This window comes from Gilliamella sp. B14384G12 (assembly GCF_016101825.1).
Classification (GTDB): domain Bacteria; phylum Pseudomonadota; class Gammaproteobacteria; order Enterobacterales; family Orbaceae; genus Gilliamella; species Gilliamella apicola_N.
The window spans coordinates 57,672-173,014 of sequence record NZ_JACFPU010000005.1; the positions used below are offsets into that span (position 1 = coordinate 57,672).

100 protein-coding genes, 2 pseudogenes and 1 riboswitch (1 of these 103 only partly in view) are annotated in these 115,343 nt (G+C 34.2%); of the genes and pseudogenes, 35 read left to right on the top strand and 67 right to left on the bottom strand.

Annotated features, from left to right (window positions below; genetic code table 11):
- Window positions 1-33: 33 nt before the first annotated feature.
- Complete coding sequence (locus tag H3S73_RS07045; RefSeq protein ID WP_198236255.1) at window positions 34-234, top strand: YaeP family protein; 201 nt, start codon at window positions 34-36, stop codon at window positions 232-234.
- On the opposite strand, the gene H3S73_RS07050 is transcribed toward H3S73_RS07045, so the two are convergent.
- From H3S73_RS07050 to trmA, 3 genes are all read right to left on the bottom strand, one after another.
- Complete coding sequence (locus tag H3S73_RS07050) at window positions 212-1,624, bottom strand: heavy metal sensor histidine kinase (RefSeq protein WP_198236254.1); 1,413 nt, start codon at window positions 1,622-1,624, stop codon at window positions 212-214. The two genes, H3S73_RS07045 and H3S73_RS07050, sit on opposite strands and share 23 nt — an antisense overlap.
- Complete coding sequence (locus H3S73_RS07055; protein ID WP_198227802.1) at window positions 1,611-2,297, bottom strand: heavy metal response regulator transcription factor; 687 nt, start codon at window positions 2,295-2,297, stop codon at window positions 1,611-1,613. Before H3S73_RS07055 ends, H3S73_RS07050 begins: the two co-directional genes overlap by 14 nt.
- 364 nt (window positions 2,298-2,661) lie before the next feature.
- On the bottom strand, window positions 2,662-3,759 hold the full coding sequence (gene trmA / locus H3S73_RS07060) for a tRNA (uridine(54)-C5)-methyltransferase TrmA (RefSeq protein ID WP_198236253.1): 1,098 nt from the start codon (window positions 3,757-3,759) through the stop codon (window positions 2,662-2,664).
- A 406-nt stretch (window positions 3,760-4,165) separates the two neighbouring features.
- On the opposite strand from trmA, the gene srmB reads away from it, so the two are divergent.
- Entirely contained in the window at window positions 4,166-5,473 is a 1,308-nt protein-coding gene (gene srmB, locus H3S73_RS07065) for an ATP-dependent RNA helicase SrmB (RefSeq protein WP_198227806.1), read from the top strand.
- 121 nt (window positions 5,474-5,594) lie between these two features.
- Window positions 5,595-6,197: a peroxiredoxin C gene (locus H3S73_RS07070; RefSeq protein ID WP_039127151.1), complete on the top strand. Its 603-nt coding sequence runs from the start codon at window positions 5,595-5,597 to the stop codon at window positions 6,195-6,197.
- 157 nt (window positions 6,198-6,354) lie between these two features.
- Here H3S73_RS07070 and H3S73_RS07075 read toward each other — a convergent pair whose 3' ends face one another.
- From H3S73_RS07075 to eco, 10 genes and pseudogenes are all read right to left on the bottom strand, one after another.
- Complete coding sequence (locus tag H3S73_RS07075) at window positions 6,355-6,669, bottom strand: multidrug efflux SMR transporter (RefSeq protein ID WP_039127148.1); 315 nt, start codon at window positions 6,667-6,669, stop codon at window positions 6,355-6,357.
- A 23-nt stretch (window positions 6,670-6,692) separates the two neighbouring features.
- On the bottom strand, window positions 6,693-7,016 hold the full coding sequence (locus H3S73_RS07080; RefSeq protein WP_198227808.1) for a multidrug efflux SMR transporter: 324 nt from the start codon (window positions 7,014-7,016) through the stop codon (window positions 6,693-6,695).
- Window positions 7,017-7,473: 457 nt separating this feature from the next.
- Window positions 7,474-9,720, bottom strand: a complete 2,247-nt coding sequence (locus H3S73_RS07085) for a TonB-dependent siderophore receptor (RefSeq protein ID WP_198236252.1) — start codon at window positions 9,718-9,720, stop codon at window positions 7,474-7,476.
- Window positions 9,721-9,832: 112 nt separating this feature from the next.
- A complete protein-coding gene (locus H3S73_RS07090) occupies window positions 9,833-10,762 on the bottom strand; it encodes an alpha/beta hydrolase (RefSeq protein ID WP_198227810.1) in 930 nt (309 codons plus the stop codon).
- A 125-nt stretch (window positions 10,763-10,887) separates the two neighbouring features.
- Window positions 10,888-11,532, bottom strand: coding sequence for a 3,4-dihydroxy-2-butanone-4-phosphate synthase (ribB, locus tag H3S73_RS07095; RefSeq protein WP_198227811.1), 645 nt, complete (start codon window positions 11,530-11,532; stop codon window positions 10,888-10,890).
- Between the two features lie 223 nt (window positions 11,533-11,755).
- Window positions 11,756-11,896, bottom strand: a riboswitch (FMN riboswitch).
- A gap of 113 nt (window positions 11,897-12,009) precedes the next feature.
- Window positions 12,010-12,768, bottom strand: coding sequence for an ABC transporter permease subunit (locus tag H3S73_RS07100; RefSeq protein WP_198227918.1), 759 nt, complete (start codon window positions 12,766-12,768; stop codon window positions 12,010-12,012).
- 243 nt (window positions 12,769-13,011) lie between these two features.
- Window positions 13,012-13,884 (bottom strand): annotated as a pseudogene (gene potH, locus H3S73_RS07105) (putrescine ABC transporter permease PotH); the annotation flags it as partial.
- Window positions 13,885-14,208: 324 nt separating this feature from the next.
- Window positions 14,209-15,345, bottom strand: coding sequence for a putrescine ABC transporter ATP-binding subunit PotG (gene potG, locus H3S73_RS07110; RefSeq protein ID WP_039127140.1), 1,137 nt, complete (start codon window positions 15,343-15,345; stop codon window positions 14,209-14,211).
- Between the two features lie 102 nt (window positions 15,346-15,447).
- Window positions 15,448-16,557 (bottom strand): extracellular solute-binding protein, encoded by a 1,110-nt coding sequence (locus H3S73_RS07115; RefSeq protein WP_039127137.1) that lies wholly within the window; start codon window positions 16,555-16,557, stop codon window positions 15,448-15,450.
- Between the two features lie 313 nt (window positions 16,558-16,870).
- Window positions 16,871-17,365, bottom strand: a complete 495-nt coding sequence (gene eco, locus H3S73_RS07120; protein ID WP_198227812.1) for a serine protease inhibitor ecotin — start codon at window positions 17,363-17,365, stop codon at window positions 16,871-16,873.
- 101 nt (window positions 17,366-17,466) lie between these two features.
- On the opposite strand from eco, the gene ydiK reads away from it, so the two are divergent.
- Together ydiK and pssA are read left to right on the top strand one after the other, a co-directional pair.
- Window positions 17,467-18,519, top strand: coding sequence for an AI-2E family transporter YdiK (gene ydiK / locus H3S73_RS07125; RefSeq protein ID WP_198227813.1), 1,053 nt, complete (start codon window positions 17,467-17,469; stop codon window positions 18,517-18,519).
- A gap of 141 nt (window positions 18,520-18,660) precedes the next feature.
- Window positions 18,661-20,016, top strand: coding sequence for a CDP-diacylglycerol--serine O-phosphatidyltransferase (gene pssA / locus H3S73_RS07130; RefSeq protein WP_198236251.1), 1,356 nt, complete (start codon window positions 18,661-18,663; stop codon window positions 20,014-20,016).
- 361 nt (window positions 20,017-20,377) lie between these two features.
- On the opposite strand, the gene H3S73_RS07135 is transcribed toward pssA, so the two are convergent.
- The 15 genes from H3S73_RS07135 to ilvI all read right to left on the bottom strand — a co-directional run bounded on the left by H3S73_RS07135 (window position 20,378) and on the right by ilvI (window position 35,449).
- The gene (locus H3S73_RS07135) at window positions 20,378-21,352 is read right to left on the bottom strand and encodes a sugar-binding transcriptional regulator (protein WP_065737256.1); all 975 of its coding nucleotides are present in this window, start codon (window positions 21,350-21,352) and stop codon (window positions 20,378-20,380) included.
- A 23-nt stretch (window positions 21,353-21,375) separates the two neighbouring features.
- Window positions 21,376-21,852 (bottom strand): triose-phosphate isomerase, encoded by a 477-nt coding sequence (locus H3S73_RS07140; protein WP_370548794.1) that lies wholly within the window; start codon window positions 21,850-21,852, stop codon window positions 21,376-21,378.
- Entirely contained in the window at window positions 21,833-22,090 is a 258-nt protein-coding gene (locus tag H3S73_RS07145; protein ID WP_232352950.1) for a hypothetical protein, read from the bottom strand. The genes H3S73_RS07140 and H3S73_RS07145 overlap by 20 nt, the downstream gene beginning before the upstream one ends.
- Before the next feature lie 421 nt (window positions 22,091-22,511).
- Window positions 22,512-23,423, bottom strand: a complete 912-nt coding sequence (locus tag H3S73_RS07150; protein ID WP_198227816.1) for a lysine exporter LysO family protein — start codon at window positions 23,421-23,423, stop codon at window positions 22,512-22,514.
- A gap of 199 nt (window positions 23,424-23,622) precedes the next feature.
- Window positions 23,623-24,567 carry a VirK/YbjX family protein gene (locus H3S73_RS07155; RefSeq protein ID WP_198227817.1) on the bottom strand — a complete coding sequence of 315 codons (945 nt, stop codon included), beginning with the start codon at window positions 24,565-24,567 and terminating at the stop codon, window positions 23,623-23,625.
- Window positions 24,568-24,796: 229 nt separating this feature from the next.
- Complete coding sequence (eno, locus tag H3S73_RS07160; RefSeq protein WP_025315203.1) at window positions 24,797-26,098, bottom strand: phosphopyruvate hydratase; 1,302 nt, start codon at window positions 26,096-26,098, stop codon at window positions 24,797-24,799.
- Window positions 26,099-26,146: 48 nt separating this feature from the next.
- Window positions 26,147-27,784 carry a glutamine hydrolyzing CTP synthase gene (gene pyrG, locus H3S73_RS07165; RefSeq protein ID WP_025315202.1) on the bottom strand — a complete coding sequence of 546 codons (1,638 nt, stop codon included), beginning with the start codon at window positions 27,782-27,784 and terminating at the stop codon, window positions 26,147-26,149.
- A gap of 217 nt (window positions 27,785-28,001) precedes the next feature.
- A complete protein-coding gene (locus tag H3S73_RS07170; protein WP_198236249.1) occupies window positions 28,002-29,588 on the bottom strand; it encodes an IgaA/UmoB family intracellular growth attenuator in 1,587 nt (528 codons plus the stop codon).
- A 336-nt stretch (window positions 29,589-29,924) separates the two neighbouring features.
- Window positions 29,925-30,617, bottom strand: a complete 693-nt coding sequence (locus H3S73_RS07175) for a Crp/Fnr family transcriptional regulator (RefSeq protein WP_198227821.1) — start codon at window positions 30,615-30,617, stop codon at window positions 29,925-29,927.
- Between the two features lie 174 nt (window positions 30,618-30,791).
- On the bottom strand, window positions 30,792-31,970 hold the full coding sequence (gene tsgA, locus H3S73_RS07180) for an MFS transporter TsgA (protein ID WP_198227823.1): 1,179 nt from the start codon (window positions 31,968-31,970) through the stop codon (window positions 30,792-30,794).
- Between the two features lie 39 nt (window positions 31,971-32,009).
- Window positions 32,010-32,711: a purine-nucleoside phosphorylase gene (gene deoD, locus H3S73_RS07185; protein WP_198236248.1), complete on the bottom strand. Its 702-nt coding sequence runs from the start codon at window positions 32,709-32,711 to the stop codon at window positions 32,010-32,012.
- A gap of 189 nt (window positions 32,712-32,900) precedes the next feature.
- Window positions 32,901-33,062, bottom strand: a complete 162-nt coding sequence (locus H3S73_RS14015; protein ID WP_198236288.1) for a hypothetical protein — start codon at window positions 33,060-33,062, stop codon at window positions 32,901-32,903.
- Between the two features lie 3 nt (window positions 33,063-33,065).
- Window positions 33,066-33,188 (bottom strand): hypothetical protein, encoded by a 123-nt coding sequence (locus H3S73_RS14020; protein WP_086327589.1) that lies wholly within the window; start codon window positions 33,186-33,188, stop codon window positions 33,066-33,068.
- A gap of 48 nt (window positions 33,189-33,236) precedes the next feature.
- Window positions 33,237-33,731, bottom strand: a complete 495-nt coding sequence (gene ilvN / locus H3S73_RS07200) for an acetolactate synthase small subunit (protein WP_039128719.1) — start codon at window positions 33,729-33,731, stop codon at window positions 33,237-33,239.
- Window positions 33,731-35,449, bottom strand: coding sequence for an acetolactate synthase 3 large subunit (ilvI, locus tag H3S73_RS07205; protein WP_198227825.1), 1,719 nt, complete (start codon window positions 35,447-35,449; stop codon window positions 33,731-33,733). The genes ilvN and ilvI overlap by 1 nt, the downstream gene beginning before the upstream one ends.
- A 284-nt stretch (window positions 35,450-35,733) precedes the next feature.
- Between ilvI and ygfZ the strand changes: the two genes are divergently transcribed.
- Window positions 35,734-36,612 (top strand): tRNA-modifying protein YgfZ, encoded by an 879-nt coding sequence (gene ygfZ, locus H3S73_RS07210; RefSeq protein ID WP_198227827.1) that lies wholly within the window; start codon window positions 35,734-35,736, stop codon window positions 36,610-36,612.
- 269 nt (window positions 36,613-36,881) lie between these two features.
- Here ygfZ and H3S73_RS07215 read toward each other — a convergent pair whose 3' ends face one another.
- From H3S73_RS07215 to ppdD, 5 genes are all read right to left on the bottom strand, one after another.
- Entirely contained in the window at window positions 36,882-38,033 is a 1,152-nt protein-coding gene (locus H3S73_RS07215) for a M20 aminoacylase family protein (RefSeq protein ID WP_198236247.1), read from the bottom strand.
- Between the two features lie 144 nt (window positions 38,034-38,177).
- Window positions 38,178-38,969 (bottom strand): A24 family peptidase, encoded by a 792-nt coding sequence (locus H3S73_RS07220; protein ID WP_198236246.1) that lies wholly within the window; start codon window positions 38,967-38,969, stop codon window positions 38,178-38,180.
- Window positions 38,969-40,144 (bottom strand): type II secretion system F family protein, encoded by a 1,176-nt coding sequence (locus tag H3S73_RS07225; protein WP_198236245.1) that lies wholly within the window; start codon window positions 40,142-40,144, stop codon window positions 38,969-38,971. The genes H3S73_RS07220 and H3S73_RS07225 overlap by 1 nt, the downstream gene beginning before the upstream one ends.
- Window positions 40,141-41,250, bottom strand: a complete 1,110-nt coding sequence (locus H3S73_RS07230; protein ID WP_198236244.1) for an ATPase, T2SS/T4P/T4SS family — start codon at window positions 41,248-41,250, stop codon at window positions 40,141-40,143. The genes H3S73_RS07225 and H3S73_RS07230 overlap by 4 nt, the downstream gene beginning before the upstream one ends.
- A 33-nt stretch (window positions 41,251-41,283) precedes the next feature.
- Window positions 41,284-41,715, bottom strand: coding sequence for a prepilin peptidase-dependent pilin (gene ppdD, locus H3S73_RS07235; RefSeq protein ID WP_198236243.1), 432 nt, complete (start codon window positions 41,713-41,715; stop codon window positions 41,284-41,286).
- A gap of 203 nt (window positions 41,716-41,918) precedes the next feature.
- Between ppdD and ampD the strand changes: the two are divergent.
- Both ampD and H3S73_RS14030 read left to right on the top strand, forming a co-directional pair.
- A pseudogene (ampD, locus tag H3S73_RS14025) lies at window positions 41,919-42,467 on the top strand (1,6-anhydro-N-acetylmuramyl-L-alanine amidase AmpD); the annotation flags it as partial.
- Window positions 42,447-42,782, top strand: coding sequence for a YqcC family protein (locus H3S73_RS14030; RefSeq protein ID WP_370528792.1), 336 nt, complete (start codon window positions 42,447-42,449; stop codon window positions 42,780-42,782). The pseudogene ampD and the gene H3S73_RS14030, both read left to right, overlap by 21 nt.
- A 119-nt stretch (window positions 42,783-42,901) precedes the next feature.
- Here the strand turns inward: H3S73_RS14030 and mltG are convergent, their stop codons facing one another.
- Together mltG and alr are read right to left on the bottom strand one after the other, a co-directional pair.
- A complete protein-coding gene (gene mltG / locus H3S73_RS07245) occupies window positions 42,902-43,912 on the bottom strand; it encodes an endolytic transglycosylase MltG (protein ID WP_370528791.1) in 1,011 nt (336 codons plus the stop codon).
- 6 nt (window positions 43,913-43,918) lie between these two features.
- The gene (gene alr, locus H3S73_RS07250) at window positions 43,919-45,007 is read right to left on the bottom strand and encodes an alanine racemase (RefSeq protein ID WP_198236240.1); all 1,089 of its coding nucleotides are present in this window, start codon (window positions 45,005-45,007) and stop codon (window positions 43,919-43,921) included.
- A 207-nt stretch (window positions 45,008-45,214) separates the two neighbouring features.
- On the opposite strand from alr, the gene H3S73_RS07255 reads away from it, so the two are divergent.
- Window positions 45,215-47,362, top strand: a complete 2,148-nt coding sequence (locus H3S73_RS07255; protein ID WP_198236239.1) for a TonB-dependent siderophore receptor — start codon at window positions 45,215-45,217, stop codon at window positions 47,360-47,362.
- A gap of 82 nt (window positions 47,363-47,444) precedes the next feature.
- Here the strand turns inward: H3S73_RS07255 and H3S73_RS07260 are convergent, their stop codons facing one another.
- Complete coding sequence (locus H3S73_RS07260; RefSeq protein WP_144091910.1) at window positions 47,445-47,774, bottom strand: nitrous oxide-stimulated promoter family protein; 330 nt, start codon at window positions 47,772-47,774, stop codon at window positions 47,445-47,447.
- 72 nt (window positions 47,775-47,846) lie between these two features.
- Here H3S73_RS07260 and H3S73_RS07265 point away from each other — a divergent pair, with 72 nt between their 5' ends.
- Window positions 47,847-48,677 carry a shikimate 5-dehydrogenase gene (locus H3S73_RS07265; RefSeq protein ID WP_198236238.1) on the top strand — a complete coding sequence of 277 codons (831 nt, stop codon included), beginning with the start codon at window positions 47,847-47,849 and terminating at the stop codon, window positions 48,675-48,677.
- Between the two features lie 76 nt (window positions 48,678-48,753).
- Here H3S73_RS07265 and ycaO read toward each other — a convergent pair whose 3' ends face one another.
- Complete coding sequence (gene ycaO / locus H3S73_RS07270) at window positions 48,754-50,520, bottom strand: 30S ribosomal protein S12 methylthiotransferase accessory factor YcaO (RefSeq protein WP_198236237.1); 1,767 nt, start codon at window positions 50,518-50,520, stop codon at window positions 48,754-48,756.
- A gap of 127 nt (window positions 50,521-50,647) precedes the next feature.
- Here ycaO and H3S73_RS07275 point away from each other — a divergent pair, with 127 nt between their 5' ends.
- Window positions 50,648-51,004, top strand: coding sequence for a DUF4282 domain-containing protein (locus tag H3S73_RS07275; RefSeq protein ID WP_198236236.1), 357 nt, complete (start codon window positions 50,648-50,650; stop codon window positions 51,002-51,004).
- 106 nt (window positions 51,005-51,110) lie between these two features.
- On the opposite strand, the gene tsaD is transcribed toward H3S73_RS07275, so the two are convergent.
- From tsaD to coaE, 4 genes are read right to left on the bottom strand one after another with little or no spacing between them, the layout of a single operon-like run.
- On the bottom strand, window positions 51,111-52,136 hold the full coding sequence (gene tsaD / locus H3S73_RS07280; protein WP_198236235.1) for a tRNA (adenosine(37)-N6)-threonylcarbamoyltransferase complex transferase subunit TsaD: 1,026 nt from the start codon (window positions 52,134-52,136) through the stop codon (window positions 51,111-51,113).
- Entirely contained in the window at window positions 52,136-52,354 is a 219-nt protein-coding gene (gene yacG, locus H3S73_RS07285) for a DNA gyrase inhibitor YacG (RefSeq protein WP_198231920.1), read from the bottom strand. The genes tsaD and yacG overlap by 1 nt, the downstream gene beginning before the upstream one ends.
- A gap of 28 nt (window positions 52,355-52,382) precedes the next feature.
- Complete coding sequence (zapD, locus tag H3S73_RS07290; protein ID WP_198236234.1) at window positions 52,383-53,120, bottom strand: cell division protein ZapD; 738 nt, start codon at window positions 53,118-53,120, stop codon at window positions 52,383-52,385.
- A gap of 2 nt (window positions 53,121-53,122) precedes the next feature.
- Window positions 53,123-53,731: a dephospho-CoA kinase gene (gene coaE, locus H3S73_RS07295; protein WP_198236233.1), complete on the bottom strand. Its 609-nt coding sequence runs from the start codon at window positions 53,729-53,731 to the stop codon at window positions 53,123-53,125.
- 404 nt (window positions 53,732-54,135) lie between these two features.
- Here coaE and lexA point away from each other — a divergent pair, with 404 nt between their 5' ends.
- Together lexA and H3S73_RS07305 are read left to right on the top strand one after the other, a co-directional pair.
- Window positions 54,136-54,762 (top strand): transcriptional repressor LexA, encoded by a 627-nt coding sequence (gene lexA / locus H3S73_RS07300; protein WP_065737288.1) that lies wholly within the window; start codon window positions 54,136-54,138, stop codon window positions 54,760-54,762.
- Between the two features lie 51 nt (window positions 54,763-54,813).
- On the top strand, window positions 54,814-55,185 hold the full coding sequence (locus H3S73_RS07305; RefSeq protein ID WP_198236232.1) for a hypothetical protein: 372 nt from the start codon (window positions 54,814-54,816) through the stop codon (window positions 55,183-55,185).
- 121 nt (window positions 55,186-55,306) lie between these two features.
- Here the strand turns inward: H3S73_RS07305 and H3S73_RS07310 are convergent, their stop codons facing one another.
- The 3 genes from H3S73_RS07310 to H3S73_RS07320 are packed head-to-tail and all read right to left on the bottom strand — an operon-like array spanning window position 55,307 to window position 57,500.
- Window positions 55,307-56,011: an ABC transporter permease gene (locus tag H3S73_RS07310; protein ID WP_086327407.1), complete on the bottom strand. Its 705-nt coding sequence runs from the start codon at window positions 56,009-56,011 to the stop codon at window positions 55,307-55,309.
- 16 nt (window positions 56,012-56,027) lie between these two features.
- Complete coding sequence (locus H3S73_RS07315; protein WP_198236231.1) at window positions 56,028-56,711, bottom strand: ABC transporter permease; 684 nt, start codon at window positions 56,709-56,711, stop codon at window positions 56,028-56,030.
- Window positions 56,712-56,714: 3 nt separating this feature from the next.
- Window positions 56,715-57,500 (bottom strand): lysine/arginine/ornithine ABC transporter substrate-binding protein, encoded by a 786-nt coding sequence (locus tag H3S73_RS07320; protein ID WP_198236230.1) that lies wholly within the window; start codon window positions 57,498-57,500, stop codon window positions 56,715-56,717.
- Window positions 57,501-60,167: 2,667 nt separating this feature from the next.
- Between H3S73_RS07320 and argS the strand changes: the two genes are divergently transcribed.
- Window positions 60,168-61,901 (top strand): arginine--tRNA ligase, encoded by a 1,734-nt coding sequence (argS, locus tag H3S73_RS07325; RefSeq protein WP_198236229.1) that lies wholly within the window; start codon window positions 60,168-60,170, stop codon window positions 61,899-61,901.
- A 122-nt stretch (window positions 61,902-62,023) separates the two neighbouring features.
- Here the strand turns inward: argS and H3S73_RS07330 are convergent, their stop codons facing one another.
- The gene (locus tag H3S73_RS07330) at window positions 62,024-62,317 is read right to left on the bottom strand and encodes a putative quinol monooxygenase (RefSeq protein ID WP_198236228.1); all 294 of its coding nucleotides are present in this window, start codon (window positions 62,315-62,317) and stop codon (window positions 62,024-62,026) included.
- 580 nt (window positions 62,318-62,897) lie between these two features.
- Between H3S73_RS07330 and H3S73_RS07335 the strand changes: the two genes are divergently transcribed.
- The 10 genes from H3S73_RS07335 (at window position 62,898) to H3S73_RS07380 (ending at window position 75,068) form a co-directional block, all read left to right on the top strand.
- Window positions 62,898-63,917 carry an amidohydrolase family protein gene (locus H3S73_RS07335; protein WP_198236227.1) on the top strand — a complete coding sequence of 340 codons (1,020 nt, stop codon included), beginning with the start codon at window positions 62,898-62,900 and terminating at the stop codon, window positions 63,915-63,917.
- A 578-nt stretch (window positions 63,918-64,495) separates the two neighbouring features.
- On the top strand, window positions 64,496-67,018 hold the full coding sequence (locus tag H3S73_RS07340; protein ID WP_198236226.1) for a type VI secretion system Vgr family protein: 2,523 nt from the start codon (window positions 64,496-64,498) through the stop codon (window positions 67,016-67,018).
- A gap of 3 nt (window positions 67,019-67,021) precedes the next feature.
- Window positions 67,022-69,679, top strand: coding sequence for a hypothetical protein (locus H3S73_RS07345; RefSeq protein WP_198236225.1), 2,658 nt, complete (start codon window positions 67,022-67,024; stop codon window positions 69,677-69,679).
- A complete protein-coding gene (locus H3S73_RS07350; protein ID WP_198236224.1) occupies window positions 69,669-70,469 on the top strand; it encodes a hypothetical protein in 801 nt (266 codons plus the stop codon). The genes H3S73_RS07345 and H3S73_RS07350 overlap by 11 nt, the downstream gene beginning before the upstream one ends.
- Window positions 70,450-71,361, top strand: a complete 912-nt coding sequence (locus tag H3S73_RS07355) for a hypothetical protein (protein WP_198236223.1) — start codon at window positions 70,450-70,452, stop codon at window positions 71,359-71,361. Before H3S73_RS07350 ends, H3S73_RS07355 begins: the two co-directional genes overlap by 20 nt.
- A gap of 127 nt (window positions 71,362-71,488) precedes the next feature.
- Window positions 71,489-72,292, top strand: coding sequence for a hypothetical protein (locus tag H3S73_RS07360; protein WP_198236222.1), 804 nt, complete (start codon window positions 71,489-71,491; stop codon window positions 72,290-72,292).
- The gene (locus H3S73_RS07365; RefSeq protein WP_198236221.1) at window positions 72,273-73,190 is read left to right on the top strand and encodes a hypothetical protein; all 918 of its coding nucleotides are present in this window, start codon (window positions 72,273-72,275) and stop codon (window positions 73,188-73,190) included. Before H3S73_RS07360 ends, H3S73_RS07365 begins: the two co-directional genes overlap by 20 nt.
- Window positions 73,168-73,356, top strand: coding sequence for a hypothetical protein (locus H3S73_RS07370; RefSeq protein WP_198236220.1), 189 nt, complete (start codon window positions 73,168-73,170; stop codon window positions 73,354-73,356). The genes H3S73_RS07365 and H3S73_RS07370 overlap by 23 nt, the downstream gene beginning before the upstream one ends.
- Window positions 73,357-73,371: 15 nt before the next feature.
- Window positions 73,372-73,632: a PAAR domain-containing protein gene (locus H3S73_RS07375; protein WP_065737304.1), complete on the top strand. Its 261-nt coding sequence runs from the start codon at window positions 73,372-73,374 to the stop codon at window positions 73,630-73,632.
- Window positions 73,632-75,068, top strand: a complete 1,437-nt coding sequence (locus H3S73_RS07380) for a hypothetical protein (RefSeq protein WP_198236219.1) — start codon at window positions 73,632-73,634, stop codon at window positions 75,066-75,068. Before H3S73_RS07375 ends, H3S73_RS07380 begins: the two co-directional genes overlap by 1 nt.
- A 130-nt stretch (window positions 75,069-75,198) precedes the next feature.
- Here the strand turns inward: H3S73_RS07380 and H3S73_RS07385 are convergent, their stop codons facing one another.
- Window positions 75,199-75,579: a VOC family protein gene (locus tag H3S73_RS07385; protein WP_198236218.1), complete on the bottom strand. Its 381-nt coding sequence runs from the start codon at window positions 75,577-75,579 to the stop codon at window positions 75,199-75,201.
- A gap of 135 nt (window positions 75,580-75,714) precedes the next feature.
- Between H3S73_RS07385 and H3S73_RS07390 the strand changes: the two genes are divergently transcribed.
- Window positions 75,715-76,659, top strand: a complete 945-nt coding sequence (locus H3S73_RS07390) for a YafY family protein (RefSeq protein ID WP_255519606.1) — start codon at window positions 75,715-75,717, stop codon at window positions 76,657-76,659.
- 103 nt (window positions 76,660-76,762) lie between these two features.
- Here H3S73_RS07390 and rdrB read toward each other — a convergent pair whose 3' ends face one another.
- From rdrB to H3S73_RS07425, 7 genes are all read right to left on the bottom strand, one after another.
- Window positions 76,763-79,354, bottom strand: a complete 2,592-nt coding sequence (gene rdrB / locus H3S73_RS07395) for an antiviral RADAR system adenosine deaminase RdrB (protein WP_198236216.1) — start codon at window positions 79,352-79,354, stop codon at window positions 76,763-76,765.
- Between the two features lie 3 nt (window positions 79,355-79,357).
- Entirely contained in the window at window positions 79,358-81,847 is a 2,490-nt protein-coding gene (gene rdrA / locus H3S73_RS07400; RefSeq protein WP_198236215.1) for an antiviral RADAR system adenosine triphosphatase RdrA, read from the bottom strand.
- A gap of 670 nt (window positions 81,848-82,517) precedes the next feature.
- A complete protein-coding gene (locus tag H3S73_RS07405; protein WP_198236214.1) occupies window positions 82,518-83,909 on the bottom strand; it encodes a hypothetical protein in 1,392 nt (463 codons plus the stop codon).
- 263 nt (window positions 83,910-84,172) lie between these two features.
- Window positions 84,173-85,063 carry a 23S rRNA pseudouridine(2605) synthase RluB gene (gene rluB / locus H3S73_RS07410; protein WP_039126869.1) on the bottom strand — a complete coding sequence of 297 codons (891 nt, stop codon included), beginning with the start codon at window positions 85,061-85,063 and terminating at the stop codon, window positions 84,173-84,175.
- Between the two features lie 175 nt (window positions 85,064-85,238).
- Entirely contained in the window at window positions 85,239-85,760 is a 522-nt protein-coding gene (locus H3S73_RS07415; RefSeq protein ID WP_198236213.1) for a DUF3592 domain-containing protein, read from the bottom strand.
- A gap of 21 nt (window positions 85,761-85,781) precedes the next feature.
- The gene (locus tag H3S73_RS07420; RefSeq protein WP_039126866.1) at window positions 85,782-86,402 is read right to left on the bottom strand and encodes an L-threonylcarbamoyladenylate synthase; all 621 of its coding nucleotides are present in this window, start codon (window positions 86,400-86,402) and stop codon (window positions 85,782-85,784) included.
- Window positions 86,403-86,447: 45 nt separating this feature from the next.
- On the bottom strand, window positions 86,448-87,281 hold the full coding sequence (locus H3S73_RS07425) for a PHP domain-containing protein (protein WP_086326867.1): 834 nt from the start codon (window positions 87,279-87,281) through the stop codon (window positions 86,448-86,450).
- A gap of 71 nt (window positions 87,282-87,352) precedes the next feature.
- On the opposite strand from H3S73_RS07425, the gene rraB reads away from it, so the two are divergent.
- The gene (gene rraB / locus H3S73_RS07430) at window positions 87,353-87,745 is read left to right on the top strand and encodes a ribonuclease E inhibitor RraB (RefSeq protein WP_198236212.1); all 393 of its coding nucleotides are present in this window, start codon (window positions 87,353-87,355) and stop codon (window positions 87,743-87,745) included.
- A gap of 103 nt (window positions 87,746-87,848) precedes the next feature.
- Here rraB and H3S73_RS07435 read toward each other — a convergent pair whose 3' ends face one another.
- The 5 genes from H3S73_RS07435 to prfA all read right to left on the bottom strand — a co-directional run bounded on the left by H3S73_RS07435 (window position 87,849) and on the right by prfA (window position 95,197).
- Complete coding sequence (locus H3S73_RS07435; RefSeq protein WP_198236211.1) at window positions 87,849-90,527, bottom strand: beta-N-acetylhexosaminidase; 2,679 nt, start codon at window positions 90,525-90,527, stop codon at window positions 87,849-87,851.
- A gap of 9 nt (window positions 90,528-90,536) precedes the next feature.
- Window positions 90,537-91,952 (bottom strand): OprD family outer membrane porin, encoded by a 1,416-nt coding sequence (locus H3S73_RS07440; protein ID WP_198236210.1) that lies wholly within the window; start codon window positions 91,950-91,952, stop codon window positions 90,537-90,539.
- Window positions 91,953-92,407: 455 nt separating this feature from the next.
- Window positions 92,408-93,262 carry a 3-deoxy-8-phosphooctulonate synthase gene (kdsA, locus tag H3S73_RS07445; protein ID WP_065737315.1) on the bottom strand — a complete coding sequence of 285 codons (855 nt, stop codon included), beginning with the start codon at window positions 93,260-93,262 and terminating at the stop codon, window positions 92,408-92,410.
- 16 nt (window positions 93,263-93,278) lie between these two features.
- The gene (prmC, locus tag H3S73_RS07450) at window positions 93,279-94,115 is read right to left on the bottom strand and encodes a peptide chain release factor N(5)-glutamine methyltransferase (RefSeq protein ID WP_198236209.1); all 837 of its coding nucleotides are present in this window, start codon (window positions 94,113-94,115) and stop codon (window positions 93,279-93,281) included.
- Entirely contained in the window at window positions 94,112-95,197 is a 1,086-nt protein-coding gene (prfA, locus tag H3S73_RS07455) for a peptide chain release factor 1 (protein WP_039126855.1), read from the bottom strand. Before prfA ends, prmC begins: the two co-directional genes overlap by 4 nt.
- A gap of 348 nt (window positions 95,198-95,545) precedes the next feature.
- On the opposite strand from prfA, the gene H3S73_RS07460 reads away from it, so the two are divergent.
- The 3 genes from H3S73_RS07460 to H3S73_RS07470 all read left to right on the top strand — a co-directional run bounded on the left by H3S73_RS07460 (window position 95,546) and on the right by H3S73_RS07470 (window position 99,261).
- On the top strand, window positions 95,546-96,730 hold the full coding sequence (locus H3S73_RS07460; RefSeq protein ID WP_198236208.1) for a carbohydrate porin: 1,185 nt from the start codon (window positions 95,546-95,548) through the stop codon (window positions 96,728-96,730).
- Between the two features lie 171 nt (window positions 96,731-96,901).
- Complete coding sequence (gene manA, locus H3S73_RS07465; RefSeq protein ID WP_198236207.1) at window positions 96,902-98,089, top strand: mannose-6-phosphate isomerase, class I; 1,188 nt, start codon at window positions 96,902-96,904, stop codon at window positions 98,087-98,089.
- 443 nt (window positions 98,090-98,532) lie between these two features.
- Window positions 98,533-99,261: a GntR family transcriptional regulator gene (locus tag H3S73_RS07470; protein WP_039126847.1), complete on the top strand. Its 729-nt coding sequence runs from the start codon at window positions 98,533-98,535 to the stop codon at window positions 99,259-99,261.
- A gap of 100 nt (window positions 99,262-99,361) precedes the next feature.
- On the opposite strand, the gene deoC is transcribed toward H3S73_RS07470, so the two are convergent.
- The gene (gene deoC / locus H3S73_RS07475) at window positions 99,362-100,072 is read right to left on the bottom strand and encodes a deoxyribose-phosphate aldolase (RefSeq protein WP_198236206.1); all 711 of its coding nucleotides are present in this window, start codon (window positions 100,070-100,072) and stop codon (window positions 99,362-99,364) included.
- A 191-nt stretch (window positions 100,073-100,263) separates the two neighbouring features.
- Here deoC and H3S73_RS07480 point away from each other — a divergent pair, with 191 nt between their 5' ends.
- From H3S73_RS07480 to H3S73_RS07495, 4 genes are read left to right on the top strand one after another with little or no spacing between them, the layout of a single operon-like run.
- A complete protein-coding gene (locus H3S73_RS07480) occupies window positions 100,264-100,689 on the top strand; it encodes a PTS sugar transporter subunit IIA (protein WP_144091888.1) in 426 nt (141 codons plus the stop codon).
- 26 nt (window positions 100,690-100,715) lie between these two features.
- A complete protein-coding gene (locus H3S73_RS07485; protein ID WP_025315142.1) occupies window positions 100,716-101,207 on the top strand; it encodes a PTS sugar transporter subunit IIB in 492 nt (163 codons plus the stop codon).
- A 24-nt stretch (window positions 101,208-101,231) separates the two neighbouring features.
- On the top strand, window positions 101,232-102,065 hold the full coding sequence (locus H3S73_RS07490) for a PTS sugar transporter subunit IIC (RefSeq protein ID WP_172398097.1): 834 nt from the start codon (window positions 101,232-101,234) through the stop codon (window positions 102,063-102,065).
- A 14-nt stretch (window positions 102,066-102,079) separates the two neighbouring features.
- Entirely contained in the window at window positions 102,080-102,907 is an 828-nt protein-coding gene (locus tag H3S73_RS07495) for a PTS system mannose/fructose/sorbose family transporter subunit IID (RefSeq protein ID WP_025315140.1), read from the top strand.
- 511 nt (window positions 102,908-103,418) lie between these two features.
- Here H3S73_RS07495 and lpdA read toward each other — a convergent pair.
- Genes lpdA through aceE form a run of 3 tightly spaced genes read right to left on the bottom strand, consistent with a single transcriptional unit; the run spans window position 103,419 to window position 109,152 of the window.
- Entirely contained in the window at window positions 103,419-104,843 is a 1,425-nt protein-coding gene (gene lpdA, locus H3S73_RS07500; protein ID WP_198236205.1) for a dihydrolipoyl dehydrogenase, read from the bottom strand.
- Window positions 104,844-104,859: 16 nt separating this feature from the next.
- Complete coding sequence (aceF, locus tag H3S73_RS07505) at window positions 104,860-106,473, bottom strand: pyruvate dehydrogenase complex dihydrolipoyllysine-residue acetyltransferase (RefSeq protein ID WP_198236204.1); 1,614 nt, start codon at window positions 106,471-106,473, stop codon at window positions 104,860-104,862.
- A gap of 12 nt (window positions 106,474-106,485) precedes the next feature.
- Window positions 106,486-109,152, bottom strand: coding sequence for a pyruvate dehydrogenase (acetyl-transferring), homodimeric type (gene aceE / locus H3S73_RS07510; protein WP_039128263.1), 2,667 nt, complete (start codon window positions 109,150-109,152; stop codon window positions 106,486-106,488).
- Window positions 109,153-109,529: 377 nt separating this feature from the next.
- Here aceE and lipB point away from each other — a divergent pair, with 377 nt between their 5' ends.
- Both lipB and lipA read left to right on the top strand, forming a co-directional pair.
- A complete protein-coding gene (gene lipB, locus H3S73_RS07515; protein WP_039128260.1) occupies window positions 109,530-110,147 on the top strand; it encodes a lipoyl(octanoyl) transferase LipB in 618 nt (205 codons plus the stop codon).
- A gap of 18 nt (window positions 110,148-110,165) precedes the next feature.
- Window positions 110,166-111,125: a lipoyl synthase gene (lipA, locus tag H3S73_RS07520; protein WP_039128257.1), complete on the top strand. Its 960-nt coding sequence runs from the start codon at window positions 110,166-110,168 to the stop codon at window positions 111,123-111,125.
- 92 nt (window positions 111,126-111,217) lie between these two features.
- Here the strand turns inward: lipA and H3S73_RS07525 are convergent, their stop codons facing one another.
- From H3S73_RS07525 to H3S73_RS07545, 5 genes are all read right to left on the bottom strand, one after another.
- A complete protein-coding gene (locus tag H3S73_RS07525) occupies window positions 111,218-112,420 on the bottom strand; it encodes a hypothetical protein (protein ID WP_198236203.1) in 1,203 nt (400 codons plus the stop codon).
- Window positions 112,420-112,692, bottom strand: a complete 273-nt coding sequence (locus H3S73_RS07530) for a PAAR domain-containing protein (protein ID WP_039128253.1) — start codon at window positions 112,690-112,692, stop codon at window positions 112,420-112,422. The genes H3S73_RS07525 and H3S73_RS07530 overlap by 1 nt, the downstream gene beginning before the upstream one ends.
- Before the next feature lie 391 nt (window positions 112,693-113,083).
- Complete coding sequence (locus H3S73_RS07535) at window positions 113,084-113,788, bottom strand: hypothetical protein (RefSeq protein ID WP_198236202.1); 705 nt, start codon at window positions 113,786-113,788, stop codon at window positions 113,084-113,086.
- Between the two features lie 104 nt (window positions 113,789-113,892).
- Window positions 113,893-114,594 carry a hypothetical protein gene (locus H3S73_RS07540; protein ID WP_198236201.1) on the bottom strand — a complete coding sequence of 234 codons (702 nt, stop codon included), beginning with the start codon at window positions 114,592-114,594 and terminating at the stop codon, window positions 113,893-113,895.
- Window positions 114,595-114,873: 279 nt separating this feature from the next.
- Window positions 114,874-115,343, bottom strand: the 3' portion of a protein-coding gene (locus H3S73_RS07545; protein ID WP_198236944.1) for a hypothetical protein. 49 nt of this gene lie beyond the right edge of the window; 470 of the gene's 519 nt are visible here — the last part of the coding sequence; the start codon falls outside the window, past its right edge; its stop codon occupies window positions 114,874-114,876.

Here is a 115,343-nt window from a genome sequence, read left to right on the forward strand (position 1 = left end):
TAATGATTACGAAAAATAACAGGAAGCCGTTTAATGAATAAATATTGTGAACTCATTCGTGAAAAGTATGCCCAAATTGGAAGTAATGAACTAGGTTACATTGAAGATGCCCTAGGAGCCGTAATGCTGGTTCTAAATGAAGTAGTCGATTGCGAGCAAGTTCCTCAAAAACTAAAAGATAAAGCTGCCTATGCAGCAGCTAATTTGTTGATTAGTGATTATGAGGTGAAATAGCGGTTGGTAGATTGATAATAAAACGGGTAGATCTATCATCAGACTCAACAAAAATCGTTCCTTTATGGGTTTGGATAATTGATTTTACGATTGCCAACCCTATTCCTGCACCCGAAGTACCATTACGATGACGTGATTCATCTACTCGATAGAAACGGTCAAAAAGGTGAGGTAAATGCCGGCTATCAATTTTTTCACCTGGATTGGCAATGATGATTTTGACTCTTTTTACAGAAGTTTGACTTAAAGTAATGGTAATTACTTCATTTTGAGGAGTATAACGAATGGCATTGGATAAAATATTACTTATCGCTCGGCCTAACATCAATTTATCGCCTTGAATGTGTGAACAGTTACCCTCTAAATTAAATGTGATATTTTTCTCATCGGTGAGCGGTTCAAAATAGTCACACATCATGGTAAGCATACTAACCAAATCAATATCAATAAGATTTGGTACTAATTGATGATTATCGGCTTGAGCTAAAAAAAGCATATCTGAGATCATTTGTGACATTTTTTCATACTCTTCTAAATTGGAGTATAAAATCTCTCGATACTCTTCGGTGGAACGAGCATTATTCAAAACAATTTGCGTTTGGGTTGTTAGATTAGTAATGGGGGTTCTCATTTCATGAGCAATATCAGCCGTAAAGTTACGTTGCCGCTGAAAAACATCTTCCATACGATTAAGCATTTTATTGAACGCTCTCACTAAACTAATATATTTGGTTGGTACTGAGGATGTTGGTATTCGATAATTTAAACTTTTAAGATTGATTTTTTCTATCTTCTTAATAAGCCGATTAATCGGTTTTTGAGTATAATAAATTGAAATAAATGAACCAATCAATGCTAAAACACAAGAAATGGCAATCAGCAATCCTAAACCGTTTCTTAATCGACTGATAAATTCAAGCTGTAAATCGCGACCAACTGCCACAATAGTGGTGTATTGTTTGTTATTTTCAACTATAACTCTTGATGCAGCAATTCGATAAGATGATTTATTCAGATTGGATATGGTCGTACCGTGTTCAGTTATAATTTTTTCTAAATTTGAGGGTTTTAATGCAACAGCCAGATTAGGTCCACGTGTCCGATAAAGTACCTTACCTGATTCATCAATGATATAAACAAACAAGTGATGATGGCCAGTTAATATCAATAATAGATTTTGAAAAAGCTCATCACGATTGTCATTAGGTGAAAAATAAATAAGTTCACGTTCTATTGATGAGATAACTGAATTTAATTCGGATACATTTTGCTGGATGGAAAATTTTTCAAAAGAACTTTCAATAAGATAACTAAAACAATAAAGAAGCCCACAAGTTAGTAGGCAAACAATTAGTGGTAAACGAAAAGAAATAATGTTATTCCGCTTCATCCATTACATCCAATTTATATCCCATTCCACGTACGGTATGAATTAATTTAGGTTCAAAACCTGCATCAATTTTATTTCGCAATCGTCTAATCGCCACATCAATAACATTAGTATCACTATCAAAATTCATATCCCAAACTTGAGATGCAATCAGTGATCTTGGTAGAACTTCACCTGGATAACGTAAAAAATATTCTAATAACAGAAATTCTTTATTGGTTAAATCAATTCTTTTATCTGCTCGCGTTACTGTTCTTTTAGGTAAATCCATTACCAGATCAGCAATACTTAATTGATAATTATTGACTTGTGGAACATTGCGTCTGAGTAAAGATTTGACTCTTGCCAGTAATTCAGCAAAAGAAAACGGCTTAACTAAATAATCATCCGCACCTAAATTCAGTCCTTTAACTTTATCTTCGACACTGCCCATCGCAGTGAGTAACATAATTTGCGTGTCTTTTCCTGCTTCACGCAAAGATTGGACTATTTTCCAGCCAACGATATCTGGCAACATTACATCCAGAATAATTAAATCATAATCTTCTGTCATGGCTCTATGATAGCCATCTAAACCATTATCGGTTAAATCAACAATAAAACCTGATTCAACTAAACCCTGACGAAGATACTCACCTGTTTTATGTTCATCTTCAACAACTAACAATTTCATTTTGAGTATTTCCTTTGTTATTTTATATGATTATCGAAAATGTTTACTGCCGTAGTAGGATATATGAAAAAACCAAATGGTATCATGACATTTTAATGACTATATTGTAATAATTTGGTCATTAATTCGTTTGTTTAGCTTTGTTATAGTACTCACACAATGATTCATGAGGCTAGACATTATTGTTTCATTGTTTTATTTCCTTTCATCCATTCCTTGCAATTTAATGCAGCCCTAGTTTACCTAGGGTTTTTTTTTATCAAAAGCAATGTTGACAGTAGTCATTAGCCAAACAAGTACTAATTATTTTAGTATTTAGCCTAATTATTCTAACAAAATTAACCATCCTTGGATATGAATATATCTATTTTTTATGCAACACAACACCACTTTCAATATGATCGGTATAAGGAAACTGGTCAAACATAGCAAAATGCTTGATATTATGAGTTTCTATCAATTGCTGTAAATTATCCCGTAAAGAAAGAGGATTGCAGGATATATAAATAATAGTATTGTAACTTTTAAGAATATTAATTGTATCACTATCTATTCCAGCACGAGGAGGATCAACCAGTACAGTTTGGCACTGATAATCATCAAGATTAATATCCTTTAATCGATTAAATTCACGTTCTTTTTTAATAGCACTGGTAAACTCAGCTGCGGATAGACGGGCAATAATTAAATTATCAATCTCATTTACTGCAATATTATATTGCGCTGAATATACAGACGCTTTCGCTATTTCTGTCGCTAACACCTTACGAAAGTTTTGAGCCAAAGCGATAGAAAAATTACCGTTGCCACAATAAAATTCAAGTAGATCACCTGGCAAACCTTTGGTAACTTCAATAGCCCACTCAAGCATTTTGATATTGACTGAGGCATTGGGTTGAGTAAAGCTATTTTCAACTTGACGATAAATAAAGGTTTTATCCAATATTGGTAAGGCCTCATCAACATAATCGACATCAATAGCAATTTTCTGATTACTCGCCCGACCAACGATATTAGCATCGATCCCCTGCTCGGCAAGTTGTTGCTTAAGTCTATTTGCCTCAGCAATCCAATCATCACTTAACTTTTTATGATACAAAAGGGTGATAAGTAATTGACCACTCAGTGTGGAAAAATAATCTATCTGAAACAATAAATGACGTAATAATTGATTATGCTTAAGCAATGGTAAAATAGCTTTCATTGCTTGATTAATCAATTTCGTTGCAATCGGAAAATCATCAATTCGTGTGCGCTTTTTCGTTTTTTTATCATACATAATATGGTAGATATCTTCACCATCATGCCATATTCTAAACTCAGCTCGCATACGGTAATGACTGATAGGAGAACTATAAACTTGCAATTCTGGAAGTGAGAAATCACTAAAAATCGTTTTTAAATGGGTTATTTTATTTTCAAGTTGAAGATGATATTTATCGTTCGAAAAAATTTCAGTCATATTCTGTAATGGGTGATTTTGTTAATTGTTAAAAGAAATATTGTCTATTATAAAAATAACAACAAGATTATATTAAGTTATTAAGTAAATATTGAGTTTTAATCCCTTATTTTACCTAATGTCATAAAATTTATTTTGATATCTTAACACAAAGGCAAAGTGTATTATAAATAAAGATTCCGTTACAAGCATTGATAAGAGTTGATGAATCAATTATTCTTTAATTTTTATACTTAAACGTATGCTTAACCTCAAACTTTTTTACAAAGTATTTAATTAGCGTAATTGATATACTATAAAATGAACAAAATGAATATTGATGTTAGTTACTCACTACGTTTTATTGATTGTAGTTATAACGATTGCCGTTATAATGTGTCTCAAAATTTAAGATAGAATGATCAATATGACTGCAAAAACTTTTTCAGATTTAGAATTAGATGAGATTTTAATTCAAAATCTACAAACACAAAACATCCACACGCCAACAGTAATCCAAACTCAAACGATACCTGTCGCATTAGATGGCAAAGATATTTTAGGGTCGGCGCCAACGGGTACGGGTAAGACACTTGCTTTCTTAATTCCTGCTGTGCAACATTTATTGGATTTTCCACGTCGCAAACCGGGACCACCTCGTATTTTGGTTTTAACACCTACTCGAGAGTTAGCGATGCAAATAGCTGAGCAAGCAAAACTATTAACGCAATCCACTCATTTAAGCATAGCCACAATAACCGGAGGCGTTGCTTATATGAACCATGCTGAAGTATTCAGTAAAAATCAAGATATTGTGATTGCGACAACTGGACGGTTATTGCAATACATTAAAGAAGAAAATTTTGACTGTCGAGCTGTTGAAATGCTTATTTTAGATGAAGCAGACCGTATGTTAGATATGGGATTCTCTCAAGATGTTGAAACCATATCAGCAGAAACTCGCTGGCGCAAACAAACACTACTCTTCTCTGCAACGCTAGAGGGTGAAGGATTACATAATTTTGCTAATCGCATATTAAATGAACCCATTGAAATTAATGCCGATCCTTCACGAAAAGAACGTAAAAAGATTTTACAATTCTATTATCGTGCCGACAATTTAGAGCATAAAGTAGCCTTACTCATTCATTTATTAAAGCAAGAAGAATTGAAAAAGACGATCGTTTTTGTACGTAAGCGTGAACGGGTACATGAATTGGTTAGCTTGTTACATCAGGCCGGAATCCATAGCTGTTATTTAGAAGGTGAAATGGTTCAAGCTAAACGTAACGAAGCAATTAAAAGAATGAACAACCATACTGTTAATGTACTGGTTGCAACCGATGTTGCGGCTCGTGGCATTGATATTGATGATATTACCCATGTTATTAATTTTGATGCACCTAAAACAGCCGACGTCTATTTGCATCGTATCGGTCGTACTGCGCGTGCGGGGAAAAAAGGGACCGCGATTATGTTGGTCGAAGCTCATGACAACGAATTGTTACAAAAAATTGAGCGTTACATCAAAGAACCAATAAAGTTACGAACCATTGATGAGTTACGCCCAAAAACGAAAGCTCCAAAACCGGCAACTAAGAAAAAACCTTCACAAAAAGCGAAATTGAAAAATGCTTCCAAAAAAGAAGATAACAAAAAGAAAAAAGTCAAAATACGCCATCGCGATACTAAAAATAAAGGTAAACCGAAGAAATTAATAAATACTACCGAATGATAATTTATCAGTTAATAGTTTAAACTTATGGTATCAATTGTTTATAACAACTTGGAGTGTAAGTTTAAATTGTTATAATGTCCCACATATTAAAAAGCATTAAATAGTTAGGAGAACCATAATGACTTTAGTCACTCGTAAAGCCCCAGATTTTACATCAGCAGCAGTGTTAGGCTCAGGTGAAATCGTTGAAGATTTCAATTTAGCTAAACACATTAATGGCAAATATGCTGTTGTATTCTTTTGGCCAATGGATTTTACATTTGTATGTCCATCAGAAATCATCGCTTTCGATCATCGTTTAGAAGAATTCAAAAAACGTGGCGTTGAGATTATTGGGGTTTCTATGGATTCACAATATGTACATAATGCATGGCGTAATACTCCACAAGATAAAGGCGGTATTGGTGAAGTAAAATTCCCAATTGTTGCAGATATAAAACACTCTATTATGCAAGCCTACGGCGTTGAACATCCTGAAGCTGGTGTTGCTCTTCGCGCATCATTCTTTATTGATAAGTCAGGTGTTGTACGTCATGAAACGATCAATGATTTACCAATCGGTCGTAATATTGACGAGATGATTCGTATTGTTGATGCTTTCCAATTCCATGAAGAACACGGTGAAGTTTGCCCTGCTCAATGGACCAAAGGTAAACAAGGTATGCAGGCTAACCCAAATGGTGTTGCTAGCTACCTAAAACAACATGGTAACGAAATTTAGTAAACTGTTTTTCCCTTTTATTCATACATCCTTTTAGCTTACACTTTGCTTAACCGGAGTTCATCTCCGGTCTTTTTTTATTTAAAGAATTGAATAAGTAAAACGAATAACTATTTTTTAACTCTATATCTAATAATTTTTTTGAGTATATCTTTGACTACATTGTAGCGTGTAATCCTACAATACCAATAATAATAAAAGTAAGTCCAAATAAGCGAGGAAGATTTTTCGGCTCATTAAAAATAAACATATTAGCCAATACCGCACCTGACGTACCAAGCCCAACCCATACAGGATAGACTATACTTAAATCCAGATATTGAAGTGAAAAATAAAATAATGTAAACGAAACAAAAAAACCACCCCAATACAGTGTTAATCGAAACACACTTTTTTGTTGCGAATAGAGCTTAAGGCCAATAGCGCCAATAACTTCAAAAATTGCAGCCGTTAAAATAAATAACCATCCCATATTGTAATCCAAATTTCAGTTAATCAACTATCTGCTCGTTTAAGTTGCACAACGCCAATAATTATTAATGCAACAAACAATATTTCAATAAGTTTGATTTCTTTACCAAACACGACCATATCAATAGCAAGTGAGCCTATCGCTCCGACACCAGAAAATATTGCATACACAGTACCTGTAGGAATTGTCTTGCATGCATTTGTTAAAAACGTAAAATCAACAATAATTATGAGTATAACAATAACCCAATGCCACCACTGACTGGCAGTAGTAAAACCAAATACCCAACACAGTTCAAAAAAGCAGGTCAGTATCACAAATGCCCACTCTTTATTCGCGCTAAACATAGTTACCCCGTTTTTATTACTATCTATTTTGTTAAAATCTATATTTTTAATGCAATCTATATGTTAGATATGCTGATTCTGCTATTTTGCCAATAAGCATCGACAAAACTATAGATGGTTCGCAAACAAAGCATTTGCCACCAAAAGAACTTAATATTATTTACAAAGAAACAACTTAATTGAATGCTAATTAGATTTTTAAAATTAGTATGATATTAAAATATCTATCGTTTCTAAAAACTTAAAAAATTTTATCCTTATTTATCAAATGTATAAGATATTTTATAATGAAGAAAGACAAAAAGCAAGAATAAAACTGTTATTATTCAATGTTTCACACTTTTACAGATAAAATTATAGTGAATAATGAGAACAATAAATAACTTAAAGCAGCTAAATAATCGCCAAGTTTAATCAATTTAATCGTTAGTTTGGCGATTTTATTTAATTGATTGAGCTAGAATGAAAGTTTAGTGCTTACAAAAAATGTCCGCCCTGGTTCATTATACGTTGCAGCTCCTGCACCCTTAACGGTTACGATACCATTTACTGGATTTTTTAAGGTTGTGGAATTACCCTCTCGGAATAAGCGCTTATTAAACACATTATCTATTCCAGCCGTTAACGTAACGTTTTTATTAAATTGATATTGCCCACTAAAATTTAAAATAGCATAAGGACTAAGTTGGTGAGTTGCACTATCCGTAGCTTTATTCCCAAGATAATCATATTTTTTCGGCTTTTGTTTACCAAACCAAGTGACCGTAGTTAACAACGACAATTTATCGGTTGTTTGCCAGTCTATTGATGAATTCAACGTATATTTTGGTATTATTGATAAATAATCGCCAGTCTTTTTATTTTTTGACTGCAACATCCAAGTTAGGTTATTTCGAAACTTGATTGTTGAAGTAACGGGAATCGTTAAGCTGCCTTCCAATCCCTCTACAACAGATTTGGGCACATTTTGCCATTGAAAAATATTTGAATTGCCAAATTTATTTTTTCCACCTTGCGCATGACCCACCACTTTTGTGCCAGAATCAATTTTATCATGATAATCATTACGGAAATAAGTTATGCCAGCAATTAATCCTTCATTATTATGAAACTCAAGCCCAATTTCTTTATTGACGCTTGTTTCCGCTTTTAAATTTTTGTTACCAATTAAATAACAACTGCCACCCGCACTATGACAACCTTGCCCACGACTATAAAGAAGATAGTTTGGGTTAGTTTGATATAAGTTAGGTGCTTTATAAGCTCTGGCAATACCAAGTTTTAAACTGAAATAGTCGCCCAATTCTTGGGATAAGTTCAAACTTGGACTCCAGTTACCACCTGATTTACTTTGATGATTATATCGTAATGTAGGGGTAAGCATGGTAGTTTGTGTCAGTTCAATGTTATCTTCGATAAACATTCCCCAAAGATTAGCTGATGAGTTTTCACTGCGCATTTTATCTTTGATCCAAGATATGCTTCCTCCCTCTTCAACGGATTGATTATTTGAGGTTGGATCTTTCATTTTTTGATGATTATACTCGCCACCAACAGTCATAGTTTGGGGTACCACCATAGTTAATGGGAAGTTGGTCTCATTATGTAAAGTAATATTATTATATTTAATGGTAGAAAAACTATCATTATCAAATCGACCTTCAGTTCCACCAGCTAAACCTTCATTTAAACGGGTATTATGTGTTTTTTCCAATTGAATATAAGATATTGTATTTAAACCGTTGTCCCAATATGCTCGATGAGTTATTGAATAATTTTGACGAATCATTTTGTTAGTTTCATCATTATAAAAACGACTCACCAATTGATTAGGATTATTATTCTGTGTATCTCCGGCATAAATATTTCCTTGTCGGCTAATGCTCGTTTCAAATTCAATTGATTGTTTATCAGTGATATCCGACCGCAATAGACCATTGAGATCTTTATTGCGCACCCCTTCCCGTCCTGCACTGACCGAATTCGGATTAATTTGATGTTTTTTGTTGATATCCCACTCATCAGCATCGGTTTTATTGATATTGCCGTATAGACGCACACTTAGATTATCGGTTAATCCACCTGTTAATAAAAAGTTAGTCCTTTTTGTTGAACCTTCCTCACTGTGAGATGGTACATTAATATAACTATTTAAAGATCCATGCCACTCTTTAGCGGGTTGTTTCGTTATAATATTTACTACGCCTCCTGCTGCACCATCACCATAACGAGCTGCTGCTGGACCACGAAGCACGTCAATTCTTTCAATAATATCTACAGGTATCCAATTCGTATCGCCTCTTGTGTCTCGCTCACCGCGCCAACCATATCGAACAGACATACGGCTTTTTACTGATCTTCCATCAACTAAAATAAGCGTATTTTCAGGTCCCATTCCTCGAATATCAATTTGTCGATTATTACCTCGTTGACCACTTGTTGAATTACCCGTCAAACTGACACCTGGCATAGTACGAATAATTTCGGAAATATCGTTTTTGGGCGGCATTTTGCTCAGATCTTTTTGGCTGATAACCGAAACACCCAATGCTTGTTTAGCTTGCTCTGCTGCTGTCACAACCATCACATCATCTGAATCACTTGCCTTATGAGTTAATGAATTTTTGATATCAGCATTAGCATTATGACATGCAAGACTAACAAGTGTGGCAATAAAACAAGTCGATTTATATTTTGAACACATATATTATCCCTAATATTATTCTTCAATAATGATTATCATTATCAAGTGGCAGTAATATAAATCAAACTATCATATATTCAAGTTGATTAATAACTATTTGCTCAAATACTGGTTAATGAATGTTAAAATTTATTTGAATGCCATCTTGTAAAGCTATAATCGCTGCTGTTTTATGGGATTGTTGCGGATAAACTTTGTAACTTAAGTTTAAGTTATGAATCTTAGCTTGTTTTAATTGATCAAATAGATGTTTCGAATTATCCACCATTTTACGATTTTGCCGATGCTTTAATAAGAGATTCTGCTTTTCCTTGGGTAACTTGCGATCAAAAGGAAGTAAAGATTGTTCAGATCCCCCTACAGAGATAAGTAAATTGACGGGATTGATGAGTGGTGGCTGATTATCTAATAAGTATTTCGATAATACTTTAAACATATATCCATCGCTAAACCACATAGATGGACTCGATACCACATAGGTATTAAAAATCACTGGTTTTGTTAAAAAAATATATAAATTAAATAATCCACCGTATGAATGTCCAAAAATAGCTTGCTGTTTTAAATTAATCTTATAGCGTTTTTCCATTTCAGGTTTAAGTTCTTTTGTTAAAAAATCATAAAACGCATCTGCTCCACCATATTTACCAGATAAATTAATTTGATTATTCGGTAAGGTCTCATAAACAAAATGATCTGGTTTAGGTAAAAAATCAAAATCACGACGTGTTTGATTGAGATAGTCAATTGCGACAATTATACCTTCTTGAAGAATGCAACGCTCACAAGCTTGACTTTTAATAATGTCACTTGCTGTTAAAAAATAACTGTCACCATCAAGAAGATAAATAATTGGCCAACCACCTTTCGGTGTAGGTTTATTAGGAGTATAAATAGTAACTTTATAATCACCATTTGCCGTTGAATGAAATATTTCAGTCCGAGTATTAGGAACGACCACGTTATTTGTAGAAATGGATATTGATTGGCAACCTGTTATGATCAAAAGCATTATTATATATAACAGACTGAAACGTGCCATAGTTTATCCTAAACAATCAGAGCTTACTGGAACAAATTAATGAATACATCTAACTTATTCAATAATAAACTTAATAAAATGATGCCACTGCCGAATGGTTAATTCGACAGTTTACATCCATATGTTTAGACTGAAAAAGTGTTACGATAAGCAACAATATCTTCAATTGTGACAACGGGTAAATGATGTTGTTTGGCAAATTCGACAACTTGTGGTGCCCTTGCCATCGATCCATCATCATTAGTTAACTCACAAATTACAGCAGCTGGTTTAAAACCTGCTAATGAAACCAAATCAACTGATGCTTCAGTATGCCCTCGGCGATTCAAAACACCGCCCTCTTTAGCAACTAATGGAAATACATGACCAGGATGGTTTAAGTCACTAGGTTTCGCATTATCAGCAACGGCGGCTTTTACAGTCGTTACTCTATCTGCTGCAGATACTCCAGTAGTAACACCTTTAGCGGCTTCAATTGTAATGGTAAAAGCAGTATGATTTTTACTGGTATTATTGGCGACCATCATAGGCAATTCTAATTTGTCACAAAAAGATTGTGGCATACATAGACAAACGATACCACTTCCATATCGAATAGTTAGTGCCATTTGTTGAGTTGTAATTGTTTCTGCCGCCCAAATGATATCGCCTTCATTTTCGCGATCTTCATCATCTAAAACTAATACCCCAGATCCTGCCTTAATTGAAGCAATAGCTTTTTTTACTCGCTCAATTGGTGTTCCAAATTCATTTAAATTAAACTGATTCATGGTAGATACCTATCCTGTTTTATTAAGTTAATTATATTTATTCTTAATTAAAATAAACCTAATCCGAACTAATATTTCATGTAACTAATTGAGATAAGTTTACATCTAAAATAATTGCCAAAAGCAAAGTTAAATTAGTTAAGTTATAAATATATTAAATACCAGAATCAGGGCAAGTGCTTGACCATAGTGATTTTGCTATAAAGCAAATATAGAAAAGATAAGCCACTCTCTTTCATCCAGACTTTAACTGTCGGCTTTGGAATCTCACCAAATCTGCTTGTCCTCAATAAAATTGAATATTATTAAGCGCTCGTGGGCTATAACCACCGGTGGGGAATTACGCCCCGCCCTGAGAATTTTGTCAGCGAACTGACCGCCCACACTATAATATAAAATAGAAAAAAAAACACGGATATTTTATAAAGTTAAAAAAATTGCCGCATCGTGCGGCAATCTTTGATATAGATAAGGTAATTAGCTCATACGAATTTCACGTAAATGTCGTTTTTCAGCATTTCGCATCCAAAGCCATGAAATGAAACCAATAATACCCACAATTAACAATATAATTGTTGCTAACGCATTAACTTGTGGATCGACACCTAAACGTACTTTCGAGAATATAAGTTTCGGTAACGTCATTGCACCTGGTCCAGTCACAAAATTCGCGATAACCACATCATCAAGCGATAAGGTAAATGCCAACAACCAACCAGAAACAAGAGCTGGAGCAATCATAGGTAAGGTGATAATGAAAAATACCTTTAATGGATTTGCGCCCAAATCTAATGCAGCTTCTTCAATTGACTTATCCAACTCTCGTAATCTAGCACTAATAACAACGGTCACATAGGCAGTACAAAACGTTGCATGAGCCATCCAAATGGTCATTGCTCCTCGTTCCTTAGGCCAACCAAGCACTTGCCCCATTCCAACAAACAGTAATAATAATGCTAGACCTGTTATTACATCAGGCATAACAAGCGGTGCGGTTGTCATAAAAGAGAATAAATTAGAGCCACGGAATCGTTTAAAACGAATAATTGCAAAAGCAGCTAAAGTACCAAGTACGATTGCCAACGAAGCAGCCCCAGCAGCAATACTCAAGCTTAATCCTACCGCTTTAAGTAACGCTTGATTATGAACCAATTCAAAATACCATTTGGTCGAAAATTCAGCCCAAACTGTAACAAGTCTTGAACTATTGAACGAATAAATGATTAAAATAATCATAGGGATATATAAAAAGGATAAACACAATAAAATAATTAATCCTTTTAAACATCGAACTAATAGCGATATTGTTACAAGACCAGTCAAAATAAGGCTAAATACCAAACATCCCACATATAAGTTAATACTGCCCAATAAAGCAAAGCCTGATGCCGAAATTAAAATCGACAGCACTAATGAACCTAAAAATGAGGAGATAAAAACAATCAATGCAGATCGCATAATTAATGGTAAATTATTCATTTATTTACCTCCCAATTGTCGGTTCTGAAATTTATTAAAGTAGTAAATAGGGACGATTAATATCAATAACATCACGGTTGCAACAGCGGAAGCAGCTGGCCAATCATGATTATTAAAGAATTCAGCCCACAGTTGTGTACCAATCATTAAACTATCCGATGGACCTAATAGTTCAGGTATTACATATTCCCCTACCGCAGGAATAAAGACCAACATTCCACCAGCGATAACCCCGTTTTTGGTTAATGGTACAATAATGTTAAAGAAAGTTTTAATTGGCTTACAACCTAAATCTAAAGCTGCTTCAATAAGCGTTGTATCGACTTTGCTTAATGATGTATAAATTGGCAATACAACAAATGGTAGATAAGAATAGACAATACCAATATAGACCGCTAAATAGGTTTTCATGATTATTAAAGGTTGATCAATAACCCCCAACCACATTAAGAAATTATTTAAAAGACCATTAGGATTTAAAATACCAATCCAAGCATAAACACGAATTAAAAATGAAGTCCAAGAAGGCAAAATAATCAACAATAATAAAATATTTCGACTCGATGGTTTACATTGTGATATAGCCCAAGCTAACGGATAACCAATTAAAATACATAACAGTGTTGAGATAGCTGCGACTTTTAATGATTGTAAATAAGAATCAATGTAGATAGTATCTTCAAATAAATTGAAATAATTACCAAAATTTAAAACAATATTAAGTAGACCATCTTCATAACTCAACAGATCAGTATAAGGAGGTACCGCGATAGCGGCTTCCGAAAAACTGATACGAAAAACAATCAAAAACGGCAATAAAAATAGTAATAGCATCCATAAATAAGGAATCGCTATCACTAATAGACGCCCATACAATGTCATTAAGTCAGAATCATCTCGTTGTTGACGCATTTTTTTGAATGCAAAATAAATCGCAACTAAACCCAACCCAGCAGGTATATATAAAATACTGCCTGCTATAATTAAACGGTAAGCGAATTTAGAGGGTTTATAATGCACCAAATATGCACCTAAACAAGATAATAGTAGACTTAATACCATAGAGGTAAATAACGCATCTAAAAACAAATTGTCAAATGCATTTGTTGTTACAAAACGTAAATAAACATTGAGTAACACCAATGCATTTAGAAACAAACCACAATAAATGGATCGCATCAATATATCCTCTTGTGTTTATTCAGTAAGTACAACGCAACTATCAATTTCCCAACTGAGGTTAATGACATCGCCCCAAGTTGGCATACCTTTACGATAGCGATGTTCGTTTTGTAGTTGAGCAATAATAATTTGTCCACTTTCCAATTTAACGTGATAAATAGAGAGATCACCTAAATAGGCTATTTCAACCACTTCACCGGTTGCAAAATTGTAGCCTTCTTTTGGTATTTCATCACAAAGTTTAATTTTTTCTGGTCGTAAGGCAACCTGAATTGGAACACCTTCAACAGCAGGTGAATCATAATCCACTTTTAAAGGATGTTTAATCATAGGACAACTGATGATTAAGCCATCTTCTAATGTTTCTTGCAAAATACCGTCAAAGACATTGACTGAGCCAATAAATTCAGCACTATAACGACTATTTGGATGTTCATAGATTTCTTCAGGCTCACCAATTTGAACAAATTGTCCTTTATTCATAATTGCAATACGCCCTGCCATTGTCATGGCTTCTTCTTGATCATGAGTAACCATTACACATGTAGCGCCAACTTGCTCTAAAATACTCACGACTTCAAGCTGCATTCGATCACGCAGTTGTTTATCTAATGCCCCCATTGGTTCGTCCAACAATAGTAATTTAGGTCTTTTTGCTAAACTTCTTGCCAAAGCAACACGTTGTCTTTGACCACCTGATAATTGGTGTGGCTTGCGCTTACCAAATTGTTCCATATGCACAAGTGCTAACATTTCTTCAACACGATGCTTAATTTCACTCTTGTCTAATCTGTCTTGTTTTAGACCAAAAGCTATATTTTGCTCAACCGTCATGTGAGGAAAAAGAGCATACGATTGAAACATCATGTTAATAGGACGATTATAAGGAGGGACTTGTGATAAATCCTTACCATCGAGAATAATTTGTCCAGACGTTGGTTGTTCAAAACCAGCAAGCATCCGCAATAATGTTGATTTACCACTACCCGAAGCACCTAATAAAGCAAAAATTTCTCCGGTATAAATGGTTAAATTTACATCATCGACAGCATAATAATCATCATTGAAAACTTTCGTTAAATTTTTGATCTCCAATAGTGGAGTTATCATCTTTTTTTTAGGCTGTACCTGATTTGTTGTTTTATCGTTCACGCTTTTTTCCTCATAACAACAAGCCATAAAAAACGAGACGGAAAGATTATTGAATCTCCCCGTCTAGAATAAATAAGTCAATTATTTGACATTTTCAAACGGCTATTTGCCCGTTTTAAGTTTTGTCCATGTGCGAGTGATCACACGTTCAAGTTTTGGTTCTTTCACTGTTAAAGTGAATAGTTTTTCCATTACTTCCGGTCTTGGATAAACCGCAGGATCGTTCTTCACTTCTGGTTTAACAAACTGATCGTTAGCAACTTTATTCGCACTTGCAAAGTTAACATCATTAGTCACTTGTGCAGCGATTTCTGGTTTTAAAATGAAGTTTAAAAACTCATGAGCTTCATCAGGATTTGCTGAATCTTTTGGAATAGCAAATGTATCAAAGAAAACTAACGCGCCTTCTTTCGGAATTTGATAACCAATGTGCACACCATTTTTTGCTTCATTAGCTCTATCACGAGCTTGTAAAATGTCTCCAGACCAACCTAAAATCACACAAATATCACCATTCGCTAAATCAGTAATATATTGAGATGAATGGAAATAACGGATATATGGTCTGACTTTCGACAACAACTCGTAAGTTGCACCCGTGTAATCTTTTGCATCTGTACTGTTTGGATTTTTGCCTAAATATTGAAGAGCACTTGAAAAGATTTCAGTTGGAGCATCTAAAAATGCCACACCACAATCTTTAAGTTTTTCCATATTTTCAGGGTTAAAAACTAAATCCCAACTATCAACAGGAGCATTATCGCCTAGACGTTCTTTAACTTTATCAATGTTATAACCGATACCTGTAGTCATCCATACATAAGGGATCGCATACTTGTTATCTGGATCATGGTTAGCCATTAATTTCATTAAATTTGGATCAAGGTTTTTCCAATTTGGCAATTTACTTTTATCTAACGGCAGATAAATATCAGCTTTAATTTGTCTTTCTAAAAAACTGTCCGATGGTGAAACGACATCGAAACCAGAATGGCCAGCCATTAGCTTACCTTCAAGAGCCTCATTAGAGTCATACACATCATAAACAAGTTTGATTCCAGTCGATTTTTCGAAATCACTGATAGTGCTATTACCAATTTGACCTGCCCAATTATAAAAATGCACAACGCGATCTTTAGCTATAGCAGATTGAGATAATGCTAGTGAAACACCAGCTATGATTGAAAGAATTGTTTTACGTTGAGTAAACATGCTCACCACTTCTCCTCTAGTTAGGGATATTACATGTTAGACACAAGCCCATTGTGAAAAAACAACGGACCCCCAAATTTTGCCATTATTCGTTATTGAATGATATGGCGAAACCGAGATAATCAGGCAATCACAAGTCATTAAAAAAGCTAATGAACATGTAGAGCTAACCTTGCATTACGAGGGATAAAATACATTTTTTTTTTGAGATGTCTACTTAAAAAATCAAATATCTTAAGTTTCAGGATTGAGTGACTATATTTTAATCAAACAACCCTTATTTCACCGATAATTAACAGTTAATTTTCTTTTTCTATTCAGCACTCGCTTGGAGGACTTTAGAGCCTGTTTGCCAAATACGATATTTAACTGTTAAATCATTTGGTACGTAAAACACAATTGGTAAGCGACTATTATAATCTAATAATCCTAAATTATGATTCATAGTAACAAATTGATTTTTATTAGTGCCTTCAGGACAAGCCATAAGCGTTGAAATATCGTTATTCGCTTTATCAACAACATAGTAGTTGTAACCCCAACCTTTCAATTCTTCTTGCTTAACGATGCCACCTAAACTGCGCGTATTACAATCAGTATTTATCTCTTTACCTATTAAAACTTCAACTCGCGCTTTATTTTCATTGGCTAAAGAAGGAAGGTGGATTGCATAGCGAGTGTAGCCATCCATAGCATCTGGATAAGGTGCTATATTGTTCGCATTTTGAACTGGATTGTTAATTTTAGGTGTTGTTGAACATGCAGGTAACAATATACTAACTAACAGCAATAACAGTAATTTTCTCATTTTAATATCTCCATCAAAGATTTATCATTTACACTAACATATGTTTTTTTAATGATAGTGCGTATAATAACATTATTTAGATTAATAAAAATGGTACAAAAATGCCAGCAGAAAAAAATACCTATGATTTATTGAAGTTAATTTTAAACTTATTACTGATTGGGTTACTAATCATTATTACTTATCGTGTTGTTGAAGCTTTCTTATTTGGTTTTTTTTGGGCTGTCATGGTAGTTATTGCTACATGGCCATTAATGATAAAAATCCAGAAAAAAATGTTTAATAAACGCTGGTTATCGTTAACTATCATGGCATTAATTTTAGCGCTTGTCTGTATTATTCCATTTCTTTTGATCATCAGTAGTGTCGCACAAAATGGTCACCATCTCATTGAATGGGCTAAATCTTTATCACATCATGAATTACCTACATTTGATTGGCTGGAGAGTATCCCGACTTTCGGACCAGAACTTCATCAAAGTTGGCTAAATATCATTAAAACGGATGGTTCTGATCTGGTCTCCAGTATTCAACCTTACATTGGAACGCTAATAGGTTGGTTGTTATCACAGGTAACCAACATCAGTATATTCATCTTTCATGCTGGTGTCATGATCATTTTCAGTTTATTACTTTTTCTTAAAGGTGAAATGATTACCAAATACGTTTATTTATTTGCTAATCGCTTATCTAAACAATATGGCGCCATTACCGTGACACTAGCAGGACAATCCATTCGTGCAGTAGCTCTTGGCGTGGTAGTAACGGCAATCACTCTAGCTCTAATTGGTGGGATCAGTTTTATTATCACGAAAATGCCATTAGCGGGCGTTTTAACACTGGTGTTATTTATCTGCTGTGTTGCACAAATCGGCCCTGTCATTGTCATGCTCGGTTGTATCATTTGGCAATTTTGGAATGGCCATACTCTCTCTGGCATTATATTAATTGTTGTCGCAATTATTTTAACAACGCTTGATAGTGTAATGCGTGCATATTTAATAAAGAAAGGGGCTGATTTACCATTTTTACTGATTTTATTTGGGGTAATCGGTGGCCTACTCAGTTTTGGTTTGATGGGATTATTTATTGGTCCAGTGGTATTGGCATTGACATATAAAATCATTCAAACCTGGATTGATGAACAATCTTAAAAAGATAATATTGACGAACTAAATTGAATAACAAAAATTATATAAACAACATTGACTCAGGACTATGAAATAAGGAGTGTTATTTTCTGGCTTAAAGTGTGTTATTCTACAGTTTGAACCAGTTACAATAATATATGAATCATGAGAATACCTTTTATTAAATATAATCATCAAAAGCATCTTAATGAATTAGCAAAAATCCAGCAAAATGCAGATCAATATAGTATTTTGTACGATCCTAAAGCATATAGACAAGCTTTACTTGAAAAAATCAAAAATGCCCAATTTCGAATTTATATTGTAGCACTCTATTTAGAACAAGACGAAGCTGGGCAAGAAATACTAAATGCTCTTTACCAAGCAAAAAAAATCAATCCTAATTTAGATATTAAAATCTTTGTAGATTGGCATCGTGCACAACGTGGTCGAATCGGAGAAGACAAAACGCACACCAATGCACGTTTTTATCACCAAATGAAATTACAGCATCCTGGCGTTGATGTTCCAGTATATGGTGTTCCAATTAATCGTCGTGAAGTGCTTGGGGTTTTACATCTTAAAGGATTTATTATTGATGATACAGTTATATACAGTGGTGCCAGCCTGAATAATGTATACCTGCATAAACTCGATCATTATCGTTATGACAGATATCATCTTATTACCAATAGATTACTTGCACAAAGCATGATTGATTATATCGATAATAACTTTTTGCCTTTTGACGCTTTGCAACGTTTAGATGTTGCGGAACATAAATCACGCAAGCAAATTAAAAATGAAATTAAAGTTTTACGTCAACATCTTTCTGAAACCAATTATCAATATACCAATAATGCAAATAATAATGAGTTATCCGTATCACCGATTGCAGGCTTAGGTCGAAATAATTCATTAAATAAAACCATTCACCATTTAATTAATTCAGCGCAACAAAAAGTGACTTTATGCACGCCCTACTTTAATCTGCCAAATATCTTAGTTCGTGACATCATTCGTTTGCTTAGAAAAGGCAAACAAGTTGAAATTATTATTGGTGATAAAGAAGCGAATGACTTTTATATTCCTGAAGATAAGCCGTTTAATATTTCCGGTGGCTTACCTTATTTGTATGAAATTTATTTAAGAAACTTTATTGAACGATTGCAGTCATATGTTGATAAAGAACAATTAATTATTAGATTATGGAAAGATAATGACCAAACCTATCATTTAAAAGGAGTTTGGGTTGACAATGAATGGATGCTAGTTACTGGAAACAATCTTAATCCAAGAGCATGGCGTTTAGACCTTGAAAATGGTATTTTGATTCATGATCCTAAACAAGAATTACAGACACAAATCACCCATGAGCTTGATACAATACGCCAAAAAACGACATTAATTACACACTTTCAACAGATTCAAGCGAGTCAATTTTATCCGAAACGTGTTCATAAATTAATAAAGAGATTGAGCAGAATCCGCGTTGATAAAGTAATTAAGCGTTTGTTATAACCCTTTAAAATGAGTAAATTAGATATAATAGATTTATATAAGTTAAACTTGAAATCATTATATTAATGTTAAAATAAAATGCTCTAATACCTTTATCTGTGTATTAGAGCAATGTTTTAATCAACCATCCATTAAAATAAATACACCAATCAAACTCTCTTAACTTAGACATCAGATTTATAAAATTTTTATTTGCTAATGACCAGTTGTTAATGACTACATGAATTTTTATTAACTTATTTTTCTTTGTTAATTTAACAAACGTAAATCGTTTTAGTAACCTATTTATTATTGAATGACTAGGATGTTTCGCTTTTTTATACTAAAACGTATAGTTAACCTCAAACTTTTTTACAACCTATTATTTAATCTGATTTTGTTGTAAATTGAGTACCGTTCGAGCATTTGATGCACTGGTTGCAATTATGTCTATAACCCCAGAACGAAGCGCGCCTAAAATCGCTGTTGCTTTAGTATTTTCAGAAGCTATAGCAATAACACACGGGATATTACGGAGTTCATCAATGCTAAGACCAATTACCCGATCATTCATAGCCGTATCAACGGGATCCCCATTGATATCAAAAAAACCATAACCCGCAATATCGCCTACCACGCCTTGCTTCAAAGTTGCATGAGTTATCTCTTGGGGAGTAAACCAACCCAATTGCACCATGTAACTATTTTCGTTCATATCACCAATACCGACTAACGCAATATCTGCTTTGGCCGCTCGTTCTAATGTATCTTTGATGACTCTATTTTGAATAAAAGCTTCTTTAAGCTCTCGATTTTCAACATAGGCTGGCGCATAAAGCGTTTCGCTACTCGCATTAAATTTCCTAGCTAAACTTCGGCTGATATGGTCAGCATCAATAATTTCTCCAACCCTTTGGGTACCACCAATTCCGCAAATAAATTTACACTGTTTTTCAGGAAAAACACCCACATGACTTGCAATCGCGGCAACATTACGACCTTGTCCAACCGCCACTGTCACACCTTTTTTTAAAACACTTGATAAATAGTTAGTCACAAGTGCGGCTACTTGTCTGCGTTGTTCATCCTCATCTTGATGATCTAAAGCAATTAGCGCTCGTTTTATACCAAAACTATTAATAAATTGTTGTTCGATTCTTGAACTAAATATTGGATGATATTTAACATTAATTTCTACAATTCCTTCCGATCTTGCTTTTTTAAGTAACCGACCGACTTTAATGCGAGAAATACCAAATCGCTTAGCAATCTCTTCTTGAGTCTGCTCATACTCATAGTAAGCGACAGCAATTTCGGTAAGTAACTCTGTTTCTTGCTTATCTTCAAATATATCCATTATTTTAGCCTTTTGTCATTACATTAATTTTGCTGATTAATTGCTGATAATATATTACAAAAACCTGTCGCTTGCCATGCACTACGACCAATAAATAAGCCATCAATATCTGGTTGAGCAATTAATGAAGTTGAATTTTCAAGATTTACGCTGCCTCCATATAAAAGTATCATTTGATCGGCCATCTGTTGACCATAGAGTTCAACTAAAGCTGATCGCAGCTGATGATGAATATATTGTGCCTCTTCTGGAGTTGCTGCGATACCATTTTTATTAATAGCCCATATTGGCCCATAAGCTATAACCACTTGTGCTGGGTGCTGCTTATCAATCTCAAATAAGTTTATTTTCATTTGTTTGATCACTGTTTCAGCTGATACACCTAAAGACTTCTCCTCATGACTATTACCAATACAAACTAAAGGTGTTAATCCATGTTTCAAAGCAGTTTTCACTTTTTTATTGACCGTTATATAATTTTCAATGTAAACCGCTGTGATACCTCCTAAAGTTGTACCACATAACTAACAGTATAGTGGTTAAAGAAGCAACAAAAGCACCTTCGAATAAAGATGCATTAACTAAAGTCACTTTATTTTTTAATGATTCGTCTTCTATAAGTCCAATGGCTGTTTCAGCACTTAAAATGGCACTACTAATATCAGCTAAGATTAGAATATTACGATAATCAGAAGATTGTTTGATGATGTTATAAATTGTGAGGGGATCTGTTACCATTCGGCATCTCCCGTTCCTCACGCTGAAAAAATTTTTACGTCACCCGTAGAATCCACCATATCTTCTATAATTTCTTTAAGCCCATCAGTGATTTTTTTACTGTGTGACACTAATACGATACTAATTATGAAACCTTCGAATAAATGATTAATAATTAATCTTTTGTTCGATTTTATAGAGTAAAACGATAGAGAAAATTACTTTTTAAAAAATTTGTGACTAAGATCTAAATATTAAAATGATGAGAATTTATAGCTAAATGAATGACTATGATTAGTAATTATTGAATTAAAGATAAGATAAATGACTTAAATCTCTTAATAATTGATACTAAGAGCATAACCATGAATTTTTAAATGCATGATCATAAATTTAAGATTAAAACAAAATTTAAATTTTAATAATGAGTTGTTACTCATTATTAAAAAAAGAAGCCATAATTAAATAATGTCATAAATATTGGCATAATTAAGGTTAATAAAAATCCTTGCACAATTGCAGAAGGAACAATCATTATACCTGCACCTTTTTGTAGCATCGGTAAGGTAAAATCCATAGAGGTAGCACCACATAAACCCAGTGCAGTAAGTTTATAACGTTTAATTAAACTCGGAATTAAAATGATGGCGCATAATTCGCGCAAAATGTCGTTTAAAAATGTGGCACTACCAATAATTGCACCATGCGCTTCTGTCATTAAGAGTCCAGAAAGTGAATACCAACCAAATCCAGATGACATGGCTAATCCAACACGAATTGGTTGATTGAATATCAATGCCGCTATGATACCGCCTAAAAAAGTACTTATTATTACAATTATTGTTGTAGCAATACCGACTTTACTAAGTAAGATTTGCTTTAATGAGATATTATTACTCCGTAACTGAATCCCAACCAATAAAAGTAAAAAAACCAAAACAATTTTAGTAATATCTTCATTGTATTGCCAGATAAAGAGAGGAATTAAGCCAGCAAGAAAACCTAGAATCAAAGCAATACAAACCCGTAATGATTCTAAAATCATTTTAAAGCGTGAGCCAATATCATGTTTAGTATGAGTGGTTTGCCAAGGCAGGAAGATATCAAATAACATTAAAAAGATAAAATTACCACCAAAAGTACATATAAATAAGACGCCCGCATAAAATAGGATAGTTTGTAAATTATCTTTGAGATTATCAAGGTGCGCTAATTCGGATCCCATTAGAAATAGAATAAAATAAACCATCCAGCTAAGGATTTTGTTAATTTTGGTTATCCATTGTTGGTTTTTAAAGGTAATTAAATATCCCAAACACAATGGTACAAATGCAATAAGAAGACCAAAATACATTTTCTATTTCCTGACTATTTAATTTTAGTTATTATCTTACTAATATGAAACTATCGATAAAATCGACAATCGGGTTAAGTAGACTAGCATAATTATTTAGAATAAGTCGATTTGCATGTCGCTTGTAAACACCTTAAACAAGCGACAATTTTGTCTATTTTAATATGGCGATATTGTGATTAACAATAAAGCTAGCTTATTATTTTAATGAAGCCAAATTCTCTGTAATACTATTTTCGAGTTGATCCAATAAAGCATAACGATTACGATATTCTGATCGTTTTTTACTAGCGATTTCATCCAGTGATTTTCGATAGATTTGATTAGGTAATATAAATAAACCATTGCTGTCTTGTTTGCCATCAATGGTTAACCAGAAATCATCGTAATCCGATAAAATACGTTCTTGTCGGCTATTGTAACGCCAATTATTGTAAATATGCGTTTTATTACCCACCGCCACTATTTGTTCTAAATTAAAATAGCGCGCAATGACTAAGGCCGCCTCTAACGCAACACGTTTAGGAAACAGTCCATAACACTGTTTTGTTGCTTGTTGTACTCGAATGCGAGCATCATGATGACCTGTGCCTTGTAATCCAGCAATAAAAAGTGTTGTTTTTTGTTGATATTGCATTATTGTAAAAGTTATCGTAGCCAAATCAATGCTATCATTATCATAAAAATATAGACTAATTTCACCTTCACGAGCAAACTTATTGCGTGCTTGAATGGCGATTTTGATATTAGCATCGTTTTTTACTTTAACATCAGCCAGTACAAAAGCGATATTCGGATTATAAAAAGCTTTACTCATGCTGTCAGGATGTTTAGCTAAAAAGTCATAATGGTAGGCTAGTGCCTCAAAACGTTCTTGTTGACTTAAACAAGAGGCTAAATAAGGTCGTTGTAATTTACATGGTAAATTGGTTTGGCATGATAAATAATATCCCAGTAATGGATATAGTCTCAATTTATCCAATAATTTAAATGTGATCGGACTTAAAAATAAGGTTCGAAAAAAAAATTTGAAACGATAAGTCGATTTTATCCACAGTTCATTAAGCGGAAGTTTACCGGTACAAAGCCAGTTAAACAGTTGCCACTTACTTTTAGGCTGGGACATATTCGTAATATTATTCATAAGCAGAAAAATCAAATTAGTTATTCTATTAAATATTTATATAGCGACTAAATTAATAAATAATAATGAAATATTAATAAAAAGCCATAAAATTTGAACGATAAGGTTACAACACAAAACTAGTTGGTGCAACTGTTGCTAAATAAAAGGCTAAATTATATGAAAATAAAAAACGGTGAACTGGTCACCGTTTTTCTATTAAAGTAAATAATCAGTTTAATAACAATAATTATTGTCCTTTAACTTCTTTCAAACCGTTGAAAGGTGCTTTAGAACCTAATGCTTCTTCAATACGAATTAATTGATTATATTTAGCAACACGGTCAGAACGGCTCATAGAACCAGTTTTGATTTGACCAGCAGCTAAACCAACAGCTAAATCAGCAATAGTTGAATCTTCAGTTTCACCAGAACGATGAGAAATAACAGCTGTATAACCAGCATCTTTCGCCATTTTAACTGCAGCGATAGATTCAGTTAATGTACCAATTTGGTTAACTTTAACTAATATAGAGTTTGCGATGCCTTTTTCAATACCTTGTTTGAAGATTTTGGTATTAGTAACAAATAGATCATCACCAACTAATTGGATTTTGTTACCAAGAGCTTTTGTTTGGTATGCCCAACCTTCCCAATCACTTTCATCTAAACCGTCTTCGATAGATACGATTGGATACTCATTAGTTAAACCTTCTAAATAGTGAGTAAATTCTTCTGCAGTGAATTCTTTGTTACCTTCACCTTTTAATACATATTTACCTGTTTCTTTGTTATAGAATTCAGAAGCGGCACAGTCCATCGCTAAAGTAATGTCTTTACCTAGTACATAACCTGCTTTTTCTACAGCTTCTTTAATGCATGCTAATGCTTCTGCATTTGAACCTAAGTTAGGCGCAAAACCACCTTCATCACCAACAGCAGTATTCATACCTTTAGCATGTAAAACTTTTGCTAAGTTATGGAAAACTTCAGAACCCATACGGATTGCTTCACGAACTGTTTTAGCACCAACTGGTTGAATCATGAATTCTTGTAAGTCGATGTTGTTATCAGCGTGTTCACCACCATTGATGATATTCATCATTGGTAATGGCATTGAGTATTGACCTGGTGTGCCGTTAAGATCTGCGATGTGTTGAAAAAGTGGAACACCTTTAGCTGCCGCAGCAGCTTTAGCAGTTGCTAAAGAAACAGCAAGAATTGAGTTAGCACCTAAGTTAGATTTGAAGTCAGTTCCATCTAAGTCAAGCATAATTTGGTCGATAGCTGCTTGATCTAGCGCATCCTTACCAACAACAGCTTTAGCGATTGGGCCATTTACATTTTCAACAGCTTTTAATACGCCTTTACCTAAAAAGCGAGATTTATCACCATCACGAAGTTCTAATGCCTCACGTGAGCCTGTTGATGCTCCTGATGGAACGATTGCTAAACCAACAAATCCACCTTCCAAATGAACTTCTGCTTCAACAGTTGGGTTACCACGAGAGTCGATTACTTCACGACCATGTACTTTAACGATTTTTGCCATGTTATTTTCCTCTATATGACAGATATATTACTAATGTTAATCCAAAAACTATTTTTGTTGCTGCTCTTGATAAGTTTTGGCAGCTTTCACAAAACTCCCAAATAGTGGGTGTCCATCTCGTGGTGTCGAGGTAAATTCCGGGTGGAATTGACAAGCAACAAACCAAGGATGATCTGGGATTTCAATGATCTCAACAAGTTTTCTATCTGTTGAAAGACCTGTTACTTTTAACCCAGCCTCAACTACTTTTGGTAATAAATTATTATTTACTTCGTAACGATGACGATGACGCTCCGTGATCGACTCATTTTTATACATGCTATATACTAATGAATTCGGTTCTAAATGGCAAATCTGAGATCCTAAACGCATAGTACCACCTAAATCACTGTTTTCATTACGTTGTACTACATTACCTGATTCATCGCTCCACTCAGTAATTAAAGCGATAATAGGGTTAGCACAGTCTTTAACGAACTCAGTAGAATTGGCATCTTTAATCCCAGCTACATTACGTGCATATTCAATCATTGCAACTTGTAAACCAAGACAAATACCTAAATAAGGGATTTTATTTTCACGGGCATAACGAGCTGCCATGATTTTACCTTCAACGCCACGATAACCAAATCCACCAGGAATGAGAATCGCATCTAAACCTTTTAACAGATCCGTACCGCGTGATTCAAGATCTTCTGAATCAATATAACGGATATGCACAGTTAAACGATTTTTTAATCCACCATGTTTTAATGCTTCATTCACTGATTTATAAGCATCAGGTAGAGCAATATATTTACCCACCATACCAATTGTAACTTCACCAACTGGATTGGCTTCTTCATAAATTACTTGTTCCCACTCAGAAAGATCCGCTTCTTTGCATTCAAGATGGAAACGATTGCAAACAAAGGTATCTAAATTTTGTGATTTTAATAATGCCGGAATTTTATAAATAGAATCGACATCTTTAAGAGAAATAACTGCACGCTCAGGCACATTACAAAATAGTGCAATTTTAGATCTTTCATTTGCAGGAATAATGCGATCAGAACGACAAATAAGAACATCTGGTTGAATACCAATTGAAAGAAGTTCTTTCACTGAATGTTGCGTTGGTTTGGTTTTAACTTCACCAGATGATGCTAAATAAGGCACCAATGTTAGATGCATAAATAGAGTGTGCTCACGACCAACATCAACGGCTAATTGACGGATCGCTTCTAAAAATGGTAACGATTCAATATCCCCTACCGTGCCGCCAATTTCAACAATCGCGACATCAAAACCTTTTGCACCTTCAATTACACGTGATTTAATCTCGTTAGTAATATGAGGAATAACTTGAATAGTTGCCCCTAAATAGTCTCCACGACGCTCTTTACGCAATACGTCAGAGTAGATACGTCCAGTTGTGAAGTTATTTTTACGTGTCATTTTGGTACGTATAAAACGTTCATAATGACCTAAGTCCAGATCTGTTTCAGCACCGTCCTCAGTCACAAAAACTTCACCATGTTGAATAGGGCTCATTGTACCCGGATCAACATTAATGTAGGGATCAAGTTTTAGCATGGTGACTTTTAAATTGCGGGCTTCTAAAATTGCAGCAAGAGACGCTGCGGCAATGCCTTTACCTAAAGAAGAAACGACACCGCCTGTAACAAAAATATAATTCGTGACCATTAATACCAGACCATTATTTATTTAATTGAATAATATTGCATCGATTTTAAACTATAAAAATCACTGCAATATACGATGAATCAGACGGGAAATTAGTATAACAGAATCTGCCTTAGCTCACAATTGAATAATTAAGCACAGCAAATAACTTGCTCACTTTGCTCAATTAAATAACATCAATTATTCAGCTAATCCGTCTAAACATTAATCCAACCCATTAATTTGTATCTTGAATAAATTTATCCTTATAGTTACTGATTATTTTTTCTAGTCTCAAATGATTCGAACCTTTTTTCCAGATAATCAAAATACTATTGATTAAGCTGATTAAGATAACCAATAGAAATACGCAATTGTTGATCAAAATAGGCGATGAAAAAGAGAATAACTGGTTTTTATCAAAATTATAGATTATTTGCGTAGTTACTAATAATTTCGAATTCTTCTCATTGTGATAATTTACACTTTTTACTATATCTGCTTTTTTAAGGTTGCTACTATTACCTGAAAAAATTGCATTATAATCAGTTTGTGGTTTGATTGACGATTTATTTATGCTGTTTTTATCATCAATGTTTCTAATGTTGATCAAATCATTTAATATCTGATAGGTAAAATCTAATTTTTCACCGGCATTGGTAAGAAAGAACATTAACACGGCAAGTATCAACCCCGTAATAGCTAATAAAACATTATGGTAGATAAATTTTGGTGCGCCATAACTTTTCACTTCTTCACTTATTGATAAATAGTCACCGTAACTGAGTAATTGTGCAGTTTCAAGCTCTGCCTGCATATCAATCGATACATCACTGTTATTAGGAAGAAACATTTTCCAGTGTTCGGGATAAAAAACATTAAAATTTGATTCAATACTTAATTGATGATTAACAGGACAGTTATCCCTAATTTGTGCTTTAATATGATTAACATACTCGCTAGGTATTTCTCGCTTTATAGACGATGCTATCATAGATAATATGAAACAGATGATTGAAAAGGCAACCAGTACGAGCGATTGAAAATGCTCTAAAGCCAATAATCCCATCACGCCAAATACAAACAATCCAATCATTAATTTGCCAGAGTTGCTCCGATCTTCGATTGCGGTTTCAAATTGATTTTTTTCTCTTTTGTTAAGAATCTCAAAAGTAGGTACTTTTTCTGATTCTTCTGTTATTAGTTGAGTAAAGGTTTCATTTGCGCTTTCAGCTCTACTCAAAGGAATAGGTTTTAATTTTCCTGTCTGCCAATATTCTTTAATTTGATTCTCTTTACGACAAGATAGATTTAAACCAGCTTGCAATAAATCATAATTGTTTATTTTAACAACAATTGCATAGCTTTTAGTAAAAACTACTTCAGCAGTATTGATAGGTTCAATATTTGTGTGAGTATTTTTTCGGACTAGACCATCAAACCCAGCAATATGGTGATCCATACTATAAGGAAAAAATAGTGATATATCATCCATCTTGTAATAGAAAGCGTCTTTAATCTTCGCATTATTTGCATGCTCTCTTTTAATATAACCTTTAATTGTCGTGACATCAGAACTGATTAATGAACTTTCCCATTGATAAGGACAAGTAATAAGGTCTTTATTATCAAGATAAGGCTGAAGCAAAATATCCTCTTCTTCAGTTAACTGTCGTATTGATTCTAGGCGGGTAAAGGTGACATTTTGGATTCGCTTTTTTTTAGGCTTATCTAAACTATCCATAATTCGTTGAGACAAAATAAAACCTCTCACCAACGCTGACGAGAGAACAACAAAAACTATAATCGCTAAAATATATAACATACTATTGATTTCTTATAAAAATAAATAACGATATTGCCTAACTTAACTTCATAATATTAAATGATTTCGTCTGCATTAGATTAATTAACTCTGAAACCAGAAATACTATGGCTATAGTAATAACAACTATCACTCACCTATCAGACAATATAGATTGTCAGACAAAAACCATGCCAGCTAAAATAGCATAATGATTGATAAATTCTTTTGACTGTTCATCTAATATTAAAATTCCTTATTTTAAAAATTATTTATTTTTTTATTTAAATACGGATCATTTATAAAATAATAAAAAATTATTTAACTGATTGCTGTAATGTGTTAACTGTCTTTTAACTATTTAGCGAGTTTCTCCTGACATTCAATAAAAGCTTTAAGCTTATCGATATCTTTAATTACCAATTTTCCAGCAACTTTATGTACGATATCTAAATTTATTAATTCATTAACAGCACGGCGATAAACACGATCTGTTGTGCCAAAACGTTCAGCTTCTAAATAGCTTTTTTGAAAATTATTGACGGGATGCACATTTAGATGATGCTGATAAATATCAAAAGCGATATTAAAACAAATTGAATATAACGTTCTTTTTAATAAAATATCTAATGTTTCTTGATAATCAAAAGCGATAGCACTGGCAAAAAACAGTGCTAATTTAGGGTGTTCAAGTAATGATAGATATAATTTATCAATACTAACTACAGCAATGGTTAACACATCTTCGGCGATAATATCAAACTGACATAAATAATCGGTAAAAAACTCCATTTCACCAAAAATATGCGCATCACAATCTATGGTACCAAGATGAAAACAGCGCCCATTATTTGCCTGATAACGTATCGAAATCGTACCATTATAAACAACAATTAACTTATCGACTTTACATCCCTGCCGGAAAAGAATCGTCTTTTCATCAACAATTTTTTTATCAACAATACACTGCTCTATAATTGTTTCAAATAATTGATTATTATCTTGCCAATATTGGCTAAAACGACCTTTATTTAATGATTTCAACTGCATAAAATTATCACAACTAACGAACTTTTAATCACAATATTACTTTATATTTGTAAAATCTAGATATTCAATTATCCATATCATTATCTTATTTTAAGATGGCATAATTATAATCAACTGTGATAATAATAGCGATATACTATTTTATTTTAACTTTTTGTAATTCACTATTTTTTGTTAAATTTTATCGATACTACTTATCCTCTTCTTCTCCAGCATTGAAATAGCTAACATTATAATAATAATTACATAAAAAACTGGGATTGCATTCATAATAATTTGCATACTGAAATACTTATTCAATACAGAACTAATTGCCGGACTAAACATGGCTCCAGCACTGCCACTGATTAAAATATATGACACATTTTTACTTGAGGCATTTTTTACAAATGTCACGCCGTAAGCGACAAAGGCATTATATAATGCAGCACAAACAAAACCATATCCATAGGTAAAATAACCAATATAATCAACATGTTGAACATTGACAATCAACAACGTCATAATAAAAGCTAATATAATAATAGTTACGAAAAAATACTCAATTTTAATGCGTGTAACAATTAGTGTCGAAACGAGAGCACCTATCAAGGCTGCACCCCAATATTGAGTAATAATATTGCCTGCATTTTCAAATGAAATAGAAAATTTATAACTTACAAATAATGGCGCCCAAGTTAAAAAAGTGTATAAGGCAAGCATTGCCAAAAATAATCCAAAACCAGCAGATAAAATGCCAAAGTTCCATTCAGATTTTTGATGACTTTGCTGTTTTTGATCAGCATGAGGCTTACTAATTAAATTAAAATTGGTAAATAGAATGATAACTAACATCAATATAGTGACAATGCCAACCGTTAAATAGCTAGTAGCCCAAGACAGGTCATGAGTTAAAGCGTAGGTTGTAATTAGTGGAAAGATCACGCCAGCAATATTGAAAGTAGCATCTTGTACAACTAATATTGTACTTTGTATTTTATCTTGCCAAGTAGATACCACAATTGTACCAGCAATACACAAACCTATTCCACCACATAAACCAACCAAAATCATACAAAATTTAAGCATTATTAGAGATTTAGTCAGATATAAAATAAATGAACATATTATGATAATACTATAATTTAGTAAGGTAATTCGTTTAATACCAATAATATCAATTAAAAAAAATGCTAAAATTGTTCCCAATAATGCCCCTCCATTTAATAAAGAAAAAATGAATGCAACATTATTGACATCAGCATTGAAACTTTGTGCAATTGGTTCAATTAGCATACCAAATTGACTGGCAAAACCAGCCATAATGAAATTAGCTAAAAAACTGATAAAAGTAAGAGATAATTTATTTTTCATATTATTATCCAAAGATATCCATTACATAATTAATTAGGATTATGTGGCAACATTTAAAGCCAGCTTTATCATATTATTGAATGTTAATTGCCTCTCCTCTGCAGTCGTTTCTTCGCCAGTTAAACAATGATCGGAAACCGTTAAAATGGCTAATGACTCAATATTAAACTGCTGCGCAATACCATATAGACCTGCGACCTCCATATCTATACCTAAAACCCCCGATCTTTCGAGCGTACCAATTAACGTTTCATCTGGGTCATAATAAAGATCACCACTAAAAACATTACCAACTTTTACAGGTAAACCCATCTCATTAGCTATTTCATATGCACGATGTAATAATGAAAACGTCGCGGATGTTGCAATGTTATAACCATCCGCTCTTTTTTGATTCGTCATAGAATCTGTTCCAGCAGCCATCGCTAAAATAACATCTCGCATTTTAATGCCTAGTTGGGTAGCACCTATACTACCAACTCGAATAATGCGTTTAACGTTATAGTCATTAATTAATTCATGTGCATAAAGGGTCATGGATGGGATACCCATTCCATGTCCCATCACAGAAACAGCAACACCATCATAAAGGCCTGTATATCCAAGCATATTACGTACATTACAAACTTGTTTTGCATCAGTTAAATAATTTTCTGCAATAAATTTGGCTCGTAAAGGATCGCCAGGCATGATAACGGTTTGTGCAAAATCGTTAGGATTAGCATTGATATGTGCGGTCATAATATTTCCTGATTAATTAGTAAGTTAATCCTAAATTATAATCAGAATATATTTCATTCAACTAGGACATAAGTCCGAAATCGTTGTTCTATGCCACATTTTTGGAATTTTTGGGTAATTTGATAATTAAATTATCATTGATTTTTAGAAAGGCGCTTGATGCGCCTTTCGTTTTATTTTGAAGATAACTTATTTAACCGTTTTTTCGCTGCGGGATAAGCCGATAATACCAGATCGAACCATTTCAACTATATTGCAGGTGTTACGAATTGAAGATAGACATAACTCAAGTTTGTCACTCGTACCTATTATAAAAAAGGCGCTTAATGCGCCTTTCGTTTTTTTAAAGATAACTTATTTAACCGTTTTTTCACTGCGGGATAAGCCGATAATACCAGATCGAACCATTTCAACTATATTGCAGGTCTCACGAATTGAAGAGAGAAATGACTCAAGTTTGTCACTTGTTCCTGTTATAAAAAAGGCGCTTCAATGATGCGCCTTTCGTTTTATTTTGAAGATAACTTATTTAACCGTTTTTTCACTGCGGGATAAGCCGATAATACCAGATCGAACCATTTCAACTATATTGCAGGTCTCTCGAATTGAAGAGAGAAATGACTCAAGTTTGTCACTCGTACCTGATAATTGCACAATATAGTGAGTTGCGGTCACATCGACAATCGAACCTCTAAAGATATCGGCACAACGTTTAACTTCATCACGCGCATCTGATGTTTTAGCGGCTATTTTTACTAACATAATTTCACGTTCTACATGTGGGCCTTCGGTTAAATCATTAACACGATACACATTAACTAGTTTATGAAGTTGTTTTTGGACTTGTTCAAGCACATGTTCATCACCTGAGGTTTGAATCGTCATTCGACTCATTGTCGGATCTTCAGTTTGTGCGGTCGTAATGGATTCAATATTAAACCCACGTTGTGAAAACAAACCAATGATACGCGACAATGCGCCCGGCTCGTTTTCTGTTAAAATTGATAAAATATAACGCATTAGGTTCTCTCCGTTTTACTTAACCACATTTCATTCATTGCCCCACCGCGAACTTGCATTGGATAAACATGTTCTGTGGCGTCTGTCATAACATCAATAAAAACCAAACGATCTTTTATCGAAAGCGCTTTTTTAAGCATAGGTTCAAGATCTTCCCGTTTGTTAATCATCATACCCACATGACCATAAGCCTCAGCAATTTTTGCAAAATCAGGTAACGACTCCATATAAGATGAAGAGTGACGACCAGCATAAATCATATCTTGCCACTGTTTAACCATTCCTAAAAAACGGTTATTAAGATTTAAGACAATAACAGGCAAGCCATATTGCAATGCCGTTGAAAGTTCTTGTATATTCATTTGAATACTGCCATCACCTGTAACGCAAACAACCGTTTTATCAGGAAACGCTAATTTAACGCCAAGTGAAGCAGGCAAACCAAATCCCATGGTTCCTAACCCACCCGATGTAATAAAATGACGCGGTTTATCAAATGGGTAATAAAGTGCTGTGAACATTTGATGTTGTCCCACATCCGTTGCCACATATGCATTACCTTTAGTTAATTTGTATAACACTTCAATGGCTTCTTGAGGTTTGATACTTTGACCTTCATGACTATAGGCCAAGCAGTGTCGTGCACGCCAATGTTCAATTTGTTTCCACCAATCAACTAATGCATCAAAATCACGTTCGATGTTTAACTCATCCAACATGGATAACATGATTTCAAGAACGACTTTGGCATCACCAACAACAGGAATTGTTGCATGAATTGTTTTGGATATTGAGGTAGGATCGATATCAATATGGATAATTTTGGCTTTTGGACAATATTTTTCAACGTTATTGGTCGTTCGATCATCAAAACGTGCACCGATAGCAAGAATCACATCGGCATTATGCATCGCCATATTGGCTTCATAAACACCGTGCATACCAATCATCCCTAAAGAATGTTTGTCCGATCCAGGAAAAGCACTGATACCCATTAGTGTTGAAGCAACAGGTAAATTCAACGTTTCCGTAAGCGTTTTAACTTCACTACTTGCATCAGCACTAATTACACCACCACCAACAAATAACACTGGCTTTTTAGCAGACAATAAAGTAGTTAACGCTTTTTTGATCTGTTTTTTATGACCTTGAATAGTTGGATTATAAGAGCGCATTAATACTGTTTCTGGATAATGATAAGTGTATTTATTAGCTGGATTAACAATATCTTTCGGTAAATCAATTACGACCGGCCCGGGTCTACCTGTTGAGGCGATGTAAAACGCTTTTTTTATCGTTTCAGGAATATCTTTACTATTTTTGATTAGGAAGCTATGTTTAACAATTGGACGCGAAATACCAACCATATCACATTCTTGGAAAGCATCATTGCCGATAAGATTACTGGCAACTTGACCAGACAAAATAACCAGTGGCACTGAGTCCATGTAGGCAGTGGCAATACCTGTTATCGTATTGGTTGCACCTGGCCCTGATGTGACCAAAACCACGCCGACATCACCCGTTGCTCTGGCATAACCATCCGCCATATGGACAGCGGCTTGTTCATGACGAACTAAAATGTGCTCAATACCACCGAGTGTGTGAATTGCATCATAGATATCAAGAACACTACCACCAGGATAACCAAATATCTGTTTTACTCCTTGATCAATCAAAGATTGAATGACCATCTCCGCACCTGACAATTTTGCCATGCTTATTGCCTCCAATATAACTTATTTGTCATTTAATACTTCATTTTGCATTAACTTATACATAAAATCAATAAACTCAATGATATAAGTGATACAAATTTTGTTAATTAAAAAATATATTAAATTATGAGAAATAAAACTAATTAAAACAATGTTTAATAATTTTCTTTAAAATATTATTTATTGATTTTATTGTTATTTTTATCGTATTTATATAAACTCTTAATAAGTTAATCTCTGGCAATACTGATTCTAGATTCCATTACTATAATATAGGCGTTATTATGAGCATTCTCTCAATTAAACCCATCTCACTTGCCGATTGGCAATTAGTCAAAGTTTCTGGTACTGATAATCATAAATACTTGCAAGGACAAGTAACAATAGATATTGACAATCTCACAGAACAAACAGCATTATTTGCTGCTCATTGTGATTCTCAGGGAAAAATGTGGAGCAATTTATTATTATTCCAACGAGGTCAAGATATTTACTATATTGTTCGAAAAAGTGTAGTAGAAAAACAAATGGCTGCCTTAAAAAAATATGCAGTCTTTTCAAAAGTCAGTATTGAACCTGTTACCGACTTAAATATTGTTGGATTAGATTCTCAAGCAATACCGAGCGAAATACTTGCAAAATTTACGGATAATAATTGTTTTACTGAAAATAATGTTACCTATATAAAATTAACCTCTCCTCATGTTCGAGTAATTAAGATAACACCAGAGGCAATCGATGATGATTTAGAGCCTTGTAGTCGTTGGTTACAACTTGAGTTAGAAGCAGGTTATGCCATTATTGATGCCGAAAATACCGAAAGCTTGTTACCTCAAGCCTGTAATTTGCAATATCTTGATGCTATCAGTTTTGATAAAGGATGTTATTGTGGGCAAGAAATGGTTGCTCGCGCACAATATCGGGGAGCCAATAAACGCGGACTTTATTTATTAGCCGGCAAAAGTGCTGTTTTACCAGTTATTGGAGGCACCATAGAATACCAAATTGATGGTAATTGGCGAGAAAGCGGTCAAGTTTTAGCAGCTTTGAAACTTAATCAAGATAATAATATTTATGTGCAAGTTGTGCTAGCTAATGGCATTGATTTTAATACCCCATTTAGAGTAAAAGGGGAAATTGATAGTGTACTTAGTTTCAATTAGTTAAATATTATTTTAAAGATATTTGTCAAACAGTTAACCAAAAAATATTATTAATTGGTTAACTGTTTAATCATTTAAGTATTTTTACAAATTATAGATTAATTAATATCGACTTTTGTTTGACCAATTCTTGTTGTCTCAATTAGCCAAACATTCTTTCATTGATATTCGTCAAACAGTTAACCAAAAAATATTGTTAATTGATTAACTGTTTAATCATTTAAGTATTTTTACAAATTATAGATTAATTAATTAATTAATATTAACTTTTATTTGCCTAATTCTTGATTGACTATTTCAATAAAATACTCAACACCGGTTGTTAAAACTTCATCATTGAAGTTATAAGATGGATTATGTAAATTCGCTCCTTGCCCCGCACCTAACCACACATAAGCACCGGGTATTTTTTTTAGCATAAAAGCGAAATCCTCAGCACCCATTGATGGATTTGGATCAATAATAACACTGGCTTCCCCGACCACATTTTTAGCTGCTTTAATGGCAATGTCTGCTTGCTTTGCATAATTAATAGTAGCAGGATAACGTCTTTGATAGTCTACCTCAGCTTTAGCTTCAAATGTGGATGCAATGCCTGTAGCAATTTGTTTAATACGACTTTCAGCCATATCTTGAATTTTTGCATCGAAGGTCCTGACTGTTCCTCGAATAACAGCTTGTTGCGGTATTACATTCCAAGTATCGCCACTGTGTATTTGAGTTACACTGACCACTAATGAACTGAGTGGATCTGCATTACGGCTTACAATACTCTGTAAACCATTAACAATTTGAGTTGCCACTAAAATAGTATCTTTACTTAAATGAGGTGCTGCTGCATGAGCCCCGACACCCGTAATTTTAATTTCAAAAACATCATAGGATGCCATCATTGGACCATGGGTTACATAGAAATGGTTAAGTTGCATATTAGGTTGATTATGGATACCATACACAGCTTCAATTGGAAAACGTTCAAATAATCCATTTTCCACCATAACGCGTGCTCCGCCTTCATTTTCTTCTGCAGGTTGGAAAATGACAACTACTGTTCCAGCAAAATCTCGATGTTCACTTAAATATTTGGCTGTTCCTAATAATGTAGCAGTATGACCATCATGACCACAAGCATGCATTTTACCCGGTATTGTAGAGCAATAAGCAATTTTATTTTCTTCAATAATATCTAATGCATCAATATCAGCTCGTAAAGCAATCCATCGTCCATCTTTATTACCTTTAATAATACCAACTACACCCGTTGGTGCAAATTCTGTATAGAGTTCGTTAATACCAAAAGATTTCAGTTTTTCGATTATAAATTTTGTCGTGTTTAACTCTTCAAAAGCGGTTTCTGGATGGGCGTGGATATGATGACGCCAAGTGATCATGTCTGATTTCAATTCATTGATAGTACTCATTATAAATTCCTTATTGATTCTCGTTTTTAACTGAGTCAGTATAAATGTGCATTACTATACTGCTATTTCATCTTTTATGAAAATAACTATTTTTACTAAGATTATTGGTTTTAGTTATATCGTGAAACGGAAACAGTTATAAGCCTACAAATTGTTGACTAAAACGTATAGTTGACCTGAAACTTCTTGACTAAAATAACATAGACAATAACCCGAAATTAATAAAAAGGGACCAAATGGAATAATTGTCAAAGACTGTTTTTTCAAAAGATTCTTCTGAAAAAAATAATAGAACATACCTAATAGCGAGGCAATTATCAATAATAGCGCAAGTAATTGATATGGAATCCAAGTACCTAGAGCTGCAAGTAGTTTTATATCACCTCCGCCTAATCCCTGCTTGTTAGAAATCAGATAAAACAAAATAGCAGGTAATTTAAGTAAAAGATATCCACATAAAATACCAATTAATGCGTCATCTAACCTAATGTTTGTTACATTGAAATAGGCTGCAATTAATCCTGCCCACATCAAAGGTTGAGTAAAAAAATCAGGCAGTAAAAAGTATTTAAAATCAATGGATGCCAACAATAAAAAATAACAACTCAAAAATATCAAAATAAAACTCTGATAACTGAGGCCTTTATGCAAATAAATCACTAAAAATAAAGTAGCGACCAGCAATTCCCAAGCAACATATTTGAATAAAATGATGCTTTGACAATAATAACAACGCCTTTTTAAAATGATCCAAGAGACAATCGGAATTAATTGCCAAAATTCTAATTTCGTTCGGCAACAAGGGCAGATTGAACGTTGAAAGCTTATTTCTTTCAAATAAACTGATAATGTTTGTGACGGAGAAAAACGGCAATATGCAACATTGATAAAACTCCCCACACCAAGACCTAGACAAATAACTATAAACATTATCATCAATGAATGACTTCTCCGAGTTGGAATATCGGTAAATATATAGCAATAATTAAACCACCAATGATCACGGACAAGACTAACATCAATAAAGGTTCAAAAGCTTGGGATAGATTTTCTATTAATGTTTGATTTTGTACTTCATAATAAAGAGCTAAACGGCTTAACATTAGATCTAAAGTACCCGATTGCTCACCAACATGAATTAACTGACGGCACAAGTTAGGAAAACAGGATTGTAGATGTAAAACATGACTGAATGAGTGTCCTTGCTCAATACCTGAAATGATTTGTAAAACACTATTGCGATAAACACAATGGTAAGAAGCATTAGCCGCAGCGGTTAAACCCGCCAACAACGGAATCCCTGCTTTTTGGGTGATCGCAATTGTTTGGAAAATTTGAGTTAAACAACTTGTTTGAATGATCTTATTAACAAAAGGGATTTTCATTAAGGCGATTTCAATTTTGTTACGATATCGCTTGTTAATGTAACGTTGAAAAACAAAAAAACTCCCTACTAAAATCATACACCCTATTTGCCAGCTTTGTTGCAGATAGTCAGCAATATCAATAATGCATTGAGTAAAAAAAGGAAGCTCTGCATCAAAATCATGATAGATATCAGCAAATTTTGGTAAAACAAATAATAACATGACTAAGCTTACAATTATGGCTACCGATAATAAAAATACAGGGTACCGCATTGCTTTTTTAAGGTTTTTTTGTAATTTAATGGATTTTTCGAGCAATGATGCTAATTGCTCAAAACTCTCGTCAAGTTTACCCGTCAGTTCACCTGTGGCAATAATTTCACAATACAGTGAAGAAAACACATACTTATATTTGGCTAATGCACTGGATAAGGACTCACCTTTTACAATTTGCGCCTCAATTTCATTTATTAAATATTGCCAATGAGGTTTAGATTGTTCTTCGGCCAATAAATTTAGACTGTCAATTATCGATAATCCAGCCTTTAACATCGTCGCCAATTGTGTCGTTATATTCAGTAATTCCGATTGGTTAAAACTACGCGCCGTTATATAATTGCCCGCTTTTACTTTTATGGCTAATTTACCTTGTAATAATAGCTGTTTTTTGGCCTCACTTTGTGAAGTTGCGATTATTTGATATTGATGAAAATCCAAGTCATACCAAAAATAGAGCCTCTTCATACAAAATCACCTAAAACGCGATACAATTCGGCAACGGAGGTAATACCATCTTTGACCATTTTCTGACCTGCTTTTTTTAAGGTGATCATATTGGATGGCGCACGAAGCTGATGAGTCAATATTTGATGTTGAATTTCTGGAGTGATTACCAGAAATTCGTATAATCCAATTCGTCCTTTATAACCGCCAACACAATGTGAACATCCCGATGCAACATAATGCGGGATAGTTTCATCACCTAAAAAAATTAATTGGTTGGCCACAACTTTACAGCTATTGCAAAGCTTACGTACTAATCGCTGTGCAATAATCAACTTCAAACTGGATGAGAGCAGATAATTTTCAATTCCCATTTGATTTAAACGTGTCAACGCTTCAATACTGGAATTAGTATGTAATGTTGATAAAACCAAATGTCCTGTTTGCGCTGCTTGAATGGCGATTTCTGCGGTTTCTTGATCGCGAATTTCACCGATCATCATCACATCGGGATCTTGCCTTAACAGTGCACGTAGTATGATAGAAAAAGTCAAACCAGCTTTAACATTCACAGAAGTTTGATTGATACCTTCAATTGGCACTTCAATCGGATCTTCAACACTGCAAATATTTCGATCACTGCGATTTAAATTTTTCAGTCCACTATAAAGTGTCACGGTTTTACCACTTCCAGTTGGCCCCGTTACTAAAATTAACCCTTGCGGATAATCGAGTATTTGCTGAAAATGATTTAAATCATCAACACTCAGACCTAAATCATTAATAGTCAACTCAGAGTCATGATTATCCATAACACGTAATACAATCTTTTCACCGTTTATGACGGGTAAAGTTGCTATTCGCATGGCATAACGATCAATCACCAATTGTCCATCTTGGGGTAACCGCTGCTCAGCAATATTAAGATTAGCCATAATTTTCAACCTAGCCGTTATTTGTTTGGCTAATGATAATGGTGGTGTAAGCATATCTTGCAGCACACCATCAATACGCATTCGAATACGATAGTAATTTTGATAAGGTTCAAAATGAATATCCGAAGCACGTTTATCCAACGCCGATAGGAGTAATTTATCAAGGCTGGCAACTAACTGTTCTTCTTGCATTATAAATTTTCCTTATTCTGAATTTTTACGAGACTAGAATTTGAAAATATCTTCACAAGCAACTGTCAAACTGTCATCTAGTGGTGAAGTTAAGCAAGTTCGTGTCCAATCTAGTCCGCCATGAGCACTATTTTCAGTGGGTGTTAAAGTTGTCGTTAACCCGGTCAAAGCACTGGCACCCACTAATGTAATTGCGCCATTTGTAACGGTAACGGATGTAACATAATTCGTACTTTTAGTCAGTGGCACGCCATTGCTACCACTGTTACAATGAGTTAAATTTCCTTGTTCTATTGCACAAATTTCAACGGCAGTTTTATAAGCCGTCATCGTTTGCAACATATCGGTTAAAGCCGCTTTTTTTACATATCCTTGATAAGCAGGCAAACCAATGGCAGTTAAAATAGCGATTACAATAATTGCAATCATCAGTTCGAATAAAGTAAATCCTGATTGATTGGACATAAATTCCTCGGTAAACAAAGTTAATAATCTAAGTTGTACCTTTATAGCAAAACAAAAAAATGAAATAATACGAAAATCGATATTCTGGAAAAAAGAATGCACTATGTTTGCTACGATCCGAATTTAGTAAGCTTTATTTGTGAAATATGTCGCAAAGACAAGCTGATAAATGAAAGATCTTTTAAAATGAGTTGGAGTTTACTATGTCACTAAAAATTGTTAATGGTTGGTTACAAGGGGTCAAACAGATCATTTCGCCTTTTTATGATGAACGCCCAACCGATAAATTGATTTCTTTACTGGTGATCCATAATATCAGCTTACCACCTAATCAATATGGTGGACCTTATGTAGAACAGCTATTTACCGGTAAACTTGATCCGAACGAACATCCCTACTTTGCAACAATTTATCAATTAAAAGTATCAACTCATCTGTTCATACGTCGAGATGGAGAAATTATTCAATTTGTACCGTTCGATAAACGAGCTTGGCATGCAGGTAAGTCATTCTTTGAGGGGCAAGAAAATTGTAACGACTTTTCAATTGGTATTGAAATGGAAGGATGTGATACTGATAATTTTACGGATATACAGTATCAACAACTTGCAGCGGTAACCTTATTACTACAACAAACTTATGCTATAAAAAATATTATCGGTCATAGTGATATTGCACCCGACCGTAAAACGGATCCTGGTCCATGTTTTGATTGGCAATTTTATCGAGGATTGCTTACTCAAAAATCACAAGTCAAACGATTTGAAAAACAACTTGAGTTAATTATCGCAGAGCTACAAAAAATTGCATTATGGCAAACATCGCCACCTAACGCTGATGCCTTTTTAAGTGAGCAACCCTTTGCGCTTGATACGATGCAAGCTCATGAATGGCTACAATGGATTTTTATTCCACGCATGCGAGCACTTATTGAAGCTAATGCCAATTTACCTCAATTTGCTTTACATCCGTACTTTGAAGAAGCACTAAAAGATGAAGAAGCAAACATTCATAATTTGTTAGATCTAATTAAACAGCTTGATGAATTATCCTCATTACAAAAATAAAGATAAAAAAATTACCGCATTCAATTTGCGGTAATTTTCAAGTTAACATCAATATGGAGTCGATCAAAACAGTTGAGAATACCATTAATCTCATTTAGGTGACTTTAAAATTAATCACCCTATTTTGACAATTTACGATACTGATTGACTGCCTGTAGATGATTTCCATAATTATCAGAAAACGTATGTCCACCAGTACCATTGGCTACGAAGAATAGATAATTTGTTTTAGCTGGGTGCGCCGCAGCTTCTAATGAGGCTAAGCTTGGCATAGCAATGGGGGTTGGCGGTAATCCATCAATAACATAGGTATTATATGGATTTTGGGTATCTGTTAAGTCTATACGCCTAATCACTCCAGTATAATTATCGCCTAAACCATAAATGATAGTAGGATCGGTTTGCAACTTCATTTTGGCTTTTAAGCGATTAACAAACACTGAAGCAACATTGGCGCGCTCAGAACTAAGAGCCGTTTCTTTCTCAATGATTGAAGCAATAATCAACATTTCATAAGGTGATTGATAAGGTAAATCATTATCGCGGTTACCCCATATTTTTTGTAAATTGCTTTTCATAGTCATATGCGCACGTTTTAATATATTAATATCTAACGTATCTGCCGTATAAAGATAGGTATCAGGGGTTAACCAACCTTCAATTGAACCTTCAATCCCTAATAATTTTGCGATCTCTTCGTCTGTTTTGCCAGCCAAGGTTTGCTGTATATAAGGCGTGTTTTGAATCACTTTTAGCCAATCTTTAGCACGTTTACCCTCAACAAATTGAATAGAGAAATTACTCTCTTTACCTGATACTAATAAGCGCAAAAATTCTTCGACGGTCATATGAGGGTGTAGTTGATACGTTCCAGCTTTGATGGCGCTTAAGGAGGGATCTAACTTAGATAAATAAGGCAGCAGAAAAGCTCTATCCATCAATTTCGTCTCTTTGAGTTGAGTAATTAATTGATGCATTGATGTGCCTTTTTTCAAAACAAACATTTGATTATCAGGTGTCACATTAATTTGCTGCTTGGAAAATTGCTGTAAAGAATAGTAACAGATACTGAAAGAACCAACGACAATTGCAACAAAGGTAAATAACGTATATAAAAATATTTTCTTAATCATAACTTATCTATCTACATAATGGATTTTTGCTCGTGCAGTTAAGCGTGTAACTAATTCATAAGGGCTAATGCCCGTGTATTTAGCGATCTCTTCAACGGGTAAATCTTGTCCCCAAAAGATCACTTCATCACCTGGTTTTTCCTGACTATCGATACCTAAATCGACTACAATCATGTCCATTGATACATGACCAACAATCGGCACTCTACGACCATTCACTAAAACGGGCGTATTTTCGGGAATATTTCTTGGGTAACCATCTCCATATCCCATGGCTACGACACCAAGTTTTGTATCGTGCGGGCTACACCAGATCTGACCATAACCGACGGATTCACCTTTTTTATGGCTGCGTACCGCGATAAGTTCCGATTTGAATGTCATGGCTGGTCTCAATTCAGCAATGGGATCATTAAAGGGTGAAATGCCATATAAACTAATACCAGGACGCACTATTTCACGTTGTGATTGCGTCCAAGCAAGCGTACCACTTGATGCTGCTATTGAACATTTACCAATTAATGATTTATCTTCGATTGAGGCAATGAATTGATCGAACAATTTGATCTGTTTTGCGGTTTGTTCTGAGGTTAATTCATCTGCAGAACTGAAATGACTTATAATATTAATTGGTTTACGCACCACCGAACAACTGGCTAAGCGATAAAATTCTGCCTTTGCTTCCTCAAGATTAAATCCTAAACGATGCATCCCTGTATCAAGTTTAAACCATGCAGTAATTTCGTTTTCTAGAGGAGATGATTGTAATGCATCAATTTGCCATTTACTGTGAACAGCTGATTGGATATTAAAATCGACTAAATCAACAATATCATCATGTGGAAAAAAACCTTCTAAACAAATGATAGGAGTATTGATCCCTTTTTGACGCAACAGCATTGCTTCACAAATCCGTGCTACACCAAAACAATCCACCATGTTTTGTAACAGTTCAGCCACACCTACAATTCCATGCGAATACGCGTTTGCTTTAATGGTTGCCACCAATTGACTATTTGGTGCAATTTTTCGAATATACTCGACATTATGAACAATTGCTTGACGATTAACTTCTATTACTGCGATAGACATTTTTATCAACCTAAATTTTTCTTAAGTCATCATTGTAAATATTGTTATCAATAATGACAAATTTTTCTTTTCATAAAAAAACCTATTTTTACCATTAAAATTTTCACAATTCTAATTAATTTAATTATTTACACATATAATAATAATGATTATCATTTGCGTTAAATTTACATAAATAGTTTAAAGCTGTACAGGATAAAATAGATAATGAGAACAATTAGTACCAAAAATTTCATTAAACCAAGCTGTTATATAGCAATATTGAATATCTGCTTTTGTATGGATACTTTTGCAGAAGAGCGAAAAAACAATCCACAAGATACCATTATTGTGACAGCCGATCGTAATGAAAAAACTGTTTGGGACAGCTCAGTATCAGTCAATGCAGTCAATCGAGATGATATTGATAAGCAAAATGGTGATTCTGTTGTTGAAGCATTACGTGACATCCCTGGAGTTGAAATTACCGATAATGCTCTTGCTGGACGCAAACAGATCATGATCCGTGGTGAAGCGCCTTCACGCATTTTAATGTTAATTGATGGACAAGAAGTAACTTATCATCGTTCCGGACACGGATCGAGTGCCGGTGTGTTAATTGATATGGAATCGGTTGAACGCATTGAGGTGATTAAAGGACCTCACTCTGTATTATACGGTTCACAAGCTATTGGTGGTGTGGTTAATTTTATTACACGTAAAGGTAGCAAAAATGGTTCTCCCATCAATGGTGATATGAAATTTATTTATAATCAATCGACAGATGGTTTTACTGAGATGGGCACTGTAAATGGTTCAATTGACGGTATTTTTGATTACCGTATTAGTGGAACTTATGCTGAAAATAATGATCGCAAAGCCTATCAAGGCAAACTACACAATACCGATTTTGGTAATAACAGTTTAAGTTCATGGTTTGGGCTTAATCTGGATAAACATAAATTGGGTATCTCACTAGATCGTTATAAACTTGATACTAAAACCTATACTGATAAAGATGACAACTCTCCACAGGTTAAAGAATTCTGGGTAAAACTACCCAAATTACAACGAGAAAAAGTTGGATTGTTTTATGATTATGAAGCTAATGGTGATTTCTTAAAAAAACTTCATTATGATGCTTACGCACAAAAACTAAATCGTCAATTTAGAAATCATGTTGTGGTATCACCTGCACCTATTATGAATGTTACAACTAATACCGCAACTGATGATGAACAAAAAACGTATGGTATGACATTGCAATCAGATTTTGAGCTACGCAAGGATATGAATCTTATTACGGGTATGCAATATCAACAAGATAATGTCGATCAAGATTCACATAATGTCGTCGTATCAAAAATGCCTTCACCAAAAGCAAGTTATACACAACACAAATATCTAACCAATAAATGGCAGCAATCCAGTATTTCACTATTTGGCCAAAATGATTGGACAATTACTGATGATATTTCTTGGAATATTGGCGCTCGCCAATATTGGGTACAATCAAAATTAAAAAAAGGTCACACGACAATCAATAAAGTTCCAGTTATAGGTGCGACTTCCTCCAATTATAAAATTGATGGCAGAAAGAAAGATCATGACAATAACTTTGTTGTATCGTCAGGTTTAACCTATTCTGGAATTGAACATACGCAATTAAGAGCCTCTTTTGCCCAAGGATATGTTTATCCAACACTTTCACATCTTTATGCAGTTACTTCAGCGGCTTCGCAAACAATCTATGGTAACGCTAATTTAAAAGCTGAAAAATCCAATAACTACGAAATTGGGATACGTTATAATAATAACCAATGGTTAATTGATGGGGCGATTTATTTTTCAGATGCAAAAGATTATATTACGCAAATGAATTGTAATGGATCGGCAATTTGTGATGGCACATCTGGGCGAAATTACACTTATTACGGTAATGCCAATAAAGCCAAAACTCATGGTCTTGAATTGAGTATTGAATATTTAGAACTACCCGTTACCCCTTATCTAAAAGGCAATTATTTACGTCGTAAAATTGAAACAGAAACCTATACAACTTATGATACTGGCAACCCACGCTTTACAGGGAATGCAGGTATAAAACATACTGCTTACTTTGATAAATTTGATATAGATTCCGATCTGTTTATGCGATTTGCGACTAAAGCCACACAACGTAGTGATTCATCGGTGTATCATTACAGTGGTTGGTCAACGCTCAACTTATCGGCAACCACCTCGTTCGGTTTAGATCGTCAGTACCATATTGGGATAGATCTCAATAATATATTAAATAAGAACTATAGGACTGCTTATGAATCGATTCCTGCGGCTAAATTCCACGCTATAATTAGTGCAAGTATGAAATTTTAGATTGAAAGATTAACCTTGCTCACTCATGAGTGATTATGATCAACATCGAATCGTTTTGAGTGAGTAAAATAGATTAGTCACGCTATTTTCGGGTCAAATTTTTATACAAATGCTTAAACGCCATAATAGGATGATGGATAATCATTCGAGGGCCTGAAAAGCGCATAACTTGTTTAATTTTCTGTTTATAATCCTTACGATAACAATGCTTTGGGCAACGCTCGCAGGTCGTTTTCTGCTCTCCAAAACGGCACATGGTTAAGCGTTGCATGGCATATTGCAATAAGTCGTTACATTCTTCACATAACTGATTAGCTTTAGAGTGATGATGTTTGTTGCAATATAGATAAATCATTGCACTAACGGTTTTCTTTTCTTCTTGTATTTTGGGTCCGGTATTATTAGCAACCATAATCTTACATGTCAGATGAATAAAGTGTTAAAATAAATATGAATTTAATTATGATCACAAGGATTCGTTGTAATGGCAAGAATTATTAACAAAGATACCACCGTTTGCATGTCCCTTTCAGCAAGACCTAGCAATTTTGGCACCCGTTTTCATAACTATTTATATGAACAACTTAATTTAAATTATCTCTATAAAGCCTTTACCACTAATAACTTAAAAGATGCGATTTATGGTATCAAAGCATTAGCCATTCGTGGCTGCGCTATTTCAATGCCTTATAAAGAAGCGTGTATTGAGTTTATTGATGAATTGGATGATTCTGTAAAATCGATCCAATCGGTCAACACAATTGTTAATACTGATCACCATTTAAAGGCTTATAATACCGATTATATTGCTGTTGCTAAACTGATTGAAGAAAATCACATTGATAATAATACTCCTTTTGTATTAAAAGGAAGTGGCGGAATGGCCAATGCGGTGATTGGAGCCTTTTATGATGCAGGTTTTAAAAATGGCATAATTGCGGCACGCAACCAAACTAAAGGTGAAGCTTTAGCCAAGCGTTATGGTTATGCTTGGGTTAAAAATGAGCAAGACATCGCACCCAAACAGGCAAAACTCATTATTAATGTAACGCCGATTGGAATGCTGGGCGGTGCTGAAGCCAACGATTTGGCCTTTCCACAATCAATGATTGAAAATGCCGATATTGTATTTGATGTAGTTGCTCTGCCCGTAGAAACACCTATGATCAAATTGGCCAAATCACTTAATAAAACCATTATTTCGGGTGCAGATGTCGCTGTAATACAAGCTCTCGAACAATTTGTGTTATACACAGGCGTTACGCCAAGTAAAGAGTTAGTGAAGCAAGCTGGGGATTTTGCTAGACAAGGCTAAATAACAGGCTATTCCACCCACTCTATGGGTGGAATAGTATCAAAAGTGGATGATCTACTCTTTAATAACAGAGCGTTTATAACATAGCTTGGTGTAATTTCTGGTACACGGACAATAACTTTTGATGCATTGCAAATTGTTGCAAATTGTTGTTGGATGATTTATCCGCCGAGATTAAATCAGCTAATCCGAAAAACGTTTTTTCGCCATTGGCATATTGCCACATCTCATCAACACACTCTTTACCATACATTTTATAAAATGCATCTTGATAATGGTTGAACTGTTTTTTATCTCGCTCAAGAATAAAATTAACCAATGTTTGTAAGCAACGATAAGCATGATTGCGTTGAGGGGTAAAAATTGACTCGTTCATTTCAACCGTCCAATCAATCCAAGCTTGGGCTTGCTCTAAATCCTTTGCAGCCAATGCCAGCATCGCTTTGAGTTCACCAATACGTAACGTTAGCCAAGCATTATCCGGTCCAGTTGCAATACCGAGCAATTCTCGAACTCGGGCAAAATCATCTAAGCCTTCTTCATCCAATTGTTCAATAATATTAAGATACTGTTTAGCAGTCAGCTTTTCATAAGGCAACGATAAAATCAGATCTCGCAGATGAATCGCCATATTATTATTGGCAAACAACAAATCTTCTGGTGGATAGATTTCTGACATTCCAACCGCTAAAATTCGACAAGCATAGACGCCTAAATGCTCATAATCCATAATTAATACTTCGGTTTCATAGCGGTTAAAAATCGCCATTAAGTTTGCAAATTCCTGTTCGGTGGTTCCAGAAAAATCCCAATCCACAAATTCATAATCAGATTGTTGATTAAATAGATCCCAAGAAATTAAACCACTTGAATCGATAAAATGTGTTTCTAAATTACTCAAATCTGCGACATCATCGTTATCAAAGCTTGGTGGCGAAAATACATCAAGATCTTTCAAGCTACGACCTTGTAATAGTTCAGTAACGGTTCTTTCAAGGGCAACGCCAAAATTAGGATGCGCTCCAAACGACGCATAACTCGTACCATTTTGAGGATTAAATAACACGACACAAATTACTGGAAATTCCCCACCAAGAGACGCATCAAAGCAGTAAAGCGGAAATCCTTCTTTTTCTAGCGCCTCAATTGCTGCTAACACCTCAGGATAGCGATTAATCACATCAGTTGGTATAAGCGGTAAACTAATCGCCTCAGCAATAATTTTATTTTTGGCAAAACGTTCAAAAATTTCGGATAGCCCCTGTACTCGAGCTTCATTACGGGTGTTACCAGCAGACATACCATTAGAAGCGTATAAATTAGCAATCAAATTGACAGGCACATAAACTGTTTTTTGATCTGACTGTTGAACAAAAGGTAAAGCACATATGCCTCGTTGCGGATGACTTGATTGCAAATCAATTAAATCCATAGCCGTCAATTCGTCATTGGGATTGTAAAACTCAAGCAATTTTTCAGATAATAATCCTTCAGGTAAAAACCCATCTTCAGGGATTGGGAACCATTTTTCTGTTGGATAGTGTACAAAATCTGCATTGGCTGCACTTTCACCCAAATAAAAATCTGAAAAGAAATAGTTAGTCGATAATCGTTCAAAATACTCGCCAAGCGCTGACGCTAACGCAGCTTTTTTACTTGCTCCTTTACCATTGGCAAAACAAAGCGGGCATTCGGTGTTTTGAATATGAACAGACCAAACATTTGGCACAGGGTTAAGCCAAGAAGCTTCTTTCACTTCTAAATTATAGTTAGCTAATTGTTGATGAAAATAGTTAATAGAATCTTCAAGGGCAGCGTCTTTGCCGGGGATAAAAGTTTTCATGTAGTTTCTCAAAAGTTTTTTATATGATAAAAATATTGCTTTATTGGTAGATTTATTCTTAAATGTATACGCTATTGATCTAAATTAAAAGTATTAATCATCAATAATTTTTAATTAAGGAAATAAAATGAAAAAAATAGTAAATTCTGAGAATTTTTCACTAGCTGACTTTTTCTTTTTCAAAAAAATGATCACTCCAGTATTCATTACTGTTATTTATTGGATAACATTAGTTTTTATCGCATTGGGCGGACTGGGTGTGATTTTTGCTAGTTTTGCAAGTTTTCAATACAGCTTTTTTGGTGGAATGTTTACGCTTATTAGCGGTATTGTTACTCTTGTAGTTGGAATTATTTCAGCCAGAATTGGTTTTGAATTAATATGTGTTTTATTTAATATTAACCGAAACATCGAAAAGTTAGCATTAAATAAAGATGATCTTAATAATCGTTCAGATGATCAAACGACAATTAGCCAAAATTAATTTTAGTTTTCTAGTCACATAAAAAGTGGGAAAAATTCCCACTTTAATAAAATCATTCCCTAAAAAAATTTAAATCGAATAACAGACCAACCATTAATAAATAACATTATGACACATTTAGCTCGCTTAACGGCCATCTTGGTCGGACATTAATTGCTAAATCGCTATACTGTTGTTGTTTTAGATGGATCATACCTGCATAGGCAATCATAGCGCCATTATCTGTACAAAATTCTATGCGAGGGTAGTAAACCTGACCTTTACGTTGTGCCATCAGCTCAGCTAATTTATTACGTAATGTTTTGTTGGCACTTACCCCACCAGCAATCACCAAGCGGTTAAAACCCGTTTGCTCAAGTGATCGGCGAGATTTTATTAATAATGTATCAACTAACGCATCTTCAAACGCCCGTGCAATATCGGCTTTCGTTTGTTCATCAAGATCAACACTTTGATTATACTGATGGATAGTATTGGCCGCAGCAGTTTTTAATCCCGAAAAACTAAAATCCAGTCCGGGACGATCCGTCATGGGTCTTGGAAAATGGAATCGAGAAGAATCACCTTGCTCAGCTAATTTCGAAAGTTTAGCACCACCTGGGTAGTCTAAACCAAGTAATTTAGCTGTTTTATCAAATGCTTCACCAGCGGCATCATCAATAGATTCGCCCATTAAGCGATATTGACCAATACCGGTCACACTAATAAGCTGTGTATGCCCACCAGAAACAAGTAACGCCACAAACGGATACTGCGGAGGATTATCTTCCAACATTGGCGCAAGTAAATGCCCTTCCATATGATGCACTGCAACAGCCGGGACATTCCAAGCATAGGCAAGAGAACGACCTATTGACGCTCCAACCATTAAAGCTCCCACTAAACCAGGCCCAGCTGTATAAGCAACACCATCAATATCCGCTGAGGTTAAGTTAGCCTCTTTTAATGCAGCTTGAATTAAAGGGACTGTTTTGCGAATATGATCACGCGAGGCCAGTTCAGGGACAACGCCACCATAATCAGCATGTAATTTAATTTGTGAATAAAGTTGGTTTGCGATCAAGCCTTGCTCATCATCGTAAATAGCAATACCGGTTTCATCACATGAAGTTTCAATTCCAAGTACTTTCATTAATGTTTACCTACATAATCGGAAAGGTCATCTTCACTCCAACGATCTTGTTCAGATATCTCTTTATCTGCAATGCGGTGTTCTTCATTAGCCCACTCACCGAGATCGATAAGTTGACAACGTTTACTGCAAAACGGTCGATATATACTTTTGTCTGACCACTCAACATCCTTTTGACAAGTTGGACATTTGACAAATTGGATAGTTTCTTTATTCATTTAAACTCTTTTAAAATATTTAATAATGTTAACAACAAGCTAATTCAAATTCGATTGCTTCGGTATGGATGTTTTCACTCGCTTCAAGTGGTATAAATCGAATACTATAACGAGACATATGCCCAGAAACTTGCGGATAAACATTTTTATCCAATGAAACACGAATTCGAATTAAATTAAACTCGCCATTGGTTTCTTGAAAAAAATTATTGCTACAAACAAATGGTTTAAAATTACCCATTTGCCGAATCATTTGCATACAACATGACAAGGCCTCATCAAGAATTGCCAAATGTTGTAACCAATTTTGCACTTGCCTATCACGTTTTTCTTGTAACTGCTCTAACCATAAATAAAAGGATGGCAGATCAAAACTACAGCATCCTCCTGGGATCATTAAACGTTGACGAATCGCAGTAATAAAACGGTCATCTTTTAAGGCCTGCCCTAATCGCATAACCGAGTTAAATTTAACCAAGTAGGCATCAAATTGATTAATCAAATTATTCAATAACTCTTGATCGACACCGTCGATATTTACCCATGATAAAAGTCTATTTTTTTGGGTCTCAATTTCCTTGATTAATTCACTTTTTACATCATTGCGTTCAATGATTTCTAATAGTTCAGATAGAGCATGAAAAAATAAAAGTGCATTATTTTGATCAAAATGACTGTGCAAATTTAATTGCTTTAATAAAAATTCAATACGTAACCATGTTCGCATCTTTTCATTTAGTGGATGTTCAAAAATAATTTTATCCATACTTAACCATTCTTAATATTAAAGTTATTCAGATATTGTTGATGCAATTTATTTACTTGTGCGGTTAATGAAGTCAAATCACCATTATTAACAATGATATCATCAGCATACGTTAATCGTTTTTGAGAAGAAATTTGTGACGATATCATTTTCTTTGCTAGCGATTCATCGATATTATCTCTTTGGATAAGTCGCTCTAATTGTAATTGTTCTGGCGTATCAACCATTAAGACTCTATCAGCCAAATTATATAAATTATTCTCAACTAACAGGGGGACAACCCAAATGACATAAGCAGCAGTTTGCTGGGCAATTTGGATTTGTGTTTGTTCTTGAATGATTGGATGTAACAAATTATTTAGCCAAAGTCTTTCATGATCATTATTGAAGATAATGTCTCTTAATTGACTACGGTCTATCTCATTATTGGGTAATAAAATTTCTTGGCTAAAATGTTTAACAATCAATTTATAGGCATCGGTTCCTATTTCAACAACTTGCCGAGCAATGACATCAGCATCGATAATAGGCACACCTAACTGAGCAAAAAGGTTAGCGATGGTACTTTTACCACTAGCGATTCCACCACTCAGAGCTACAATATAAGGCATGAAATAGATTCCAAATCCAATCAAATAAAATTCTTCTAATAGTATAACATACAAGTGATTTTCATTACATACGCCGAATTATCTAAAACGTAAAGAAAACAGCGAATTTTGTTTAGATATCATAAGCAACATTTGTTCAAAATAGCATCAGAATTGATCAACGAATTGATTTTTTTGAAAATAGTAAAGCCGTGTTATTTTTATTGCTCAATTGATTAAAATAAATTGGTGTTTTAAGCGAATAGTCCTGCAAATAGTCGAAAAAATAGTGTTTATTTTGCAGAAAAATCCCACTATTACTTTGATTTATCATCATACCAAAAATAAATTTAATAAAATTGTTGGTTTTATATTTTTAGCTGTATATAATTACATACATCTGTATAAAAAAACAGGAATTAATAATGAGACCATTAACGGAACGCCAAAGACAGATTTATGACTTAATCAAAGATAATATTCAAACAACCGGTATGCCACCTACTCGAGCTGAAATTGCCCAAAAATTAGGATTTCGCTCAGCAAATGCAGCAGAAGAACACCTAAAAGCACTCGCCAAAAAAGGGGCAATTGAAATGATTGCCGGATCATCTCGAGGAATTCGTTTATTACTGGAAAGGCAAGAAGAGCAAAATGATTTTCAGGGAATTCCTTTAATTGGACAAGTTGCAGCAGGCTCGCCAATTTTGGCACAAGAACATATTGAAAGTCACTACCAAGTCGATCCATCCCTTTTTAAACCTCATGCCGATTTTCTACTTAGAGTTCATGGTATGTCAATGAAAGACATCGGGATTATTGATGGTGATCTGCTTGCCGTACACAAAACGCAAGACGTAAAAAATGGGCAAGTCGTCGTTGCTCGCATTGATGATGAAGTAACAGTTAAAAGACTTTCACGTAAAGGTAAACATGTACAATTAATTGCCGAAAACGAAGAGTTCTCACCTATCGAAGTTGATCTTGAACAGCAAAGTTTTGCAATTGAGGGAATTGCTGTTGGTATAATTCGTAATGGATCATGGATGTAAGAACAAAGTTAGTATAAAATGGCGAATAATTGTTAATTAGGAGATAACAATATGTGGCTATTTTGGTTATATGAATTTTTAGGATTTGTTGCAGTTATTTTACTTATCGTTGCTTACTGTCGTATTCGTAATCAAAGATTTTGGTCGTTTACTTGGAAATATTTAAAGTGGATATTATTGTCAATTGTTGGCGTTTGGTTGGTAATAGCCGTACTTTGTCGAAATGATCTCTACAATGCCACTCATTGTTATTTTCGCGGAGTAAGTATGCATGCCCAAACAAAATATTCCATCTATTTGGGCGAATGTCAGATAGAAACGCCAAGTGGCAGTTATGTACCGATCGATCGAACTCGAGCATTACCTGGCTCAAGTGACCATGGTAATCATGATGACGTAAATGATTTCTATCCAACTAATTAAATAATTAAATCTTAAAAATCAGGCTATCACAACTATGATAACCTGATTTTTTTATTACGATAAAATCTTAATCCACTGATTCAAAACACTGTTTTGTATATTTATGTTTAAAATAATGATACTAATAATGCTGATATGCTAAACAATACTTCTCTAACTTTTTAAAACCAAAGATTAATACAAAACTCACACAAAGATAGATAACTGCCGCGATACCAAACGCATGAAAAGGTTGATAGGTTTCAGCATAAATATCCCGAGCAATTTTCATTACATCTTGGACCGTTACCGTAAATGCCAGTGCCGTCGAATGTAACATAAAAATAACTTCATTACTGTAAGCAGGTAAAGCAATATGAAAAGCTCTTGGAAAGATAATGTATTGATATAATTGCCAACGATTAAAACCTAATGCCGTTGCAGCTTCAATTTCACCGCTTGGCACATTGCGTATGGCCCCCGCAAAAACTTCAGTTGTATAAGCACAAGTATTAAGTGTGAAAGCCAAAATAGTACAATTCAAACCACTTTGAAAAAAATCGTCTAGCCACTGGTGATCTTTAACAATGCTTAACGTATAAATTCCTGTATAAATCACAAGTAATTGTACATACAGCGGTGTGCCTCTAAAAACATAAGTGAATAACCAAATTGGCAGTTTGATAAATTTATTTGAGCAATTACGCCCAATGGCTAAAAAAATAGACAAAATACCGCCAAACAAAACAGATAAAATTAAGATCCAAAGCGTCATAGCTAGGCCAGTAATATTATAGCCATCAGTCCATAACAAAGCTTGCCAATAATCTTGAAGAATTTCTATCATTCTATAATGCTCTTTTTTATGATTTTGCTTTTGTTAGGCCGACTGAATAACGCCTATCTAGCCAATTTAATACAAGAATCGACATAGTGGTAAAAAGCAGATAAAAAACTGCTGCGATTAATGCAAAAAATAACGGTTGATAAGTTGCTTCCCCTACCGTCTTCGTCGCTTTAACTAAATCAAATAGTCCTAATAGTGAAACCAACGCCGTTGCTTTTAATATAATGAGCCAATTATTAGCCATACTAGGAAGGGCAAAACGCATCATTAAAGGAAACATCACATAACGAAATACCTGCATCTGACTAAATCCAAGTGCTACCGCTGCATTTAGGGTATTTTTTGATACGGCTTGATAAGCGCCACGAAAGGTTTCCGTAAAGTACGCACCATAAATAAATCCAAGCGTTAAAATACCCGCAACAAAGGGATTTATTTCTATAATATCGGCATTAAAAAAATCAGTTATATTATTGATTGCAAATTGCAAACCAAAAAAGATTAACATCATTAACACTAAATCAGGCACACCTCGAATGACCGAAGTATAAATCTGACATATTAATCGCAATGATTTTAAATGTGACAATTTACCAAGTGCACAAACCACGCCCAGTAAAACGGCAACGACTAAAGAAGCAATTGCCAGTCCTATGGTAATTAATGCGCCTTGGAAGATGAGTAAACTATAGCCCTGCATTACTTATTTCTTATTATAAACATCAAAATCAAAATATTTATCGTTGATTTTTTTATAGGTCCCATCAGCTAAAATCTCGACAAGTGCTTTGTTAAAAGCTTCCTTAAGTTCATTGTCTTTTTTACGGAATCCTAAACCTACCCCAACATCAAAATATTTTTTATCCGTAAGTGCCTCACCTGCAAAAATAAAACCTTTTCCTTGAGGTTGTTTTAAAAATGCATAGCTTCCTGTTACTTCATCTTGCAGCGCCGCATCTAAACGCCCCGCTACTAAATCAGAAAAAACTTGTAACTGATTTTGATAAGGAACAATGGTCACACCATTTGGACGCCATACTTCATTAGCAAAATGTTCTTGTGAAGTGCCTTGTTCAATGCCGACTCGTTTCCCTTTTAATGACTCAATTGTCGGCAGGATATTGGCGCCCTCTTTTGTTATCAGACGTGATTTAGTGGCAAAAATTTCATCTGAAAACGCTATCTGCTTTTTACGTTTTTCAGTCATCATCAATGATGATGAAATCATATCAATCTTTCTTGATAAAAGAGATGGAATTAACGCATCAAAGTCAGTGGTTTGAAAAACACACTTAACATTTGCTTTTTCACAAAGTGCTTTGGTTATTTCAATGTTAAAACCCGTAATTTCACCATTCTCATCAATGTAATCAAATGGAGCATAAGAAGTATCAGAACCTATTTTAATTGATTCAGGTAATGCCGCCTGACTGTTTAGGGATATGCTTAAAAAGACAATGCTAGATAATACTTTTATAAATTTTTTCATCCGAGTACTCATGTAATTTATTAAATAAGTAATATAACTGGTTATCGAAATTTTTAATAATAAAAAAATATTATTAACCTACTGCAAAATATAAGGATTTTCTTATAAAAAAGTATTCAATTAACTGATCTTTTCTAGTTTTAAACCCAAAAAAATGATCAATCTAACATAATAAAAATATTAAAAATCAAATCACATTAAAAACGACAGTTATAACTTTGTAAAAATTATTCAGGAGTCTATACCGTTTCATTTTCTTAGCTTGAAATAATTGTTTAAAAGACTACTTATCATTGTTATTAAATGTAATGAGATAATTGACTACAGATTATTTTAACCTATATGCACTAATCATCGAATACTAATAAATTTTCAGGAATATCTTTACCTCAATAAACTGCCAATGTGTGGATAATAAACTTGATTGCATAAAAACAGTTTACATAAATGTTTTAAAAGAACATGATTAACTCACTTCACTAAACCGATCTTCTATAGGTTTAAATCCAAAATAAATGATCAATCTAATATAATAAAAATATTAAAAACCCAATCACATTAAAAACGACAATTATAACTTTGTAAAAATTATTCAGGAGTCTATACCGTTTTATTTTCTTAGTTTGAAATAATTGTTTAAAAGACTACTTATCATTGTTATTAAATGTAATGAGATAATTGATTACAGATTCTTTTAACCTACATGCATTAATCATCGAATATGAATAAATTTTACTGGAATATCTTTACCTCAATAAACTGCCAATGTGTGGATAATAAACTTGATTGCATAAAAACAGTTTACATAAATGTTTTAAAGAACATGATTAACTCACTTCACTAAACCAATCTTCTATAGGTTTAAATCCAAAATAAATAATCAATCTAATATAATAAAAAATATTAAAAATCGAATCACATTAAAAACGACAATTATAACTTTGTAAAAATTATTCAGGAGTCTATACCGTTTTATTTTCTTATCTTGAAATAATTGTTTAAAAGACTACTTACTAACATTGTTATTAAATGTAATGAGATAATTGGCTACAGATTCTTTTAACGTGCATGCACTAATCATCGAATACTAATAAATTTTTTATAATATCTTTACCTCAATGAACCGCCAATGTGTGAATAATAAACTTGATTGCATAAAAACAGTTTACATAAATGTTTTAAAGAACATGATTAACTCACTTCACTAAACCGATCTTATTTAGTTTTAAACCCAAAAAAATAATCAATCTAATATAATAAAAATATTAAAAACCGAATCAAATCAAAACAACAGTTATAACTTTGTAAAAATTATTCAGGAGTCTATACCGTTTCATTTTCTTAGTTTGAAATAATTGTTTAAAAGACTACTTACTAACATCGTTATTAAATGTAATGAGATAATGGATTACAGATTCTTTTAACCTACATGCATTAATCATCGAATATGAATAAATTTTACTGGAATATCTTTACCTCAATAAACTGCCAATGTGTGGATAATAAACTTGATTGCATAAAAACAGTTTACATAAATGTTTTAAAGAACATGATTAACTCACTTCACTAAACCAATCTTCTATAGGTTTAAATCCAAAATAAATAATCAATCTAATATAATAAAAAATATTAAAAACCCAATCACATTAAAAACAACAGTTATAACTTTGTAAAAATTATTCAGGAGTCTATACCGTTTCGTTTTCTTAGTTTGAAATAATTGTTTAAAAGACTACTTACTAACATCGTTATTAAATGTAATGAGATAATGGATCACAGATTCTTTTAACCTACATGCACTAATCATCGAATACTAATAAATTTTCAGGAATATCTTTACCTCAATAAACTGCCAATGTGTGGATAATAAACTTGATTACATAAAAACAGTTTACATAAATGTTTTAAAGAACATGATTAACTCACTTCACTAAACCAATCTTCTATAGGTTTAAATGCAAAATAAATAATCAATCTAATATAATAAAAAATATTAAAAACCGAATCACATTAAAAACGACAATTATAACTTTGTAAAAATTATTCAGGAGTCTATACCGTTTTATTTTCTTAGTTTGAAATAATTGTTTAAAAGACTACTTATCATTGTTATTAAATGTAATGAGATAATTGATTACAGATTCTTTTAACCTACATGCACTAATCATCGAATACTAATAAATTTTTTATAATATCTTTACCTCAATGAACCGCCAATGTGTGAATAATAAATTTGATTGCATAAAAACAGTTTACATAAACGTTCTAAAAAACATGATTAATTCACTTCACTAAACCGATCTTCTTTAGGTTTAAATAAAAAATAAATGATCGATTTAATTTAATAAAAATATTAAAAATCGAATCACATTAAAAACGACAGTGATAACTTTGTAAAAATTATTCAGGAGTCTATACCGTTTCGTTTTCTTTTGTTTGAAGTGATAATTTAATTGATTAGTAAAAAACAGATGGGGTAATTAATGGCTTGGTAGTTGGAATAAATTTTTGAAATCATGCATAAACTTTGTTATAAAAATAGCCATTGAGTCATTAAAAGCAGTCCCTCTATTCTAAAAAAAGCCCTCTAAAACTAATCCTACAGTGACAATTTATCACTTTGTCGGTATCATATTGGACATTTTATTATAATCGATTAGGTTTAGTGTGAATATTCAACAATTATTAACGCAACGCGTTTCGCAAGCAATGATTCTGGCTGGTGCCGATAACAACTGTGATGCTTTAATTAAGCAATCGGCTAAAGTGCAATTTGGTGATTATCAAGCTAATGGTATTATGGCAACCGCCAAAAAACTAGGTATGCCACCAAGAGCATTGGCAGAAAAGGTTTTACAGCATTTAGATATTGATGATATTGCCGATAAAGTTGAAATTGCTGGTCCAGGTTTTATTAATATTTTTCTAAAAAATAGTTGGATTGCCGAGCAGAACGAAATCGCATTAAACAGTGATAAACTCAATATTACTTTACCTGCTAAACCACAAACGATTGTGGTTGACTATTCAGCGCCAAACGTCGCTAAAGAGATGCATGTTGGCCATTTGCGTTCAACCATCATTGGTGACGCCAGTGTGCGGGTATTATCTTTCTTAGGTCATAATGTCATTCGCGCTAACCATGTCGGCGACTGGGGCACACAGTTTGGTATGTTGATTGCTTATCTTGAAAAGATGCAAAACGAACATGCTAATGATATGGAACTTTCGGATTTAGAATCTTTCTATCGTGCAGCAAAAAAACATTATGATGAAGATGAAGTCTTTGCTGAAAAAGCACGTAATTATGTAGTTAAATTACAAGGCGGTGATGAGTACTGTCGTGATATGTGGCGTAAGCTTGTTGATATTACCATGACACAAAACATCGCAACTTATAAACGATTAAATGTGACATTAACAGTTGAAGATACCATGGGCGAAAGCATTTATAACAGTATGCTACCGGGTATTGTTGCCGATCTTAAACAGAAAAAATTAGCAGTTGAGAGTGACGGCGCCATTGTTGTATTTTTAGATGAGTATAAAAATAAAGAAGGCGAACCAATGGGCGTTATCATCCAAAAACGTGATGGTGGCTATCTATATGCAACAACCGATATTGCTTGTGCAAAATACCGTTATGAAACGTTACACGCTGATCGTATTCTTTATTATACTGATTCTCGTCAACATCAACATTTAGAGCAAGTATGGGCGATTGTACATAAGGCTAAATATGTTCCAGAATCATTGAAATTAGAACATCATATGTTTGGTATGATGCTTGGTAAAGATGGCAAACCATTTAAAACACGTTCGGGTGATACCGTAAAATTAAATGACTTGCTTGATGAAGCTTGTGAACGCGCAAGCTCGCTCATTCGTAGCAAAAATCCTGATCTGTCAGAAGCTGAACTTGCCCAAATCGTTGATGCCGTTGCTATCGGTGCCGTTAAATATGCGGATCTTTCCAAAAACCGTACTACCGATTATGTATTTGATTGGGATAATATGTTGTCATTTGAAGGGAATACTGCGCCTTATTTACAGTATGCTTATACTCGAGTGCTGTCCGTGTTTAGAAAGTCTGATATTTCTGAAGATAGCTTAACAGGCGATATAAGTTTGGACAGCGATAAAGAGCGCGCCTTAGCAACTCGTTTAATCCAATTTGATGAAACGATCACTACAGTAGCAAACGAAGGTACGCCACATGTGCTTTGTGCTTATCTTTATGAAATTGCAACGCTGTTTTCAAGTTTCTATGAAAACTGCCCTATCTTGACGGCTGAAAATGAAAACTTGAAACAAAGCCGCTTAAAATTGGCTTCATTAACGGCTAAAACACTTAAAGTTGGTCTTGATATGTTAGGTATTAAAACCGTCGATAAGATGTAATTAAAAAGATAGCTAGCAGTAATTAAATAAAATTATCTTGCAAAAAATACATTTAAAAGCCACCGATAAAATTGTATCGGTGGCTTTTTTATATTTAAATATATTGTTAACCTGAAAAGATTTTAGAAATTAACAGGTTTTGCTACACAAATATCTAACCCGTCTACATGATCTTTGGCAAACGTAGCAAACTCAACAAAATGTGGCGTTGCGTTATGACTGTCTATAGCCGCTTGAGAAGCCCATGTTTCAATTACTACATAAACATTAGGATTACTAATACTCTGATTAAGTTCATAATGGAGGCAACCAGCTTCTTTTCGGCTCTCTTCAACAAGTTTTTTAAAAATAGGTTGAAAGGCTTCGTAGTACTCTGGTTTAACTGTAATTGTCGCGATAATATTTAAATGGCTCATATAAACCTCTTGATGTTTAATCTAAATAATCAAGTTAAGAGTATAGCTAAAATTACCGATTTATAAAAAGAGATTACGAACATGATGTCTATTTTTAATTGTTACTACTTATCATTGATTACTCATAGAGATTGTTTAACATGAGTAAATGATGGCAGACATTCAATAAATTTTTCTATATTTATCTGAAAGTTGCAATATAGACTCAGTATAAAAATATCTCGTTTTTTGGACTAGTAAATCTTTATATAAAATATAGAGTTATATGCTAAAAATTGCCATAGACCCAAAACCATCCTATAAAAACCCTGTATTTAGGCTTGAAAAAATCTAAAAAATAATACTTTAACCATTTCATTTATTTAGATATTTTCTAAAATTTTAAGCTTGCTATTAACTCCGAGTTAGTTAGAATTTCAATAGTTTTATAAACCAATATAGGTTAGCTTGATATGTTAAATTTTAATCAACAATATTTTCGTCCAACATTGTTGATGTCTTTAGTCCTCCTTCGTGGAGGATTTTTTTTATCCACCATTTTTATTAAATACCAAAAGTAATTGATTTATAGAGGCGTATTATGACCGATAATAAAAAAATGTTATTAACCAGTCGAGATCAAAGTTTAAAAGCATATTTGATGAATAAAATAAAGCAAAATGGCGGTTGGGTTAACTCACATATGCATGCCGATCGAGCTTTTACCATAACGGTAGATAGTTTTGATGTATACCAAAAACAGACCTTAATTGAAAAATGGGATACTTTAGATAAAGTTAAAGCATCAATGAGTGAAGATGATTACTATCGCCATTTTAGTATGGCGGTTGAGCGTATGATTGAACAAGGGGTAACGGCAATGGGTTCATTTGTGGATATTGATCCAATTGCTGAAGAACGCGCTATTAGAGGTGCACTTCGAGCTCGTGAGACCTATAAAAATGATATTATTATTAAATTAGTCAACCAAACACTTAAAGGTGTCATCGATAAAGAAGCTCGCTACTGGTTTGATAAAGGTGCTGATTTGGTTGATATCATTGGTGGCTTACCTCGCCGAGATGAACGTGATCATGGTAAAGGAATGGGATTAAAACATCTTGATGTGTTAATGCAAACGGGTAAATCATTGGGTAAAATGGTTCATGTTCATGTTGACCAATTTAACTCATCAGACGAAATCGAAACCGAACAACTCACCGATAAAACTTTAGAGCATGGTATGCATGGTCGTGTCGTTGCTATTCACAGTATTTCAATCACAGCACACAGCTTGGAATATCGTCAAAAACTTTATCAAAAAATGAAAGAAGCAAAAATGATGGTCATTGCTTGCCCATTTGCTTGGATTGACAGCCCTCGCCGTGAAGAACAAGGCCCTACTCGTAACTCACTCACCCCCGTTGACGAACTTGCCTCAGCCGGGATTCCCGTTGCCATTGGTACCGATAATATTAGTGATTATATGCTTCCATTTTCAACAGGCAATATGTGGGAAGAACTTAAACTACTTGTTACTGGCTGCCGCTATACCGATTTGGATAATGTGGTAAATGTAGCAACCAAAAATGGACGAATGGTATTAGGACTGGAAAAATAAATCGTCTTTAATAAATAAAAATCTCACCAAAAATAATAAAATTATGGTGAGGTTTTTTTTGGATATTATCTCATTTGCAAAAGCATCTTTCTCTACTTTCAAGCAACAAGTATGCTCATTATCAAATTATTAAACGATTGGATTTTTCACTATTAATTGTTTGATAAAACATACATTAATATACCTCTTTTTTATAGATTAATTTCTATAAATCTCTCCGTACTTTATAAGATCCATGTTAATTTTATAGAGTTTATGTTTTGGTGGAATATTGGGCATTACAACAATAATTAATCTCATTTAAAACTAGTTTAATATTTCAATAAATTATAAAGATATATATTAAACTATTCGAATCTTTTCATTAAAGCGATCTGTTGCTTTTTCCTTTAAAGTTATGGTTTAGAGCTTGTATAATAAAAAAACTAAGTCGTATCACTTATTAATCGCATTAATTGTAAAAAATAATCAAATCTATTATACTAACTCATTGACAACATTCTATTTTAACGTATCTTATTTACAATAAATTCATATAGTTTGATGTAAAAAAGTAAAGATAAGTATAAGAGGAAAAAATGGATGGGATAAACTCCTTAATAAATGGAATTGCTTCATTAGCAACTGATAGTCAACTCAATCACTATAGCCTGTCAATTGATCAACTTGATGAACTCACAATTCTCTCAATTTACTCCATTAACGGGCAAGAGTCATTGAATGAACCTTGGCATTACGAAATAACATTTACCAGTACCAATAAACAAATCGACATTAACTCAATACTGAATCAACCTGCCTCGCTTACCTTTCATGCACCAAATTCTATAAAACAACTTATTCAACTCAGTTCACTAACCTCTCCAGCACAAAATAGAACAATATATGGTGTTATTACTGAATTTAGCTTAATATCAGTAAGTAAAGATGAAGCTCGTTATCAAGTTATATTAAATTCACGCTTAACCCTACTAGCCAATGAACATCGGTGTGCTATCTATCAAAATAAAAGTGTGGTTGATGTTGTAGAAGATGTTTTACGTTCCCATGGATTTACTGGTATTGAATATCGCCTAGAACTGAAAAACGCCTATCCTGCTCGTGAATTCATTACTCAATGGCAAGAAAGTGACCTTGTTTTTATTCAGCGTATTTTAGCCGATATTGGGATTTGGTTTCGTTTTGAAACACATTTACAGCACTCTTGTGATGTCATGGTTATCAGTGATTACGAACAAGGATTTGATAATACAGGACACTTGCCTTTTAAACCGCCTAGTGGCATGAATGATGTTCAACAAAACAGCATTTGGAATTTACAATTTAGAAGTAAAACCAAACAACAACAAGTATCGGTTAATGATTATAATTATCGCGCCGCCGAGAGTAATCTAAAATCTAACGTTAATACCCAAATTAAGGACACCACAACTTATGGCAATGATTACCGCTACGGTGAACACTATAAGCAGAAAGGTAGCTCAAACACAGTAGAAAGTGGCCATTGGTATGCGCAAATCCGTCATGAATATTACATCAGTGATAAAATCATTATCCGTGGTGAGTGTAATGATTATCAATTAATGCCAGGGCAAATAATTACCGTTGATGAAAGTCCAATTAACCATATTCAAAAAGGGATTATAATCCTATCAACGCAATGTTATGCAGACCGAAGCACATCTTACAAAACCCATTTTACAGCTATTCCATTTGAAGAATTAAAACCTTATCGCCCTGCTCCAATTGCTTGGCCAAAGGTGAGTGGAACCTTACCAGCCAGAGTCACCAGCCCAGATAATGATATCTACGGTTACATTGATACTCAAGGTCGTTATCGTGTTAAATTCGATTTTGACTTAACCGAATGGAAGAAAGGTGAAGAAAGTCTATGGGTTAGACTCGCTAAACCTTATGCGGGTGATACTTATGGGTTCCACTTCCCGCTTATAGACGGCACAGAAGTGGCGATCGGTTTTACTTCGGGCAATCCAGATAGACCTTATATTGCTCATGCAATGCATGACAGTAGCAATCCGGATCACGTTTCGACCAGTAACAAACACCGTAATGTAATTCGAACACCTGCCAATAATAAACTGCGCATGGATGATAAGCGTGAGCAAGAACACATCAAATTAGCCACCGAATACGGTAAAACTCAGCTTAACCTTGGGCATTTAGTAAATAATAAAAAACAACAACGTGGCGAAGGGTTTGAACTTAGAACCGATGAATTTGGAGCAATAAGAGCCAGTAAAGGTGTTTATCTTACGACCATAAGCCAAGAAAAAGCGACTGGTGAACAGCTTGATATGAAAGGAACCATCAAACAGATTGAAAAGTCTCTTGATATATCTCAAGCGTTGATCGGTTGCGGCAAAGTGAGTGGCGCTGAACTAGCCGAAATAACCGAACAGCAAGCATTATGCGATGCCAGTAATCAATTACAGGAATCAACCGTTGTAATTCATGGTGAACAAGGGATCACACAAATTTCGCCCAGAAGCATTCAACATGCTGCCAATGAAAATATTATTGCTACCGCAGGTAACAATGCAAGCATCAATATTTTTAAAAAGCTCTCTATGGCAGCAGGTGAAATGATATCTCTTTTTGCCCATAAGTTAGGAATAAAACTTATTGCTGCTTCAGGACGAGTTCAAATTCAAGCCCAATCCGATGAAATGGAATTAACTGCCCAAAAGAATATGTTTATTACTAGCTGTGCAGGTAAAATTACCATTAATGCCCAAAATGAACTGCTACTGCTTAGTGGTGGTGGCGGAATTCGTATCAAAAATGGCACTATCGAAATGATAGCACCAACCAGCATATTACAAAAAACGGCGGTTTTATCTTACAGTGGTCCTGAAAGTATAAAAGAAGCGGTACCTTCATTTGAAAAAGGCAGTCTTGCCCGAAAATTCAAATTGCACTTTAATGATTCACCCTCACAGGTGCTAAAAAATCAACCGTATCGTATCCACTTCAATGACGGAAGTACACAAGATGGTATAACCGATGAGAATGGAGAAACAGAAATCATTCCGATGACAGAATTAGAACAAATAAAAATAGAAATATTAAAAAAGGAATAGGTTATGCCTGATTTTGGTAACTTAAAAGGAAACAATATCTCGGATAGTACTACAGGACTTCCCCCTGAATCGGGAGCCATGTTAACAAGTAATATAGAAGCATCACGCCCTTTACCCTGTGTTGTAATATTAATTCATGGCGTAAATGATGTTGGAGAAGCGTTTGAAAATCTAGATAAAATGATTTGCGAAGGTTTAAATCGTCGTTTAGGGCGTAAAGATTTAAAACCTAACAAGTGGCAATGGGCGCAAACAAGCGCTGATGATTTTTCGCCACGAATCCAGATGTTGCCAGAATGGCAAGAGACTGTTGGTCAAATAAAACCGCCTTTAAAACCGAAAACGGTAAAACATAAAAGTTATTCACCTATTATTCCCTTTACCTGGGGATACAGACCAGTAGATGAAGAGACCTATAAACAAGAACAGCTCGCCTATTACAAAAGATTACAGGATAGCAATGTTAAAGATCCTGAATTACCCTACGATAGCTATTGGATTGATCGCAACTACCATCTCAAAACAGATAATATAGAGGTCAATAAACTTAATTGCGACAAATTTGGTAACTGGATCGATTACCTTTATCGACGTAATGGTGGGCCTTTCGCCAATGCCACCACCTGCATACCCGATATGTATGGTCCGGGAATGGCTGGTTGGTTAGGTCTTGGTGGTGCAGTAGCTACACCAAAGGGTGCAAGAAGCTATCTAAACCCACATCGGATATATTATGTTTTTGCCGCCCATCGTTTAGCCAATTTAATCAAAACCATTAGGGAACAAACAAAAGAGCAAGATATTCCAATTAATATCGTTGCCCACAGTCAAGGCACCATTATTACCATGTTAGCCAATCTGATTCTAGCCAATGATAAGGAAGAACCTCTACCTGCTGATTGCGTGATATTGGCGAATTCACCCTATGCTTTTGAGCCAACTTTAGCTGAAATAATATCCAAAAATCTAAGTATGGGGGTCCAATCACAATACGGGCGTGAGCAGACATTTATTAATTTTGTTGATCAAATGTATAAATTTCAGGGAGATCGGAGAGATAAATTTTTTGAATTTAACGATTTAATTGAAACAGGGGTAATTAATACTGCAATTGACGATAGTGAACTTTATACCCAAGCGGATGGAACTAAAAAGCAGTATGATAGACTTGGCGATGATGTAGAACTGTTTTATCGTGATAACTTTGGCAAAGTGTATCAATATTTTAGTCCCAATGATCATGTAGTATCATTATGGAATGTTCAAGGCATGGGTTGGCAAGGTATTCCCGATAATATTTTTAAACAGTGTACACATCAAAACCTTAAACAACGAATTTTTAGTCATGGTCATATTGTCGGTAATGATCCTAAAAATAAAGATGTAAAAATTCCTCTTATTCTTATTGAAGTACAAGAAAAAGATTACCCAAGTTATATTAGTGTGAAAGATTATCAACAACGTCGTGGGGCTAAAACCTATTACGGAGTAAACATACCGGTTGTGTTACTTTCAGAACAGTTAACAAAATTAATACAGGAACCCTTATTCAAAGGGCATGATGGATTTTTTAGTCATGGCTGTTATGCGAATGAAGGTCAATCAATTCATGTGCATTATATACCTTCTAACGAAGAAATAAAACGAGATTATCCGGAACTTGTTTATCAACATACTAGTTCTGGTCAATTAGATTCAGATTGTATAGATTATGAAATAAATGAAAATTCAAATAAAAATCCAAATCTACCACCATCGGTTTTTAACTATAGAGCAGAGAGAGTATGTAATTCAGTAACAACAGGTGACTTAACAACTGCACCTTATATATTAACCACCCGATTGATTAATGGTGAACCCGTTCCGGAAACCATGATCTACACAGTAGACAAACCAAGTGGCAAAACAAAGTTAAGCAGAGCCATCCACTATAATGATATTTATAATAGTGATAACCAATTTGTTGAAGATTTAGAAAAAAAATTAAATTATCAAATCATTGACCGACCTGATTACATACCTGTAAAAAAAATAGATAAAAAGGATATTTCATCACCTTTTATCACTGATGAACTCCAATTAAAAAAATTGCTCGACGAGCATCCTGAATGGGATAGAGGCATAGAGTCCGCAAGTTATATGGTCAAGCAGGAAAATAAAATATTAGTGATTTACCGTAACCCACAAAAACAAATTGAGTCCGAAATAGGTAAAGAAGTAGACGATGAAAAGGATACCAGTTCTCACCATTCGGGCATTACCAACAGTTTGGAAGCGCCAGCTAAAATCATGGCTTATGATTTAGCAATTGGGGTAGTTGAAAATATTAGTGAATCACATCAAACATTACTAAACAATTGGCGGGTACTGGCTGACTGGCGCCACCCTGAAAATACCGATCCTGAAACCTTTCAATATACTCATAAGGGTATACTGCCTGATAAATTAAAAAAAGCCATGAACTACCCTAGCAAACATATGCCAAAAAATAATAATATGCTAGTGAATGATTTTTACCATAGTAACCCATTTATAGATAAAAAGATATTAAAGAAAGGAACAGACGAAGAATTAAAAAAACCAAAATACCAAAAATTAACTGAACCACCTCAATGGGTGTTCCCCGATCCGGACTTAAAAGGAGTTTCTGATGTTGATTAGTTATTTACTACTGAGTTTAGCATTATTTCTATTTTGTTTTTTTAAACGTTGGCATCTTTTTTGTTGGTTAAGTTACAGCGTTTTTTTGGTCTGTTTTTTGGCAATCATCCCTTTACCGGGTGAAGATAAAGTTAAATATACAGCCCCTACCCAAGTTGTGTTCCGTTTTGATGAGCATCGATTTATTCAACTTACTGGCTATGGTTGCCAAGGGCGAATGTACTATGTTGATGATCAAAAGCAGATCTATTACGAATTAGCTCGGCACTCGGCAAAAGTCTTAACCGAACCCTTTGCTCATATGCCTGAAGATTATATTTTCATTCCAAGTACTGACTATTCTGACATAGATTTTTCCCAGGATGGCGGGCGTTCTTTCACCTCTATACATCTTCCAACAACGGATCTTACGGGTCATTATCGCCCAGATTATAATACGGTAGAAAACATTGTGGTTATGAATAATCAATTTTTCTTAAAAGATAAAAACCGAGGTATTTACCGTTCGCCCAAGCCTATCGGTTCGGGCTTTGCGATATTATCGCCCGCTCACGAGGAATATTTAGCAGGCCTCAGACAATATATGGGGTATCGTTGGACTGATCAACCTCAAACTATGCCAATCATGCCTGCCAATTATCCTGGTTGGCAGCGATGGCAGTGTGATCCTAACTTAAAACAACCGATTACCGTCTATAACCGTTATGCGCCGCTTATTAAATTACAAACCCAATTACGCCATCTATTAGGCGTCACAGAGGAGGCAAAGCATGAAAAAGAGACTGATTAAACTGTTAATCTGTTGCATTGTCCTTCCTGGTGGTTTATGGGCTTTTATTATTAACTTTGGTTCCAATTTACCGGAAAGATATGAAGAAACAACGGGACTGGATATTCCAATGCCTGAGCCAAAAGAAGGTTATGAAATTATTTACCCTGATGCGATTCGGACTAATGACCCCCACGATACAGCCTCGTTTTACTATTTAAGTGAAAAACGTCAGATTATTTACCGTTATGATGCAGATCGTTATTTAGAGCTGCAAGGTGAAAACTGTGAAGGATTAATTTGGTACCACGATCAGGCCAAAAATATTCATACACGTATTGACCAAGTCTTTTTTACTCGCGATAGGTTACCCAAATTTAGCTATTACAACCCTGGCAAGGACTATATTGGCATTCCAACTGATGATATGTCAGCAATACCGTTTTCAATTGACGGCGGTAAAACTTTTTATGTTGGCAACGTGACCAGCTTTGCAGCTAAACCCAGTGAGCAAGTGGAGCATTTTATTGGGGTAGATGATAGCCCATTAACCCTGCAATTTAAGGATGTTAAAAAATCGAATATGAAAAGCTTTATTAATACCATTACCGTTTCTGGTAATACAGGCTATTTTATTCTAAAAAATGATGTATTGTTTGGCGATACTGTCTTTTGGCAAATGTTTAAATACCCTCAACAGACTTTTCATTCATTAAATGGTATCGACACTAAAGCAGATATTAATTTATACCTTAAAGGTAAAAACATGAAAGAAGTCCAAAGATTTGGACGATATTGGGAAATTTATTATAAACCCGCTTATATAGAGCGGATAACTGACGCGCGTAATATTAAACTTGAACCCTATCAAGGTTGGGACAAAATTCGTTGTGAAATTGGTGCAGAAAAATAATTTTAATATTGACACACAAGCCGATAAAAGTGTCAAGCTAACTATTATTGATGTAATAGCTAGATTAGCTGTATTGAAATACAACAAAATGACAATATTGCGTCATTTGCTATAGAAGGAATATTAGTTGTTGATTATAAGTTATTTACTACTGAGTTTAGCATTGTTTCTATTTTGTTTTTTTAAACGTTGGCATCTATTTTGTTGGTTAAGTTACAGCGTTTTTTTGGTCTGTTTTTTGGCAATCATCCCTTTACCGGGTGAAGATAAAGTTAAATATACAGCCCCTACCCAAGTTGTGTTCCGTATTGATGAGCATCGATTTATCCAATTAACTGGCTATGGTTGCCAAGGGCGAATGTACTATGTTGATGATCAAAAGCAGATCTATTACGAATTAGCTCGGCACTCTGCAGAAGTTTTAACCGAGCCTTTTGCCCATATGCCTGAAGATTATATCTTTGTACCTTTAAGTGACTATTCAGCTATCTATGTTTCCCAGGATGGCGGGCGTTCTTTCACCTCTATACATCTTCCAACAACGGATCTTACGGGTCATTATCGCCCAGATTACAATACGGTAGAAAACATTGTGGTTATGAATAATCAATTTTTCTTAAAAGATAAAAACCGCGGCATTTACCGTTCGCCCAAGCCTATCGGTTCGGGACTTGCGATATTATCGCCCGCTCACGAGGAATATTTAGAAGGTCTTATTCAATATACGGGGTATCGTTGGACTGATCAACCTCAAACTATGCCAATCATACCAGCCAATTATTCTGGCTGGCAGCGATGGCAGTGTGATCCTAGCTTAAAACAACCGATAACCGTCTATAACCGTTATGCGCCGCTTATTAAATTACAAACCCAATTACGCCATCTATTAGGCGTCGCAAAGGAGGCAAAGCATGAAAAAGAAACTAATTAAACTGTTGATCAGTTGCATTGTCATTCCTGGTGTTTTATGGGCTTTTATTATTAACTTTGGTTCAAATTTACCGGAAAGATATGAAGAAACAACGGGACTGGATATTCCAATGCCTGAGCCAAGAGAAGGTTACGAAATTATTTACCCTGATGCGATTCGGACTAATGACCCCCACGATACAGCCTCGTTTTACTATTTAAGTGAAAAACGTCAGGTTATCTATCGTTATGATGCAGATCGTTATTTAGAGCTACAAGGTGAAAACTGTGAAGGATTAATTTGGTACCATGATCAGACCAAAAATATTCATACGCGCATCAATAACGTCTTTTTTACTTACGATAAATTACCAAAATTTAACTATTACAACCCTGGCAAGGACTATATTGGCATTCCAACTGATGATATGTCAGCAATACCGTTTTCAATTGACGGCGGTAAAATTTTTTATACTGGCGATGTGACCAGCTTTGCAGCTAAACCCAGTGAGCAAGTCGAGCGTTTTATTGGGGTAGATGATAGTCCATTAACTCTGCAATTTAATGATGTTAAAAAATCGACTATGGAAGGATTTGTTAATACCATTACCGTTTCTGGCAATACAGGCTATTTTATCCTGAAAAATAATGTACTGTTTGGCGAAACAGCATTTTATGAACGAATTGGCTTAAAACCTAGGCAATCATACCATTCATTAAATGGTGTTATAGACACCAAAGAAAATATTAATTTATACCTTGATGGTGAACACCTAGAAGAAGTCCAACAATTTGGGCGATATTGGGAAATTTATTATAAACCCGCTTATATAGAACGAATAACTGGCGCGCGTAATATTAAACTTGAACCCTATCAAGGTTGGGACAAAATACGTTGTGAAATCGGGGCAGAAAAATAATTCTAATATTAATAAACAAGCCGATAAAAGTATCAAGTTAACCATTGTTGATGTATTGGCAAGAATAGAGCGAATAACTGGCGCACATAATATTAAACTTGAACCTTATCAAGGTTGGGACAAAATTCGTTGTGAAAGCGGGGCAGAAAAAGTAAATAAACTATAAATAAGGAATTTATTTATGAAAGGTGTAATACGATTAGGTGATCCACATTCGCATGGTGGAAATGTTATAAGTGCTTCTGGGGCTGATTTTGATGGTAAACCTGTTGCTTTAGTGGGAGACAGTGTATCTTGCCCGAAAAAAGGACATGGTATAAATCCGATTATTGAAGGACATCCTACTTGGTTAATGCATGAACGCCAAGTTGCTGTTGAAGGATGTCATGCCGCATGTGGCTGTGTATTAATATCAACATTAACACAAGTGGGATGCAACTAATGAAATGGCAATTACCAAATATTGAAGAAAAAACAATACCTAAGAATTTTTCAAAATGGGTTTATTTATTGATTTTTGTGATTAGTTTTTTATTTTATATCATTTTTATTTTTATTGTTCAGAATGATAACGATGCGGTGTTCTCACAATTTAATCTTATCTTCATTTTTTTTATTATTGCGCCAATATTATTTGGTTTGTCTGTGATGGGATTTTTATATAGCTTCTTTTTTTATGAAAAAGTTGATGCGTTAATATTTAATCATTATCTAAAAAACATGCGTTTAAATTGGCAAAGTTGGTGCCAAAGTTCAATAAATCTGATCGATTACCATTATATTACAGGTATTGATAATGTCTCTTTAAAAATAATGAAAATTGAGGGGCATTCTCCAACAAATCCCGATAAAGTAATACCCATTTCAATTATAAGAGAAAATGACAGTTCTCCATTATTCTATTTGTTTGATAAGATTTTATTACCAATGAAATCTAAATTAAACATGCTTCCTAGTGTAATAATTCTTTTAAACACTAATCAAGACCAAGAAGTTATAAACAATGCGTTAATGAGTTACAGCCAACTCAATGAACTAAACATTCATCAATCTAATATTACTTTTTCCAACATAATACCTTCTATAGATAAGATTAATGATTGGATTGATGATAATTCAATACAAAATATACTATTAATTAATCTATTGTTTGATACCGAAACTCAATTACAGGTAACAGAATATTGTTGTGCACTATTGTTTTCAAATGATGAAGAGGTATTAAATCAATCCCCTTTGAAAATAAATTTATTCCGCTCCCTTAATACAAATTTAACTAATTTCAATAAAGATCTAGAGTACTTTTTGGATTCTAAACAAGTACAAAGAGAAAAGATTAACCAAGCATGGACACTCTATTTACCATCTCCAGCTTTACACAGTTTTAAAGCTACATTATTTGATCCAAATAGCGGAATAAAACTTGAACCAAATAAATTTTATCAATTGGAGATAAATTTAGGTAAGTTAGATTATAGTCATGCATGGCTTGCATTGTCACTCGCTGCAGATGGTATAGTTAAAGAGCAAAAAGGGCAAATCATTGCTACGCAAAATAAAGATTCAATTAATATTATGCAATTATCCGATGAAACGGCATATACACCGACAAAAGAAGATAACATAAAAGGTTACTATCCAACCATAACTTGTTTAAGTTGCTTATTACTCTTGTTCTGCATCTGTTTAACAATAATATTTTCACTTGAAGAAACAGATTCTGAATTTTTGATGCAAATAGGCGTTTTTTCTTTTATTGCGGGACTTTTTATTATCGGGGCAATGATTGTCGGTACCCTTTATCAAAGATCTTCAAAAGAAGATGATTTCATTGAAATGTGGTTTGAAGAACAAGATAAAATATCAAATAGTATTTAATTTAGAATATTCTATTTATATAGGAGCGTGTTCCACCGCTCCTATTCTTCCTATCACCCAAATTAGTTTAAATGTAAATCTTTCATGAAAAAAAGATAATCATTGTTTTTATAATTTTATTTAATCACTTTTATTCAAACTTTGAGGTGTCAGTGGCGCAAATTCTAAGGTGATGCCCGTCTGGATCATTGCCAACACAAGTATATCCAAAATCAAGCATTTGAGGTTCAAGTTCTATTTTTACGTTTAGCTTTTTCCATGTTAAATAGATTTCGTCTACCTTATCTTTTGTTATATCACTAAAAGAGAGTTCAAAACCACCAAAATGATTCGGTGCTTTAGGTGTGATTTGATCGGCTTGTTGTAATCCTAAAATAAAATCGTCTTTTAATGAAAAAACTGCAAATCCTGGATAGGTTTCAATAGGATTTTGTTCAAGTATTTTTGTGTAAAAGTCGGTACTGATATCGATGTTTTTAACATAAATAATAACGCTATTTGGTTTAAACATTTTGGTTACCTTTTTGTAATAGATATTAAAAAAATTAATATATTTAAATTATGTTATCTATATTATGATAAGGTAACCCTGACAACTGTATGTCATATTAAGAATTTAAGATCAATTATTTCAATAATTTAATATATGAAAATTAACCGTATAATTACTATCATTATGATATTACTTCAAAAAGATAGGATAAGCGCTAAAGTATTATCGGAAAAATTAGATGTATCATTACGCACCATTTATCGAGATATACAAGTTATTGAACGTGCGGGAATTCCGATCATCACTTATGCAGGAAGTCAGGGCGGAATCAGTATTTTAAAAGATTATAAAATCAGTAAAGGTCTATTTACTAAAGATGATGTGACTGTTCTTTTAAAAGGTCTGAATTTATTATCTTCTCCAATTTTAAGTGACAATGAAAAATTCCATACTCACGAAAAAATTAAAAGCTTTTTGTCTCAGGAAGAACTTAATGATTTAAGTAATGACCTAAACCAACTTACTGTAGATTTATCCCCTTGGTTTTTAAAACAAAACATTAATAATAAAATAGCGATTATTAAAGGGGCATTGAGTCAGCAGTTACTGTTATCATTTGATTATCGCAAAATTAAAAATGACGCGATTTCTCGATTAATTGAGCCTTATCAACTGCTATTTAAAGAAAAAGAGTGGTACTTAAAGGCTTTTTGCTTAAATAGAAATGATTTCCGCCTATTTAAATTATCTAAAATGTCTAATGTCCGTAAAACAGACATTAATTTTACCAAAAGATCGAATCCCGACATGGTTTCTTTATTTAAACGTGATATGAAAACAAAAGTCTTTAAAATAAAATTATTAATTGATAGCTCTATCTTAGAACGCATTTTAGATTATTGTGATGAGAAAGATGTAAATCCATTCGATGATAATAAATATCTAGTCGATTTTGATTTTATTGAGGATGATTATAGTTACGGTATATTAATGAGTTTTGGACATCAGTGTATCTGCTTAGAGCCCGAACACGTCCGTCACCAACTAATCCAACGAACCGAACAACTTAGGCGATTATATGACGAAAAAGAAATTTGAAATAATTCCAACTTCGTTTAACCGATCTGTCAATTAATTTAGAAACTTTTGTTGCCATATCAACTTTATTGAAAATTAACGTTATTCGCTATATTAACGATACTTAATATGGCTCAAATATATTATTCCAATCAATATGATTTGAATCAAAAATATCTACACCCTTTTGACGAATCCGTTCAATCCACTCTTCTGCTTGGCAATGACCAATATCGAAATGTTTGATTGCCGTTTTCATCATCACATCGTGTTCATTAGCAATGGTTGTAGGCATTAATGCACAATCATCGGTATTGATACATACCGAGATAGGTCCCGTTCTGATACCGAAAAGGTTAAACCTTTCACCATTTTGCAGCCATTTACCATTTGGTGGGTGCCAACGAAATAAAGGATGTTCATGATAGTGACTGATTCTACCAATATAAAGATTGGATGTCGGACAGGCTTCGAGGATAATTCCTTGCTTACTATACTGTTCAATCAATAAATCTTGAATTGCTGTATAGAGTTTTAGCTCTTCTTTTGATATTGAATCTATTAGTGGTTCATTAATAAATTGAGGAATTATATTGCTGTCTATTTGTAAATCAACTGAAATAGTTTTAAACCGTCTTTTATTATCGGATGGATAGTTTGAATAAAGGTAATTTAACCATAATTTTTTTGCTTTACTTTCAGGATGATTCATTAAAAATTCATAATCAGGTAAACGTACTTTTCGCTTAACTTCACTTATGCCTTGATTGTTATTTAATCGACGTGGGCAATTTCGTCGAAGTAGCCAAGCTTGATATAAATCATTAATTGAATAGTGTTCATCACTATATAAATAATTAGACCAATGCTTAATTTTGTATTCTAAAATCGGTAAAGTAGATTGAATTTCAGGTAAGATTCCACAAAGTTTTAGCGCTTGATAGTAACACCATACTAAATTGTCTAGATGCTCACCAACCGTCAGATAGGCTCGTTTTTGTTGTTTTGCCCATTGCTCAATATCTATTCCTAAGGCTAAAGCATGTCCAATACGATCCCCTTCATCAAACTGACAAAAATTAACCGCTTCATCAATAGCTCTTAAACCTGAAAGAACATGACTAAAGTCTTCGCCGGCATGAACCGTTAAAAATGGCTTTTTGAAAGGTAGATATAAATTACTATTTACTTGATAACATGCTGATCGAAGTACTCGAAGAGTTGGCGCGAATATTTCAATTGGTAATTGATTTTCATTACCTGCAATATCATATCCACGTATTAACTTTCTAAGATCAACTTTAACATTTTTTGGGTAAAGTCCAGTTCCAATATTAATTTCTGCTTTTTGATATTCAACTGAATTCATTAGGTCATGTAGTTTATTTACCTGTAAATTCAATTTATCACGAAAATCTTTTAATAACCTATCGTTAATATTTTTTTTGTTAGGAAAACCTCGAGTAAAATGAATCACAAAATGATGGTTTTCAGGTTTACCCCATCGGAAGAAATAATTTGAAAATTTTTTTAATTTTCCAAGTGATAAACTGAGATTACCATCGCTTTCTTTTATTAAAACATTAGGCGATATTCTAAACTCTCTTTTAATATTACTTGCAGCGTCATGATTTGCCACGAAATCATAAAATTTATGTCCATTTTTATAAATTTTTTCAGGTTTTCTTAATGAAAATCCAAAAAAACTTACAAACTGACTAAGTCCAATTCCTGATACAGTCATATAATTTCTTAAAATATGACTACTTTTAATAAATATTGATAAGTTTTTTCTATAACCACTATTTTGGTTGTTATCAGCATGAATTAAAAAGCCCAGACATAATAATAACCAACCATTTTTCTGACATTGTTTTGGATCATTTGCTATCCTTATAATTTTTTGCGCAGAGGTATGCGTATTATTGTAAAATTTTATCATTGAAACTTTTTTAAATATAATAGTCTTTAAATTTATTATATTAAAATTGACGAATTCATTTTCACTCTCGGAATTTTTTCTCTCAGGATCAAAAAATATCTGTTGTAACAATAATATACTGCATGCTCTCACTAACAATGGTAAATATTGTTTATCTAATGTATTACTTTCATATAGAGTAAACTCAGGGCGATTAGGCCACTCAATATTTTCAGGCTCTTTTTCTAAATAAAGGGCAAAACTTTGCATTGAAAGTGATGAGGATCCATGCCCATTTAAATGGACATGATTATCTGCATAAACTTTATTGCCAAGTGGTTTGACCAATGCAATCGGACATTGATCTGTTAAAATATTAGCAATGGCATTGTTTGGTTGCAATATCCTATTTTCGATACGATTTTTATAAGCTGAAGCAATTATCCAATTAGGATCAATTAATGATACTAATGCTAACCACAAATCCAATAGCGGTTTTTTTACTTCAAAACTAACACCTGTCCACTCTAAAAAATAGTCTGCTAATTTATCCAAACAATTTATAGGATCTATTACTTTATCAAGATTAAGCCACTCTTCAATAGCATAGTCAATATCATCAGAACGTAAGCGATGACGATAATAAGGTTGATAATCATGTATTGCCTGCTTTAAAATCGTATGCAGTTTTTCGTTTAATTTTTTACCTTGCTGTAAATTCATTTCTGAATTTAATAACCGATCCGACGTTAAAATTACAGCAGGAACAATCCATTTTAAATCAAATGTGAACATTGTTTATTTCCTGCTGGCTAATTGATTATAAATTGTAATGAATAGTCGAGGAAATTCTTCTCGTTTATTCATATTTAACAACTCTTCTTCATTTTCATAATTTAAAAACAGGTCATCCTCTCTTAACCCATCAAGCATTTTTGTTAATGTTGGACGTTTTTGTCCTTTAACCCAATCACTTAAAGTGTCAGCATTAAAATTTTTATATTTTTTCATGACATTTAATTTAATGCTGTTAAATGTATAAAATTCGTGGCGAGAACCTATTTTAAACATTGGAGAAGAAGCATCATTGTTCTTAAAAAGGGGATGATTCCATATAGCTGATAATAGTAGTGATTCAATACCGCCGTTTACTTCAGGTTTTTTAGTATCGAAATCAACTATTCCTTCTATATTTTTTGTCAATATTCGATCAGAACTTTTAAATTTTGATTTCTCTCTAATCGTATTTACTGCAGCGTTTAATGCAGGGTTAGCATGAATGATTATTCCATCTTTCATAAAACTAGCGAAAGCGTTAATTACTAAGTATTCGAAACGTTTTGCAATATCAGAAAGATGTTCATCTTCATTCAATTTAAAGCTTTTTTTACGCATGATATGTAACTGAGTAAAAACCTTATTAAATACTGCATGCAATAAGGGAATCAAATTCTTTGTTTGTAACCCTTTCAAACTTTCTTCATGCATTTCACGCCAGTCATCTATTTGCTTTGCGAAATCCTTAATGCTGTCGTTACTGTCGTTACTGTCGTTACTATTCTCATCATTGGTTCTAAAGTCTTCTCCATCTGACATATCCTCATCATCAACAAATTTAGTTGGATTCATAGCATGAATTGAATAAAATGGTGGAGAATTTAGGGTAAATTGCAGTTGCTTTTCCCAATCGATGTTATTATCTTTGGAAGAAATAGCATCCAATATAGATAAAATCAATATTTCATAAGCACGACTAAAAAAGATATTATGAATTTGCTGACTCAATTTTCCATAATAATCACAATGCGTATAAATTAATTTTAAAATATTATTTTCGTCAGTTTCTATAGTTCTTTTGCTCAAAAAAAGATTTTCAACCAAAAACTCTAAAGGTGGCATACTCCGCATAACTAAACTATCTTCGTTAAATACACTGTTCAAAATTTTCTTATTTTCTTCTTCTTTACCTGATAGTTCTTTAATCGCCTCTAGCTGTTCTTTAAAAAAGTTCTTTTTACTGCCTGAAAACTTTATGTCTACCTGTTGCTTTGGGCTAAAAGCTAATAATTGTTCAATTCTAAATAGATCTTCTTTATTATAATTTATTACCCGTTGATAACTAATAGCATTACTATAAGCAACACCATCTTGTTTTTGTTCTGCCCAAGATTGAAAAGTTGACCATAAGTACTCTTCTAATTTCCCTTGATAAAATATGGATGGTGGTAATGATCTTATAAGTTGAGTGACTTCTCGAGCATTTTTCGGCTTGGGCCATTTAGTACTACTAGCTTCCCCATTACATAAATAGTAGAAATAGTTTTGAAGATTTTTCTCGTATTTAAAAAATGTTATGCCATCATCCTTTTCTTCTTCAATAATTTTTAATTTAGGTAAAAGATCATCAATAGGTAATAAAGGTAACCGTTGGTGATTTGGGAACACTTTAGTTAGATAAGCCTCAGCTAATGATTGAGCGGTTTCACGTCCGTGTTTTAATGTATCATCATCAATAAATCCTATGGGCGCAGCTAGTTTTTGAAAATGGACATGCATCATATGAGAATATAAGTGAAGAGAACCACTGATAATGGTGATAATATAAGGGCAGCTAAGTAATCGACGTACATCATCCAACACTTCAAAGGCTTTGTCCAAAGCCATATCGACATCATCAATTGGAATAGCAATCGCTTTACAATGTAAAATTTCAATACATTTTTCTACAAAATCATGAAAGCGATGTTGAATTTGTACACCAGAACTATATTTGAGTATTTTATCTATACCTGTGTAATCATTAAATTCTTTTGTTTTTCCTAGAGCATTGGCAAGTTCTTGTAGAGAAGAATAAAAATCATTACGTTGACATTGATTAGTAGAAGATGATTGTAATCTTTTTTCAACTGCATTATATAATTGAGCAACAATAACATTGGCAAACTCATCATGATTGCAAAGTAAAGTGGGATCGATAATTTCTAGAAAGAAAATATCGTCTATCTGCCTTTTGTCATAACTTTTTTGCCAAAAATTTTCTATATTACGTAAAAATACGGTTTTACCTGCCCCTCGTTCACCGCTGATGCAAATTGCATTATGTGCAGCATAAATTGCGTTTTTATTTTTATTTTCTTTACGATTTCGTTTATAAGCTTCAGCTTCATCACAGGTATTTTTTAACATTTCTACCAGTTTTTCTTTGGCTGCTTGTTGCCAAAGTTCTTCGTTTGAAAAAGAATCTAGATATTCATTGATCGTTAGATTTAAAATTATATTATTTGCCATAAGTCACTCTATCCATATTTTTATTTCACTTAACGTACTGTAAGTAGATTATTTTACCTTAATTAGGTAATTTTTTAATCAACTATTTAGTTAATCTATAAAAATATGATATTTTTGCTTTCACTAATGACATTTTGAATCTAAAAAACCATTTTTAGATAAAATATGGATAAAATATAACCTAATTCCATTCTATTTCAAATAACGTCATGATTTGCATTAAAATCTGGATATTTTTTTAATGAGGTCGTTTATAATTATTTACGATAATCTTTGCTGGTCAGAAATTCATTTGGCATTTTTGCTTTAAACTGTCAGTAGATTATTTATAATAAATATTATTAAATCAAAAGCGTTAAATCAGTAAATTAAACGAGCTTTATCTTTAATCATTTATTCTATATTTTGATATGGTTTTATAATCGATTTTAAGAGTATTGGCTAATCCATTTTCACAACTCATCACATCTGCAACCAAATAACAATTCACTTATGGACAAATTAAATTAAATCTTTATTTTCATTGCTGGATCATATTTATTTTAGGATAGTTACTTGTTAGGTTAATATCTTGAGGTTTCGTGTAGTAGTATAATTTATTAATAAAAGTAGGTATAAATTGTCTATTACATACCTCAAGATACTTTTCATCTATTTTTAAATCTTTCTACTAAAGGTAAGAAAGATCATTAGCAATATCCTTAAGTCTAGACCTTAATTCGGTTAGTTGTTCTTGTTGGGCTTGCTTATAGAGTTCATCTCGAGATTTTAAACTACCTTCACTATAATTACGGTATTTTGATGGTACATCACCACTATAAATATATTTGTATTTAGCGGAAGTTTCTTTAACTTTAAATGATTTAATATAGCTATACATACCGTTAACCATGATGTTGGTCGTTAATGTTAGTTGATTGCTATGAGTTTCTGTTTCTATAGTGTAGCGCTGATCTTTATAGCTTTTGAGTTTGGTTATTCTCCCTTTTTTATCTGGCACTTCGACATATTTATCAAATGTCTGTTCAGTTTTTGTTTCATAATTAACTGATTTGCCAAGATCATTAAAATCAATATCGTAGTCAATTCGTATATCAATATCTGCTTCACTCAAGTAATTGGTAAACTCAATATAATATGAGCCTATATATTCTCTAATTTCATTCGTAAATTGAGATGGGGATGAATTATAGTAGACTTTAACAATTCCCTTTTTTTGGTAGGTGTCAGCTAATGCTTTTGCATCGCGATATTGTCCATATGGCTGGTAAACTTTTACTGCTTTATTAAAGTAATCAGCCACTTCTCGAAACTCGTGGCGCTTACTGGCATTTTGTGAAAGTTGTTGGGCTTGTTGATAAGCAGCCTCGGCTTGTTGCGTACAATATTTTTTGTCATTTTCAATTGCTCGTTTATCACTATCTCTATATTTACCGAGTGGTTGATAAACTTGTGAAGCATTGCTAAAAGCCGTTGCAGCCTCTTTGTAGTTTTTTTCTTGTGCAAATTTTTTACCTAAATCATAGTATTCTTTGGCAGCAACTTGCATATATTTCGTTTGAGCGTTTTGGTACCGTTTTTCAATATCTTTATAATTATATCGTTCTAAACCACGTTGGTATAAATTGGCTTTGTTTTTATAGCTTATACTGTCTGTGCCCGTTATTGAATTTGCATAATCATAATATTGTTTAGCAATGGTTTGCTCCAGTTGTTCCGAATCATATTTATTATTAAAAAAATCGACCGTTGAACTATAAAAACGATCCCTAAGCATCATTTTCATCTTAAGTAAGTTTTGGTAGATATCAATACGTTTTTTATAATCGGTGTCTGAAGTATTGGCTAGATTAGTTTCATAATGCTCCATAACATTAGTGACTAAAGTGCGTAACTTTTCGGCTTTATCTTTGTCATACTTTTTGAGGCCTTTTTCCTCAATACTGTTAGTTAATAAACTGATACTTTCTAGATATTTTCCCTCTTTATATGCTTCCTCACTTGTACGTGTATGACAAGCAGTAAGAAAAAAAATGACAAAAATGGTTATTACTATTCGCATAATATTTCCTTTCAATAATTATTCATCCTTTATCAAACTAGTTAGAATATAATAAGTTTGATGGGTAACACGTTAATTAAAATAGCCTTTAATTATTTTTGCCGATTTTATGAAAAAAAAATACTTAGCATTTTTCATTTAATGCTATATTTCTATACCACAACGATGATAACAAAGCGTAAAAAATAATATTTTTAACATTAATCAATTTTTTGATGGGCGCACACCTCAATACAAATTATGTATTGAGGTAATGAATAACTCTATTTTCGAGTAGGTTTTTTAGCCGTAGCACGGCGAGGTGATTTAGACGGATTATTCAATTTGATACGTTTTGGTCTAACCGTTTTTTTGTCCGATGATGAAGTTGTTTTAGTAAAACTTTTAACTTCTGCTGGTAAGCCCACAAGTTCACGTAAATAGTTGACAGAATCAATACCTAGTTCCATCCATGTACCGCGTGATAAGCCTTTTGGTAAGTTGATGTTGCCATAACGAATACGCAATAAGCGGCTTACTTGTACATCGATGGCTTCCCACATTCTACGCACTTCGCGATTACGACCTTCGGTTATAACGACATTAAACCATTGGTTAAGACCATCACCACCTTGTGCTTTAATTGAATTAAATGAAGCAGGACCGTCTTCCAGTTGTACACCTTTGCGCAATTGATTAATTTGCTGATCGGTAATATTACCAAACACTCGCACAGCATATTCACGTTCGATTTCATGTCTTGGATGCATTAAACGGTTAGCCAATTCACCATCAGTAGTAAATAACAAAAGTCCTGACGTATTGATGTCTAAACGACCAATATTGATCCAACGTGCATTTTTTAAACGTGGCAATCGTTCAAATACCGTCGCACGACCTTGAGGATCATTACGTGAACAAATTTCACCCTCTGGTTTATAATAAGCCAGAACTCGGCAGATCTCTTTTTCTTTACTTCTTAGTTGAATTAAATGCCCATTGATGCGAATTTTAGGGTTAGCACTGACATCGACACGATCGCCTAAATTGGCAATTTTACCGTTAACGCTGATCTTCCCTGCCGCTATCATGGCTTCAATCTCACGCCGTGAACCATTGCCTAAATTGGCTAGTACCTTTTGTAATTTTTCAGTATTATCTTTTATGTTTTTCATAAGCAGTTCTCGCTACCTTCACAGGTATCATATTTGTTTAACTTTAAGTGAAAACTTATATCAAAATCGATTTTACTATTTTGATACAGTTAGTAAATTTTATTTGTTGAATATTGAGTTACTCAATTTGCAACAAAAAATAGTTATAAATTTTTAATGTTACTAAATAGTTATTTTATTTACGTTTATTCTTTCGAAGTATTTTATATTTGTGTTTGCGTTTATGTCGTTTGTTGTTTAAGAGATTCATTCTATAATTTTCAGAATGTTTTGCCAAAAAATAAGGCAGATAAAATCCAATTGCACTAAATATCGTTCCCATAAAAGCGATAAAAATTATACCAGACCAAAGTGTCCTAAAATCCGATATTTTAGCTGTGCTATCATTATAAAGAACTTTCACCTGTTGACCTATATCATAAGGACTGGGACTAGACCCAAGTGATGAAGTGAAGATTCTCTTTTGATCCTTTTTATCAGTAAAAGTAACAATAGGATAATACATTAAACGATGACGATGATAATGATAATAACCTTGGTTTATAGAACGACTATATTTATATTTAAAATTTGTAACATAACCTATTGTTGAGTCTGATTCATTAATAAAACCAATTTGTAGGTAAGCCCACAAAGCACTTAACAAATAGAAAAATATACCTCCCAAAGCAAAAGGTTTAATTATTTTATATTTCATTAATCTATACAGAAAGTTACATTAAATAAACGGGCTTATATCACCACTGCCTTGACGAATAATATCTGGATAGTCATTAGTTAAGTCGATTACTGTTGTAGGTTGCGGACCAATGTATCCGCCATGTACAATAGCATCAAGTTGATGACCAATTTTATCTTCAATCTCTTCAGGATCGGATTGGGCTTCATCTTCATTAGGTAAAATTAATGTGGTTGTCATTAATGGTTGCCCTAACAATTCAAGTAATGCTAAATCAATTTTATTATCAGGAATACGTAAACCAATGGTTTTACGTTTTTCATTCATTAATCGACGAGGTACTTCTTTGCTGGCTTGCAAAATAAAGACATATTTACCGGGGGTATTATTCTTCAAGAGCCGGAAAGTCGTGTTATCAACAAAAGCGTAAGATGATAGTTCTGAAAGATCGCGACACATTAAAGTAAAGTTGTGATATTTATCAAGCTGGCGAATTTGGCAAATGCGATCAACACCATACTTATTATCGAGCAAGCAGCCTAATGAATAACCTGAATCTGTCGGAAAAGCGATAACGCCACCATCATTTAAAATTTTGACAACTTGATCTAATAATCTTGTTTGTGGATTATCAGGATGAATATAAAAAGTTTGGCTCATAGTTTTCTTCTATATTAGTGTTATGGTTAAGTTTTGTTGTTTTATTTAGTCATTCCAATTATGCCAGATTGGTGTCACACTGGCGGGTAAAGGTGTGGTTTTACCTAAATCAAGATAATTAACCAAATCATGAAAATCGGAACCTTGAGATGCCAATAATCCGAATTCATTAGCTAATTTTGCCAATCGTTGTAAATCATCTTGTGTTTGTCGGCTTTGTGATACTTCCATTGCATCACCACCATATTCTTTAAATTCACCAATTAATGTTTTTAATTTAGTTAACGTTAAATCATAACGACTAGGATGAGCAAGTACTGCTTGCCCACCTGCTGCATGAATAGCATTAACCGCATCACCAATAGAGCAACATTTTGCAGGCACATAAGCATAACCACTTTTGCCTAAATATTTTTTAAATGCTTGTTTAACATCTTTAACATGACCATTGGCCACTAAAAAACGGGCAAAATGGGCACGTGAGACAATATCACCTTTCGAAAATTGTTGTGCTTGTTGATATGCATTATCAATGCTGACTTTCGCCAATTTTTGATCAATGCTCATTGCTCTATCAATTCGACCTTGTTCTTGGGCTGATAACAATTCAAGCAACGGTGAATTTTCAATATCGATATTTAATCCAACAATATGAATTTCATTATTCTTCCAAATTGTTGACACTTCAACGCCATAAATTAATTTAACGGGTAAATTGTCACGTTCTATCGTGTTTTTTGCCTCTAACAGACCTTTGATAGTATCATGATCGGTAATTGCTAACATACTGATTTGATTATCAGCTGCTCTTTTGACCAGTTCACTAGGTGTCAATATGCCATCTGACGCAGTTGTATGCGAATGTAAATCGACGATCACTTTTTTTCTCGAAAATTATTTTTAAACGTGTAATATACCACACAAATTGCATGACCACTAAAAGGTAAATTATGAAAGATCAAATTATGCTTGCTCAACAAGATACTAACGCTATTATTGAAGAACTATTAGAAGATGGCAGCGATCCTCATGCGCTTTATATTATTGAACATCATATCTCATCACAAAATTTTGATCTACTTGAAAAAGTCGCCGTAGAAACTTATAAATTAGGCTATGAAGCTACCGACCCTGATGAAGATGTAGATGATACTGGCAATGTTGTTATCGGGTTTGATATTGTGGCTGAAAGTCCACTTAATGCAGAATTAATTAATGCCCAAATAGCAGAAATCATTACATTAACTAACCAATTTGGTGTCAATTATGATGGTTGGGGAACCTATTTTGAAGATGGCAGTGATGATTTTAATGAAGTTGATAATATGGAAACGCTTCATTAATAGGGGTTATCTTATTTAATCTATTTGTTTTATCGATTATTTATTCTTCTTTATTTTATTCTTATCCGCTAAATAACGGATAAGAATAATGATTGATATTAATTTATTTCACGATTTCAATGCGACTGGTCCTTTGTTTATTTGGCGAGACGCTACGAATAATGACACTTTCACCTTTCTTAATGGCAGTAGGACCTTGATAGCGTTGCCACTGATTACCTTTATCAATTGAATATTCAATACTTAAACCAGGGAAGACGATGTTCGCGATCAATTTACCATTTTCAATCTTCGCACCCGGGACAGGTAGACGATAATTAATTGAAGCTGCATCTAATTTAGCTAATTCTCGTTGACCGATTAAATTGGCAAATTGATTCCAATCATTGAAAAGCTTTTGCTGATCAACATAATGGGTTTCGCCTTGTTGGAATTGGCGATCTTTTTGATAATTTGTCTCCCAATCGGCTTTATGCCATGCACGCTCTGCAACACTGAGCAATCGAGGATAAGCCATGTAAGCCATTTTATCATCTGTGCGAATATTTTCAGTCCAAATTTGAGCGGATAATCCATATGCGCCCGGCCAATTCATGGTGCCTTTTGCAGCAAATGCATCACCATTACGATCAAACGATGTTTCTGCATTCTGTGGTAAGTTATCGGGCGCAAAACTGAATATTTTGCGTTCATCATTGAAACGAGAAGCCCAATAGTAACCACTTTCTTTTGGATTAACTTCGTAAGGCATATCTAAATAGACATAATCAGGGTTAGATACAATAACTTTATAGCCTTTATTGGCGAATTCATTTACTGAATCATATCCCCCCCAATACAAACTATCCCAGAAATTGACAATCACTTCATCGGTGGCAAAAGATTTAGCATCGGTCGCAAATTTTACGCCATCTTGCCATACTTGCATGCGATTAATTCCGTTGTTTTTAATGATTTTACTCACTTCGACAGCAAAATGACTTGGTAGATGTTCAATGTTTTTAACAACCCCTTTGTTAACAAAGGCTTGGCAAGCTTGTGATTTTGCCCATGGATGATCTTCAATACTTTGATCAATTAAACCTTTACCCGCCTCTTTTTGAGCGGCATTAATATCTTGGTAGCCATTACCAAAATGAATATTTTTCGCTTCATCACCACCAAAATGCCAAGTTGAAATTGGTTGTTTAGCTTCAGCATGCATTTTGGCTATTTCACTAATGACTTTATTCACAAATTTTTTCGAAGAATCTAAACACGGATTAAGATAACTTTGTCGATTATAAAATTGTACTGTGGTCGTATTTGATGTATCGGTTGGATCGACTAATCGATATTCATTAGCTTGTTGTTCTTGACCTTTATTCATTAGGCGTTGATATCTCACTTCCATCGACATAATCGCCGCTCTAGCATGTGCAGGCATATCTATTTCTGGGATGACTTCAATAAATCGAGCATTTGCATACTTCACTATTTCAATATAATCATTTCGTGTAAAGTATCCACTGCCACTATTGTTGCTATTTGGACCCGATCCGAGTTGTGGTAATAAGCATTTTGTCTCACTTAAATCATGACAGCGTTTGCTCCCAAATTCGGTCAATTCAGGTAAACCCGGAATTTCAATTCGCCAACCTTCATCGTCACTTAAATGGAAATGAAATTTATTCATTTTATATTTTGACATCGTATCAAGTAACTGTAATACCGCTTCTTTACTTTTAAAGTTTCGACCGGTATCTAACATCATTCCTCGATATTCAAATCGAGGAGCGTCCTCGGCTGAAAGTGTAGGTATAACTTGAGGGTTTTTAGCATGTATTACTGATAATATCGATTCTACACCATAAAAAATTCCGCTTTCATCAAAGGCTAAAATGGTTGCTCCTTGAGGCGTTATCTCTAATTTATAACTCCCTTTTACACCTTTTTTAAATGCACTTTTATCAATTGAAGCATTAATGTTAAAACCTTTACTGCTAACAGCAATCTCTAGTTTTCTAAAATGTTCTTCTAATACTGATTTACTCTCTTTTGATAAGTGATTAAGCACTAAATTAACGCCATTTTCATTTAGGATAATTGTCTCTTTACCAACAGTAAGTTTGGATGGAGTCGGTAAAATTTGCCCTTTTAATAACTCTTCGTTAATTTCTTGTATATCTTTGTTACGTTGATAACGATTTTCAGGCGTCATTAAAACATTATGATCATTTGGCGAGATTTTCCATTGTTCGCCTAATGGTTTTACAAATGCAGAGAGATTATCAGAATCGGTATCGGTATTGGCAATCACTTTTGGTTCAGCTTTTGATGAGGTCACATACCATCTAGGCATAACATCACTTTCACTGATTTGCCAATATTCACCAATGATCGGAATAGTCACAACAGCATTTGCGGGAATATTTTTGAATTTCTCCGTAGGTTCAAGCTTGTGTAGGTCACCGGTGACATGGGTAATTTTAAATTGATCATTGTTTACCGCTAAGATCATTCGAATATTATGAAAATAGATTGCCCAATCTTTGTCAGTAATCGCAGACCCTGTATTTTTAAGGGTTAAGGTCACTTTGTTACATGATGCCCAATCTGCACCCAATGCCGCACAATCTATTCCATGATTTACAGCATCATTATCCACGATTTGATAATTTAGACGTAATTGTGAACTCATGGTATCTACAATTTTTTGTGAAGCACTAGCAGATTGTGTTGCTCCCATACTTAATAATGTTGCTATGGATGTAGCAATAATAGCTGATTTAAACTTTTTCATGACGATTACCTATTTTTGTTTAGCATTGAAAACGGTGAAAGGTACAGTAACAATAAATTTGATATCGCGTTCATCTTGGAAGATATTGCCATATCCACCTCCCCAACTTGGAATATTGGTGTGATTGTTATATTTGGTAAAATGAAGTTGCAAAGAGGTATCTTTTATCCAACCATTTTGTACGGTATAACCTAAATCAAAGTTATAAGCTGACTCAATTAAACGTTTTTTCTGATTAAATTGTTTGTTTGTGCTTGGTTTTGCATCCCAACCATAAGCATAAGAAGCACCTGTTCGCCACCCTGTTAAGTAATTTGATAAATCTCCTAAATCATAAGTGATTTCTGCAAACAGCGCTTTTTCACCATTGGCATTGAAGTCAGAGCGAGAATTCCACCAGATATCTAATCGACCATTTGAAGAAGCATAATCAGGCGTCATACGTTGCAAAAAGAACCCTTGCTCCCCTTCTGCTTTAACAACAACACCTTCAAGTCGTAAACCAACAGGCCCCATTTGATAACCTAAGGTAGCGGCCTGCAACCATGCTAAGCCATCATAAACATTTTTACCTTTGTGAGACTGATCTTTAGCGCCATAAAATTGGTAGCTCATAGTCAGTGGATTATTAAATACATCTGTTTTATATGAGGCTTTACCAAAAAATTGGTTCATATAATTTTGTGCCTGACCGAAAGCACTTTCTATCACAAAATCGTTTTTAAAGTCATATTTCAAACCAGCAGAATGGAGGTAATCAATTTTTTTCCCTTTGCCCCATTGTTTAAATTCATAAAGTCGCTTATACCAAGGTGCTTTATATTTATCTGTCCACATATAAGACATGGATAACGCGCCCGCATCATCAAAATCAAGCAAAGTACCAAACTCTACGCCTCGATAAGTGCCCGGTAATAAACTCCAATGTGGAGCAAGTAAAGTTTGACCTGATGGTTGGATATACCCTGCTCTGAGCCAAAATTTATCGTCGAGTTTAAAATTAACTAATGCTTTATAAAAACTTAGTCCACTGACATCTTTTTTCCAATCTTCACCCCATCGAGTATTGTCGCCACTAAAACCGATTTCATTAGGATGTCCATTACCACCGTTACTCACTTCCCAAGCGCCATAACCGCCTAATTCAATCGCAAATCGATCAGCAATATAACCCGACTTGAAATCTAAATTTGTGTTAAATGATGAGTGCCTAAGGTTTTTTTCATATTTATGTTCGTCGATATTTTTTCTTTCACGATCACGGTTCCAGAAAAATACATTGCCAGTGAGTGACGAATCATCAACAAAATTACTTTCATAAGCAGCATAAACGGGTGTAACACTGGTTAACACGGTCAAAGATAGGATGAGTTTAGTCAAACAACTCAAAGAACGAGGAATGTTTAATTTATTATAGTGGTTCATAATTTATTTCCTTAAAACGATTCCGTTTAATTTAAATAGCAATTCTTCGTTAGAAGATCTCGCTATTTAACTCAAAATTGAATCCATTTTTATTTTATACGTTTTCATTAACACTTTTAAAAAGCTTTGCTAAACCAAAAAAGAAGCTAAATGTCTATTTTTATAATGCATAAACATATTTTAGTTAGCAAATTAAATAATTTAAATTCGTGATCCTAATCACTAAAAAGATCTAATTTTGAATGATTTTAGTTGAAAAAAAGTTCACTTTTTTTATTTTAAAAAATAATAATGTATTGAGATAAAACAGGTTAAATAAATAATTTATACTATTATGATAGATTAAATTATCAACATGATTTTTGTTAAGGCGGGTTTGGAATGTAAGGCAAAAAAAAAGAGAAATGCTCAGCATTTCCCTTATCTTTAAAATTGAAATTTAATATAGAATTAGATTAACTTTCAGTATCAATTTCTTCGAAACTTTTTACGAGTTCATCAATCGCTTTCATCTGTTTTAAGAAAGGTTCCAGTTTCGCTAATGGTAATGCTGACGGGCCATCACATTTTGCGTGATTTGGATCAGGATGTGATTCTAAAAATAGTCCAGCTATACCTACCGCCATACCTGAACGGGCAAGTTCAGTCACTTGACCTCGTCGTCCGCCAGAGGCTGCACCCATAGGGTCACGACATTGGAGAGCATGAGTGACATCAAAAATCACCGGTGAGCCTTTGCTGGCTTTTTTCATGATATTAAAACCAAGCATATCAACAACTAAATTGTCATAACCAAAACAGCTACCGCGATCACAAAGAATCACTTTGTTGTTACCCGCTTCTTCGAATTTTTCCACAATATTCCCCATTTGACCCGGGCTAACAAATTGTGGTTTTTTAACATTAATCACTGCACCTGTTTTTGCCATTGCAACCACTAGATCCGTTTGTCTGGCTAAAAAGGCTGGTAATTGAATGACATCAACAACATCAGCGACGGGTTGACATTGCTCTTCAGTGTGAACATCAGTAATGATTTTTATGCCAAACTGCTGTTTAAGTTCTTGGAAGATTTTTAACCCTTCTTCTAAACCGGGTCCACGATACGAGTGAATTGATGATCGATTGGCTTTGTCAAAAGATGCTTTGAAAATATAAGGGATATTTAATTTATCCGTTACAGTGACATAATGTTCACAAACTTTCATAGCCAAATCACGTGATTCAAGTACGTTCATACCACCAAATAACACAAATGGTAGATCATTGGCTACGGTAATATCACCGACGTTTACTCTTTTTTGTTTCATCATAAAATTATCCTTGTTAAGGTTTAAACCAGCGACCGAGCGTGACCCTATCATTGCCACTATAGTCGGTGAAAGTTTCAACTAATTGAAATCCGTGTTGTTTAAAAATGGTCTGTACGGCTTCGCCTTGTTTCCAGCCATGTTCGATGAGTAGCCAGCCATATTGATTTAGATGTTTCGTTGCACCTTGAACAATCAATTTAATATCAGCTAAACCCTCATCTTCAGATACTAAGGCGCTTTTCGGTTCGAATCGAACATCGCCTTGTGATAGATGAATATCTGTGGGTTCGATATAAGGCGGATTACTGGTTATCATTGAGAATTTACGGTTTTTTATTGGTTTATACCAATCACCTTTTAAAAAATAGACGTTATTAACCCCAATCTGATTGGCATTTTTCTGAGCTAAATTTAAAGCATCATTATTTTTTTCAACGCCAGTAAATAAACAATCAGGACGTTCAGTTGCCATAGCAATAGCTATGGCACCGGTACCCGTACCAAGATCTAACACTTCACACGGTACTTTAGGTAAATATTCTAAACTAAGCTCAACCAATTTTTCAGTATCGGGTCTTGGGATTAACGTCGCGTTTGACACATTAAACTTCAAAGACCAAAATTCTTTTTCGCCCGTAATATAAGCGATAGGTTCACCGGCTTGGCGACGTTTCAAATTTCTATCTAAGGCAATTAGCTCATCATCGGTTAATTTGGTTTCGCTAAATGCCATTAAAAATGTGCGTGTTTTATGTGTGACAAAACTTAATAAAATTTCGGCATCACGCTTAGGGCTTTCACTATCAGTTAACGTTTGTGAAGCGCCCTTAAGCCATTCTAAATATGTCATTCATCCTGTTCCGATAAAGCTGCAAGTTGGTCTGCTTGATATTCTTGTACAATTGGATCGATTAACATTTCTAGTTTACCTTCCATTACTTCGTCTAAGCGATAGATAGTCAGGTTGATTCGATGATCGGTCACTCGCCCTTGTGGATAGTTATAGGTTCTAATTCTATCTGAGCGATCGCCAGAACCTAAAAGATTACGCCGAGTTGACGCTTCTTCTTGTTGACGTTTACGTATTTCAGCATCCTGAATACGAGCAGCTAACACAGACATGGCTTTGGCTTTATTTTTATGTTGTGAACGTTCATCTTGACACTCAACAACAATTCCCGTTGGCAAGTGGGTAATACGAATAGCTGAATCGGTAGTATTAACGTGCTGACCACCCGCACCCGATGAACGATAAGTATCGATTTTTAAATCGGCTGGATTGATTTCAGGCATTTCCGCTTCAGGGATTTCTGGTAAAACAGCAACAGTACACGCAGAAGTATGAATACGTCCTTGAGACTCTGTTTCAGGCACACGCTGAACACGATGACCACCCGATTCGAATTTTAAGTTACCGTAGACGCCATCGCCACTAATTAGCATAATCACTTCTTTATAGCCACCATGCTCACCCTCATTCGAGCTCATTATTTCAACTCGCCAACGACGTGATTCAGCATAACGGGTATACATTCTAGCTAAATCACCCGCAAAAATCGCCGCTTCATCTCCGCCGGTTCCTGCGCGAACTTCGACAAAACAGTTATAATCATCATTCGGATCTTTTGGTAATAATAATACCTGTAACTGTCTTTCTTGTTCTTCCACTTGTCCTAATGCTTCATTCAGCTCTTCTTGAGCCATTTCACTCATTTCTGGATCAGAAAGCATCATTTTAGCGGTTTCAATATTTTCTTGAGTTTGCTTCCAGCTAGCAAAACACTTCACTACACCACCTAATTGTGCATATTCTTTAGAAAGTGTGCGAAAGCGATTTTGATCGGCGATTACCGAAGGGTCAGATAATAATGCTTGAACTTCTTCATAGCGTTCTTGCAATGTTTCTAACTTACTGATAATTGAAGATTTCATAAATATATAACTTTAACTTAAATTAATAGGATATGCTTAACATTATATACTTAATCACTCGTAAAATATAGCTTAGGCTCATCTTCGTATAGCTTAAACATTTTTGTTAACCTCAAAATTAAGAATCTGCGATAAATTAAAATTAAAAATGTTACACCTGTCACATAAATAGATTTTTGAAGTTTGAAAAATACTCATCAACCTATAACATCATAAATGTAAACGATATCATTCATTATTTTTTAAGTAGTTACATAAATAATAATTGGCATTACTTTTCAATATAATGTTATCGCATACATCCTACAAAATAATGAAATAATACAAAACGGTTGAGGGGTTAGTTTTATGAAAAAAATAGTTATATTAAGTTTAATAGGGTTGAGTTCAATGGCTAATGCAGCAATTGAATGGGATACCCCACAAGGCAAACTTAAACTCTATGGTGATGTTGAAATAAATGTTGATGCTGCAAGTAGCAAGCAACAACTTAGCTCACTAAAAGAAAGCGCCGAGAAAAAAAATAAACCTGCTGATAAAGATCGTTGGGATATTAATGGTCGAATTTTGATAGGTTTAGATGGTTATCGCGAAATAAATGGTCAAAATTTTGCGGGTTTTGTAGTACAACCACTGGCTGATTTAGGCGGAGATATGAATTTGGATGATGCGGCTTTTTATTTTGGACAAAAACAAGAATGGAGCATCAAAGTAGGACGTTACGAAGCCTATGATATGTTTCCTCTTGGTCAAGATACTTTTATTGAATATTCAGGCAATACAGCTAATGATATCTATGAAGATGGTTTTGGCTATATTTATATGATGAAAGAAGGTCGCGGACGCAGTAAAAACGGCGGTAGCATCCAATTAAATAAGCCTTTTTTGAATAATTTCAATTTAGAAGTTAATGCGTTAATCAATAACGGCGAAAAAATGTTTAATAAATCGACCTATCACGGTTATGACATTGAGAAAAAGAAAAATGTAGTTTATGTTCGCCCCGTTTTATCTTGGAAAAATAATAGTTTCTCAACCGCCATCGCAGCTGAAACCAATGTGGTAAAAAACGCGTATGGGTATTACGATAAAAATGGAAAATTCCGCGATCAATCACAGCGTACTGGTTATGGCGCAACTTTTTCTTGGAATAGTGAAGGTGATTGGGGTGCGGAAAACAAAGGACTCAAAATCAATACCAGTTTTGCTTATATGAGTGCCAAAGATGAAAATGACATGACCATAGGTGCCGATATCATCTGGGAAAAAGTCGGGCTAGGTTACTACTATGCCAACAATAATATTAAAAAATTTAATCCAGAAAATAAAATCAAAGATGGGCATATTAATAGCAAAGGCAAATATAAAATTCACACCGTTAATGCCTCTTATTTGATTGATAATGTATTGGATATGGATAATTTTAATATTTATTTAGGTGCTTATTGGTCATTATTAGATAGAAATAAATCACATGGTGATAATACTGATGATCGATACGGTGCTCGTATAAGATTTAAATATTTTTATTAATTAATCGCCAGTAATACAAAGCGAACAGTAATATTACTTCTAAAACAAACCAATTTATTGCAATATATTGGTTTGTTTTTAGGTTATGCATTGATGATTACTAAGAGTATAGTAGCCTATAACAAGTATTAAATAGTATGGATATAACTGAAAAACTAGAGGATCAAATTTATGCACCAAACCATATGGAAACTTGAAAATAGTGTTAAAAATTACGATTGGGGAAGTATTGATGATATTCCTAGATTGTTTGCTATCAAAAATCCAACGAAAAAACCCATTGCTGAAATCTGGATGGGCGCTCACCCAATGGGATGTTCATTAGCTATCGATAATCACCATAAAAAAATCAGACTTGATGATCTTATTAAAAAACATCCTTTAGAAACATTAGGTGCTAAAACTTATCAACAATATTCTGCTCTTCCCTACTTATTTAAAGTACTATCAGCAAATAAAGCATTATCGATACAAGTACACCCAACTAAGTTAAATGCCGAACAAGGTTTTGCAAAAGAGAATCAATTAGGTATCGCTTTAGATGATCCTAAGCGCAATTATAAAGATCCTAACCACAAACCAGAGCTGATTTATGCTCTAACGCCATTTAAGGCCCTGCGCTCTTTTCGCCCTATTACTGAAATTTTGCAGTTGTTTAAGGAAATTAATGTTACGGCATTAAGCAATGAACTTGAACAATTGCAAAATTATGCAAATGAACAACAATTAAAGCTGTTTTTTCAGGCATTGCTAACACTATCTCCAGAAAGAAAAGAGCAAGCGATTAACCAATTGTTAACTAATATTGAACCGTTTTCAAACGAGCCTTATTTAACCATTAAAACTCTTGCTAAGGATTACCCAAATGATATTGGGGTATTTATGCCATTAATCTTAAATGTTATTGAACTGCAACCAACGCAAGCCATGTTTTTATCCGCTCAAACACCGCATGCTTATTTAAGTGGTACTGGACTTGAAGTGATGGCAAGCTCGGATAATGTATTACGGGCAGGTTTGACCAATAAGCATTTGGATGTCGATGAATTATTGAAAAATACCCAGTTTAATAGCCTTAGTTTAGATAAGTTATTAACTCGGCCTGTTATTCATCAAAATAAAATTGATTTTCCTATTCCTGTTGATGATTTTAAGTTTGAAATTATTGAAAGTGATAATCAAGCAAGAGATGAAAAGGTAACCAGTCCGCAGATACTATTTTGCATTGAGGGCAACATCACTTTAACAACAAAATCGGTAACACTGACACTGATTAAAGGTGAATCAGCTTTTGTCGCCTATGATGCAAAAAGTTATTGTTATCAAGGTCAAGGCGTATTAGCAAAAGTTTCAAATTAAATAAAAGATGTATTTATTTTTTATACTCAAACGTATGGTTAACCTGAAACTTTTTGACAGATTTAGCGACTTTATTATTATTAAATAGTGTCATAAATTATCATTATTCAAAACGTTTCAGATTTTGTTGCTTATGACATTTAATGCATTAGCCATCAAATCTTGAGTGTATTAACTGACGTTTCGAATCAATAAATCGCTTCTCTTTTTATACTTAACCGTATAGTTAACCTGAAACTTTTTGACAGATTTAGCGACTTAATTATTATTAAATCGTGTCACGGACTTTTCGTGTTAGCCAAGAATAATGAACCATTAGCATCATTAAACAATCTTTTATTACTCTTTTTCAACAATAAACCGAAGATAATTATGATAATAATTTTACATAATAAAATCTTTCGACTAATATGTAGCAACATAACAAATAAACTACTATCATTATGAATCATATTAATAAAATGCCACGTCATTTGACTATTCAACAAGATCTATTAAAAAAAATACAGTCAGGTGTCTATCCACAAGGGCAGTTAATACCGAAAGAATGTGAACTTACTGAAATCTATCAAGTCAGTAGACCAACAGTGCGTCAAGCAATTCAGCAATTAGTTAATGATGGTTACCTTGAACGTCGAAAACGCCGAGGCACGATTGTTAAACAACAGAAGATCAGTCAAGAATTCACCCACATTATTGAAAGTTATGATTCCGAGATGAATCGGAAAGGACTTCATCCTAAAACTAAAGTACTTACATTTAAGCTGGATAAAGCTAATGCTGATATTGCCAATAATTTGCAGATAAATGAGTATGAAGACGTCTATAAGCTCGTTCGTCTGCGCTATGCAGAAAGTAAGCCCGTGGTATTGGTTACCACTTATTTACCCGCCAAACTTTTACCTAATTTCATCAATAATGATTTTACTCAGGAAAAACTGTATTCAGTATTACAAAAGATGGACTTTCCTATTTTACAGATTCGTCGCAAACTTGAAGTATTAAAAGCCGACGAAACCACAAGTGATCTATTGGATATAGAAGCAGGCGATCCGATTTTTTATTTCCATTCCATTGCTTTCACTCACGATCGGATCCCCATTGAGTACTCAATTTCCAAATACCGTGGTGATATTAACTCTTTTGTATTTGAACTAAATCATGCAAGTTAACTCACATTTAACAAATTAATGCAAAAAAATTATCCTCGCAATTTAGTTGTTTGCGAGGATAATCAGCATCAAGACAGATAGTATTAAAATAAATTGATGATTAAAGTTCGATAGTATCTTTATTACTTGCGGCTAACTCTTGTTTTAGCTCATCAATAATAGCTATGCCTGAACTGGTACCAATTCGTTGTGCACCTGCTGCAATCATTTTTTTGAAAGTATCGGCACTGCGTATTCCGCCAGCAGCTTTAACTTTAACTGCATCACCTACCTGATTTTTCATTAATTTAACATCCTCGACAGTAGCGCCTGAAGTGCCAAATCCAGTAGAAGTTTTTATAAAATCAGGTTTAACTTTAACCGCAATTTTACAAAGTGCGATCTTCTCTTCATCGGTTAAATAACAGTTTTCAAAAATAACTTTAGATACCACATTATGTTGTCGACAAATTTTAACTATTTGCGTCATTTCATCTTCAATATATTGTAAATTTCCAGCTTTTAACTCGGAGATATTAATTACATAATCAATTTCGGTTGCACCATTTTCAATAGCATTTTGAGTTTCAAAACATTTCGAAGCAATAGTCGTTTGCCCTAAAGGAAAAGCGATGGCTGCACCGATATCAACCCCCGTTCCTTTCAATAGCTGCGCACAAAGCTGTGACTGAACCTGATTGATTGCCACCATTTTAAAATGATAGTTTTTTGCTTCCTGACATAATTTTTCCATCATGGCTGTGGTCGCATCAGGTTTTAAGTTAGTGTGATCAATAAGTTGGCTTAATTGTATCAAAGAATATTTATTCATAATTCCACCTTTTTATTTATATATGTAAAAACATATATTAAAAACATTAATAGTATTGTCAATAATAATAGCCTTGAAAATGTGATAGATATCTCACATTTCAAAAAATAAAACATAATTTATTTGTTATAAAAAAATCAATATGTAAATATATATTTAATAAAAGTGGTTTTAAGGGAGGGTGAAAAATAATGAAAATAGTGATCACTTCACATGGAGATTTATGTGAAGGCATTTTAATAAGCTATGCAATGATTGCTGGGGATACATCACATTTTACGGTAGTGAAACTTGATGAGAAAGGGATTAGTGACTTTTCAGTAAGACTAAATAACGTTCTAGATAGTTTACTAACATCAAATGAATTTGTCATTGTGTTAAGTGACATTATGGGGGGAACGCCCTATAACGAAACATTTCGTTATCTGCTCGCTAACCCTGATAAAAAAGTATTTTTAATCTCAGGATTAAATTTACCAATGTTGATTCAAGCAGGTACCGCATCTGAAGATGTATCAGATATTCACGCATTACTTGATTCAATTTTGCAAGCAGGTCAAGACGCTATTTCACTTGCACCAACAGCAATAACGAACAATGACGATTTGGATTTTTAAAAGTTAAATGATAGGAGTAAATAGTTATGGCAATCACATTAACCAGAGTGGATGATCGGGTGATTCATGGTCAAATAATGACCCGTTGGACAAAAGTAAGACCCGTCGATGGCATCTTAGTTGTTGGCGATAATATTGCCGCAGATGACTTACGAAAACGTGTACTAAAAGCGGCGGCGGGCAACTTAAAAATAGGCATTTATACCGTTGCTCAAGGAGTAGAAAAAATCCAGCAAGGCATGGAATCGGCTAAGAATTTTTTTTTAATAAGTGATTCACCTCAAACGTTTGAAAAACTCCTTAAAGCTGGAGCAAAACTCAATCCAGTACTTAATATCGGTTGTATGAATACCAGACCGGATACCAAAGTGTTAGGACGAACGGTTGCCATTGATGATAAAGACTATCAAGCTTTTGATTATATCGAAAGTCAAGGTATCACCATTGAATTTCAGTTGCTACCCGATGATGAACCGAAAAGCTGGTCAGTTATGAAGAAAAAATATGACACCTTATAGTTTTCAATAATTGAGGAAAACATCATGGAAACACTATTTATCCCAGCCTTGCTTACAGGTATATTCTGTTACTTAGGCGCGATTGAATCACCTTGGTTATTTGGTATGTCAGGAGGATTTTATGTTGTTGGACGTCCTTTGGTTGCAGGTCTTCTAGTTGGTTTAGCCTTTAATGACGTTCAAGCGGGAGTTGCTTGTGGTTTAGCCGTTCAAGCTGTTTTTATTGCTAACTTGTCAACAGGTGGCGCAACCAACAGTGAAATTACTTATGCGGCTTATGGCGGTATTGGTCTGGCATTAGCAACGACTAAAGAACCTGCGGTAGCTGTGACCTTGTCAGTATTTTTAGGGCAAACATTTGGTTTAATCTTCTATAATACTCGAATGGCAGTCTATTCGTTTTGGAATAATAGAGCACAGCAAGCTGCTGAACACAATGATACACGGGGTATCGTTCTTAATCATCTATTCTTTCCACAAATCACTACATTTTTATTAAGAGCTGTACCAATATTTTTGGCGATCTTTTATGGTTCAGGTTTAGTGGATTGGTTATTAAATCATGTACCAGAAGTAATAACAAAAATCATCTCAGTATTAGGCGGTGTATTACCTGCATTAGGTATTGCAATGCTAATGAATATTGTCATTAAATCAAAAATTCAGCTTATCTTTTTCTTTGCAGGCTTTGTACTATTAGCATTCGCTGGATTAAGTATGGTTGCGTTAGTGTTTATTTCCGCTTTAGTTGCTTATTTATACTATATGGCAATCAATAAACCCGCTGCATCAGCAATCAAAGAGTCGAATAATTCAACCTCAAATTCTGATGTATTTGAAGATGATGATCTATTTTGATAGGAGAATTAACAATGGATAAAGCAATTAATAACCAATCAAAATTGACTAAAAAAGAGTTACGTCAAATTTGGTATCGATGGGGTTTTACACATCTATCTTCAATGAGCTATGAAAAATTACAAGCTCACGCTTGGGCGTTTTCTTATATTCCGTTTGCCGAAAAATATTACAAACATGATCCCGAAGCAAAACGCCGTTTATTAACCAGACATTCAATGTTTTACAATACCGAACCGCAAACGGGACAAATCATCAATGGGATTGTCGCCTCAATGGAAGAAGAGATAGCTTTAGGTCACAACGTTCCTGAAGAGTTACCGGTTAATATCAAAGCAACGTTAATGGGACCATTAGCGGGAATTGGTGATTCATTAATTCAAGGCATCATTGTTCCTATTTTGTTATCCATTGCAATGGGTATGGCAGCAGGAGGAAATGCTATAGGTCCAATCTTCTATATTTTATCGTATGGTATTTTAGGACCATTGATTTCTTACATCAGCTTCCATTACGGTTATAAACTTGGTGTAAATGCCATTGATAATATTATTGGTGATAATGTAAAACGCATTACAGATGCCTTTAATGTTCTTGGTATTATGGTGGTGGGAGGACTTGCCGCAGGGAATATTGTGCTTAATTCAGAACTAGAAATTCCGATGGGTGAAAGCATGCGTTCATTACAAAGTGTACTGGATGGTATATTCCCTAAAATTCTACCATTAACTATGGTATTACTGGCTTGGTGGCTCGTGTCAGCCAAACAGATGAGCGCGACCAAAGTCATTTTGATCCTAACGGCCATTACTTCTGTGGGTGTCGTGATTGGTATATTTTAGTTCAATTAATTCTAAATTGAGTGATGAATAAACGCTTTCATTACAACCATCTCATATAAATTAAGGGAATTACTACTGATTCCCTTAGATACTACTTGTATTGCCCATAATTCTCTTTTTTAAACATCATTACTTCACGCTAACATCTAAATTTTCTAAAAATTTTTGTTGTATATTATGCAACAAACTTAAGTTGCAAAGATTAATGATACTTGCTGAACGAGTAGAATAACACTAAACAATCTAAAACCATTATTAGCTATAATTAACAAAAAATGAATCTTAATAGTTTTTTTAATTTGTAAAAAATATTCAGGAGTCTATACCATTTCATTTTCTTTTCACGAAATAGATTCTATTAAGTAAATGTGTCGTTAACTTGAAAATAACTTAATAATTAACTTTGAGCGTTTTTATAAGAATGAAATTTAATTAATATAACGTACAAAATAAAAAAAACCGTCAGAGTAAACTGACGGCAAATTATTGAAGGAAACTTAAAATTAAAATTTTATTTTTTTACTGCTTTTGCATTAGGTAAATCGGTAATAGAACCTTCATAAATTTCAGAAGCTAAACCGATTGATTCATGCAGTGTTGGGTGAGCATGGATGGTTAAAGCAATATCTTCTGCATCACAGCCCATTTCAACGGCTAAGGTGATTTCACCAAGTAATTCACCACCATTCGCCCCTACTACGGCACCACCGAGTAAACGATTATCCGCTTTATTAAAAATTAACTTAGTCATACCTTCTGAACAATCAGATGCAATAGCTCGTCCAGATGCTGACCAAGGGAAAATCGCAACTTCGTAATCAATGCCCTTTTCTTTTGCCTCTTTTTCAGTTAAACCAACCCAAGCAACTTCGGGTTCAGTATAGGCAATAGAAGGAATCGTTTTAGGATCGAAGAAGTGTTTTTTACCCGCGATGACTTCAGCTGCAACATGTCCTTCATGTACCCCTTTGTGAGCCAACATTGGTTGACCTACAATATCACCTATAGCATAGATATGAGGAACATTGGTACGCATTTGCTTATCCACTTCGATGAAACCTCGATCGGTAACATTTACGCCAGCTTTTTCAGCGCCGATGAGTTTACCGTTAGGAGAGCGACCAATTGCCACTAATACTGCATCATAAGTGTGAGTTTCAGTGGTGCCGTCTTTCTTCTCCATAGTGACATAAATTGCATCGTGTTTTGCTTCAACTGTCGCCACTTTAGTTTCAAGTCTTAACGTGAATTTATTTTGAATCTGCTTAGTAAAGACTTTGATCACATCTTTATCCGCAGCAGGGATCACTTGATCGAGCATTTCAACCACATCAACTTCTGAACCTAAGGCATGGTATACGGTTCCCATCTCAAGACCGATAATTCCACCGCCCATTAATAATAATTTTTTAGGAATGGTGGTTAATGCTAACGCATCCGTTGAATCCCAAATTCGTGGATCATCATGAGGAATAAAAGGTAATTGAATTGGGCGTGAGCCTGCGGCAATAATGGCATTATCAAAAGTAATTTTAGTAATACCTTTAGCTGATGTCACATCCATTGTATGGCTACCAGTAAACTGAGCGTCACCTTGAATGACATTCACTTTACGCATTTTAGCCATGCCTGCAAGACCGTTAGTCAATTGATTAATGACCTTTTCTTTCCAAGCTCGCACTTTATCCAGTTCTAGCTTTGGTGTACCAAAATGAATACCGTGCGCGGTCAATGATTTGGCTTCATCCATAACTTTAGCAACATGTAGCAATGCTTTAGATGGAATACAACCCACATTTAGGCACACACCACCTAACGTTGAATAGCGTTCAACTAAGGTGACATCTAATCCAAGATCGGCAGCACGAAAGGCAGCGGAGTAACCCGCTGGACCTGCACCTAGAACGACAAGCTGTGTTTTAACTTCTTGACTCATAATCTATATTCCCCCACTACATCACTAAACGACGTAAGTCGGATAAAACGTTAACAATATGACTTAGGAAGCGTGCACCATCTGCTCCGTCGATCACACGGTGATCGAAAGATAAAGATAATGGCAACATTAAGCGAGGTGTAAATTCTTTACCGTTCCAAATAGGTTTCATGCTAGAACGAGAAACACCTAAAATACCCACTTCCGGAGCGTTCACAATTGGCGTGAATGAAGTTGTACCAATTCCCCCTAAGCTGGAAATAGTGAAGCAACCACCTTGCATATCGCTACCCGTTAATTTACCATCCCGTGCTTTTTTAGAGATTTCCGCAAGTTCACGAGAAAGATCAACAATACCCTTTTTATCAACATCTTTAAATACAGGTACGACAAGTCCGTTTGGTGTATCAACCGCTACACCAATATTAATGTATTTTTTGATAATTAGAGTTTGCGCATCTTCAGATAATGAACTGTTAAAACGTGGATAAGCTTTTAACGCGCTGGCTACCGCTTTCATTATAAAGACCAGTGGTGTGATCTTAAGGTCGAGTTTTTTCTTCTCAGCTTCGGCATTTTGTTGTTTGCGGAATGCTTCAAGATCAGTAATATCTGATTCATCAAACTCAGTAACATGAGGGATCATTACCCAGTTACGATGTAAATTAGCACCTGATACTTTTTGAATTTTAGTTAATGGTAAGCTTTCTATTTCACCAAACTTACTAAAATCAACTTTTGGCCAAGGTAATAAGCCAGGTAGAGCACCACCCGCAGCGCCACTCTCAACTTGTTTAACCGCATTTTTAACATACGCTTGAATATCTTCACGTAAAATACGATGTTTTGGTCCTGTTGGCGTGACTTTAGCCAAATTAACACCAAATTCACGCGCTAAGCGACGTACTGACGGTGTGGCATGTGCATAGGCATCGTTTTCAACAAAATCATTACCTGAAGTGACTGGTACCGTTGCAGATGCAGTAGGCGTTGCAGCAACCGCAGGGGTGGGTGCTGATGCAGTTGGTGTTGAAGCTGGAGCAGGATCTGTCGCTGCACTATTAGCCGTAGATGCTGCTGTAGTCGTTTCAAATTCCATAATTTTGGAACCAGTTTTAACTTTATCACCAACTTTAATGATAATATTTTTAACTACACCGGCAACTGGTGCAGGAATTTCCATTGAGGCTTTATCACCCTCAACCGTTATAATATTGTCATCAATCGCAACAGTATCACCTACCTTGACTGAAATTTCGGTAACTTCAACCTCGTCACCACCAATATCTGGAACATTAACATCAACAGTTTGACTCACAGAAGAAGTAGTCGGTGTGACTTCAACTTTTGCTGCTGTTGGTTGTGATGCTGATTGTGGCGCTGGAGCAGTTGCGCCACCCTCTTCATCAAATACCATAATGTCTACACCAGTTTTAACTTTATCACCAACTTTAACAATGATTGATTTTACAATCCCTGCTTGTGGAGCAGGAATTTCCATTGAAGCTTTATCACCTTCTACCGTCATGATGTTATCATCAACAGCGACCTTATCACCCACTTTTACTAAAATTTCGGTAACTTCAACTTCATCATTACCAATATCAGGCAATTTAATTTCAATACTCATTCTTTTTACCTCTTATGCAATACGTGGGTTGAGTTTATCAGCATTGATCTCGAACTTTTTGATCGCTTCTTCAACGACACTTGCTTCAATGTCACCGCGTTTAGCAAGCTCACCTAATGCTGCAATGACAACATAAGAAGCATCGACTTCAAAGTGATGACGTAAATTTTCACGGCTATCACTGCGTCCGAAACCATCCGTTCCTAATACACGATAATTTTCCGCTGGTACAAAGCCGCGTATTTGTTCGGCAAACAGTTTCATATAGTCAGTTGAAACAACAGCTGGATTATTATTCATTACTTGCGCCACGTAAGGCACTTTCGGTGTTTCGCTTGGATGTAACATGTTGTAACGTTCACAATCTTGACCATCACGAGCAAGTTCAGTAAATGAAGTGACACTATAGATATCAGAACCAACACCATACTCTTTAGCTAAAATATCCGCCGCATCACGTACATGACGTAAAATTGAACCAGAACCTAATAGCTGAACGGTTGGTTTACCGTTTTGACCTTGAACAGTGTCAAGTTTATAGATACCACGACGGATCCCCTCTTCCACACCTTCAGGCATTGCAGGTTGAGCATAGTTTTCATTTAGTGTCGTAATATAGTAGTAGACGTTTTCTTGATCGCCATACATACGACGTAAACCATCTTGCATAATAACGGCAACTTCATAAGCATAAGCAGGATCGTAAGATACGCAGTTTGGAATCGTTAAAGCTTGAATATGACTGTGACCATCTTGATGTTGTAACCCTTCACCATTTAAGGTTGTTCGGCCTGAAGTACCACCAATCATAAAGCCTCGCGCTTGCTGATCACCCGCTGCCCACATCAAATCACCAATACGTTGGAAACCAAACATTGAGTAATAGATGTAAAATGGAATCATTGGGTAATCATTAGTGCTGTACGATGTTGCCGCAGCAATCCATGATGCTGTTGCACCACATTCATTGATCCCCTCTTGTAGGATTTGCCCTTTTTCATCTTCACGATAATAAGCCACTTGTTCTCTATCTTGCGGGGTATATTGTTGACCATGCGGATTATAAATACCGATTTGACGGAATAGTCCTTCCATACCAAAAGTACGAGCTTCATCTGCTAGAATCGGTACTAGACGTGGCGCAAGATCTTTGTCTTTCAACATGATATTAAGCGCTCGTACAAAAGCAATAGTTGTTGAAATTTCTTTAGTTTGTGCTTCAAGTAGTGGAGCAAATTCACTTAAAGGAGGAATTGAGACCGTTCCTGAAAAATGAGTTAATCTTGATGGTACATAACCATTTAAAGCGTTACGGCGTTCATGAATGTATTTATATTCAGGTGTGTGCTCTTCAAATTTAATGTATGGTAATTTTTCTAAAGCATCATCCGTAACAGGAATATTAAAGAAGTCACGCACATGACGCACACCATCCATATTCATTTTTTTCACTTGGTGAGCAATATTTTTCGCTTCCGCTGCTTCACCCATACCATAACCTTTGATAGTATGCGCTAAAATAACTGTTGGTCGGTCTTTGGTCTCTTTAGCACGCATAAAGGCTGCAAACATTTTAGATGGGTCTTGACCACCACGATTAAGTCTGAAGATTTCTTCATCCGACATATCTTTTACTAATTCTGCTGTTTCAGGATATTTACCAAAGAAATGCTCACGTACATAAGCACCATCTTTTGATTTAAAGGTTTGATAATCACCATCAAGCGTTTCATTCATTAATCTTACTAATTTGCCAGATTTATCTTTTTGTAGGAGTTTATCCCAACGGTCACCCCAAATAACTTTGATAACATTCCAACCTGCACCAGCAAAAACACCTTCTAGTTCATTGATGATTTTACCATTACCGGTAACTGGACCATCTAAACGTTGTAAGTTACAATTGATGACGAATACTAAGTTATCCAGTTTTTCACGAGTAGCTACCGTAATTGCACCTTTAGATTCTGGCTCATCCATTTCACCATCACCTAAGAAAGCATAAACAGTTTGTTCTGTGGTGTCTTTTAGACCACGATGATTTAAATATTTTAAGAATCGAGCTTGATAAATAGCACTTACCGGTCCCAATCCCATTGAAACGGTTGGGAATTGCCAAAATTCAGGGAGTAATTTAGGGTGCGGATATGATGGAAGTCCTTTACCGTGAACTTCTTGGCGGAAATTATCGAGTTGTTCTTCAGTGAGTCGGCCTTCAATAAATGCTCTTGAATAGATACCTGGGGAAATATGACCTTGGAAATAAACTAAATCACCACCGTCTTTGTCATTTCTAGCTCTGAAAAAGTGGTTAAAACAGACTTCGTAAAAAGTTGCTGCTGATTGGAATGATGCCATATGTCCACCAAGCTCTAAATCCTTTTTAGATGCTCTTAACACCATCATAATTGCATTCCAACGCACAATTGAACGAATCCGTCTTTCTATTTCCCAATCGCCTGGATACGCTGGCTGTTCTTCTACCGGAATGGTATTAATATAATTACTGGTTGAAGAACCAAAAAGTAAAGGAACTCCTCCTTCTTTTGCCTTATTGACTAATTGTTCAATAATATACTGCGCACGTTCAATTCCTTCTTCACGAATGATTGAATCAAGACTTTTGAGCCAATCTTGCGTTTCAACAGGATCGATATCATTCATTTGCATGTCCGACATATAAAAACCTCTTTTTTGTTTATAAAAATGCAGTATTTGCCATCCTTAGCTACAGCTAAAACTATAACTAACTTTGTAAGCTTCAACTCTGCATTATGGAGCTTTATGGATATAAGTCTGCCATTTTCCAAAAAAAAGTAAAGCAGACAACTGGTTAGAAAAGAATGTTAATTCCTATTAAATTAATCAACTATTTCAATTGTTATGTAAAGAAAAAGATAATTATTTGATATAAATCAAATTTAAGAAACATTGAATTGCTAGAACTACTAACATCGGTTATACCGTGTTTACCTATGTGTTGTCAAGCTATAGTAAAATCTGATATATAGAAAGAACTTTACTAAAAATTAAATTTGCATAGAGCAAAAAATAATATGATCACAAACAATATTATAATTAGAGAGTTACATACTCAACCTTACATGCAAACCTATCAAGCTATGCATGATTTTACGCTCAATCGCAATGAACAAACGCCTGATGAAATATGGCTAGTTGAGCACTATCCTGTTTTTACGCAAGGCAGAGTTGGCAAACCAGAACATTTATTACATCAAACAGACATTCCAATTGTCGCAACCGATCGTGGTGGACAAATTACCTATCATGCACCCGGTCAGCAAATCATGTATATCTTATTTGATTTAAAACGTCGTAAAATAGGTATTCGTGATATTGTTAGCTGTTTAGAAAAATGCGTCATTCAAACTTTGGCACATTATGATATTATGTCTTATGCTAAAGCAGAAGCTCCTGGTGTATATATTGATCACAAAAAGATTTGCTCTTTAGGATTACATATCAAACGAGGATGTACACTGCATGGGCTTGCATTAAATATCGATATGGATCTGGCACCATTTAAAAACATTAATCCTTGTGGTTACGCTGGATTGCAGATGACTCAATTAAAAGAATTTGTCCCACAAATTAACCGTTCTGAATTAAAACAATTGTTGACCAACAATTTTATTAATCTGTTAACAAACTAATCTAATAAGATATCTATTATGCAAAATAATGAAACCATAGTCAGAAGTTCAAAATATCGAGATGCGGATAAAACACGACTCATTCCAACCGTTACGTTAGAAGATGCTGCGCCTTTAAAAAAACCCGATTGGATGAAAATCAAAATACCAGTTCATTCCACCAATATTGCGCATATTAAAAGTACGATGCGTAAACATGGATTGCATTCCGTATGTGAAGAAGCGTCTTGCCCTAACTTAGCCGAATGTTTTAATCATGGTACCGCCACTTTTATGATCTTAGGAGATATCTGTACACGACGATGTCCATTTTGTGATGTTGCGCACGGACGACCATTACCTCCAGACCGCGAAGAACCGGTTAAACTCGCTCAAACCATTCAAGAGATGAAATTACGTTATGTGGTAATAACTTCGGTCGATCGTGATGATTTAAAAGATGGTGGAGCTAGCCATTTTGCAGACTGTACTCGCGAAATTCGCGCATTAAGTCCAAATATTAAAGTTGAAACGCTTACACCTGATTTTCGTGGTTGTATCGATAAGGCTGTCGAAGTATTAAGTGATAATCCACCTGATGTATTTAACCACAATTTAGAGAATATTCCGCGGTTATATAAAAAGATACGCCCTGGAGCCAATTATGTAGGTTCACTTAAATTATTATCGGCATTTAAAGAAAAACACCCAGATATTCCGACAAAGTCCGGTTTAATGGTTGGACTTGGTGAAACCAATGAAGAGTTAATTCAGGTTCTAAAAGATTTACGAACTCACGGCGTAACCATGTTAACACTGGGTCAATATTTACAACCAAGTAAGTATCACTTACCCGTCGAACGTTATGTTTCACCCGAAGAATTTGACGAACTCAAGCAAATTGCCTTAGGTATGGGATTTACTCATGCGGCCTGCGGACCATTTGTTCGATCCTCTTACCATGCTGATTTACAAGCGATGGGAAAAGAGGTGAAGTAAATAAAAACAGTTACCTTATAAAGGTTGCTAATGAACAATGATAAGATAAGCGTTGATACCATTTCATAAATATCATCACTTATCCTTTAAAATTATATCTGATTTGGAAAAGCAACAACAAAAGCAGTCACATTGGGTTTACCGATTAAAACAAGCTGCTTTTTTTTGTTTTCTTGACTATTTTCAACCGCTAATGTTAAAGATAACCAATAGGCACAGTTTCTAACTGAACCTATAGAAAAATCGACATCAAAAAAATTATTTAATTTAAATTGAATATCAGTCAGATGCGTCATAATCGATTTATTCTGTTCTTCTGATACTTGGCTTGTCCAAATACCATCATAATCACTTTGATTATCTTCTCCCCACAATAGTGCTTTATCAAGAGTTTCCGTTAATGTTGAAGTTTGTTCACTGCGATGAACTTTCACGGTTCGAGCTTTAAAATCGGATAATAATGGATCTTCTATTGCTTCTTCTCCTGCAAAAAGAATAACTGAAGCAAATTCACCTTCATTTTCGGTTGGTGATTGAAAAAGGTGGGCATTTATCACCAACAATAAATCACTATCATAATCGCTATTATCTAACCATGATTCTATAAATGTGGTGCTTGTTGCCGAATCGTTGATTTCAAAACTGGTTGGTTTAACAAATTTACCAAATGTTTTAAGCCATATCCTTTCTAACTCATCAGTTGTTATTTGCGTATCAATAAATATACGCACATGTAATTTAAGTTGTGATGATAATTGATTAAGGATCAGTTGATAATCAGGTAACCAGTTATTAAATAACAATTCAATCCTTTTGGGAATATCACTAGGATAGATATTTTCAGGAACGGTTAAGGAACCATATTTAAAAAATAGACCATTATTACCAACTGGTTTTGTACTTAAGGAGAGTTTACTTTCGGCAACGCCTACACCATTTCCATATTTACCATGACTGGTTTCAAGAGAATGGCTAACAACATATAATCCTCTTTTTGCAAACTCAATCAGGTGTTGATGCTCCCTTTCACAATTATAATTCCATTCTTCAATATAAATATTATTATAAAATCGTATATATATTTTATATACAAAACAAAAAGACCATAATAAAAATGGTGTTATACCTGAGCAACAGATAAACCAAAAATCAGATATACCAAAAAAGTAACCATAACTGAGTGTAGCGATAAACCCGATAAGGAAAAATATTATAAGCAGTGCAAGCCAACGCCATAGTTTGATTTTTCCTTTTTTGGGCAATGGTTTGGGTAAGGATTCAAAATCAATAGCCATCAGCTTTTTCCTACTTCAGGCAGTGAAGAGATTAAGGCACAACCACAGGCAGCATGATGTCCATCTAAGGCGATTTTTTTGCCCTGATCTTTCATTGTTGCTTCACCTTCAACAATTGGGTTTACTCCATGTTTATGTATTGGACAACTGACAAGATCGCCAACACGTGCAATTGGTTTTCCACATACTTTTATCGTTGTTGATCCAGTAATGACTTTACCACCATGATCTGTATCATCCCCTAATCGAATGACGCCTCGATACTTACTCATTTCAAATCCTTGTTTATACTTTCTTTCATCAAAATTTTATAATAGTACATTATTTAACATCGTATTATTTATCTTCAATTATAACCTAACAAATCACCACTATAATATGTTTCGTTACATTTAATTTTATGAACATCATTGAAGTTAGATAAATATTTCAGGTAATTTTACTTATATTTGTATATAAAATCCATTTAACTTCTACTATTTATTTATCACCATTTTGGTTCTATCAACTCACTGATTTTAATTATTATATTTTAATACTAACTTATCAATATAAAGAAATGTTAATTTGGTGCTTTTTGGTTATAGTTATTGCGACTAAAAAGGAGATTTAGCTAAATATTACGGTTATTAATTGGATAATTTTTTATTGTTTATCCGTTAATTATTTTCCAGAGGGTTGCAAAACTCGATAAGATGACGATTCTTGATATATATCACCATTTTTTCCTTTCATATAAGGTAGCGTTTGAGTGTATATAATATCTGGCAAGCGTACGGAAGTAGAACCATATAACGCTTTAAGTTTATCTTGATTGTTAATTACCCATTCCGGAGTGTTAATTACTTGATAATTGATTGTTACTTCAAATTGTGTCTCGTTATTACTATTCTTTCCGAGTTTATTCATTTTTTCGTTCACATCTGTGACTTCAATGACTTTTATCGGTCCATAACAAAAGGCATTATTGTAAATTGTGTCTCCATTTAGTGTTTTGTTAAAAAAAGAATATAGATATTTTTGTCCCAACTCGGTTAAATCATAGTGAAAAAGGCTTTGTTTAGTTTTAACGGGTTGTCGAGTTAATAAGCCTATTTCTGCAAATAAAGGTAAAGTATTTGCTAAATCTTCTTTATTCCAACCCATCCATTTAGTATCTTCCTTTGAGGGAGAAATGTCTGTATAAGGGAATTTTACAGATCCCAAATAAAAGCAAAAATCCCCTTTAACATTGGCTTTTTTGCGAGCACTGTCAAAACCATCTTGTATAACGCGTTTAAATTCCTTTTTATTGTAACAACCTGACAAAGTGTTAATAACTAGAGTTAGGATTATTAATTGGTGAACATTAATTAAGTTAACTTTCATTAGTACTCATTACTCCTTCAAGAAAAAGGTATTTATATAATTTTTGCATTCATACATGACTAGTGGCTGATAATTGAGATTAATTTTTCATAATTTAATCGCTATTAGTGATCAGACTTAATCAATTTATAATGTATACTATCTTCATATAATTTATCTCCTTTACCTACATAAAATGTTACGACATCTCGGTAAGTTTCTTCTGGTAAACTTACTGTTATTGGTTCATATATAGCATTGAGTTTATTTTCCGAATTTAATACCCAATCCGGTACATTAATTACATGATAATTATAAGTAACATAAAAATTGGTTTGATTGTAACTATAACCCTTTGCACGCGTATATTCATTTTTTTCGACATCTGTTACACTCTCTACCACTATCTGACCATAGCAAAAAGAATTTTCATATATCGGGTCACTTCCGCTTCTATCAATATCTTGATATCGGTATTTTTCTCCTAATTCGGTCACTTCATAATGATAAAGTTCGGGGTGTCCTTCTACCGGCTCACGAGTCAATAAACCAATCTCTGCGAACAATGGTAACGTTTTTATTAATTTTTCTTTATTCCATTTTTGCCATTTACTATCATCTTCTAATACTGGCTCGTCGGTATAAGGGAATTTTACGTCCCCTACATAGTAGCAAAAATCACCTTTTAGTTTAGTGCTAGCATGCACTTTGTCCCAACCATCTTTAATTCTTTGCTTAAACTCTTCTTTGTTATAGCAACCCAATAAAGTGCTAATAGTTACAACCATAACTATTAATTGGCTTATTTTAATTAAATTTAATTTCATTGATTCTTGTTGCCTTCCTAAAAAAAATCAGCCATATAGTTTTTGCATTCATACATGACCAATGGCTGATAATTGAGATTAATTCCTCATAACTTACTTGATATTAGTCTTAAGGCTTAATCAATTTATAACGTATACCATCTTGATATAATTTATCTCCCTTACCTACATAAAATGTTACGACATCTCGGTAAGTTTTTTCTGGTAACCTTACTGTTATTGGTTCATATATAGCATTGAGTTTATTTTCTGAATTTAATACCCAATCCGGTACATTAATTACATGATAATTATAAGTAACATAAAAATTGGTTTTATTGTAACTATAACCCTGAGCACGCGTATATTCTTTTTTTCGACATCTGTTACGTCCCCTACCACTATCTGACCATAACAAAAAGAATTTTCATATCTCGTTCGGCTTCCACTTCTATTAATATATTGATATCGGTATTTTTCCCCTAATTCGGTCACTTCATAATGATAAAGCTCGGGGTGTCCTTCTACTGGCTCACGAGTTAATAAGCCAATCTCGGCAAATAAAGGTAATGTTTTGGCAAGATCTTCTTTATTCCACTTACGCTGTTTACTATCATCTTCTAATACTGGCTCGTCAGTATAAGGAAATTTCACGTCACCTACATAGTAGCAAAAATCACCTTTAAATTTGGTGCTAGCGTGAATTTTATCAAAACCGTCTTTAATTCTTTGCTTAAACTCTTCTTTATTATAGTTATCACAACCAAAAA

Excerpts from the sequence above, each read along its gene's own strand:
- H3S73_RS07045 (WP_198236255.1), top strand. The coding sequence starts at position 34 with ATGAATAAATATTGTGAACTCATTCGTGAAAAGTATGCCCAAATTGGA.
- H3S73_RS07050 (WP_198236254.1), bottom strand. The coding sequence starts at position 1,624 with ATGAAGCGGAATAACATTATTTCTTTTCGTTTACCACTAATTGTTTGC.
- H3S73_RS07055 (WP_198227802.1), bottom strand. The coding sequence starts at position 2,297 with ATGAAATTGTTAGTTGTTGAAGATGAACATAAAACAGGTGAGTATCTT.
- trmA (WP_198236253.1), bottom strand. The coding sequence starts at position 3,759 with ATGACTGAAATTTTTTCGAACGATAAATATCATCTTCAACTTGAAAAT.
- srmB (WP_198227806.1), top strand. The coding sequence starts at position 4,166 with ATGACTGCAAAAACTTTTTCAGATTTAGAATTAGATGAGATTTTAATT.
- H3S73_RS07070 (WP_039127151.1), top strand. The coding sequence starts at position 5,595 with ATGACTTTAGTCACTCGTAAAGCCCCAGATTTTACATCAGCAGCAGTG.
- H3S73_RS07075 (WP_039127148.1), bottom strand. The coding sequence starts at position 6,669 with ATGGGATGGTTATTTATTTTAACGGCTGCAATTTTTGAAGTTATTGGC.
- H3S73_RS07080 (WP_198227808.1), bottom strand. The coding sequence starts at position 7,016 with ATGTTTAGCGCGAATAAAGAGTGGGCATTTGTGATACTGACCTGCTTT.
- H3S73_RS07085 (WP_198236252.1), bottom strand. The coding sequence starts at position 9,720 with ATGTGTTCAAAATATAAATCGACTTGTTTTATTGCCACACTTGTTAGT.
- H3S73_RS07090 (WP_198227810.1), bottom strand. The coding sequence starts at position 10,762 with ATGGCACGTTTCAGTCTGTTATATATAATAATGCTTTTGATCATAACA.
- ribB (WP_198227811.1), bottom strand. The coding sequence starts at position 11,532 with ATGAATCAGTTTAATTTAAATGAATTTGGAACACCAATTGAGCGAGTA.
- H3S73_RS07100 (WP_198227918.1), bottom strand. The coding sequence starts at position 12,768 with ATGATTATTTTAATCATTTATTCGTTCAATAGTTCAAGACTTGTTACA.
- H3S73_RS07115 (WP_039127137.1), bottom strand. The coding sequence starts at position 16,557 with ATGTTTACTCAACGTAAAACAATTCTTTCAATCATAGCTGGTGTTTCA.
- eco (WP_198227812.1), bottom strand. The coding sequence starts at position 17,365 with ATGAGAAAATTACTGTTATTGCTGTTAGTTAGTATATTGTTACCTGCA.
- ydiK (WP_198227813.1), top strand. The coding sequence starts at position 17,467 with ATGCCAGCAGAAAAAAATACCTATGATTTATTGAAGTTAATTTTAAAC.
- pssA (WP_198236251.1), top strand. The coding sequence starts at position 18,661 with ATGAGAATACCTTTTATTAAATATAATCATCAAAAGCATCTTAATGAA.
- H3S73_RS07135 (WP_065737256.1), bottom strand. The coding sequence starts at position 21,352 with ATGGATATATTTGAAGATAAGCAAGAAACAGAGTTACTTACCGAAATT.
- H3S73_RS07145 (WP_232352950.1), bottom strand. The coding sequence starts at position 22,090 with ATGGTAACAGATCCCCTCACAATTTATAACATCATCAAACAATCTTCT.
- H3S73_RS07150 (WP_198227816.1), bottom strand. The coding sequence starts at position 23,423 with ATGTATTTTGGTCTTCTTATTGCATTTGTACCATTGTGTTTGGGATAT.
- H3S73_RS07155 (WP_198227817.1), bottom strand. The coding sequence starts at position 24,567 with ATGAATAATATTACGAATATGTCCCAGCCTAAAAGTAAGTGGCAACTG.
- eno (WP_025315203.1), bottom strand. The coding sequence starts at position 26,098 with ATGGCAAAAATCGTTAAAGTACATGGTCGTGAAGTAATCGACTCTCGT.
- pyrG (WP_025315202.1), bottom strand. The coding sequence starts at position 27,784 with ATGGTCACGAATTATATTTTTGTTACAGGCGGTGTCGTTTCTTCTTTA.
- H3S73_RS07170 (WP_198236249.1), bottom strand. The coding sequence starts at position 29,588 with ATGTTATATATTTTAGCGATTATAGTTTTTGTTGTTCTCTCGTCAGCG.
- H3S73_RS07175 (WP_198227821.1), bottom strand. The coding sequence starts at position 30,617 with ATGCAGTTGAAATCATTAAATAAAGGTCGTTTTAGCCAATATTGGCAA.
- tsgA (WP_198227823.1), bottom strand. The coding sequence starts at position 31,970 with ATGAAAAATAAATTATCTCTTACTTTTATCAGTTTTTTAGCTAATTTC.
- deoD (WP_198236248.1), bottom strand. The coding sequence starts at position 32,711 with ATGACCGCACATATCAATGCTAATCCTAACGATTTTGCACAAACCGTT.
- ilvN (WP_039128719.1), bottom strand. The coding sequence starts at position 33,731 with ATGCGTTATATTTTATCAATTTTAACAGAAAACGAGCCGGGCGCATTG.
- ilvI (WP_198227825.1), bottom strand. The coding sequence starts at position 35,449 with ATGGCAAAATTGTCAGGTGCGGAGATGGTCATTCAATCTTTGATTGAT.
- ygfZ (WP_198227827.1), top strand. The coding sequence starts at position 35,734 with ATGAGCATTCTCTCAATTAAACCCATCTCACTTGCCGATTGGCAATTA.
- H3S73_RS07215 (WP_198236247.1), bottom strand. The coding sequence starts at position 38,033 with ATGAGTACTATCAATGAATTGAAATCAGACATGATCACTTGGCGTCAT.
- H3S73_RS07220 (WP_198236246.1), bottom strand. The coding sequence starts at position 38,969 with ATGATAATGTTTATAGTTATTTGTCTAGGTCTTGGTGTGGGGAGTTTT.
- H3S73_RS07225 (WP_198236245.1), bottom strand. The coding sequence starts at position 40,144 with ATGAAGAGGCTCTATTTTTGGTATGACTTGGATTTTCATCAATATCAA.
- H3S73_RS07230 (WP_198236244.1), bottom strand. The coding sequence starts at position 41,250 with ATGCAAGAAGAACAGTTAGTTGCCAGCCTTGATAAATTACTCCTATCG.
- ppdD (WP_198236243.1), bottom strand. The coding sequence starts at position 41,715 with ATGTCCAATCAATCAGGATTTACTTTATTCGAACTGATGATTGCAATT.
- alr (WP_198236240.1), bottom strand. The coding sequence starts at position 45,007 with ATGTCTATCGCAGTAATAGAAGTTAATCGTCAAGCAATTGTTCATAAT.
- H3S73_RS07255 (WP_198236239.1), top strand. The coding sequence starts at position 45,215 with ATGAGAACAATTAGTACCAAAAATTTCATTAAACCAAGCTGTTATATA.
- H3S73_RS07260 (WP_144091910.1), bottom strand. The coding sequence starts at position 47,774 with ATGGTTGCTAATAATACCGGACCCAAAATACAAGAAGAAAAGAAAACC.
- H3S73_RS07265 (WP_198236238.1), top strand. The coding sequence starts at position 47,847 with ATGGCAAGAATTATTAACAAAGATACCACCGTTTGCATGTCCCTTTCA.
- ycaO (WP_198236237.1), bottom strand. The coding sequence starts at position 50,520 with ATGAAAACTTTTATCCCCGGCAAAGACGCTGCCCTTGAAGATTCTATT.
- H3S73_RS07275 (WP_198236236.1), top strand. The coding sequence starts at position 50,648 with ATGAAAAAAATAGTAAATTCTGAGAATTTTTCACTAGCTGACTTTTTC.
- tsaD (WP_198236235.1), bottom strand. The coding sequence starts at position 52,136 with ATGAAAGTACTTGGAATTGAAACTTCATGTGATGAAACCGGTATTGCT.
- yacG (WP_198231920.1), bottom strand. The coding sequence starts at position 52,354 with ATGAATAAAGAAACTATCCAATTTGTCAAATGTCCAACTTGTCAAAAG.
- zapD (WP_198236234.1), bottom strand. The coding sequence starts at position 53,120 with ATGGATAAAATTATTTTTGAACATCCACTAAATGAAAAGATGCGAACA.
- coaE (WP_198236233.1), bottom strand. The coding sequence starts at position 53,731 with ATGCCTTATATTGTAGCTCTGAGTGGTGGAATCGCTAGTGGTAAAAGT.
- lexA (WP_065737288.1), top strand. The coding sequence starts at position 54,136 with ATGAGACCATTAACGGAACGCCAAAGACAGATTTATGACTTAATCAAA.
- H3S73_RS07305 (WP_198236232.1), top strand. The coding sequence starts at position 54,814 with ATGTGGCTATTTTGGTTATATGAATTTTTAGGATTTGTTGCAGTTATT.
- H3S73_RS07310 (WP_086327407.1), bottom strand. The coding sequence starts at position 56,011 with ATGATAGAAATTCTTCAAGATTATTGGCAAGCTTTGTTATGGACTGAT.
- H3S73_RS07315 (WP_198236231.1), bottom strand. The coding sequence starts at position 56,711 with ATGCAGGGCTATAGTTTACTCATCTTCCAAGGCGCATTAATTACCATA.
- H3S73_RS07320 (WP_198236230.1), bottom strand. The coding sequence starts at position 57,500 with ATGAAAAAATTTATAAAAGTATTATCTAGCATTGTCTTTTTAAGCATA.
- H3S73_RS07330 (WP_198236228.1), bottom strand. The coding sequence starts at position 62,317 with ATGAGCCATTTAAATATTATCGCGACAATTACAGTTAAACCAGAGTAC.
- H3S73_RS07335 (WP_198236227.1), top strand. The coding sequence starts at position 62,898 with ATGACCGATAATAAAAAAATGTTATTAACCAGTCGAGATCAAAGTTTA.
- H3S73_RS07340 (WP_198236226.1), top strand. The coding sequence starts at position 64,496 with ATGGATGGGATAAACTCCTTAATAAATGGAATTGCTTCATTAGCAACT.
- H3S73_RS07345 (WP_198236225.1), top strand. The coding sequence starts at position 67,022 with ATGCCTGATTTTGGTAACTTAAAAGGAAACAATATCTCGGATAGTACT.
- H3S73_RS07350 (WP_198236224.1), top strand. The coding sequence starts at position 69,669 with ATGTTGATTAGTTATTTACTACTGAGTTTAGCATTATTTCTATTTTGT.
- H3S73_RS07355 (WP_198236223.1), top strand. The coding sequence starts at position 70,450 with ATGAAAAAGAGACTGATTAAACTGTTAATCTGTTGCATTGTCCTTCCT.
- H3S73_RS07365 (WP_198236221.1), top strand. The coding sequence starts at position 72,273 with ATGAAAAAGAAACTAATTAAACTGTTGATCAGTTGCATTGTCATTCCT.
- H3S73_RS07375 (WP_065737304.1), top strand. The coding sequence starts at position 73,372 with ATGAAAGGTGTAATACGATTAGGTGATCCACATTCGCATGGTGGAAAT.
- H3S73_RS07380 (WP_198236219.1), top strand. The coding sequence starts at position 73,632 with ATGAAATGGCAATTACCAAATATTGAAGAAAAAACAATACCTAAGAAT.
- H3S73_RS07385 (WP_198236218.1), bottom strand. The coding sequence starts at position 75,579 with ATGTTTAAACCAAATAGCGTTATTATTTATGTTAAAAACATCGATATC.
- H3S73_RS07390 (WP_255519606.1), top strand. The coding sequence starts at position 75,715 with ATGAAAATTAACCGTATAATTACTATCATTATGATATTACTTCAAAAA.
- rdrB (WP_198236216.1), bottom strand. The coding sequence starts at position 79,354 with ATGTTCACATTTGATTTAAAATGGATTGTTCCTGCTGTAATTTTAACG.
- rdrA (WP_198236215.1), bottom strand. The coding sequence starts at position 81,847 with ATGGCAAATAATATAATTTTAAATCTAACGATCAATGAATATCTAGAT.
- H3S73_RS07405 (WP_198236214.1), bottom strand. The coding sequence starts at position 83,909 with ATGCGAATAGTAATAACCATTTTTGTCATTTTTTTTCTTACTGCTTGT.
- rluB (WP_039126869.1), bottom strand. The coding sequence starts at position 85,063 with ATGAAAAACATAAAAGATAATACTGAAAAATTACAAAAGGTACTAGCC.
- H3S73_RS07415 (WP_198236213.1), bottom strand. The coding sequence starts at position 85,760 with ATGAAATATAAAATAATTAAACCTTTTGCTTTGGGAGGTATATTTTTC.
- H3S73_RS07420 (WP_039126866.1), bottom strand. The coding sequence starts at position 86,402 with ATGAGCCAAACTTTTTATATTCATCCTGATAATCCACAAACAAGATTA.
- rraB (WP_198236212.1), top strand. The coding sequence starts at position 87,353 with ATGAAAGATCAAATTATGCTTGCTCAACAAGATACTAACGCTATTATT.
- H3S73_RS07435 (WP_198236211.1), bottom strand. The coding sequence starts at position 90,527 with ATGAAAAAGTTTAAATCAGCTATTATTGCTACATCCATAGCAACATTA.
- H3S73_RS07440 (WP_198236210.1), bottom strand. The coding sequence starts at position 91,952 with ATGAACCACTATAATAAATTAAACATTCCTCGTTCTTTGAGTTGTTTG.
- kdsA (WP_065737315.1), bottom strand. The coding sequence starts at position 93,262 with ATGAAACAAAAAAGAGTAAACGTCGGTGATATTACCGTAGCCAATGAT.
- prmC (WP_198236209.1), bottom strand. The coding sequence starts at position 94,115 with ATGACATATTTAGAATGGCTTAAGGGCGCTTCACAAACGTTAACTGAT.
- prfA (WP_039126855.1), bottom strand. The coding sequence starts at position 95,197 with ATGAAATCTTCAATTATCAGTAAGTTAGAAACATTGCAAGAACGCTAT.
- H3S73_RS07460 (WP_198236208.1), top strand. The coding sequence starts at position 95,546 with ATGAAAAAAATAGTTATATTAAGTTTAATAGGGTTGAGTTCAATGGCT.
- manA (WP_198236207.1), top strand. The coding sequence starts at position 96,902 with ATGCACCAAACCATATGGAAACTTGAAAATAGTGTTAAAAATTACGAT.
- H3S73_RS07470 (WP_039126847.1), top strand. The coding sequence starts at position 98,533 with ATGAATCATATTAATAAAATGCCACGTCATTTGACTATTCAACAAGAT.
- deoC (WP_198236206.1), bottom strand. The coding sequence starts at position 100,072 with ATGAATAAATATTCTTTGATACAATTAAGCCAACTTATTGATCACACT.
- H3S73_RS07480 (WP_144091888.1), top strand. The coding sequence starts at position 100,264 with ATGAAAATAGTGATCACTTCACATGGAGATTTATGTGAAGGCATTTTA.
- H3S73_RS07485 (WP_025315142.1), top strand. The coding sequence starts at position 100,716 with ATGGCAATCACATTAACCAGAGTGGATGATCGGGTGATTCATGGTCAA.
- H3S73_RS07490 (WP_172398097.1), top strand. The coding sequence starts at position 101,232 with ATGGAAACACTATTTATCCCAGCCTTGCTTACAGGTATATTCTGTTAC.
- H3S73_RS07495 (WP_025315140.1), top strand. The coding sequence starts at position 102,080 with ATGGATAAAGCAATTAATAACCAATCAAAATTGACTAAAAAAGAGTTA.
- lpdA (WP_198236205.1), bottom strand. The coding sequence starts at position 104,843 with ATGAGTCAAGAAGTTAAAACACAGCTTGTCGTTCTAGGTGCAGGTCCA.
- aceF (WP_198236204.1), bottom strand. The coding sequence starts at position 106,473 with ATGAGTATTGAAATTAAATTGCCTGATATTGGTAATGATGAAGTTGAA.
- aceE (WP_039128263.1), bottom strand. The coding sequence starts at position 109,152 with ATGTCGGACATGCAAATGAATGATATCGATCCTGTTGAAACGCAAGAT.
- lipB (WP_039128260.1), top strand. The coding sequence starts at position 109,530 with ATGATCACAAACAATATTATAATTAGAGAGTTACATACTCAACCTTAC.
- lipA (WP_039128257.1), top strand. The coding sequence starts at position 110,166 with ATGCAAAATAATGAAACCATAGTCAGAAGTTCAAAATATCGAGATGCG.
- H3S73_RS07525 (WP_198236203.1), bottom strand. The coding sequence starts at position 112,420 with ATGGCTATTGATTTTGAATCCTTACCCAAACCATTGCCCAAAAAAGGA.
- H3S73_RS07530 (WP_039128253.1), bottom strand. The coding sequence starts at position 112,692 with ATGAGTAAGTATCGAGGCGTCATTCGATTAGGGGATGATACAGATCAT.
- H3S73_RS07535 (WP_198236202.1), bottom strand. The coding sequence starts at position 113,788 with ATGAAAGTTAACTTAATTAATGTTCACCAATTAATAATCCTAACTCTA.
- H3S73_RS07540 (WP_198236201.1), bottom strand. The coding sequence starts at position 114,594 with ATGAAATTAAATTTAATTAAAATAAGCCAATTAATAGTTATGGTTGTA.